Source organism: Lipingzhangella rawalii, assembly GCF_031628175.1.
In the GTDB taxonomy this organism is placed as follows: Bacteria; Actinomycetota; Actinomycetes; order Streptosporangiales; family Streptosporangiaceae; genus Lipingzhangella_A; species Lipingzhangella_A rawalii.
Genome location: NZ_JAVLVT010000010.1, coordinates 31,294 through 146,636, shown reverse-complemented (window position 1 = coordinate 146,636; position 115,343 = coordinate 31,294). Strand labels below are relative to the sequence as shown.

Annotated in this window: 93 protein-coding genes, 1 tRNA gene and 1 pseudogene (1 of these 95 running past the window's edge); 55 read left to right on the top strand and 40 right to left on the bottom strand. The window is 68.2% G+C overall.

The genetic code is table 11. The features are described 5' to 3' along the window. The 5 genes from RIF23_RS18090 to RIF23_RS18070 all read left to right on the top strand — a co-directional run. Positions 1–1,856, top strand: partial view of a hypothetical protein gene (locus RIF23_RS18090; protein WP_310913780.1) — the 3' portion only. The gene continues 118 nt to the left of window position 1, outside the view; only the last 1,856 of its 1,974 coding nucleotides appear in the window; its start codon lies beyond the left edge, outside the window; it ends in the stop codon at positions 1,854–1,856. Further along, complete coding sequence (locus RIF23_RS18085; protein WP_310913779.1) at positions 1,850–1,990, top strand: hypothetical protein; 141 nt, start codon at positions 1,850–1,852, stop codon at positions 1,988–1,990. The genes RIF23_RS18090 and RIF23_RS18085 overlap by 7 nt, the downstream gene beginning before the upstream one ends. 225 nt (positions 1,991–2,215) lie before the next feature. Beyond that, positions 2,216–3,520, top strand: coding sequence for a glycosyltransferase family 4 protein (locus RIF23_RS18080; RefSeq protein ID WP_310913778.1), 1,305 nt, complete (start codon positions 2,216–2,218; stop codon positions 3,518–3,520). Further along, positions 3,517–8,196 carry an alpha-(1->3)-arabinofuranosyltransferase gene (locus RIF23_RS18075; RefSeq protein ID WP_310913777.1) on the top strand — a complete coding sequence of 1,560 codons (4,680 nt, stop codon included), beginning with the start codon at positions 3,517–3,519 and terminating at the stop codon, positions 8,194–8,196. The genes RIF23_RS18080 and RIF23_RS18075 overlap by 4 nt, the downstream gene beginning before the upstream one ends. Beyond that, a complete protein-coding gene (locus RIF23_RS18070) occupies positions 8,193–9,293 on the top strand; it encodes a DUF3068 domain-containing protein (RefSeq protein ID WP_310913776.1) in 1,101 nt (366 codons plus the stop codon). The genes RIF23_RS18075 and RIF23_RS18070 overlap by 4 nt, the downstream gene beginning before the upstream one ends. Positions 9,294–9,562: 269 nt before the next feature. Here RIF23_RS18070 and RIF23_RS18065 read toward each other — a convergent pair whose 3' ends face one another. From RIF23_RS18065 to RIF23_RS18035, 7 genes are all read right to left on the bottom strand, one after another. Continuing rightward, entirely contained in the window at positions 9,563–10,549 is a 987-nt protein-coding gene (locus RIF23_RS18065) for an LLM class flavin-dependent oxidoreductase (RefSeq protein ID WP_310913775.1), read from the bottom strand. 50 nt (positions 10,550–10,599) lie between these two features. After that, positions 10,600–16,254: an SDR family oxidoreductase gene (locus RIF23_RS18060; protein WP_310913774.1), complete on the bottom strand. Its 5,655-nt coding sequence runs from the start codon at positions 16,252–16,254 to the stop codon at positions 10,600–10,602. A gap of 6 nt (positions 16,255–16,260) precedes the next feature. Then, a complete protein-coding gene (locus tag RIF23_RS18055) occupies positions 16,261–17,625 on the bottom strand; it encodes an acyltransferase domain-containing protein (protein ID WP_310913773.1) in 1,365 nt (454 codons plus the stop codon). A 1,257-nt stretch (positions 17,626–18,882) separates the two neighbouring features. Further along, positions 18,883–19,653 (bottom strand): decaprenylphospho-beta-D-erythro-pentofuranosid-2-ulose 2-reductase, encoded by a 771-nt coding sequence (locus tag RIF23_RS18050; RefSeq protein WP_310913772.1) that lies wholly within the window; start codon positions 19,651–19,653, stop codon positions 18,883–18,885. A gap of 89 nt (positions 19,654–19,742) precedes the next feature. Next, a complete protein-coding gene (locus tag RIF23_RS18045; RefSeq protein ID WP_310913771.1) occupies positions 19,743–21,128 on the bottom strand; it encodes an FAD-binding oxidoreductase in 1,386 nt (461 codons plus the stop codon). Next, positions 21,118–22,068, bottom strand: a complete 951-nt coding sequence (locus RIF23_RS18040; protein ID WP_310913770.1) for a decaprenyl-phosphate phosphoribosyltransferase — start codon at positions 22,066–22,068, stop codon at positions 21,118–21,120. The genes RIF23_RS18045 and RIF23_RS18040 overlap by 11 nt, the downstream gene beginning before the upstream one ends. A gap of 6 nt (positions 22,069–22,074) precedes the next feature. Continuing rightward, on the bottom strand, positions 22,075–23,010 hold the full coding sequence (locus RIF23_RS18035; RefSeq protein ID WP_310913769.1) for a DUF3068 domain-containing protein: 936 nt from the start codon (positions 23,008–23,010) through the stop codon (positions 22,075–22,077). 131 nt (positions 23,011–23,141) lie between these two features. Here RIF23_RS18035 and RIF23_RS18030 point away from each other — a divergent pair, with 131 nt between their 5' ends. Further along, on the top strand, positions 23,142–24,512 hold the full coding sequence (locus RIF23_RS18030) for an acyltransferase family protein (protein WP_310913768.1): 1,371 nt from the start codon (positions 23,142–23,144) through the stop codon (positions 24,510–24,512). Here RIF23_RS18030 and RIF23_RS18025 read toward each other — a convergent pair. Next, the gene (locus tag RIF23_RS18025; RefSeq protein WP_310913767.1) at positions 24,425–26,623 is read right to left on the bottom strand and encodes a hypothetical protein; all 2,199 of its coding nucleotides are present in this window, start codon (positions 26,621–26,623) and stop codon (positions 24,425–24,427) included. The genes RIF23_RS18030 and RIF23_RS18025 overlap by 88 nt on opposite strands. A gap of 166 nt (positions 26,624–26,789) precedes the next feature. On the opposite strand from RIF23_RS18025, the gene RIF23_RS18020 reads away from it, so the two are divergent. The 3 genes from RIF23_RS18020 (at position 26,790) to RIF23_RS18010 (ending at position 29,652) form a co-directional block, all read left to right on the top strand. Then, the gene (locus RIF23_RS18020; RefSeq protein ID WP_310913766.1) at positions 26,790–27,581 is read left to right on the top strand and encodes a class I SAM-dependent methyltransferase; all 792 of its coding nucleotides are present in this window, start codon (positions 26,790–26,792) and stop codon (positions 27,579–27,581) included. Next, positions 27,574–28,335 carry a class I SAM-dependent methyltransferase gene (locus RIF23_RS18015; protein ID WP_310913765.1) on the top strand — a complete coding sequence of 254 codons (762 nt, stop codon included), beginning with the start codon at positions 27,574–27,576 and terminating at the stop codon, positions 28,333–28,335. Before RIF23_RS18020 ends, RIF23_RS18015 begins: the two co-directional genes overlap by 8 nt. Positions 28,336–28,524: 189 nt before the next feature. After that, positions 28,525–29,652, top strand: coding sequence for a VanZ family protein (locus RIF23_RS18010; RefSeq protein ID WP_310913764.1), 1,128 nt, complete (start codon positions 28,525–28,527; stop codon positions 29,650–29,652). Positions 29,653–29,840: 188 nt separating this feature from the next. On the opposite strand, the gene RIF23_RS18005 is transcribed toward RIF23_RS18010, so the two are convergent. The 4 genes from RIF23_RS18005 to RIF23_RS17990 all read right to left on the bottom strand — a co-directional run bounded on the left by RIF23_RS18005 (position 29,841) and on the right by RIF23_RS17990 (position 35,308). After that, positions 29,841–30,422 carry a TetR/AcrR family transcriptional regulator gene (locus RIF23_RS18005; RefSeq protein ID WP_310913763.1) on the bottom strand — a complete coding sequence of 194 codons (582 nt, stop codon included), beginning with the start codon at positions 30,420–30,422 and terminating at the stop codon, positions 29,841–29,843. A gap of 33 nt (positions 30,423–30,455) precedes the next feature. Continuing rightward, on the bottom strand, positions 30,456–32,624 hold the full coding sequence (locus RIF23_RS18000; protein WP_310913762.1) for a YhgE/Pip domain-containing protein: 2,169 nt from the start codon (positions 32,622–32,624) through the stop codon (positions 30,456–30,458). Then, a complete protein-coding gene (locus RIF23_RS17995) occupies positions 32,621–33,436 on the bottom strand; it encodes an ATP-binding cassette domain-containing protein (RefSeq protein WP_310913761.1) in 816 nt (271 codons plus the stop codon). Before RIF23_RS17995 ends, RIF23_RS18000 begins: the two co-directional genes overlap by 4 nt. 432 nt (positions 33,437–33,868) lie before the next feature. Next, positions 33,869–35,308: a GuaB1 family IMP dehydrogenase-related protein gene (locus RIF23_RS17990; protein ID WP_310913760.1), complete on the bottom strand. Its 1,440-nt coding sequence runs from the start codon at positions 35,306–35,308 to the stop codon at positions 33,869–33,871. Between the two features lie 212 nt (positions 35,309–35,520). On the opposite strand from RIF23_RS17990, the gene RIF23_RS17985 reads away from it, so the two are divergent. Continuing rightward, positions 35,521–36,459 carry a CDP-alcohol phosphatidyltransferase family protein gene (locus RIF23_RS17985; RefSeq protein WP_310913759.1) on the top strand — a complete coding sequence of 313 codons (939 nt, stop codon included), beginning with the start codon at positions 35,521–35,523 and terminating at the stop codon, positions 36,457–36,459. Between the two features lie 95 nt (positions 36,460–36,554). On the opposite strand, the gene RIF23_RS17980 is transcribed toward RIF23_RS17985, so the two are convergent. Further along, positions 36,555–37,637 carry an acyltransferase family protein gene (locus RIF23_RS17980; protein ID WP_310913758.1) on the bottom strand — a complete coding sequence of 361 codons (1,083 nt, stop codon included), beginning with the start codon at positions 37,635–37,637 and terminating at the stop codon, positions 36,555–36,557. 246 nt (positions 37,638–37,883) lie between these two features. Between RIF23_RS17980 and RIF23_RS17975 the strand changes: the two genes are divergently transcribed. Together RIF23_RS17975 and RIF23_RS17970 are read left to right on the top strand one after the other, a co-directional pair. Beyond that, positions 37,884–39,530, top strand: coding sequence for an amidohydrolase (locus RIF23_RS17975; protein ID WP_310913757.1), 1,647 nt, complete (start codon positions 37,884–37,886; stop codon positions 39,528–39,530). Between the two features lie 87 nt (positions 39,531–39,617). Further along, complete coding sequence (locus RIF23_RS17970; protein WP_310913756.1) at positions 39,618–40,415, top strand: M48 family metallopeptidase; 798 nt, start codon at positions 39,618–39,620, stop codon at positions 40,413–40,415. A gap of 198 nt (positions 40,416–40,613) precedes the next feature. On the opposite strand, the gene RIF23_RS17965 is transcribed toward RIF23_RS17970, so the two are convergent. Both RIF23_RS17965 and RIF23_RS17960 read right to left on the bottom strand, forming a co-directional pair. Then, entirely contained in the window at positions 40,614–41,462 is an 849-nt protein-coding gene (locus RIF23_RS17965; RefSeq protein ID WP_310913755.1) for an alpha/beta hydrolase, read from the bottom strand. An 85-nt stretch (positions 41,463–41,547) separates the two neighbouring features. Continuing rightward, the gene (locus RIF23_RS17960) at positions 41,548–43,713 is read right to left on the bottom strand and encodes an elongation factor G-like protein EF-G2 (protein ID WP_310913754.1); all 2,166 of its coding nucleotides are present in this window, start codon (positions 43,711–43,713) and stop codon (positions 41,548–41,550) included. A 405-nt stretch (positions 43,714–44,118) separates the two neighbouring features. Here RIF23_RS17960 and RIF23_RS17955 point away from each other — a divergent pair, with 405 nt between their 5' ends. Both RIF23_RS17955 and RIF23_RS17950 read left to right on the top strand, forming a co-directional pair. Beyond that, positions 44,119–44,865, top strand: coding sequence for a CPBP family intramembrane glutamic endopeptidase (locus RIF23_RS17955; RefSeq protein ID WP_310913752.1), 747 nt, complete (start codon positions 44,119–44,121; stop codon positions 44,863–44,865). Between the two features lie 366 nt (positions 44,866–45,231). Continuing rightward, entirely contained in the window at positions 45,232–46,047 is an 816-nt protein-coding gene (locus RIF23_RS17950; RefSeq protein ID WP_310913751.1) for an alpha/beta hydrolase, read from the top strand. A 70-nt stretch (positions 46,048–46,117) separates the two neighbouring features. Here the strand turns inward: RIF23_RS17950 and RIF23_RS17945 are convergent, their stop codons facing one another. The 3 genes from RIF23_RS17945 to RIF23_RS17935 all read right to left on the bottom strand — a co-directional run bounded on the left by RIF23_RS17945 (position 46,118) and on the right by RIF23_RS17935 (position 48,823). Continuing rightward, a complete protein-coding gene (locus RIF23_RS17945; protein ID WP_310913750.1) occupies positions 46,118–47,140 on the bottom strand; it encodes a coiled-coil domain-containing protein in 1,023 nt (340 codons plus the stop codon). A gap of 210 nt (positions 47,141–47,350) precedes the next feature. After that, on the bottom strand, positions 47,351–47,911 hold the full coding sequence (gene def / locus RIF23_RS17940) for a peptide deformylase (protein ID WP_310913749.1): 561 nt from the start codon (positions 47,909–47,911) through the stop codon (positions 47,351–47,353). A gap of 102 nt (positions 47,912–48,013) precedes the next feature. Then, positions 48,014–48,823, bottom strand: a complete 810-nt coding sequence (locus RIF23_RS17935) for a nucleotidyltransferase domain-containing protein (RefSeq protein WP_310913748.1) — start codon at positions 48,821–48,823, stop codon at positions 48,014–48,016. 630 nt (positions 48,824–49,453) lie between these two features. On the opposite strand from RIF23_RS17935, the gene RIF23_RS17930 reads away from it, so the two are divergent. The 3 genes and pseudogenes from RIF23_RS17930 to RIF23_RS17920 all read left to right on the top strand — a co-directional run. Beyond that, positions 49,454–50,149, top strand: a complete 696-nt coding sequence (locus RIF23_RS17930; RefSeq protein WP_310913747.1) for a sirohydrochlorin chelatase — start codon at positions 49,454–49,456, stop codon at positions 50,147–50,149. Between the two features lie 282 nt (positions 50,150–50,431). After that, a complete protein-coding gene (locus tag RIF23_RS17925; protein ID WP_310913746.1) occupies positions 50,432–51,421 on the top strand; it encodes an undecaprenyl-diphosphate phosphatase in 990 nt (329 codons plus the stop codon). A 228-nt stretch (positions 51,422–51,649) separates the two neighbouring features. After that, a pseudogene (locus RIF23_RS17920) lies at positions 51,650–52,474 on the top strand (protein phosphatase 2C domain-containing protein); the annotation flags it as partial. On the opposite strand, the gene RIF23_RS17915 reads toward RIF23_RS17920, so the two are convergent. Continuing rightward, positions 52,407–53,333 carry an aminoglycoside phosphotransferase family protein gene (locus RIF23_RS17915; RefSeq protein ID WP_310913745.1) on the bottom strand — a complete coding sequence of 309 codons (927 nt, stop codon included), beginning with the start codon at positions 53,331–53,333 and terminating at the stop codon, positions 52,407–52,409. The pseudogene RIF23_RS17920 and the gene RIF23_RS17915 overlap by 68 nt on opposite strands. A gap of 29 nt (positions 53,334–53,362) precedes the next feature. Between RIF23_RS17915 and RIF23_RS17910 the strand changes: the two genes are divergently transcribed. After that, complete coding sequence (locus tag RIF23_RS17910) at positions 53,363–53,842, top strand: DUF6153 family protein (RefSeq protein ID WP_310913744.1); 480 nt, start codon at positions 53,363–53,365, stop codon at positions 53,840–53,842. Positions 53,843–53,927: 85 nt separating this feature from the next. Beyond that, positions 53,928–54,572, top strand: coding sequence for a DUF305 domain-containing protein (locus RIF23_RS17905; protein WP_310913743.1), 645 nt, complete (start codon positions 53,928–53,930; stop codon positions 54,570–54,572). A gap of 66 nt (positions 54,573–54,638) precedes the next feature. Here the strand turns inward: RIF23_RS17905 and RIF23_RS17900 are convergent, their stop codons facing one another. Together RIF23_RS17900 and RIF23_RS17895 are read right to left on the bottom strand one after the other, a co-directional pair. Then, a complete protein-coding gene (locus RIF23_RS17900; RefSeq protein WP_310913742.1) occupies positions 54,639–55,511 on the bottom strand; it encodes a diacylglycerol/lipid kinase family protein in 873 nt (290 codons plus the stop codon). A gap of 24 nt (positions 55,512–55,535) precedes the next feature. Next, entirely contained in the window at positions 55,536–57,173 is a 1,638-nt protein-coding gene (locus tag RIF23_RS17895; protein WP_310913741.1) for an FAD-binding oxidoreductase, read from the bottom strand. Between the two features lie 17 nt (positions 57,174–57,190). Here RIF23_RS17895 and RIF23_RS17890 point away from each other — a divergent pair, with 17 nt between their 5' ends. The 8 genes from RIF23_RS17890 to RIF23_RS17855 all read left to right on the top strand — a co-directional run bounded on the left by RIF23_RS17890 (position 57,191) and on the right by RIF23_RS17855 (position 64,429). After that, positions 57,191–57,781 carry a TetR/AcrR family transcriptional regulator gene (locus RIF23_RS17890; protein WP_310913740.1) on the top strand — a complete coding sequence of 197 codons (591 nt, stop codon included), beginning with the start codon at positions 57,191–57,193 and terminating at the stop codon, positions 57,779–57,781. Beyond that, positions 57,778–59,376: a glycerol-3-phosphate dehydrogenase/oxidase gene (locus RIF23_RS17885; RefSeq protein WP_310913738.1), complete on the top strand. Its 1,599-nt coding sequence runs from the start codon at positions 57,778–57,780 to the stop codon at positions 59,374–59,376. Before RIF23_RS17890 ends, RIF23_RS17885 begins: the two co-directional genes overlap by 4 nt. A 75-nt stretch (positions 59,377–59,451) precedes the next feature. Then, complete coding sequence (locus RIF23_RS17880; protein ID WP_310913737.1) at positions 59,452–59,895, top strand: Rieske (2Fe-2S) protein; 444 nt, start codon at positions 59,452–59,454, stop codon at positions 59,893–59,895. Between the two features lie 81 nt (positions 59,896–59,976). After that, a complete protein-coding gene (locus tag RIF23_RS17875; RefSeq protein WP_310913736.1) occupies positions 59,977–60,549 on the top strand; it encodes a DUF501 domain-containing protein in 573 nt (190 codons plus the stop codon). A 5-nt stretch (positions 60,550–60,554) separates the two neighbouring features. Further along, entirely contained in the window at positions 60,555–61,571 is a 1,017-nt protein-coding gene (locus tag RIF23_RS17870) for a Ppx/GppA phosphatase family protein (RefSeq protein WP_310913735.1), read from the top strand. 353 nt (positions 61,572–61,924) lie between these two features. Beyond that, complete coding sequence (locus tag RIF23_RS17865) at positions 61,925–63,292, top strand: NAD(P)/FAD-dependent oxidoreductase (protein WP_310913734.1); 1,368 nt, start codon at positions 61,925–61,927, stop codon at positions 63,290–63,292. A gap of 109 nt (positions 63,293–63,401) precedes the next feature. Next, positions 63,402–63,478, top strand: a tRNA-Leu gene (locus RIF23_RS17860). Between the two features lie 180 nt (positions 63,479–63,658). Further along, positions 63,659–64,429, top strand: coding sequence for a potassium channel family protein (locus RIF23_RS17855; RefSeq protein WP_310913733.1), 771 nt, complete (start codon positions 63,659–63,661; stop codon positions 64,427–64,429). Between the two features lie 22 nt (positions 64,430–64,451). On the opposite strand, the gene RIF23_RS17850 is transcribed toward RIF23_RS17855, so the two are convergent. After that, the gene (locus tag RIF23_RS17850; protein ID WP_310913732.1) at positions 64,452–66,143 is read right to left on the bottom strand and encodes a PucR family transcriptional regulator; all 1,692 of its coding nucleotides are present in this window, start codon (positions 66,141–66,143) and stop codon (positions 64,452–64,454) included. 126 nt (positions 66,144–66,269) lie between these two features. On the opposite strand from RIF23_RS17850, the gene pruA reads away from it, so the two are divergent. The 3 genes from pruA to RIF23_RS17835 all read left to right on the top strand — a co-directional run bounded on the left by pruA (position 66,270) and on the right by RIF23_RS17835 (position 69,855). Continuing rightward, the gene (gene pruA, locus RIF23_RS17845; protein ID WP_310913731.1) at positions 66,270–67,895 is read left to right on the top strand and encodes an L-glutamate gamma-semialdehyde dehydrogenase; all 1,626 of its coding nucleotides are present in this window, start codon (positions 66,270–66,272) and stop codon (positions 67,893–67,895) included. 8 nt (positions 67,896–67,903) lie between these two features. After that, positions 67,904–68,830, top strand: coding sequence for a proline dehydrogenase family protein (locus tag RIF23_RS17840; RefSeq protein WP_310913730.1), 927 nt, complete (start codon positions 67,904–67,906; stop codon positions 68,828–68,830). Positions 68,831–68,964: 134 nt separating this feature from the next. Further along, on the top strand, positions 68,965–69,855 hold the full coding sequence (locus RIF23_RS17835; protein ID WP_310913729.1) for a Bax inhibitor-1/YccA family protein: 891 nt from the start codon (positions 68,965–68,967) through the stop codon (positions 69,853–69,855). A gap of 200 nt (positions 69,856–70,055) precedes the next feature. On the opposite strand, the gene RIF23_RS17830 is transcribed toward RIF23_RS17835, so the two are convergent. Together RIF23_RS17830 and RIF23_RS17825 are read right to left on the bottom strand one after the other, a co-directional pair. Further along, positions 70,056–70,301 carry a DUF4287 domain-containing protein gene (locus RIF23_RS17830; protein WP_310913728.1) on the bottom strand — a complete coding sequence of 82 codons (246 nt, stop codon included), beginning with the start codon at positions 70,299–70,301 and terminating at the stop codon, positions 70,056–70,058. A gap of 178 nt (positions 70,302–70,479) precedes the next feature. Then, entirely contained in the window at positions 70,480–71,703 is a 1,224-nt protein-coding gene (locus tag RIF23_RS17825; RefSeq protein ID WP_310913727.1) for an acetyl-CoA C-acetyltransferase, read from the bottom strand. A 216-nt stretch (positions 71,704–71,919) separates the two neighbouring features. Between RIF23_RS17825 and RIF23_RS17820 the strand changes: the two genes are divergently transcribed. The 6 genes from RIF23_RS17820 to RIF23_RS20865 all read left to right on the top strand — a co-directional run bounded on the left by RIF23_RS17820 (position 71,920) and on the right by RIF23_RS20865 (position 76,955). Continuing rightward, entirely contained in the window at positions 71,920–73,287 is a 1,368-nt protein-coding gene (locus tag RIF23_RS17820) for a cystathionine beta-synthase (RefSeq protein ID WP_310913726.1), read from the top strand. Between the two features lie 138 nt (positions 73,288–73,425). Further along, positions 73,426–74,049, top strand: coding sequence for a DapH/DapD/GlmU-related protein (locus RIF23_RS17815; RefSeq protein ID WP_310913725.1), 624 nt, complete (start codon positions 73,426–73,428; stop codon positions 74,047–74,049). Between the two features lie 107 nt (positions 74,050–74,156). Continuing rightward, positions 74,157–75,302, top strand: a complete 1,146-nt coding sequence (locus RIF23_RS17810) for a cystathionine gamma-synthase (protein WP_310913724.1) — start codon at positions 74,157–74,159, stop codon at positions 75,300–75,302. A 108-nt stretch (positions 75,303–75,410) separates the two neighbouring features. Beyond that, positions 75,411–75,866, top strand: a complete 456-nt coding sequence (gene rnhA / locus RIF23_RS17805; protein ID WP_310913723.1) for a ribonuclease HI — start codon at positions 75,411–75,413, stop codon at positions 75,864–75,866. 479 nt (positions 75,867–76,345) lie between these two features. Beyond that, on the top strand, positions 76,346–76,573 hold the full coding sequence (locus RIF23_RS17800) for a transposase (protein ID WP_310913722.1): 228 nt from the start codon (positions 76,346–76,348) through the stop codon (positions 76,571–76,573). Next, on the top strand, positions 76,491–76,955 hold the full coding sequence (locus RIF23_RS20865) for a zinc ribbon domain-containing protein (RefSeq protein ID WP_407659504.1): 465 nt from the start codon (positions 76,491–76,493) through the stop codon (positions 76,953–76,955). Before RIF23_RS17800 ends, RIF23_RS20865 begins: the two co-directional genes overlap by 83 nt. 119 nt (positions 76,956–77,074) lie before the next feature. On the opposite strand, the gene RIF23_RS17795 is transcribed toward RIF23_RS20865, so the two are convergent. Then, positions 77,075–77,266 carry a hypothetical protein gene (locus tag RIF23_RS17795; protein WP_310913721.1) on the bottom strand — a complete coding sequence of 64 codons (192 nt, stop codon included), beginning with the start codon at positions 77,264–77,266 and terminating at the stop codon, positions 77,075–77,077. Between the two features lie 140 nt (positions 77,267–77,406). On the opposite strand from RIF23_RS17795, the gene RIF23_RS17790 reads away from it, so the two are divergent. The 3 genes from RIF23_RS17790 to RIF23_RS17780 all read left to right on the top strand — a co-directional run bounded on the left by RIF23_RS17790 (position 77,407) and on the right by RIF23_RS17780 (position 81,123). After that, positions 77,407–78,237 (top strand): GntR family transcriptional regulator, encoded by an 831-nt coding sequence (locus RIF23_RS17790; protein ID WP_310913720.1) that lies wholly within the window; start codon positions 77,407–77,409, stop codon positions 78,235–78,237. Positions 78,238–78,343: 106 nt separating this feature from the next. Further along, a complete protein-coding gene (locus tag RIF23_RS17785) occupies positions 78,344–79,516 on the top strand; it encodes an FIST signal transduction protein (RefSeq protein ID WP_310913719.1) in 1,173 nt (390 codons plus the stop codon). A gap of 200 nt (positions 79,517–79,716) precedes the next feature. After that, positions 79,717–81,123 carry a hypothetical protein gene (locus RIF23_RS17780; RefSeq protein ID WP_310913718.1) on the top strand — a complete coding sequence of 469 codons (1,407 nt, stop codon included), beginning with the start codon at positions 79,717–79,719 and terminating at the stop codon, positions 81,121–81,123. A 109-nt stretch (positions 81,124–81,232) separates the two neighbouring features. On the opposite strand, the gene greA is transcribed toward RIF23_RS17780, so the two are convergent. Then, positions 81,233–81,733: a transcription elongation factor GreA gene (gene greA / locus RIF23_RS17775; protein ID WP_310913717.1), complete on the bottom strand. Its 501-nt coding sequence runs from the start codon at positions 81,731–81,733 to the stop codon at positions 81,233–81,235. Between the two features lie 397 nt (positions 81,734–82,130). Beyond that, entirely contained in the window at positions 82,131–82,538 is a 408-nt protein-coding gene (locus RIF23_RS17770) for a DUF4307 domain-containing protein (RefSeq protein WP_310913716.1), read from the bottom strand. Between the two features lie 163 nt (positions 82,539–82,701). Between RIF23_RS17770 and mca the strand changes: the two genes are divergently transcribed. The 7 genes from mca to RIF23_RS17735 all read left to right on the top strand — a co-directional run bounded on the left by mca (position 82,702) and on the right by RIF23_RS17735 (position 90,695). Further along, positions 82,702–83,580, top strand: a complete 879-nt coding sequence (mca, locus tag RIF23_RS17765) for a mycothiol conjugate amidase Mca (RefSeq protein ID WP_310913714.1) — start codon at positions 82,702–82,704, stop codon at positions 83,578–83,580. 5 nt (positions 83,581–83,585) lie between these two features. Next, the gene (locus tag RIF23_RS17760) at positions 83,586–83,801 is read left to right on the top strand and encodes a hypothetical protein (RefSeq protein ID WP_310913713.1); all 216 of its coding nucleotides are present in this window, start codon (positions 83,586–83,588) and stop codon (positions 83,799–83,801) included. 64 nt (positions 83,802–83,865) lie between these two features. Next, a complete protein-coding gene (locus RIF23_RS17755) occupies positions 83,866–85,872 on the top strand; it encodes a thioredoxin domain-containing protein (RefSeq protein ID WP_310913998.1) in 2,007 nt (668 codons plus the stop codon). 289 nt (positions 85,873–86,161) lie between these two features. After that, positions 86,162–86,755, top strand: coding sequence for an RNA polymerase sigma factor (locus RIF23_RS17750; protein WP_310913712.1), 594 nt, complete (start codon positions 86,162–86,164; stop codon positions 86,753–86,755). Continuing rightward, positions 86,742–87,503, top strand: a complete 762-nt coding sequence (locus RIF23_RS17745; RefSeq protein ID WP_310913711.1) for an isoprenyl transferase — start codon at positions 86,742–86,744, stop codon at positions 87,501–87,503. The genes RIF23_RS17750 and RIF23_RS17745 overlap by 14 nt, the downstream gene beginning before the upstream one ends. Positions 87,504–88,155: 652 nt before the next feature. Next, positions 88,156–89,481, top strand: a complete 1,326-nt coding sequence (locus RIF23_RS17740; RefSeq protein ID WP_310913997.1) for a PhoH family protein — start codon at positions 88,156–88,158, stop codon at positions 89,479–89,481. Positions 89,482–90,053: 572 nt separating this feature from the next. Next, positions 90,054–90,695: an aggregation-promoting factor C-terminal-like domain-containing protein gene (locus tag RIF23_RS17735; protein WP_310913996.1), complete on the top strand. Its 642-nt coding sequence runs from the start codon at positions 90,054–90,056 to the stop codon at positions 90,693–90,695. Between the two features lie 141 nt (positions 90,696–90,836). Here RIF23_RS17735 and RIF23_RS17730 read toward each other — a convergent pair whose 3' ends face one another. The 3 genes from RIF23_RS17730 to RIF23_RS17720 all read right to left on the bottom strand — a co-directional run bounded on the left by RIF23_RS17730 (position 90,837) and on the right by RIF23_RS17720 (position 94,841). Beyond that, the gene (locus RIF23_RS17730; RefSeq protein WP_310913710.1) at positions 90,837–92,492 is read right to left on the bottom strand and encodes a serine/threonine-protein kinase; all 1,656 of its coding nucleotides are present in this window, start codon (positions 92,490–92,492) and stop codon (positions 90,837–90,839) included. A 256-nt stretch (positions 92,493–92,748) separates the two neighbouring features. Then, positions 92,749–94,137: a class II fumarate hydratase gene (locus tag RIF23_RS17725; protein WP_310913709.1), complete on the bottom strand. Its 1,389-nt coding sequence runs from the start codon at positions 94,135–94,137 to the stop codon at positions 92,749–92,751. 113 nt (positions 94,138–94,250) lie between these two features. Next, positions 94,251–94,841: a DUF1707 SHOCT-like domain-containing protein gene (locus RIF23_RS17720; RefSeq protein WP_310913708.1), complete on the bottom strand. Its 591-nt coding sequence runs from the start codon at positions 94,839–94,841 to the stop codon at positions 94,251–94,253. A 161-nt stretch (positions 94,842–95,002) separates the two neighbouring features. On the opposite strand from RIF23_RS17720, the gene RIF23_RS17715 reads away from it, so the two are divergent. Then, positions 95,003–95,902 (top strand): ABC transporter ATP-binding protein, encoded by a 900-nt coding sequence (locus RIF23_RS17715; RefSeq protein ID WP_310913707.1) that lies wholly within the window; start codon positions 95,003–95,005, stop codon positions 95,900–95,902. Continuing rightward, on the top strand, positions 95,899–96,753 hold the full coding sequence (locus tag RIF23_RS17710; protein WP_310913706.1) for an ABC transporter permease: 855 nt from the start codon (positions 95,899–95,901) through the stop codon (positions 96,751–96,753). The genes RIF23_RS17715 and RIF23_RS17710 overlap by 4 nt, the downstream gene beginning before the upstream one ends. A gap of 19 nt (positions 96,754–96,772) precedes the next feature. On the opposite strand, the gene RIF23_RS17705 is transcribed toward RIF23_RS17710, so the two are convergent. From RIF23_RS17705 to glpX, 3 genes are all read right to left on the bottom strand, one after another. Beyond that, the gene (locus tag RIF23_RS17705; protein ID WP_310913705.1) at positions 96,773–97,804 is read right to left on the bottom strand and encodes a hypothetical protein; all 1,032 of its coding nucleotides are present in this window, start codon (positions 97,802–97,804) and stop codon (positions 96,773–96,775) included. A gap of 140 nt (positions 97,805–97,944) precedes the next feature. Then, positions 97,945–99,555: a hypothetical protein gene (locus RIF23_RS17700; protein ID WP_310913704.1), complete on the bottom strand. Its 1,611-nt coding sequence runs from the start codon at positions 99,553–99,555 to the stop codon at positions 97,945–97,947. Between the two features lie 208 nt (positions 99,556–99,763). Further along, positions 99,764–100,789, bottom strand: a complete 1,026-nt coding sequence (gene glpX, locus RIF23_RS17695) for a class II fructose-bisphosphatase (RefSeq protein WP_310913703.1) — start codon at positions 100,787–100,789, stop codon at positions 99,764–99,766. 230 nt (positions 100,790–101,019) lie between these two features. Here glpX and RIF23_RS17690 point away from each other — a divergent pair, with 230 nt between their 5' ends. Both RIF23_RS17690 and RIF23_RS17685 read left to right on the top strand, forming a co-directional pair. After that, positions 101,020–101,640, top strand: coding sequence for a TetR/AcrR family transcriptional regulator (locus RIF23_RS17690; protein WP_310913995.1), 621 nt, complete (start codon positions 101,020–101,022; stop codon positions 101,638–101,640). A 6-nt stretch (positions 101,641–101,646) separates the two neighbouring features. Beyond that, the gene (locus RIF23_RS17685) at positions 101,647–102,423 is read left to right on the top strand and encodes a DUF4245 domain-containing protein (protein ID WP_310913702.1); all 777 of its coding nucleotides are present in this window, start codon (positions 101,647–101,649) and stop codon (positions 102,421–102,423) included. An 83-nt stretch (positions 102,424–102,506) separates the two neighbouring features. On the opposite strand, the gene RIF23_RS17680 is transcribed toward RIF23_RS17685, so the two are convergent. From RIF23_RS17680 to RIF23_RS17670, 3 genes are read right to left on the bottom strand one after another with little or no spacing between them, the layout of a single operon-like run. After that, entirely contained in the window at positions 102,507–102,836 is a 330-nt protein-coding gene (locus tag RIF23_RS17680) for an exodeoxyribonuclease VII small subunit (RefSeq protein WP_310913701.1), read from the bottom strand. A 43-nt stretch (positions 102,837–102,879) separates the two neighbouring features. Further along, entirely contained in the window at positions 102,880–104,106 is a 1,227-nt protein-coding gene (xseA, locus tag RIF23_RS17675) for an exodeoxyribonuclease VII large subunit (RefSeq protein WP_310913700.1), read from the bottom strand. Between the two features lie 50 nt (positions 104,107–104,156). After that, positions 104,157–104,804 carry a hypothetical protein gene (locus RIF23_RS17670; RefSeq protein WP_310913699.1) on the bottom strand — a complete coding sequence of 216 codons (648 nt, stop codon included), beginning with the start codon at positions 104,802–104,804 and terminating at the stop codon, positions 104,157–104,159. Positions 104,805–105,106: 302 nt separating this feature from the next. Between RIF23_RS17670 and RIF23_RS17665 the strand changes: the two genes are divergently transcribed. After that, positions 105,107–106,075 carry a 4-hydroxy-3-methylbut-2-enyl diphosphate reductase gene (locus RIF23_RS17665; protein WP_310913698.1) on the top strand — a complete coding sequence of 323 codons (969 nt, stop codon included), beginning with the start codon at positions 105,107–105,109 and terminating at the stop codon, positions 106,073–106,075. Between the two features lie 89 nt (positions 106,076–106,164). Here the strand turns inward: RIF23_RS17665 and RIF23_RS17660 are convergent, their stop codons facing one another. The 3 genes from RIF23_RS17660 to RIF23_RS17650 all read right to left on the bottom strand — a co-directional run bounded on the left by RIF23_RS17660 (position 106,165) and on the right by RIF23_RS17650 (position 109,306). After that, positions 106,165–106,683 carry a DUF6542 domain-containing protein gene (locus tag RIF23_RS17660; RefSeq protein ID WP_310913697.1) on the bottom strand — a complete coding sequence of 173 codons (519 nt, stop codon included), beginning with the start codon at positions 106,681–106,683 and terminating at the stop codon, positions 106,165–106,167. A 44-nt stretch (positions 106,684–106,727) separates the two neighbouring features. After that, a complete protein-coding gene (locus RIF23_RS17655; protein ID WP_310913696.1) occupies positions 106,728–108,188 on the bottom strand; it encodes a DNA recombination protein RmuC in 1,461 nt (486 codons plus the stop codon). Positions 108,189–108,355: 167 nt separating this feature from the next. Beyond that, entirely contained in the window at positions 108,356–109,306 is a 951-nt protein-coding gene (locus tag RIF23_RS17650) for an FkbM family methyltransferase (RefSeq protein ID WP_310913695.1), read from the bottom strand. 333 nt (positions 109,307–109,639) lie between these two features. On the opposite strand from RIF23_RS17650, the gene ychF reads away from it, so the two are divergent. After that, entirely contained in the window at positions 109,640–110,734 is a 1,095-nt protein-coding gene (gene ychF, locus RIF23_RS17645) for a redox-regulated ATPase YchF (RefSeq protein WP_310913694.1), read from the top strand. Positions 110,735–111,125: 391 nt separating this feature from the next. Here ychF and RIF23_RS17640 read toward each other — a convergent pair whose 3' ends face one another. Then, complete coding sequence (locus RIF23_RS17640; protein WP_310913693.1) at positions 111,126–112,382, bottom strand: bifunctional alpha/beta hydrolase/OsmC family protein; 1,257 nt, start codon at positions 112,380–112,382, stop codon at positions 111,126–111,128. 269 nt (positions 112,383–112,651) lie between these two features. Here RIF23_RS17640 and RIF23_RS17635 point away from each other — a divergent pair, with 269 nt between their 5' ends. From RIF23_RS17635 to rdgB, 3 genes are read left to right on the top strand one after another with little or no spacing between them, the layout of a single operon-like run. Further along, the gene (locus tag RIF23_RS17635) at positions 112,652–113,443 is read left to right on the top strand and encodes an MBL fold metallo-hydrolase (protein WP_310913692.1); all 792 of its coding nucleotides are present in this window, start codon (positions 112,652–112,654) and stop codon (positions 113,441–113,443) included. 9 nt (positions 113,444–113,452) lie between these two features. Continuing rightward, positions 113,453–114,172 carry a ribonuclease PH gene (rph, locus tag RIF23_RS17630; protein ID WP_310913691.1) on the top strand — a complete coding sequence of 240 codons (720 nt, stop codon included), beginning with the start codon at positions 113,453–113,455 and terminating at the stop codon, positions 114,170–114,172. Further along, positions 114,169–114,798 carry an RdgB/HAM1 family non-canonical purine NTP pyrophosphatase gene (rdgB, locus tag RIF23_RS17625; protein ID WP_310913690.1) on the top strand — a complete coding sequence of 210 codons (630 nt, stop codon included), beginning with the start codon at positions 114,169–114,171 and terminating at the stop codon, positions 114,796–114,798. The genes rph and rdgB overlap by 4 nt, the downstream gene beginning before the upstream one ends. Positions 114,799–115,343 lie beyond the last annotated feature (545 nt).

The following is a 115,343-nucleotide window of genomic DNA, read 5'->3' as shown; positions in this document are numbered from 1 at the left end:
CCCCTAACCCTCCGCTGTCGCCCCGGGTGTTCGGTGCGGGGGACACGCTGCCGCGGGAGGTTCCCAGCGATGCCGTACTGGGGCTGCTGGACCGGATGCTGCCCGGTGGTGCCGACGTCGTCCAGGCTCTGGTGCTACTCGGGGGATTCGTGCTGGCCGCGGCCGGGGTGGGCCGGCTGGTTCCGGGCCCCTGGTTGGTGCCCCGGCTCGTGGCGGTGGCCTACTACGTGTGGAACCCCTTCGTGGCAGAGCGGCTGTTGTTGGGCCAGTGGGCGATGCTCGCCGGGTATGCGGGACTGCCGTGGGTGCTGGCCGCAGCCGCTGTCCTCGTGCCGCCGACAGGGCGGGGTGCCCGGAGTTGGGGGCGCCGCGCGGCCGGGATGGTGGTTGCGCTGATCCCGGCGGCGGTGGGCGGATTCTCGGCCGTCGTGCTGTCCGGACTGGTCGCCGCGGCCGTGGTGGTGACCCGCCCGCTGCGGCGGATGCTCCCGGCACTGGCGGTACTGGCGGGGGCGCTTGCGGCTGTGAGTCTGCCGTGGCTGGTGCCGGCGTTGGGCAGTGTGGCAGCCGCCGGGGTGCGCACCGATCCCACCGCGGTGGCATTGTTCGCCGCGCGCGCCGACACCCCCTTCGGGGTGGTGGCCTCGGTGTTCAGCCTGGGCGGGGTGTGGAACGCACAGGCGGTCCCGGTCGCCTTCGCCGACCCGGGGCTTGCGTTGGGGCGGCTCCTCCTCGCCGCTGCCGCGGTCGCCGGATGGGTGTACCTGCTGCGCGGGGGAGGGGTGCGCAGGATCGGGCCCGGCCTGTCCCTGGCCTCGGGGGTTGGTTTCGTCCTGGCGTTGCTGGGCACCGTCGATGCGGGCCGTGCCGTGCTCCAGGCCCTGATCGGGATCTGGCCGGGTTTCGGGGTGCTGCGCGATGGTCAGCTGTACGTCGCGCCACTGGCTCTGGCGCAGGCGCTCGGGCTGGGCGGGGTGGCACTGTGGCTACGTGGCTGGTCGCAGCATCAGCCGGCGGGACGGCGCGGCGACGACCGGACCGTGGCTGGGCGGGGGCATGGTTTCGACCGCCCCACGCGGAGGGGTGCGCCCGATTCCCGGGTGGGCGCCCTGGCCGGAGTGGGGCTGATCCTGCTGCCCGTGGTGTTCCTACCAGGGCTGGCCTGGGGGGCGTGGGGGCGACTGGAGCCGGTCACCTATCCCGCGGACTGGTACACGGTGCAGCAGCGCGTCGACGCCGATCCACGGCCGGGGGCCCTGGTGTCCCTACCGTGGAGCGCCTACCGTGGCCTGGAGTGGGACAGCGGCTTGGGCCAGACGGTCCGGGTGGTGCTGGACCCGGTGCGTAAGCTCGTCCAGCGTCCGGTGGTCGCGGACGATACGTTGCGCGTCGAGATGGATGGCGAGCCGCATCACGCCCGGGGGGAGGACCCGTGGTCCCGCAGGGTCGCACCGCTCGTGGAGGACGGGTGGCCCATGGAGCGGGGCGGTCCGGCTGCGTCCACCGCCGCCGAACTGGGCGAGCACGGGGTGCGCTACCTGGTGGTGGATCCGCAGGCGGCGCAGGACTATCCCGGCACGGTCGAGCTGCCGGACTCGGCTGCTGAGGAGAACGAGTTCTGGTCGGCGGTTCCGGACACGGAGCTGGTTCATCACGGGGAGGACCTGGTGCTGCTCCGGATCGATGATGACCGTGTGCGCGCGGAACACAATCGGCTATCGGGGTTGGAAGTTACTGGCTGGTTGGTTATGGTTGGGATCACGTTTTGGTCCCTCGCTGTATCAAGTTCTATTCTCGGCTTCCGAATGCTGTCGGGACCAGGTGGGAAGTCGAGGAAGGAGAGTCCCGCGTGCTAAAGATCCTGGCCGCATCCCTCGTCGGGGCGGCGCTGGCGGGCGGACTGAGCCTGGCCGGTACCTCGATGGTCAGTTCGGCATCAGCGACCTCGGAGCCCGTGAACGAGTCGCTGTACAACTACGGCGACCGCTGAGGGCGCCGTCGGCGGGCGGTTCCGGATCGGTCCGGAGCTGCCCGTCCGGCGATGATCCGCTGGGTCTTGGGCCGTGCCAGTGCCCTGGTGAACGGGGACGTCCGTAGCCTTCTGACACAGAGTCCCAGAGGCGGGGGTGTGGACCCATTGACACAACGTTTTGTGACCGAATTGTCATCCTAAGTCGTTTATGTGCGTGTCGACGGGTGGAGCGGAGGAGGGCCCGTGGTCTTCCAGGAGACGTCCCTCGGAGCGGACTCCGAACGGGTCACCAAGGCTGCTGCCGAAGCTGGGCTCGACAGCAGCCGATCGGAGCCGGTCGAGCTCGCCCCCGCGGAGGAACCCCGCCTCGACGGGGTCCGCATCGCGATGATCAACTGGAGGGACCCCTGGCAGTCGGTCGCCGGTGGAGCCGAGGAGTACGCCTGGCGCATCAGCCAGCACCTGACCGGCCGGGGCGCCGATGTCACCTTCCTGACCAGCCGGGAACCGGGACAGGACCGCAGGGAGACCGTGCGCGGTGTCGCCTTTTGCCGGATGGGCGGTCGCTTCACGGTGTACCTGTGGGTGTTCCTGTGGCTCCTGCTTCGGCGACGCCGATTCGATCTCGCCCTGGACTGCATGAACGGTGTCCCGTTCTTCTCCCGCCTGGCGCTGCCCCGGCGCATTCCGGTGGTCAGTGTCGTGCACCACGTCCACGATCTCCAGTTCTGCGCCTACTTCAGTCGTCCCCTCGCCCGGATCGGCCGGTTCGTGGAGGGGCCACTCGCGAGCCGGGTGTACCGCTCCTGCCCCACTGTCACGGTCTCGGAATCGTCGCGCCGGGCGATGCGCGAGAAACTCGGCTGGAAAGCCCCCATATCCGTCATCCACAACGGTTCTCCGGTGGCGGTCCGTGGCGATGGTGACCCCGAGGACCACGGCAGCACGGGGGTTCCCCCCGGTGTGCGGGTTCCCCCGGCCGCCCCTCCCCGGGAGGAGATGGGCACCCCCGCCATCGTGAGCCTGGGCCGCCTCGTGGTACAGAAGCGCGTGGCGCGGCTCGTGGATGTCGTCGCCGAACTGGGCGAAGAGTGGCCCGGGTTGCGTGCCCACATTGTCGGCCGGGGGCCGCAGCAGGAACCGGTCGCCGAGCGGGCCCGCGAGTTGAACGTCACCGACCGGGTTGTCCTGCACGGATTCCTGCCCGACGACCAGCGGGACGCGGTCCTGGCCGGCGCCCGCCTGCACGTGACGGCATCGGAATTCGAAGGATGGGGACTGACCGTGATCGAGGCTGCCGCGCTCGGTGTGCCCACCGTCGCCTACGACGTGGACGGCCTACGCGACTCCGTGCGTGACGGCGTCACCGGCTGGCTGGTCCGGGAGGGGGAGAGTCTCACCGCGGCCGTGGACCGGGCCCTGCACGAACTGGCCGATCCGCACCGCGCCGCCGAGGTCAGCCAGGCATGTCGGGCCTGGGCCGCCTCCTTTACCTGGGAACGCAGCGGTAGGGAAATGACCTGGTTGCTGGCAGGTCTCGTGAAATGAGGCACGCACCCCGCTCCTGGCGCGAAGGTGAGCGGAGTGCGGAGGTCCGTACCCGGGCCGGGCCCACCGCCTCGGTAAACGCGCCGGAAGCCCCGGACGAACGCCTGGTACGCCGCATCAAGCTCTTCGGTGTCTGTCTGCTGCTGTCCGCCGTCGGATTCAGTATCGACCCGGAACGCATCCTCGGTGACACCAAGATCGATCTCGTCATCAATCCACTCGGCTTCCTGGAACGCGCGCTCCATCTGTGGGACGGAGCCTACTTCGGTCAGCTCCAGAACCAGGCCTACGGCTACTTCTTTCCGAACGGGCCGTTCCACGCACTGTTCCTCGCTCTGGACATGCCCGAGTGGATCGTGCAACGCCTGTGGATGACCCTGCTGTTGTGCGCGGCATTTCTCGGCGTGGTCTACGTCGCCCGCGCACTCGGCATCGGCACCCTGCACACCCAGATCGTCGCCGGTGTCGCCTACGCACTCGCCCCACGCGTCCTGACCCTGCTGTCCTACAACTCGGCCGAGTTGCAGCCCACGATGCTGCTGCCCTGGGTGCTGCTGCCACTGATCCACGGGGCCCGGCACGGGGTGAGCCCCCGCCGCGCGGCCATGCTCTCCGCCGTTGCGTTCCTGTTCTGCGGCGGAACCAACGCCGCCTCCGAACTCGCCATTCTCGTCGTTCCGCTGCTCTACCTGATCACTCGCCAGCGTGGCCCCCGCACCCGCCGCCTCCTGGGCTGGTGGCTGCTGGCGATCTTCCTCGTGTCCTTCTGGTGGCTGGCACCGCTGCTCATCATGGGCCGCTACGTCTACTCGTTCATGCCCTACACCGAGGACGCGAGTACCACAACCGGCGTGACCTCGCTCATCAACGCGGTGCGCGGCACCTCCAACTGGATGGGCTATGTCCCCATGGAGGGGCAACCCGCCCTGCCCGCCGGGGCGGAGGTGTCGAGTGTGCCGTGGCTGGTCGCCGTGACCGCGATCGTGGCGGGGCTGGGACTGGCCGGACTGGCCAACCGCCGTATCCCCGAACGCACCTTCCTGATCGTCACGGTCCTGACCGGGGTGGCGATCGTGGTCAGCGGCTATGCCGCCGAGGTGAGCCAGCCGGTGGTCGGGCCGTTCGCGGAGATGATGCGCGCGGCCTACGACGGCATACTCAGCCCGTTCCGCAACATTCACAAGTTCGATGCGGTGATCCGGCTTCCCGTGGTCCTGGGACTGGCCTACCTACCCCTGGCCGTGGCGGCACGGGTGGCGGTGCGGCCGGACACGGCCAGCCGCGTGCTGCGGCTCTCCCCCGACCTGGCCCGCCGGGTCGTCGCGAGTGTCTGCGGGGCCGCGGTGCTGGCCAGCCTCGCCCCCATCGCCACCGTAGGGATCGCCACCCGTGGTGGCTTCGAGGAGATGCCGGACTACTGGCAGGAGGCCACCACCTGGATCGACAATCAGGGCGGCACCGGTATGACCCTGGCCGTGCCCGGCTCGGCGCGGGGGGAGTACCAATGGGGCCGGCCCATGGACGAGCCCATGCAGCCACTCATGGAAACCCGGTGGAGCAACCACCAGATCATCCCCTGGGGCTCGTCCGGGATCTCCCGGATTCAGCACGAGATCGACCAGCGACTCTCCTCCGGCCAGGGCTCGTCCGGGCTGACAGCGTTGCTGTCCCGACTGGGGGTCGAGCATCTGCTGGTCCGCAACGATCTGCAACGCGAGGGCAATAACGGCGCCTGGCCCGGGCGCGTGCACCAAGCGCTGGCGGACTCCCCGGGCGTCACCCACGCACACTCCTTCGGCCCGGAGGTGGGTAACGCTGACCCCAGCCTCGCGGGCCGCTGGTTCGACCAGCCGCTGTCCGCCCTGGACGTCTACACCGTGGACGATCCCGCCCCCGTGGTGGGCACCCTCGCCCAGGACGAGGCACTGCGGGTCACCGGAGCCCCGGAGGCAGCGCTCACCCTGGCTGAACAGGGGCTGGTTACCGATGACCGGCCCGTGCTCCTCGGCGAGGATCCCCACGCCGAAGGCCAGCAGACCGCGCACAGTATCGCCACCGACACCGCACGGCTGCGGGAAGTCGTCTATCCGGAGGTGCGCAACAACGTCTCGGCGACCCTGACCGACCCCTCGGAGCGAGAACGGGACGTGCCCGCCCCCGACGTGATGGACCCGGCATGGGAGCCCTACACCGCTGCCGCAACCTATCGGGGGATCGCGGATGTCCGTGCCTCCACCGCCCAGTCCACGGCACTCGCCGGTGCCGGATCCCGCGACCCCGGCGCCGGCCCCTTCGCGGCCCTGGACGGCGACGACACCACCGCCTGGCGTTCCGGCGGCTACCGGGGCGCGGTCGGCCAGTGGCTCGAGGTCGAACTGGAGGAACCCCGCGACATCTCCGGCCTGAGCGTGGCCTTCGCCCAGCACCCCGGGGACCCGCCGCCGGCCGAGGTGGACGTTATCACCGATGACGGCGAGGTGCGGGTGTCCGTGGAGGACACCACGCAGCTCCAGGAACTGGAGGTGCCACCGGGCGAGACCAGCACGGTGCGGCTGCGCGTCGCCAGCCTCGCCTGGGAACCCGAGTACCGGTTCGGCTCCCAGGTCGGGGTCAGTGAGCTGTACCTTCCGGGAGTGGAATCCGCGCGGGTACTGCCGGTCGACGCCGCCGTCCCCGACGAGAGCGGGACGGAGGACACTGATCCGGACGGCGGCCCGGGGGCCACCACGGCCGCGGACACGGTGGTGCTGTCTGGATCCACCGGGCACGTGCCCGGCTGCATGCAGGGGCCGCACACCTGGGTGTGCGATCCGGACCTGGAGGTCCACGGCGAGGACACCCACCGCCTGGATCGGGACATCACCGGTCTGGAGTCCGGCGACTACCGGATCTCCGGCCAGGTGATCGCCGCGGACGCCCGCTCCCTGGAGAACACCGCGAACCGTGGACAGGAGTATCCCCGGGTCCGTTCCTCCTCCACCGTGGTGGACCATCCCGCGGCGATCGGACATTCCGCACTCGACGGCGACTCCACCACGGTCTGGTATCCGGATCCCCAGGACCCGCAACCGAGCCTGGACCTGGATCTGGGACGTGAGGTGGAGCTGGACCAGCTGCGGGTGGACTTTCCGCGTTCCGACGCGATTACCGCCCCGGTCGGCGTGACCGTGGACACTCCAGCGACCACCCGTTCCGGATGGGTGGACAGCAACGGCAACCTCACCTTCGAACCGGTCACCACCGAGGAACTGACCCTCACTTTCGACGTCCCCGCCGGCCAGCCCCTGGAGATCAGCGGCATCGAACTGCCCGACGTGGACCCGCTCCCTCCCGTCGAGGACCGGGAGTTGGACGAGCTGGGCAGCGCATGCGGTCTGGGCCCGGTGCTGCGCGTGGACGGCGAACGTGTGGAAACCCGGATCGTGGACGGCGACGCCCAGACACAGCTCGACGGCGACCCCCTGACCTACGAGAGCTGCTCCGCCGCGCCGATGGACCCTGACGGAACCGTGGTGACGATCGATGGCGGCGACGCGTTCCGAATCCTCTCCGGGATCGTGCAGCCGGCCGGGGACGGTGCCGGCACAAGCACCCCCAGCCTGCCCGGTACCGGCGCGGACGAGGAGGTGGAGCTGGCCGAGGTCGATGTGGCCGGCTGGGGGGACAGCGAGCGTCGCCTCGAGATCGATGTTGACGAGGACAGCTATCTCGTCGTCAACGAGAACTTCAACGAGGGGTGGGAGGCCACGGTCGGGAACGACGATACCCCCCTCCGGCCGGTGCGGCTGGACGGATGGCGTCAGGCTTGGGAGGTGTCCGAGGGAACCGCCGCGACCGTAACCCTCAGCTACGCCCCCGACCGCGCCTACCACGCCGCACTCGGCGCCGGTGCCCTGTTCGCCCTGACCGTTGTCGCAGGTGCGGCGCTACGCCCCCGCCGTCGGGACGACGGGCCCGCCACCTTGCCGACGGCGGGTGCGGCGTCGCTCAGCTCGCTGCTGCTGGTCCCCCTGGCCCTGGCCTTCGGTGTGTGGATTGCCGGTGTGGCCGGCGCACTCGTCAGTGCGGTGGTCCTGGGCGCCTCGTGGTGGTTGGGCCGTTCCTCCAGAACACGCACCCCGGGATCTGAGCCACCGTCCGCGCTGGCGAGCATCGCCCGGCGCCTGGCCCGTGCCCTTGCCAGCCCCTGGGTGGTGGTCACCTCCCTGACGCTGGCCGGCCTGGCCTTTGCCACCGGCAACCATCTCCAACTGGAAATGCCCTTCGCCCCGGTCAGCGGCGTGCTCGCTGATCCCCTCCAGGGCTGGGTTCCGCAGTTGCTGTGCCTGCCGGCACTCACCCGGCTGATGGTGTCGCTGTGGCGGTTCGACGACCCCCCACCGGCCCCGGCGGATCCCGTACGGCAGAGCGCTACCATCGAAGACTGGAGCCCCGGCCCCATGCTGACGGGGGCAGCACCGGGGACCGACCATGCCACCGGCAACGGAGCCGCGCCGGACGCCTCCCGTTCCGCGGCGATGCCCCAGGCGGATCCTGTCGACGATGCCGCGGGCGGCGAGGACGTGCCTCCGAAACTCGGGTCCGACTGCGAACGTCCCGACGGGAACGCGGATGGGGCCGACGCTGTCGACACGGCAGAAGCGGATGTGGACACGGGGACAGGCAGTCGCGCATGACCGAGACGATCCGACCGAGTGGCGGGCAGCCGCACCGCGGCGCCGATGACGGCGTCCAGCCCGCCGAACCGGTCAGCTCCGCCCCCGCGCCGAAGGCGGAGACCAACGCCGCTGCCTCCGCCCCGAGTGCCGAGGTGGAGACGGCCGGACCGGCCGAGCCCGGACCGGCCACCCACACGGTGCGGCTGGTGCGCCGCCACCTGGGCGTACTTCTGGTGGGCGGTGGCGCGTTCCTGATCACCCTCGGGCTGCTGCTCCACTTCCACGTCTACTCCGCACTTGCGCTCCTGCCCGCCGACACTGAACAGGAACTGCACCTGGACGACGAATCGGCCACCTTCCTGGACACCAGTACCTGGCAGACGCAGCGGGAAACGCCCGTGGAACGGCACCTCACCATCTCCGGGGAACCCAGCCCCGGCAATGCCGGCTGGACCACGTGGACGATGCGTACCACCACCTCCGGTGGGGAACGGCTGATCGGGCACAGCGACCGGCGCGTCATCGTGGACCGCGAGGCCGCCTCTGCCGTGAACTGCTGTAGTGAGCACGTCGACGGGGATCACGAGGTGCGCCAGGCCGGGCTCGTCCTGAACTGGCCCGCGGACGCCCCCGCCGAGGACGTGCCCTACTACGATGCGGATATCCGTGCCGCACCGCAGATGCGCTACTCCGGAACCGAGGAGGTTGGGGGGGTGGAGACCCGTCGCTACGAGCAGACGATCCCGGCCACCCAGGTTCCCGACTCCGCCCGGCAGGTCCCTGCCCGGGTATTGGATTCGGATCGGGACGGCACGGTCGAGGCCACCCGGTGGCTGGAGCTCACCCGGACGGTGTGGGTCGAGCCGGTAACGGGGCACGTGGTGCACATGACCGAGGAGCGTCACGAGACGCTACGTTCGGGAAACGGGGCGCAGGCCACCCTGGTGGATGCCGAGCTCCGGCTCGTGGACGCGCACATCTCCGAGCGAGTGGAGGAGGCACAGGGCCAGGCGCTGCTCCTGCGGGCCACCCGGGAATGGATTCCCGGTGCGTTCGCCGGTCTCGGCCCGCTGCTGTGGGCGGCGGCCACAGTGCTGGTGCGCCGGGGAATCTGACGCGCACACCAGGCTCTGCCCGAACCGGCCCGCCGCCCCGGTGGCTGCCGCGTCCTACTCCGGTGTACCCCCATCGGCCTTTCCGCGCCCCCATCGGCATCCCTAGACCTCCATAGTCTGGGGGCACCCCCCGAGGTGTCAGAATCGCCGGAATCCCACCCCGATGGCGCGCCCTTATCGGCTGATCCGCCGCCAGGAGCCACACCTCGACAGCCGGGCCCACAGACCGTGCCCCACGCACTCGACGGTTCTACCTGCGTCCCGGCAGCTCAGGTGGGATGGGGTTCCAGCGCCGGGAGCACCTCGTCCACAAACAGCTGCAAGCATTCCCACCCGACCTGCGGGTCCACTCCGCCTAGGAGCGGATGCAGCAGGACCGATGATGGTTCGGGTACGTTCCGTACGAGTTCTACGCACTGCTGTGGCGTGACGATGCTGTAAATGCCGCTGTTGCGGGCTTCCTCGACATCCGCGGTGGTGAAGTAGGGGCTGGCCTGGGGGGTTGCCGATTTCCAGGTGCCATAGGCGTTCATGTCGTGCAGGATGTGCGGTGCTAGCTCCCGCCACGCCCGGTCCGGATCGCGGACCACGAGTACGTTGAGTCCGCCCCGGGGAAAGGGGTAGGAGCGGGGCTGGCGTCCCAGACGGGCACACTCGTTTTCGTAGAGCTCGATGAGAGCGGGATCAGGCACGATGGGCATGAAGGCGTCCGCGTGCTCGGCCGCACGTCGCGCCGCAGCCCGTGTCGCGCCACCGAACCGGATACGGGGGCGCGGTTGCTGGTATGGCCGGGGCGAGATCTGTCCGCGGCGGCCGCGGTACTCGACGTGCCGACCTTCGAGCAGGCTGGTGACGGCCCGGGCTTTCTCAACGAGGAGCCCCCCGCGGTCTGCGTGATCCTCGCCGTACATGGCGAACTCCTCGGGTACGTATCCCGCGGCAAGCAGGAGCTCGGTCCGCCCACCCGAGATGTGGTCCACTTCGGCGAGATCCTCGGCGATGGTGAAGGGGTCGCGTAGCGGCGTCTGGATCACGAGTATCTGTGTGGATTTGGTGCGGGCCGCGGCGGCCCCGGCCATGACCGAGGGGGACGGAAGGTAGCCGTCCACCGTACCGTGATGTTCCGGAAAAAGGATGCTGCTGCATCCGCGCTCGTCAGCCCAGGCGCACTGGTCCAGGGCCGCGGAGACGAGGTCACGACGTGCGGTCGCGAAGGCAGGGGCGCGGAAGTCATAGCGTACGGTCCACAGGGCCATGATGGAGCTCCGTTCACCGGCGGGATGGGTGTGCTGGGGAGGGTGGAGGTTCAGGAGGCGTGCTGGTGGGATTCGTCGGGCAGCTCTTGGGCGGGTACATCGCCCATGTGAGCCATGGTCACTCCGGAGAGTTCGACCAGCACGGTGCCGTCCTCGGCGCGGGCCTGGAAGAGGTGGGTCTCCCCGCCGACGAGCAGGACACCATCTGGGTTGCGGGTGTGCAGGTCCTGGTCGTTTCCCCGGGTGTACAACGCGATGCTGTCGACGGAGGTTGGGACGAACACCGATTGGTGATCCTGCGTGGGGACCAGTGCGGCTGTGCGCGCAGCAGCACAGATCATTAGGAAGGGGGTGCGGGCCTGGGCGAACGCTTCGGGAAGTGTATCCGGGAGTGACCAGACCGCTTCCGTGCGTTCCGCGTGCACGCGTGCTCGGTGCGTGTTTCGGAACGGTCCCCGCAGCAGGACCGGGGAGTCGGGATGGTAGTAGGGGTCGGATACATACCGATCCGTGTCCGGTGTGGGCAAGGCGGTGGAGGGGGTGCCGAGCGGCTCCAGAAGAACGTCGACGGTGCAGTAGCGCCGACCGCTGTGCACGGGGCGACCGTCGGGAGCGTGTATGTCCGATTCGAGGGTGACGTGCACGTGCGTGGGCTCCCCGGCACTGCGGGGACACAGTTCCGCAGAGATGGTCAGATCGAGGGGGCTGGCGCCGGAGAACGGTCGTAGGAACCGATGAAATGTGGCGTTGCGGAATCCCCAGACGGCTGACTGGGGAACAAATGCCACCGCGGCTTGGGCCGCGATCTCCAGCATGAGCGTTCCCGGGACGGTGGGCTTGCCGTCGACGGTGTGCTGATACAGGTAAGCGTCCCGCTGCCGGTCGAAGCGGTAGTGCCATCGGCACCTGTTCCCGTCCTGTTGGACGATGGCACCGAGGTGCGGTGTATGCGGCTGGCCTCGCGTTTCCTCACCGTCGGTGACGAGGAATCCGGGCCAGCGGCGCGTCAGCTCCTCTGCGTTCCGCTGCCCCAGATAGACGGGGCTCGCTCCCGCACGGCCGAGTTCCTCGCGGAGGATCTGGGTTCCCTCGCGCGTGGTGATACTCGACAGCGTGGCTTCGCGCTGTAGATAGGTGCTGCTCAGCCCGTCGGAGCCGAGGCCCGTCTCGCTCCAGAGCGGGAAGGCGACCGTCACTTCTCGGGTGGAGGTCGCGCGGGTGGCCGCGGCGGCCAGGAACGCGTTCGCGCTGGCGTAGTCGGCATCGCCCGCGGAGCCGATGGTTCCGGCTAGGGATCCGATGTTGCACCATAGCCGCGGGGGGTGCGCGCTTAACGCTGCCTTCAGGTGACGGTACCCGAGCAGTTTCGTGTCCCGGATCGCGCGGAACCGTTCCGGTTGCAGATGGTCGGTTCGTGTGGGGCGGGATATTCCGGCGCCGTGGATCACGACATCAATATGTCCGTGTCGGTCTAGGATCGTCTCCACGGATTGGGATACCGATTCCTGATCCCGAACATCGCATACCAGATAGTGCACCCGCTGGTTACCGAAACATGCGCGCAGACGCGCGCATGCCTCCCGTGTCGTGCGGGCACGGAGTTCCCGGTCCACCCGTGCGATCAGGGTGCGCACCTCCTGGTGGGGCTCTTCTTCCCGCAGCCGACGGAGCCGCTGGGCGCGGGCCTGGGCCAGGTCCGGTTCCGCCGCATCCCTGATTTCCGGGGAGATCTCGTCGGGCGAGGTCCGCGCCAGCAACCACACGGTTGGGTGGGCGTGCTCGGCGAGGTCCTCCAGGATGGCGGAGGGCAGGCCGCCCGTCCCGCCGGTGACCAGAACTACGTCCATGTCGTCGATCGGAACGGTGGCGGTGCCGGCCGGAAGTGGATCGGGGACGACCTCCTCTTGGTAGCGAGTTCCATCCAGGTGCCAGACGGTCGGTGGTCCGGTGCAGGTCTGGCCGCGCTCTTGGGCCAGCTGGTCGCCGGCGGTGGCGGGGTCGGCGTTGGTGAGCACCACACGGGCCGCCATTTCGGGGCGTTCCCGCAGTAGGCTCTTGGCAGTGGCCGCGAACATGGCTGCGTGCGGTTCTATGCTGAGGTCGGGTGGATGACCAGTGAGGAGGACGTCCAGCCTGCTCGCTTCGGTCCAGCGGTCCCACATCCGTGCGATCCCGGCCATCATCAGTTCGTGCAGGGTTAACAGTGCCGGGTTGACGCTCGCGTCTTCGGCGCCGTCCGGGGGCGACACTGTCCCGATCACCGTGATGTGTGGGCTGGCCCGGTCGGCCAGGTCGGGAAGCCGCTCTTGCGGGGATTCTGGGGAATCCGCGGTGAGCACAACCGCATCAGCCGTGTCGGTGTGCGCACGGAACCGATCGGCGTTCCACTGGGTATCGACCAGGACCAACCCTCCGGGAGGTAGGGCGGGGCTACTAGGGAGCGCCGCCGGGGTGGGGGCGGGGCGCAGTCGGGTGACGTATCGCTGGGTGGCCCGCTCCGGGGCGGTGTCCGCAGAGGCCGCACTGGGCTTTGCTGCATCGGCTGAGGTGTCTGAGCTCGCCGGGAGCGGGGAGACGCGGAGGGCCAATCCACGGCGGGGCAGTGGCAGGCGGTGTTCGGCGTGATCACCTTCCACCGCCCGCAGTAGCGAAACGGCGGCAGCCGCTCCCAGATAGTCGTACGCTGGCTCGGGCGGTTGTGGCGTCACCGTCTCGCTGTTCGCGCAGATATCCAGATGTGCTTGGATCGGCCAGCCTCGGGCGCGGGCCGTGTCGCGATGCGCTACGGCGAGCAGGAAGGCCCCCTCAGCGGTGTTCGCTCCACTGGTCCCGGGGACGAGGTTGCGATCGCTGTTGCCGTTGAGGGCCAGCACCAGTGCCAGGTCCAGCTCGCCCGTTCGGAGGTACCGTCGCGCCGTGTCCACCGCAGTCAGGGTGGAGGTGCGTCCGGTGTCCAGCGTCATGCTGGTACCGCGCAGGTTGTAACGCGCGGTGATTCGGGAGGGGATCACGTTGGTCATGACTCCTGCCTGCGTGTCCTCGGTGCAGGCGGGGGCGTGCGCGCGGATGTTGTCGATTCGCTGCCGCAGCGCAGTGGAGTCGGGGCTGGTGAGGGAGTCGGATCCGGCGACGACTTCGGTGACCTCGTTGGCATAGGTCCGCAGGGTGGCGCTGTGGAGATTTCGGGGCATGCCCGTGTGCGCGGCGAACACTCCGGTGGTGTCCCGAACCTCGGCCCAGATCTCGCCATGGTCGGTCACGAAACGGTTTGCCACGTCCAGTGCCATCAGGTGGCTTGGGTCGATCACGGCCATGGTGCGTGGGGTCATGCGTGCGGTCGTCGGTTCGGGGGCCGGGTAGGGCGATGGGAAAGCACGTTGCGGCGGTGCGGCCCTGCCCCGCAGCCAGGAGCGCACCTGCGTGTGGTCAGGGGTGCCGGGAAGGTGGGCACTCCAGGCCACGAGTACAAGCTGGTCCGGTGAGTGCTCCGGGCCAGAGCGGGCTGCGGCCGTGGGGGTGCGGTCGGATACGAGGAGGTGTCCGTTGGTTCCCCCGAATCCGAAGGAGGATACCCCGATGGTGCGTGCTCGGTCGGGGCCCGCTGGCAGGGGCACAGTCCGAGTCGGGACGCGGACCCGGGAGTGCTGCGATGCCGGTGGTGGACGGTCAAAATTCGGTTGTGGCGGGATGCACTGGTGCCGGAGACCTAGCAACGCCTGGATGACCGAGACGGCACCGGAGGCCCATCCCGTATGTCCGATGTTCGCCTTGTTCGAGCTACAGGGGTAGCCGGCGTCGGGCGCGAACTCCTCCAGGCAGGAGAGCTCGGCATGGTCTCCGGCAGTGGTGCCCGTGGCGTGCGCGACGATCCAGTCCACGTCCTTGGGGTGTAGCGCGTTCACTTTCCGGCTACGTTGCAGGGCGAGTCGCTGCCCCTCAGGGTTCGGAGCGGCGATCGACTTGCCTCGACCGTCGGCTGCCGCTCCGAAACCGCTGATAACCCCGAGGACTGTGTCCCCGTCCCGACGTGCCCGGGAGAGGCGCTTGAGAATCACGGTGCTGGCACCGTCGCTAAAGAGTGTGCCGTCGGCCGCGGCGTCGAAGCAGCGGACTTCGCCGGAGGGGGACAATCCACTCAACTTCGCGAACATGACCCCGGCCGTGGGGGTGAGTGCTTCCACACCCGAGCAGTAGGCCACATCGCACTCACCCGCGAGCAGGGCTTTGAGCCCCATGTCGATGGTGTAGAGGGAGGAGGAACAGGCCGTGTCGACGACCGTGACTTCGGTGCGTTCCCCACGCAGCCCGGTGGTAGCTCGGTAGGCCATGACATCGGGGAGTGGGGGTGCAGCCGTATCGTCGGCCCGCTTGTAGTGCCGCAGGAGCGCCGTGCGGATGCTCTGCTGGCTGTAAGAGTCGAGGTCCGAGCCCGGTTCACCGAGAGTTTCGACCACGACTCGTTCCGCGAGGGCATGGCTGCCGCCTGGCCAGGCACCGATGTAGAAGCCACACCGGTCGTTGGGGGCCACGCTGACGGAATCGTCTGCCTGAAGCAGGCTGTGTCGAAGCCACCGGGTGGCCTCATCCTCGACGCGGCCGTGCGATTCCTCCTCGGAGCACAGGCGTGGGTGGGGCTGGAAATCGTGAATGTAGCCAGCGACCCGAGAGTAGGTACGGTCGGCGGCAGTCGGGTCGCCGGACCAGAATTGGTCCACGTCGAACCGGAATTCCGGCTCGCGGAACATGATGCGTCTATCGTTCAGCAACTGCCAGAATTCGTCCGGGCTGTTGGCACCTGGCACGGTGAGCCCGGTGCCAACGATCGCGATGAGTGCGTCGCCGCCGTCGCTATCGGTGTCCTCGCCGCCCTCGGCGACGGGGAGTGGTTGCGCATCCGGGGCGTGATCGCTCCGTTCGCCGGAGGATCGGGGTGGCGAGAGGCTCGCGGAACCGAGGGACAGGCCTCCGTCGGCGAGGATGGTCTGTCCCGTGACAAAGGAGGAGTGCCCGGACGCGAGGAACGCCACGATTTCGGCGAGTTCCTGTTCCGTTGCGAGGCGTCCGAGCGGTGTTGCCCGTTCGACGACCTGTCGGAGGTCCTGAGCCTCGGGAAACAGCTGGTGAGTCTCGCTGTCCACTATGCCACTGGAGGCCGTGTTGACCCGAATTCCCTGGTCGGCAAACTCCACAGCAAGGTACCGTGTCAGCGCTTCGACCGCCGCCTTGGTGACCCCTACCACCGCGTAGTTGCCTATCACATGTCCGGCGCCGATGGAGGACACGTTTACGATGGACCCACCTCCTCGTGGGGCCATGAGGTCGCGTGCCGCCAGGGCGCAGCGTCGGGCACCGTCCAGGTTCACATCGGTAGCTCGGGACCAGTCGCGATCGCGCAGTGTGTCGAATGCGGCGAGTGTGCCGCGCGCCGCGTTGTTCACCAGGATGTCCAGCCCACCGTGTACCCGCTGGATGGCCGCGAACATACTGTCCACCTGGTCCTGGTGGCCGACTGAAGCACGGAAGATTTCCGCCGAGCCCGAGGCGTTGATGATCGCATCGCGCGTCTCGCGGGCGGCGTCGCCGGAATGGAAGTAGTTGACGATGACGTGGGCTCCTCGTGCTGCCAGCAGTACGCTGATCGCGCGTCCGACTCCCCGTCCACCACCAGTAACCAGGGCCGTGTATCCGTCCAGGCTGTGCGACATAGTTCCTCACTCCTGGGGCGCTGGCGCGGTCGAGGCCAGCCGACGGATGAGTTCGATGATCTCGGGGAGCGTTGTGTAGGAGGTCACTCGTAGATCCTCGGGCGGTTCGGGGAGGCCGAATCGGTCTCGCGCCTTGGCGAAGACTTCGAGTTGCTTGATGGAGTCGATTCCGAGATCGGCTTCCAGATCGATGTCGTCGGTGATGAGTTCCTCGGGCAGTTCCAGGTGCGTGGCGTAGAGTCGGCTGAGCTCCCGGCGGATATCCCCGTCTGCTGGTAGCGCCGTTCCGCCCGCATCTTCGGGCTGCTCCACGGGGCTCTCGTCCGCGGCCTCGGCCGGGAGCCTGGAGGCCTCCGACGCTGGGGAATCATTGTGCGGGGGCACGGGCTCTGCCGCGCTGGGTGTCTTGTCCTCCTGGAAGACCAGCGACTCGAGCTGGGCCATAGAGACGCGGTGACGTAGTGGGGCAACACAGGTGAGGTGGCGGGGTAGGCAACTGTCGACCACCGTGGTGAGCGCGTCGCGCGGCCCGGATTCCACGAATTTCCGCACACCGTCACGGTGCAGGTGCAGCAGTGCGTTGTGGAATCGGACCGGCCGCACCAGATGAACGTGGGCCAGTTCGCGCATGTCCTCGGCTGTGGTCATATAGCGACCGAGGAGGGCGGAGTAGGTCGGAATACGGGGTGCTTGGAACGGCAGGTCGGCTGTATGGGTGCCGAGACGGTCGGCGACCTCCCGCAGGACAGGATTGTGGAAGGGATGAGCAACCCGAAGGCGTGTCCCGTCTACGCCGGCGGCGTGGGCGACCTGGTACACCTCGGTCAGTAGTTCGGACGGTCCGGAGACCACGCACTGATCCGGACCGTTATCCACGGCCAAGACGAGATGTGGGTGGTCGATCAGACCCACCAAGTGCTCAGTGCGTCGGGCGTCGAGCTTCAGGGCGATCATGCCTCCCTCTGGTGGGGACGCGTCTCGGAAAGCCTGCTGCCGCCGCAGTATCAACCGGACTACCGCTGACACATTTAACGCCCCAGCAAAAGTGAGTGCTGAGATTTCCCCGAAGCTGTGCCCAGCGACGACATCCGCTCGTAGTCCCAGGTGTGCCAGGATCTCGGCGGCTGCCACTCCGCCAGTGAAGAGCACCAGCTCCAGATCGTCCGGGCGTTCGGCGCTGAGCTCGGCCAGAGACGGGGAATTGGTGTCTCGCAGGAGGTGGGAAACGGGTGAGCGTCCCTCGGCGGTGCACACCTCGTCGACAGTGGCCAGAACACGCTCTGCTCGTGGTGAACGTTCGACGATTCCAGAGAGTATTCCAGGAATATATGAGCCTTGCCCTGGAAAAAGGAATGCTGTTCGTGTCTCCAACTAAATTCCCTGAGTCGATATACAAAGATATGATTTTTGTTTTGTCGATTTCATTCTGTTCTAAAGTTAGTCTTCGAGATCCTCTTAGTCAATCTCTGAAACCATTTTTTGTCATTTTGGGTATACGTGTATTGCGTTTATGTTTCTCTGTGTGTTCGCTGGAGTATCTTGGGAAACGTGGGCAACTTTCGAATACTTTTCGGTTTGCTATTTTTTGTTTATGGTGTGCCCGGTTTGGGGCTGTTTGGGATTGGCTGGCTATTTTTTGTTTCAGATCTTGTGGAGAATGTTTTATATCGAAAATATTTCAGATTTAGTAAAAAATGTTTAGTGTGAATATATTTGGAGCTGGGAAGGTCTGTCGCTTGTGCTCCGGAGTCAACGTCCCGGAGGGTCTGTTCGGGCCGCCTTCCCAAGGGAGAAACGTGGGCAAGGCAAAGTGGAACGCCGTTGGGAGTTAGCCCATAAGTCCCTCGAGAGCTATGGTGGGACTACGTTCCGCAGCTAGTGTTCTGATTGGTTAGTTCGCTTATGGCTGTGGGACGAGTCGCCCTGAACCGGAGCTGCTGCCGTTGGACCTGACGCTTGCGGAGCACGCCGAGTTGGAACGGTGGGTGCGGCAGCTTACGACCGTCCAGGATTGGGCCGTTCGGGCGCGGCTCGTTCTTGGTCCGCGCCGAGAGTGTGTCGAACGCGTAGGCCAGCCGTGAGCTGGGGGTGTCGGTGCCCACGGTGACGACGTGGCCGGTTCGGTTCGTGGAGTTCCGCATGGAGGGGCCAACTGATGAGCCGCGCCCGGGGAGGCCCCCAGTACGGCTGCTGACAACCATGTCGACAGCGTGGCGGCCGCCGCCGGCGTCGTGATCACCGAGGGGCGATGCGGGGGTTACCGCGCGGGCTGGGGCTGGTCGCGCGTGTCTGGGGGTGGGGGCGTGTTGCGCCCCGGAGGGGCGTGGTGACCCCACCCCCGCACCGGAAGCCGTGGTGGCCGGGTTCGGTTGGCTGCACGCGCCATTTCGGTAGCCGGCGTGGAATGGTGGTGGCGGTGGTGGATTTATGGGTGCGGGCCGTGGCGGCCGCCGGCGGCGTCGCGCCCTGGGGGCGCTCCCCCGCACGACGGCCAACGGAGTGGTTGCGGTGGTCTTGGGGACAGATCCGCACTTGAACGCAGCCAGCGTCCCAGCATCACGGCCGATGCGGGTGGAGGCGGCGTATTCTTCCGCGCGGTGGCGAGTGGGCACGAGGTGGGAGTCCCGGTCACCGGCTGATCCGCCGCCACAGTGGTCGGGGCAGTAGCCGCAGGCCAGCGAAGACGCCGCGCAGCACCCGCGGGACCCAGATGACCCTGCGGCCGGTGCGCAGTCCTTCGGCCACGGCGTTGGCGACCTGTTCGGCGGTTGCGGGGAACGGGGCGGGGGAGACGTGCGCCGACATCTGGGTGGGAATGTAGCCCGGACGCACCACCATCACCCGTGCTCCGCTGCCGTGGAGCGCGTCGTCCAGGCCCTGGGCGAAGCCGTCCAGGCCAGCCTTGGCGGAGCCGTAGACGAGATTGTCCCGGCGAACCCGGACTCCGGCCACCGAGGACAGCACCACGAGCGTGCCGTGGCCCTGCTCGCGCAGCCGGGCGGCAACGGCCAATCCCATCGAGACGTGACCGGTGTAGGTGGCCGTGACGGCGTCGGCGGCCGCGGCCGGGTCCGCCTCGAACTGGGCCTGCTCACCCAGGACACCGAAGGCGTCCACGACCACGTCCAGATCCCCGGCCAGCTGAGTGGCCCGCGCAACGACCCCCGCATGCTCCGAGGTGGCCGCGGCGTCAAACGGCACCGGATGCACGGCCGTGGCTCCAGCCGCCCGGAGACGCTCCGGGCCCGCACCGAGCGCCTCAGTATGGTGCGCGTCCCGTGCGGCGAGGACGACCGTGCGGGCCCCGTCCCGCACGAGCCGTTCCACGATCGCCAACCCGATCTCACTGCGGCCACCCAACAGCAGGACGGTGTCGACGGTGCCGACAGAGTTACGCATGGTGAAGCTCCCTGTAACGTCGCTGGTGGGTGTGCTGCGTGGGTGGCCCCACGTCCGCCCAGCATCCATGCCCGGCTGTGCTGGTCATCTCAGACCGCACCCGCCGTCAACAGCAGCCGACGGTTCAGGTCCGAGGTGAGCACGCCGTGTGGATCCACGCGGTCGCGTACCCGACGCCACTCCGCCAGCCGCGGGTACATCGCGTGGACAGTGGCTGCGCTGGCGCGGCTGTCCTTGGCCAGATAGATCCGCCCGCCCGCGGACAGCACCCACGCGTCCAGGCGCGACAACAGTGCCCCCAGGCCGGGGGTGTCCGCCGGAAGGTCCACGGCCAGGGTCCAGCCCGGGGACGGGAACGACAACGGCGCCGGGGTCGCGGCACCGAAGCGTTTCAACACGGTCAAGAAGGCCGGGGCCCGCCGCTGCGTGAGGTGGGTGACCACCCGGCGCAGGGTCGCGGTCCCAGCGTCGCCGAAGGGAACCACGAACTGGTACTGCACCAGCCCCCGGGGGCCGTAGAGCCGGTTCCAGCCGGCCACGACGTCTAGCGGATAGAAGTAGGAGTCCAACGCTTGGATCTGCCCGCGGCGCCGCAGCGGCGCGCGGTGGTAGTAAGCCGTGTTGAAGGCCCGCAAGGTGGCGGGATTGAGGAGGCCACCCGGGAGACCGGGGGGCGTGGACAGGCGCGCCGAGGCTGGGGCGTAGGCCAGGGGCTGGAGCCGATCCCTGGGGCACAGCTCTTCGGGGTGGGCGTGCTCGGCACGAGTGAGCACGCCGCGGCCAGTGGCGGAACCGCGGGCGAGGAGGTCGAGCCAGGCCACGGTGTAGCTGTGACTGGCGTCGCTCGCACACATGCGTTCCAGGGTTGTGTCCAGGTCCGGGGTGCGGTCGGTGTCCACGCGCATGCGGGAGCTTGCCACGGGGATGAGGTGGAGGGTGGCCTCGGTGATGACACCGGTGAGCCCCATCCCGCCGACCGTCGCCCAGAACAGCTCGCGACCCTCGTGGGGTGAGTCGGGACGCAGACGTCGTGTGGAGCCGTCCGGCGTGACCAGCGTGAGATCCCGAAGGTGCGCCCCGATGGAGGAGTCGCGGTGGTGGTTCTTGCCGTGGATGTCGGCGGCGATCGCCCCACCCAGGGTAACGTGGCGCGTTCCCGGAGTGACCGGAAGGAAAAAGCCGCGCGGCACCAGGCTGCGCACCAGCTCGGCGAGGCTGGTGCCGGCGGCCGCGGTGACCGTTCCGGCGTCCGCGTCGATGCGCAGGCCGGGGGTGATGTCCGCGGTATCCAACACCTGGCCCCCGGCACACTGGGCGGCGTCCCCGTAGGCGCGACCCAGCCCGCGCGCCACCGTTCCCCGGCCGGGAGCGCGGTGCAGGGCCGTAGCCACTTCTGTGGGACTACGTGGGCGGGTGACGCTGGCCGAGGTGGGGGCGGTGCGACCCCAACCGGTGAGGATGCGTTCAGACGACATAGATTCCCAGGGATACCAGCACCATCAGCGTTGCCAGAAATACCTGCATGGCGCGGTCCCTCAGGGCGATCTCCTCGGGTTCCTCGCCGGCGCCGCGGGAAACCAGGAGGTTGTAGCGCAGGATCGCCATGATGAACGGGACGATGCTTGCCCCGTGCAGGGCCAGTGCCGCGCCACTATGGTGCTCCAACGCCCAGAGGCAGTAGGTGACGATCACTGCGGCGGAGGCCATGGAGCGCACCTGGGCGAGATAGGACACGGTGTAGGCGGCCAGGGCGCTGCGTGCTGTGTGTCCGCTGGTCCCGCCGAGTTCGGTTTCCCGTTTTCCGGTCACCACCAGGAGGGCCGACAGCGATACCACGATCAGGAACCAGCTACTGGCCGGGACCGCCGCGACCGCGGCACCCGCCAGGGCCCGCAGCACGTGGCAACCGGCTACCGCCACGATGTCGCAGATGGCGAGGTGCTTGAGCCAGAAGGTGTAGAGGCTGGTCAAGCCCAGGTAGCCGACCAGGATGGCGAGCAGCCAGGGGCCACCCACAGGGTATGCGGCCGTCAGCGCGATTCCCAGCAGTGTCCCGCCGGTGGCGAGTGCGAGGGGAACGCCCAGGGTTCCGGAGGCGAGGGGGCGGTGGCGTTTGCGCTCGTGCTCCCGGTCGGCGTGTCGGTCCCGGACGTCGTTAAGGAGGTAGGTGCCACTCGCGGCCACGCAGAACAGCACGAACGCCGCAAGGCTTCGCCCCAGAGCCTCGGGCATGACCCCCGCGGACAGGGGAGCGGCGAAGACGAGCCCGTTCTTCACCCACTGGCGAGGACGTGCGGCGCGTGCCAGGCCGGTGAGTTGCTCGGTTGGGAACCGCACGAGCCCGGAGGAGACGGAACGTGTCGGCGAGGGGTCCGCACGTTCCGTCTCCTCCGGGCGGGAGGGGGCCGTAGCCATGGGTGGCTAGACCCGCCGTGCCGAGAGGTAGAGGATCACGCCCCCCACGGTGAGAATTCCGCCGGCGACCAGCAACACGATCGGCAAGCCGGTCCGCACGATCGGAATGGCCGTCATTCCCTGCGACGCACTGTCGATGTAGGCGTCGATGGTCTCGTCGGTCCACTGGAGGTCGGCGTCGATGAGGACGAGTTCCTCCTGTCCGTCCACATGGGCGGTAATGCGCTGGTGTTCGTGCTGGTTGAGCGGAACTCCGGTGATCGGGTCGATCCAGAACGTGCGTTCCACCGAGTACATCTCGTCGGTGGTGATGTCGGTCTGGTCCTCGTCGTCACTCTCGATCCCCAGCACGTCGGCCGGAATGACCCGCTCGTCGATCTTGGTTTCCGGGATCTCCTGCACGAAGCGGTAGGTCTCGTGTCCCTTGATCTCGTCCACACCGTCGAACACCATGGGTTCGGCCTGGAGGGTGGTGGTGTCGAAGTACTCGTAGTCCCGCTGTTCGGTCAGGAACGGGAACTTGTAGGCCTGCCCGGTCTGGACGACGCTTTCCTCGTTGACACTGGCGTCGCAGCAGTCGACTGCCTCACCGGTAAACCGGTCGTGTCCCACGCGGCGGGTGTTGGACTCGATGGCGAAGTCGTTGTCACCGGGGCTGTCCGCGTGCCGAACCCAGGTGAACTGGTCCCATACGACAACGTCGGTGTCGCTGGCGGCGACGTCGGCGCGCAGGGTGGTGTGCGCCTCGATCGTCGCGTCCTCGACAAGCTCCACATCCTCGATGTTGAAGTAGGTGGCGTTCTGCGCCTGATGCACCGGCTCCTGGTAGTAGTCCATCGGAGTCCGCATCAGGGCATCGGCCACCCAGAATCGCAGGAGAGGCGCGAGCACGATCGCGAAGACTCCTAAGGCGATACATGCAATTGCCAGATTTCGGCGCATCTGCCCCTCCTGGGCGGGTTGCGGGTGATCTTCCTGGAACATAGTTCAGTTTGAGGTATGGTAGTCCCCTGCCCGCGCTACGTCATCAGCGTGTGTCGGAATATTTATAACATGTTCTACATGGAGGTTCGTTGGTCGAGGAGTCCGCGGTAACCCGACCTGGCGATGCTGCGGAACCCCGCGACCTTCCCCAGGTGACCGGGCACCACGCCGGGCTCGACGGGGTCCGGGCGGTCGCGGCACTGATGGTGTTGGTGTTCCACGTCGCGGTAGAGGTTGGCGTGGTGCTGGAGCCGGGACTGCGGGGTGCGCTGCTCTCCGGGTTCGAGCTGGCGGTACCGCTGTTCTTCGCCCTGTCCGGGGTGCTCCTCTACCGCCCCTGGGTCCGCGCCACCCTCGACGACACCGAGCGGCCACGGGCGGCTGCCTACCTGTGGCGACGTGCGGTGCGGGTCCTGCCCGCCTACTGGGTGGTCGCAGTCGTCGCCCTGCTGCTCTACTCCCGGGAGTACCTGGACTCGGTTGGTCCGTGGCTCCAGGTTCTCACGCTGACCTTCATCTACGACCCGGACCCCTCGTGGTGGTTCGGTACCGGCCCACAGGGTCTGGGGCAGATCTGGAGCCTGTGTACGGAAGTCGCCTTCTACCTGGTGTTGCCGGTCCTGGCCCTGATGCTGCACCGGTGGGCACGCCGCGGCCGGCCCGACGTGCACGCACGCGCTCGACGTCTGTTGATCGGCCTGGGTGTGCTGATGGCACTGTCCGTGGTCGCGCTGCTGGTGCAGTTCTATCCGGTGGAACGCCCCTATATGCACGCCTGGTTGCCCCGCACCATGGGGTTGTTCGCGGTCGGGATGGCTCTGGCCGTGCTCTCGGAGTGGGCGTGGCGCGATGCGCGCCCACACGCCCCGGTGCGTCGGCTCTGCCGCACGGTCGCCCAGTCCCCGGCACTGTGCTGGGGTGTGGCCGCCGCAGCCTTCCTGGTCTCGGCCGGTCCGGTCACCGGTCCCCGGTTCATGGGCACCGACGGTTTCTGGTCGGCGATCATCCAATACGCCACCGCCCTCGCGTTCGCCGCCTTCTTCGTGGCACCCATCGCCTTCCAGCCGAAATCCGATCCGGTCCGGGATGCCGCAGCGCCCTGGGCCGCGGGCGGGGCCTGGCTGCGTACCGTCATGGCCGGCCCCACCATGACCTTCCTCGCCAAGATCTCCTACGGCGTCTTCCTGTGGCAGTTCCTGGTGCTGTACCTGTGGCGGGACTTCACCGGGCAGGAGCCGTTCACCGGATCGTTCTGGCTGGATCTGGGGCCGGTGTTCGCCGGGACGGTGCTGGCCGCCATGGCCAGCTACCATCTCGTGGAACGCCCCACATCGCGATGGCTCTACCCCCTGGTCAGCGGAAAACGACCGGTTCAGTCCGAACCGTCTTCCCACTCCGCCCACTCTTCCAATTCCGCCAGTGCGTCCTCATCCAGCTCATCCAACTCCGCGTCCTCCTGACCGGCCGGATCCTCCAGCTCTTCGGATCGTTCGGTCTCGGTGTCGTCGGACTCGGCCAGGGCCTCCTCGGCCAACTCCTCGAGTTCGGCCAAGGAATCCTCGTCGAGGTCGGACCAGGGGTCCTCCTCGCTGGACGGGACGAGAGGTCCGTACGTCACCGCCTGCACGCACACCGCCTGGTCTTCGGAATCGAGGATGAGCTGGTCAACCGGCTGGGGGAGGGGAACGTAGTAGCCCCCACCTGAGGCAGCGGGGGGAAGCACGGTGGTGACCGCGGTCTCGTTGGCGGTCACCACGAGCGTCGATTGGGCCGAGGCGCTGTAGGCGATACCCACCGCGTGCGCCGGACCACCGTCGGAGTGCACATCCCAGGCCATCCGGCCGTCGAAGCTGGGCACACACTCCTCGTCCTCCGGCGGGCCGAAGTGGTGACTGTGTGGGGAGGGCTCGGCGGTGACGAGGAATCCGTTTTCGTTGAGCATCATCGGGGTGGTGCTGGGGCGTGGTTCGGCCAGCAACTCGGCGGTCTCCGCGTCCGCGGAGCCCGCCGCGAGTGGGGGGAGCACGTGGGAACTCAGCCGTAGCGGGCCATTCCACGGCAGGACGACATCCTCGGGGACCGGGTTCGGATAGACCGCCGCTGTCGGCGGAATAGCCGAGATCGAGGAGCGGACCGTGTCCAAGTACCAGCGCACCCGATCCCCACTGAGCGTGTCGGCATAGGTGTGGGTGGAGTAGCTCGCCGCCGCCACAAAGCCCACAGTGCACAGCACCGCCACGGGGCCACGTCCGCGGATCCGCGGCAGTGCACGATAGACGGACCGACCGTCGGCGTCGCTGGCCCGCTGTTCCTCACGGGTTGGCCATAGTGCCAGGGCCAGGCAGAGCGCGAACACGACGGCGGCCTCAGCCACGTAGCGCGGATCGTGGCCCACCAGGCCCTCGTATCGGCCTCGCGCAATCAGGGTGGGCACCAGGTCAACCAGAACAAGGTATCCGGCCAGCAGGGCCCAGGCGCGCCAGGCACGGCGACGGTAGAGGAGAGTGCCCAGCACGAGCAGACCCAGCACACTCCAGGCTGCCACCAGGACCCACGTCTGTGGCTGCACGAGGCCCCCGGCCGGGGTCGAGGTGCCCCACTCCAGCGGACCGCCCACGGCCAGGGAGGGGAAGGTCTGTCCCAGAAGTCCGGTTGCCAGGTCGATCGCTGGTTGCGGCTCGGGCATGCCGGCCCCTTCACCCTGCGGTGCCTGCCGGTCCCGGGCCAGGTACAGGAGCAGATGCCCCACGGACAGTCCCACCATGCCCAGCCAGAACCGGGGATGCGTGTCCAGGGTTCGCAGGAGGGAACGTCCCACGCTGCCACGGCTGAGGAACAACACCGCGACCGCCAGCAGCAGTGGCGGAAGGAACATCCCCTTGACCGCGAACGACATCCCCACCACGACGGCCGCCGCGGTGTACCAGGCGTAGGCGGTGGTGCCATCACGGAGGTAGTGGGTGAGCCACACCAGCGCCACCACCATCGCCAGCTGGAGCGGTACCGCGTTCAGGGCCGCCGACCACCAGGCGAGTACCGGCAGGGTGAGCGGGGCGAACGTGTAGACCGCGAGGGGGATGAGGATGGCCCACCGGCGTCCGAACCACAACCACACCAGCCGGAACATGCCCAGGGACGCTCCGGCCTGGGTGAGGACCATCACACCTGCGGCCAGGCCCCAATGGTAGGGAGCGAGTGCCGTCTGCACGTAGATCAGCAGCATCGCACCCGGCATGAGGTGGCCCTTGTGCAGCTCGGTGAGGTACTCCCAGTCCAGCGTGCTGTGGAAGGCGCGGGCGAAGAACAGGAAGTCGTCCTCGACGAAGTACGCCTCCCGTAGGACCAGAACCCGGTGTGTGAGCGCTACGGCAACCAGGGCCAGCCCCACCAGCAGGATCCGGTCCCGGCGCATCGACCACAGGGTGCGCATCCAGGTGGGCACACGCAGCCGAAACTCCACCACCACGGGGGACTCGCCGGTTGTCGCCGCCCCCTGTGGGGCCGCGGATTCCTCCGAAGCTGCCGCCGTCGTGGCCGCGGGATTCGACCCGCCGGGATGCTCCTCGGTCATGGGCTCCTGCCCTCCGGGTCCGGACGGCCCTGGGGCACCGGACAGTGACTCCGTTGTGGTACAACACGTTCCAATACGTGGCACCCATATCATTGCAGTTCCGGACGGGCAGAACGGAAGTGAGTGAGAACCTGATGCAGCAGACCCGGGCGGGGTGGTGGCGACGATGAAGCGTGCCCTGGCTCAGCTGCGGCACGACTGGACCGTGCTGGGCTCGGCCGAGCCACTGTGGGCGGTGTGTGTCGACCCCACCAAACGCGATGGCGGCTGGGACGACACCGAGTTCCTCGCTTCCGGGGACGCCGAGGTTGACGCTGCCCTCGACCAACTCGCGAAGCTGCGAATCGCGCCGGAACCGGGGCGGGCCCTGGACTTCGGCTGCGGTGCCGGCCGGCTGTCCCACGCACTCGCCCGCCACTTCGCAGAGGTCGTCGGCGTGGATATCTCCGAACCCATGCTCGCCGAGGCCAGGCGCCTGGACCGGGGCTCCGGGCCGGTGACGTTCCTGCACCACGGCGGGGACACGGCCGAACTGCCGGAGCTGGAGTCCGCCTCGTTCGACCTCGTCTACAGCGATCTCGTGTTCCAGCACATGCCCCCCGAGCTGGCCCGTTCCTACCTCCAGGAGCTCGCGCGGGTGCTGCGCCCAGGAGGCTGCCTCGTCCTCGGTGTACCGGCGCGGGAGCGACGGACCCTCAAGGGGATCGTGTTCCGCTACGCCCCCCAGGCGGTGATTCGCTGGGGCCAGCGCCTGCTGCTTCGGTACCCCGCACCGATGCGCATGCACACCATGCCGCAACCACAGGTGTGCTCGCTCCTCGCGCGGAACGGGGTCACGGTGCACGCGGTGACGGAGTACTGGGCCGGGGACCATTGGCAACACCTCCGGTACTACGGATGTCGCGACAGCGTGGGTTCCCACCCGACCGAGACCGACGGTGCGTCCCCGCATGGGTGACGTCGCCGAACGCCCGGAACAGTTCCGAGCCACACTGGGACGCTCGGTCCGGTTGTTCTCCGCGTTCCGCCGCGAGCAGACCGACCCGGACCACTTCTACGGAACCCTGGCCCGCGACACTGTGGCGCAGCTCCGCGGCTACTGCGAGCTGGCCGGAGCCCAGGTCCTGGATGTTGGCGGCGGTCCCGGCTATTTCGCCGCGGAGCTGCGGGCGGCCGGTGCCCGCTGCGTGTGTGTGGACGCCGATGCCGAAGAGTTGACCGCACGGGACGGGACCGCTCCGGGGGCCGCCGTACTCGGCAGCGCCCTTCAGCTTCCGGTACGCACCAGCCAGGTCGACGTCTGCTTCTCCTCCAACGTCCTGGAGCATGTTCCCGACCCGCACACCATGGCCGAAGAGATGGTGCGAGTAACCCGTCCCGGAGGAGTGGTCTACCTCTCCTACACGGTGTGGTGGTCCCCGTGGGGCGGACACGAGACCTCCCCCTGGCACTACCTGGGGGGCGACTTCGCGGCGCGGCGGTTCGAGCGACGCACCGGACGGCCCCCCAAGAACCGTTACGGCAGCACCATGTTCGCGGTGAGCGTCGCCGAGGCCCTGAGGTGGGCCCGCGCCACACCCAACGCCGACATCGTGGATATCCAACCGCGCTACCACCCCTGGTGGATGCGCCCGGTGGTGCGGATCCCGGGGCTGCGGGAGATCGTGACGTGGAACCTGCTGCTGGTCCTGCGGAAGCGACACCCGGACTGAACGGTCCGTCAACCGGTCCGGCAACCGCCGGGCCGATGGGCGACGGCGAGCCTGCCAGCCCCGCCCCCTTCCCAAGCCGTGGATCGGAGGCTGGGGGTGCGGTCAGACACCCCTTCCGAACCAGCCCCGGGTGGGAAACCCGCGAAACGTGCTCCCGGACGGGTACGGAGCCGCTAGCCTGGCCGGACTATGGGATGGGGCATCGAACGAGTTCTGCCGCTGGCGATTCCGGGAACAGCCGGGACCGAGGCGCTGGTCATCTCCTCGGCATCTCTGGTCGTGGTCGTGGCCTCCGCGCTGTTTCTGTACCGCCAGCACCGCGTGTTCGGCTGGCTTGGCGGCTGGCCGGGCCTGATCACCCTGGCCACGGTCGCAACTGGCTGGCTGGTGGCGCTCGCGGCTCTGTGGCCACTGCCCACCGGGCAGCTGTGTACCGGTGGCGGCAGCGCTGCACAGCCGCAGCCCGGCGCCACACTCACCCCACTGACCACCGACGCGCTGCTGCGAGCCGGGATCACCGCCGCGGTGTTTCTTCCGGTGGGTGCGCTGGCCTGGTACCGCTACCGGCAGGGCCTCCTGCGAACGGTTGGCCTGGCGGTGGCTGTGGCCGGGGCTGTGGAGCTGGTGCAACTGACCGGGGTGTTCGGAGCCTATCCATGTGCCTACCGGGTGGCCGCCACCGACGACGTGCTGGCTGGGGGGCTGGGTGCTCTGATCGGCTGGTTGGCGGCGCGACCACTGACCACCCGCGTGCTTCGCCGCGGCTGGCCCGCGGGGATGCCCGACCTGATGCGGCCCTCGGGCCTCCGTCGCCAGCTGGCCCTGCTGCTGGACCTGGCGCTGTGGTGGCTCACGGCTGCGGTGATCACGGGGGCCTTGGTGCGTGCGGGCGCAGTCCACCCGCTGGCGGGGCCGACGGCGTTCGACCTGGTGTTGGTGGGGCTGGCGGTGCTGATGGCGGGTGTGGTTCCGCTGCTGTCCCCCCTGCGCCAGACCCTGGGGCGCATGGTGTTCGCGTTGGGGCTCGGCATGGCCACCGGGACGGGGCCGGCGTCCCGGTGGCGTGTACTGCTGCGCTCCGTGCTCGTGCACGGGCCGGTGGTGACCCTGTTCGTGCTGGGCCTGCCCTGGTGGGCGCTTCTCGTCGTGGCCGTACACGGCGCACCCGCCGTGGCCCGGCGGGACCAGCGGGGCCTTGCCGACCTGCTCTGCGGAACGCGGGTGGTTACCAGCACGATTCTCCGTGGTGGACTGCCACCGCGGATGACCCGGTACCACGCCCCACGGGTCCCCCACACGGTGGAGGCCACCCCCTAACCCTGGGGGGAGGGCGGGATGGCTCTCACGGAGGATGTGCGGCACCACGCCAGCGGGCTACTGTGGGCACCCTGAGCCGCTCGGACCAACGATCCGGGTGGTTGACGGGGGCAGCTGGCAGGGCGCGCGCGGCTGCCCCCGTTCCGGTCGGGCCCGTGCCTTCGGGGCAGGGGTCCGACCGGAACGTGTCAGCGGGACACCATGCCCTGTGCCAGCTGAACCAGGATCGCGTGGATCTCCTCCATGGGGCGCTCAGGCTGGAGAGTTCGCCAGTCCAGAGCCACGGTGAGCACCATGCCGAAGAGGGCGGAGGAAGCCACCCCGGTGTCGAGGGTGGCCGGGACCGATCCCCGGCGTGCCGCCGTGTCCAGCACGGCACCGATGACGCTGATCGCCTCGTTCCGGATCTGCTGGACGGTGGCGTACCAGGCCTGGTTCGTCTGCCACGCCTCGGATACCAGCAGCCGGGCGAACGCCTCGTGTTCGCCGATGAAGGCGAGTTCCGCGCGGAGCACCTCGGTGAGGGCGGTCCCCGACGGGGCGGCTTCGGCCGCCGCCCGCATCTCCTCGGCCAGGCGGCTGATCCCCCAGGCCAGGAGCGCGGTGAACAGTTCGGTTTTGCCGCCGAAGTTGTAGTACACCGTGCCCTTGGCGACCCCCGCGCGCTCGGCGATCTGGTCCACCGACGTGGCGCCGAACCCCTGTTCCGCAATCAGTGACACCGCAGCGTGGAACAGGCGTCGCCGGGTGTCCTCCCGCCGAGCGCTCACGGGGTCTCCTCTGCTACGTCCATAGGAACAGTCTTACAGTTTCAGGGAGGGGTGGAGTTGGTGCATGCTCCAGACCCGCTTCCGGGAGACGGCCAGGACGGTCAGGGTGAGGGCACCGACCAGGTAGGCCCCCAGCACGAGGAAGGCGTTCAGGACCACAGTGAGGTCGCCGCCGCTGATCAGGTGGCGTAGTGCGCTGACCACCCAGTTCATGGGCAGGTAGTGTGCGATCGCCTGGAACAGGGCGGGGCTGGTCTCCAGCGGGTAGGTGCCCCCGGACGAGGTGAGCTGGAGCATCAGCAGGACCAGGGCCAGTACCCGGCCCGCGGAGTTGAACTGGACGTTCAGCCACTGCACCATCGCCGTGAACGCTGCCGCGGTGAGCAACAGCAGGGCGATGAGGGTGAGCCACCGCGTTGCGCTCAGCCCCAGGCCGAAGTGGAGAACGGCCATCATCACCGCGACCTGAACCACCCCGATTCCGAGCGCAGGCAGCCAGCTGATGAACGCCACCCTCCAGGAGGGGGCGCTGCTGGCCAGAGCCCGCCCCACGGTCGCGGGTAGGACCATGTACACCACCATGGCCCCGACCCACAGGGACAGCGGGATGAAGAACGGCGCGAAGCCGGTGCCGTAGTCGGGGGCTTCGTTCTCCACGGTGGAGCTGAGGCGCACCGGCTCGCTCATCATGTCGCCGTGTCGGTCCCGGGAGTCCTCGTCGTAGGTGGGGATCAGGCCCAAGCCTTCGGCCAGGCCGGTCGCCAACTCCTGGGCGCCGCCACTGAGCTCGGTCAGGCCGGAGTCGAGTTCGCCCGCTCCGGTGCGCAGTTCGCCGATGCCGCCGTCGAGTTCCACGGCGCCGCCGTGGGCGTCGGCGAGGCCGTCTCGCAGCTCCCCGCTTCCTGTGGCCAGCTCCGCCAGCCCTTCGTCCAGCTCGTCGATCCGGTCGCGGGCGTATTCGGCATCCTCGGCGAGTTGGGGAGCTTCGGCCGCGAGGTTGGCGGCGGTGTCGGCCACGGCCTCCGCGTCCTCGGCCAGGGTGGAGATGTCCGCGGCATGCAGGGTGACGAAGTTGTTTACGGCCACCGCCTGGCTGGCCACCGAGTCCACGGCGATCAGTAGGTCGTAGAGCTCCGGTTCCTCGGACTCCAGCTCGGGGTGTTCGTGGAGGTAGTCGGTTACGGCCTGGTCGATCTCGTGGGCGGCCTCGGCCGCCTCTTCACTCTCCTGGGGGAGTTCGTCCAGGGCGTCGGCGATGGTGCCGGCGACGTGCGCCACATCGTTGGCCCCATCCTCGATGGCGGGGGCGTCTTCGCGCAGTCGGGGGACCACGGTGTCGGCCAGCTGGTCGAGAGTGGTGACGTGCTCGTGTACTTCCGCGGAGGCGGTGCTGGCGCCGTCGGCGAGTTCGACCGAACCGGAGTACAGCTCCCCAAGGCCGTCACTGAGTTCGTCGGACCCTGAGGCGGCCTCGCCGAGCCCCTCGTGGAGCTCCTCGCTGCCGTCCTGGGCGCTGTCGGTGCCGTCCGCCAGTTCGTCGGCGCCGTCCGCGGCCTCTCCGGTCTGGTCGTGGATCTCGTTGAAGCCAAGGAAGATGTCATCGAGATAGGTCTCGATGGCGGAGCGTCCCGCGGCACTCTGCACGTCCGCGAAGGCGGTGCCCAGAAGTTCCCGAACGATGTAGGAGTTCGCGTCGTTGAAGTAGGTTTCCAGTTGTGCCGGGACCGGCCGGGGATCGTCCTCGCCGGGGGTGGCGAGATTCGCGCTGAAGTTCTGCGGGATGCGCAGGGCGACGTAGAAGCGTCCGTCGTCCACTCCCTCCTCGGCAGTGGTGTCGTCGACCAGGTGCCAGTCCAGGTCGCCGCGGTCGAGGAGTTCCTCGGTGAGTTCGTCCCCCGCCGCGAGCTCCTCGCCGTCCACCGTTGCCGGTTCGTCGTCGTTGACGAGCGCGACGGGCAGATTCTTCATCCCGCCGAACGGGTCCCAGAACGCCCACAGGTACAGGCCCGCGTAGAGCAGCGGGATCAGGGTCAGTGCGGCCAGGGCGGCCGTGGGTAGGGGAGAGCGGAGGTAGGACAGGACGGAGGGGCCCGTGGCCCGTGCCGTGGGCAGGAACCGGGGGCGGCGTAGCCAGCGGGGGCGGCGCGGGGTTCCTCGTCGCGGGCGGTGGAATCGCGGTAGGCGGGGGAGCCGGAACTTCACTGTTCCTCCTTTCCACGTCCGGTGGCGCGGTCCAGAAGGTCGCGCAGTGAGGTTCGGCCGGTGGCGGCCGCTTGCCGCAGCCGCTTGCCGCCACTGCTGGTGCGTCCTGAGGTGGCGTGTGTTTTACCGGTCTTGTCGGTGTCCTCGATGGGGCCCTGGTGGAGGGGGAGCGTGCTCGCTCCCGCCTCAGTTCGGGCCGCCTCAGCGTCGGCGCAGGTCGCGATCAGGGTCAGTCCCCGGTCCGCGAGCTCCCCCAGGGTGGACCAGAGGGCGGCCCGGGTTTCGGGGCAGAGTCCGCGGTCCACATCGTCCACCAGAACCAGGCGCGGCTCCTCGATGAGGGCCAGCGCGAGGCCGAGCCGGCGTTGCTCCAGCAGCGACAGTTCGCCAGTGAGTCGGTGCGTGTCGGCGCTGGTCAGCCCGGCGGCGGTGAGTGCCTGGTCCCGTACCTCCCGTCGGGGTGCCCGCAGGCGAAGGTGTATACGTTCGTTGAGGTGTTCGCGCACACGGATGCGTTCGTCCAGGTCGTTCACGCCGGCGCTCAGGCCCAGTGCGCAGATACGTCGGACCTGCCGGCCCGCGCGGGCGGTGCGGTAGCAGTCGTGCCCGTCGACGTGCAGGCTCCCGTCGCTGGGGCGCATCCGTCCGGAGAGGGTTAACAGCAAGGCGGTGCGTCCGCCGCCGCCGTCTGCGACGAAGGCGGTGAGTGAGCCCGGGGTCGCGGCACAGTCCACGTTCGAGTACACCCAGCCGTGTCCGGTCCGCAGGGCCAGGCCCTCCGCTTCGACGCGGGCTCCGGTCGCTCGGCGCATGAAAGCTCCGCCTTCCTCTCGCCTACTTTTGCACTGACTAGTCAGTTTAAACTGACTAGTCAGTGCAAAAAGTTGGTCTGACGAGCCAACCTCAGGGTTGTGGAAGGGTGTTCTTGGCCACAACGAGACGCGCGTGACCGAACGGATTCCATACCTGAACCCGGTACGGAACTGACTCGGCTGGTCACCGAGGTACCGGATGAAGCCAGCCAGCCCAGCGAGGTGCACATGGGGGGCACGGCACCGGTGCCGCCCGCGATTCAGCGTCGCCCTGGTCTGCCCAGGCAGCGGTCCAGCGATCGTCGGAAAACCGGGGTACTGGTGGTGCATACGCCCGGTGACTCGGCCCCGGGGGTATCCGTGTCCCCCGGGGCCGGCCGTCATGTGGGACCGCGCCCCGCAACCGGAGGGGGCTCTGGCGCGGCGGAGTGGCTACCAGCTGGTGGGAGTTGGCATGCCCTCGCTGTAGCCCGCCGCGCTCTGCACCCCCACGGTGGCGCGCTCGGCGAACTCCGCGAGAGTGCCTGCCCCGGCATAGGTCAGCGAACTGCGCACACCGGCGATGATCTCGTCCAGTAGGTCCTCAACACTGGGGCGCTGCGGATCGAGGTACATCCGGCCGGAGGAGATCCCCTCCTCGAACAGGGCCTTACGAGCCCGGTCGAACGGTGAGTCCTCGGCCGTGCGCAACCGCACGGCCCGGGCCGAGGCCATACCGAAGCTTTCCTTGTACATACGCCCCTCGGCATCCCGCACGACGTCGCCCGGGGACTCGTAGGTCCCCGCGAACCAGGACCCGACCATGACGTTACTCGCCCCGGCAGCCAACGCCAGCGCGACGTCCCGCGGATGCCGGACCCCTCCGTCGGCCCAGACCGAGGTGCCCAACTCCCGCGCCTGGGTGGCACACTCCAGCACCGCGGAGAACTGGGGACGCCCCACACCCGTCATCATGCGGGTGGTGCACATCGCGCCCGGCCCCACGCCGACCTTGACGATGTCCGCTCCGGCCGCAACCAGATCGCGAACTCCCTCGGCGGTGACGATATTGCCCGCCACCACGGGCACCTGGGGGTCCAGGGCCCGCACCTTCTGGAGTGCGGTGATCATCTTTTCCTGATGGCCGTGCGCGGTGTCGAGGACCAGCGTGTCCACGCCGGCCTCCAGGAGCCGGGCCGCCTTGCCCGCCACGTCGCCGTTCACCCCGACGGCGGCGGCGATCCGGAGCTGTCGGTTCTGGTCCACGGCAGGCTCGTACAGGGTGGCCCGCAGTGCACCGGTCCGAGTCAGCACCCCCACGAGTGCCCCGCTGTCGTCGATGACCGGGGCCAGCCGGTGCCGAAAGTCGTGCAGGGTGTTGAAGGCCTCGGTGGGGTCGGTGCCGGCCGGGATGGTGAGGAGGTCACGTGACATGACCTCGTGCACCTGGGTAAATCGATCCACCCCACCACAGTCGGCGTCCGTAACCACCCCGACGGGACGACGTTCCTCGTCGACGACGATCACCGCGTTGTGCGCCCGTTTGGGCAGGAGGTTGAGTGCCTCGCCGACCGTGCCGTGCGGGGCGAGGGTGATCGGGGTGTCGTGGACCAGATGGCGGTCCTTGACCCAGCTCACCACCTCGGCGACGACATCCAGGGGAATGTCCTGGGGCAGTACGGCAATGCCGCCGCGCCGAGCAATGGTTTCCGCCATGCGGCGGCCGGCCACCGCGGTCATGTTGGCCGCCACGATCGGCACGGTGGTACCCGTCCCGTCATGGGACGCGAGATCGACGTCCAGACGGGAGCCCACCGCGGAACGACGCGGAACCATGAACACATCGCTGTAGGTCAGATCCTGCTCGGGGACCTGACCGTTGAGAAACTGCACGTCTCACCTCGACTGGTGCCGACCACGAGTGCCGGACCACAGGCACCCGTCTCAATTATGCGGGATCGGGTCCACAGTGCGGATCACCCCGCTTCGCCCGGAGTGCAATCCGGCCCGCGAACGGGCATACCGATGGTTCGTCGAGACCCTGGGCGGGCAGATGCGACAGCCAGGGTCAGGTGGCTGGTCCGGACGGAGGTGACCCAGCAGCGATGGCGAAGCACACCCTCGCCGAGGTCCGCGAGCGCACCTACAAGTCTCGGGACTCGTGGTGGACGGTGTTTCTCGTCGATCCCCTCGCCGGACGGCTTGTCGTGTGGGCCGCGAACCACACCGCCCTCACCCCGAACCAGGTGACCTTCGGCGCCGCGGTACTGGGGGCGGGCTCGGCCGCCTGCCTGGTGCTGGGAAGTTGGCCCTGGCTGTTTGCCGGTGCGCTGTTGTTCCATCTCAGCTTCGTACTGGACTGTGTGGACGGGAAACTCGCGCGGCTGACGGGAACGGGAACGGTGTTCGGGGTCTGGGTCGACTTCATCCTGGACCGGGTCCGGTTCTTCGCCTGTATGAGCGCGCTCCTCGCCGGGCAGTGGCTGGCCACCGGGGACGTGCTCTACCTGCTCCTCGCGCCACCGGTCGTCTTCCTGGACCTGATGCGCTACCTGAACGCCGCTCAGGTGGACACGACCCGGCGCGTGCTCCACCGCAGGTGTCGGTCTCCAGGCGAGTCGCCGGCGCGTCCTCAGCACCCGAACGATGCGCTCGGGGCCGCGACGCAGACCGGAGCCGACGCCATCCCGGAGCCGTCCAGGGACGGGCCATCCGCGCCGCCCACGGACGGCGGTGGGACCGGCGCCGACGGGTCGGTTCCGGGTCCGGAATCCAGCCCCCTGCCTACCGAGGATCGGCTGCGGGCGGCCCTGGCCCGCCACCGCGTGCGTCCCCACCTGTTCAGTGGTATCGAGTTCGAGATGACCGTGTGCGTGCTCGCGCCGGCGTCGGCGCTGTTGTGGCTGTTCGGGCTGCCGAACACCATCGCTGTCATCGTGGCCGCTGCGTGTGCCTGCCTGCTCCTGTTCGAGTTCGTGGTCGTGTATCGACTGTGGGCGCACATCCGGGCACGTTCCGCGGAGCCCCGTGAGAGTCGTCCCTGAGCCCGTGGCCCGAGTCCTGCGGCTGGCCGCCAGTCACCGCGCTCGGTCCGGGACGTCCTGGCCCGTTCCGCGGGTCCAGCTGGCCGATCCGGACATCAGGTTCCCGAACGCCGATGAAGCCACGTGGCGTGGGGCTCGACCAGCCATCCGGTGGCCCGCCGGACCCAGGGTGTGCACAGCACGAAGGACAGGACCACGGCCGAGACGGTGTTCGCCGCCAGCCCCGCGTAGCCGTCCACGGCCTCGTACCAGCCCAACTGCTCGGCGATACGGATCGGTAGGCCGTGCAACAGGTAGACGAACATCGTGTAGGCACCGAGCTGCGTGAACCAGGTCTGTGCTCGCGGTATCACCGCGAGGAACGCCATGGTCAGTACCCCCGCGAGGACCAAGAACCCGGTACGCGCGGCCATCCCCAACGGAAGGAGGTCGACCTCCCGGTCGGCCAGGCTGGCGCGCCAGAACACCCACTCGGTGCTCAGCTCACTGGCCAACGGAACGGCGGCCACCATTGTGCCCAGGAGGACCAGCACGGCCAGCACCTGCACCCAGCGTTGGTGCAGCCACTCCAGGTGCCCGGGCTGGAGACACAGCCCCAGGACAAAGAAGGGCAACAGGCTCAGGATCCGGGAGATCCCCAGTGCATCACCGGTGCTCACCGTGGCGGCTGCGAGGGACACGGCCACCGCGACGGCGAGTGGCCAGCGGATCCGCTTCCAGAACGGTACGCTGATCCGCCAGACGAACAGGGCCACCAGGAACCAGGTGAGCCAGATCGGGTCGACCGGCGATTCCGGATAGCCGCGTCCGGCGACGTGGGCCTCAGCGACGTAGACTCCCCAGAAGATCAGGTACGGCGCCAGCACCGTGGTGATCAGGCGGTCCACGCGACGGGCGGAGCCATCGAACGACGCCGACACGTAGCCGCAGATCAGCACGAAGGCCGGCATGTGGAACAGGTAGATCCAGAAGTAGACGGCCTCGGCCAGAAGTGTGTCGCGCGCGGGGGAGATGGCGTGTCCCACGAACACGAGGACGATCAGCACGAACTTCGCGTTGTCCAGGTGGGCATCTCGCACCGGCCCGGAGGCGGATGCGGGGCGTTCCGGTTTCCGGACGGTCTCGGGTGGAGCGGAGCCGGCAACCGGGGGCGCCACAGCCGATGGGGACACGGGCACGGAAGAACCTCCACACGACGTGCGCGCTGTTAGCACGTGTTCCTGAGTAAAAACTGAGCGACAGCCTACAAGATCATCACGATACGGCAACGCGTGGGATGCTTCGGCGGGGAAGCTGGTAGTGGAGTTGTCCGCACCCCGTTTGCGATCCATTGCAGGGTGCCGGGAGAATCGAGACCGATCGCCCGTGCGCGTCGATGTGACCAGGCACACGACCAGGGGAGCTGACGAAGGCGGTGGAATCCGGTGCCAGAGGTCGCCCAGGCCGAGCGAGCCGCGCAGCTCGCCGCAACGGTACTCCGCGGGATCGACGACGTGTTCCCGCTCGTCGAGGGGCTCTACGTCGATCTGCACCGTAACCCCGAACTGTCCCACGCCGAGCACCGGACCGCCGGTGCCGTCGCCGAATGGCTGGCCAGGTCCGGCTACGAGGTGCACCAGCGAATCGGCGGCACCGGAGTGGTGGGTGTGCTGCGTAACGGTCCCGGACCGAGCGTGCTGGTACGCGCGGACATGGACGCGCTTCCGGTCGAGGAGAACACGGGGCTTCCCTACGCGAGCGCGGCCCGTGGCGTCGACGACAACGGCGCCGAGGTGCCGGTGATGCACGCCTGCGGGCACGATGCGCACGTGGCCTCGATGCTGGGCGCGGCGGACCTGCTCGCCGAGGCGCGCGAGCACTGGCGGGGGACCCTGGTGGTCGTGGCCCAGCCCGCCGAGGAGACCCTCGACGGCGCGCAGGCCATGCTGCGGGATGGTTTGTACGACAGGGTCGGTCGACCCGACATTGTGCTGGGTCAACACGTCGGTCCCCAACCGGCCGGGATGATCGCGCACCGGGCCGGGGTGATCCTCGGGGCCAGCTCCGTGCTGCGGGTACGGATCTTCGGGAGCGGTGGGCACGGTTCCGCACCACACACGACGGTTGACCCCGTTGTGCTTGCTGCCAATATCGTCACTCGGCTCCAGGGCATCGTCGCGCGCGAGGTCAGTCCCACCGAGATGGCGGTGGTGACCGTGGGTGTCCTCCAGGCCGGAAGCCGCCCCAACATCATTCCGGACGAGGCGAACCTCGAGATTTCGGTCCGCGCTTTCGACACCACGGTGGCCGCGCAGGTGGACGCCGCCATCGAACGTGTGATCCGGGGGGAGGCCCGAACCGCGGGGGCTCCCCGCGAGCCCGAGATCCGGCGGGACGAGGGGACAGTGACCACACACAACGAGCCGGATGCCACCGTCGGTGTTGCCACCGCACACCGGGCCTACTTCGGAACCGCGCACGTACTCGACCTGCCGGACCCGCTGACCGGAAGCGAGGACTTTCCGCAGCTGGCACTGCCGGACGATCCGGAGCCGATCCCCGCGGTGTTCTGGTTCATCGGCGCCACCCCGCATGACGTCTGGGAACAGGCACCCGGGGACACCCCGGCCGAGAAGCTGCGCCACGTGCCCAGCAATCACTCACCGCTCTTCGCGCCGGACCGCGAGCCAACCCTGCGTACCGGCATCGCGGCATTGACGGTCGCCGCCACCACCTACCTGGACCCGGCCAGCGGCGAATCCACCGCATCCCAGGCGTCCGCCCGGGCATCCGCAGCGGAACCCGTCCAGCCGGCCACCCCGCCCGGTGGACAGCCGGTGGTGCCGGACCCGGCGTCCACCCAGGCAGCGGATATGAACGCCCTGCTCGACGATGGGACCGATGGCACCGACGGGACCGGAGACGCCTACGCGCCGGAAGTCCCAGCCGACGAGCCCGGAGAGAACGGGGCAGCGCCGGTAGCACCCACCCAGCCCCCGACCGGACCCAGCACACCATTGCCACCGCCCGAGGGTGCACCGGTCGCCGCGCCACCCCCGGACTCCGGCGAGGATCCGCCCTACCAGCTGTAACCCGGACGACCCAGCCCGACGGCGGGTTTCCGCGGTGCCTGCGTGCCTGGTAGCTGCCGCCGGGGACGGCCGCGCAGAATGGCGCCCATGGCCTTGGTGTGGTGGTCGCGGCGTCGAACCCGCCGGGCGTTGCGGCACCCGCGGGAGAACACGCTGCTGGCCGTGTGTATCGCGGTCACCCTGCTCACCCTGCTTGGCGTGGTGAATCGTGCCCAGACGGGGGAGGCAGGCCAGTCCGTGTTCCTGTTGGGACTACCCCTGCTCGTCCTGTTCACCCGTGGCCAGCTCTACGCCCGACAGCGGGCGAACGGCGTGCGGATCACCCCGGACCAGTTTCCCGAGGCCCATGCCATGGTGCGCCAGGCCGCACACCACTTCGGCCTACCGCGGGTACCCGACGCCTACGTGGTCCTCGGCAACGGTGTCATCAACGCGTTCGCCTCGGGACACGGGTTTCGCCGCTACGTTGCGATCCACAGTGACCTGTTCGAGGTGGGTGGTCGGCTCGCCGACCCAGAAGCGCTCCGGTTCGTGATCGGCCACGAGGTGGGGCACATCGCGGCGGGGCACGCCTCCTACTGGAGGCAGGTCGGCATCTCGGTTGCCACTCTCATTCCCGGTGTGGGATCGAGCCTGAGCCGGGCCCAGGAGTACACCGCCGACAATCACGCCCACGCCTACTGTCCGCATGGGATGCAGGGGCTGCGCATTCTTACCTGCGGAAAATATCTCTACCCCCAGGTTGATTTCGCTGCCGTCGCGGCGCGAGCCACCACCGAGCGTGACTTCTTCGTGTGGCTGGTGAACCTGTTGTCGTCCCATCCGGTCAACACCTGGAGGTTCGCCGCACTGGCAGACCGCGACCGGCCGGGACGCATCCTCTAGGGAGTGTTTCTTGAACGCTTTCGGATGAGGGAGTGGCTCTCCAGGGCGAGGTCTCGCAAGCCGATGTGCGAACGGCATCCTGGTTTGGCTGTGTGCGCGCATCGGCGCAGCGCGCGTCGTCCTGGGAGACGCGAGCCCGAAATGGCTCACGAAACAGGACCTAGCTCCCGTTACCTGGCACTGGGGACCTCGGGGTGCTCACCCGGTGGCGGCATCCCCCAGGCGTTCGACGGCTCCGATGAGTTCCGCTCCGGTGAACATTGCGGCGTCGTTGTGGTCCGCTCCGGGGATCTCCAGTTCCTCGTGCAGGTTTCCCGCGGCCGCCGCGACCTCACGGCTCTGCTCCGGAGGAACGATCGAGTCCGCCCCGCCATAGATGACGGTCGTGGGTGCCCGAATCTCGCCGATGCGGTCGATCGTCGGGTAGCGGTCCCACAGCAGGGTCCTGACCGGAAGGATTGGATAGTGACTGCGTCCCAGAGCGGCCAGGTCGGTATAGGGCGACCGCAGGACCAGGCCCGCGGGGGGACGTTCCAGGGCGAGTTCGGTCACCACCCCGGTGCCCAGACTCTCCCCGTAGTAGAGCGTCCGCTCGGCGGGAAATCCGGCCTCGGTCAGCTCCTCCTGGGCGGCGCGCACATCCAGGGCGAGCCCCTCTTCGGTGGGGTTGCCGTCGTTGCCGCCGTAGCCCCGATAATCGAACAGGAGGACGGTGAACCCGGCGTCGCGCAGTTCGGCGGCGAACGGTGCCCGGGAAGCGCGGCTGCCGGCGTTTCCGTTGGCCACCAGCACCGCCATACCGCGGTCGGTCTGAGCATCCGCGGGGATCAGCCACGCCCCCAGCGCCACTCCGTCCTCGGTGTTCAGAACGAGCTCCGTGGCCGCGGCGACGTGCTCTGTGGCCGGCCCCGGATCGGCCGCACCCGGGAGGTAGATGAGCTTGCGCTGCCCCACGTACAGCAGTCCGAGTAGGACCAGAAGCACAACGAGAACCACGAGGACGACCCGTAGTGTGCCGCTGCCGAGTTCATCCAGTGCGATCGCCACGGTCTCAGGCTGGCAGAGCGGTGGGGTGTGTGGTCAACCGCCGGAAACGAACGCGCTGCGTCCCCGACGGTCGACCACAGTGACATCAGGGGGCGGCACCGGTGGTGTACTTTTCGGCGAGATGCTGCGGCAGCGGTTCGTGCCGAAGGTACTCGCGGCTGAACGTGCCGGTGCCGTGCGACAGCGAACGCAGGTCGATTGCGTAGCGCGAGATCTCCAGTTCCGGGACCTCCGCCCTGATCCGTACCCGCCCCGCGCCGATCGGCTCGTTGCCCAGGACACGGCCGCGTCGGGCGGAGAGGTCGCTCATCACCGCGCCAACGTAGTCCTCATCGACAACGACGGTGACGTGGTCGACCGGCTCCAACATGGAAACCCGCGCGTTCTCGGCCGCGTCCTTGAGGGCGAGTTTCCCGGCTTTCTGGAATGCCATGTCCGAGGAGTCCACCGAGTGGGACTTGCCGTCGTACAGTGTGACCCGGATGTCCACCACGGGATAGCCCGATTTCACCCCCTGCTCCATCTGGGCTCGGATCCCCTTCTCCACTGAGGGAATGTACTGGCGGGGCACAACTCCCCCGACGACCTTGTCCACGAACTCCAGGCCCGATCCGGGGGGCAGTGGTTCTACCGCGATGTGGCAGATGCCGTACTCGCCGTGCCCGCCGGTCTGCTTCACATTGCGGCCCTTGCCTTGGGCGGGAACCGTGAAGGTCTCCCGCAGGGGGACCCGCACCGGCTCTGTCTCAACTTTGACTCCGTAGCGGTTGTTCAGCCGGTCCATGATGACGTCCAGGTGCGCCTCGCCCATACACCACAGCACCAGCTGGTGCGTCTCCGGGTTTACCTCCACCTGGAGCGTGAGGTCCTCACTGGCGATGCGGGATACCGCCTGTGCCAGCCGGTCCTCGTCGGACTTCGCCGCCGGGCGCAGCGCCACGGGCAGGAGTGGCTCGGGAAAGCTCCACGGCGAGATGCGTAGCGGGTAGTCCCGCTGGGAGATGGTGTCGCCGGTCTCAGCCGAGGCCAGTTTCGCCACCGCGCACACGTCCCCGGCGATGACCTCGCCACAGGGGCGGGTGTGTTTCCCGAGCGGAGACGACACGGTACCGATGCGCTCGTCGGTGTCGTGTTCGCCCTGACCACGCTCAACGTGGCCGTGGCCACAGATGTGCACTGTGACATCCGGTCGTAGCGTCCCAGAGAACACGCGCACGAGGCTGATCCTGCCCACATAGGGATCACTGCTGGTTTTGAGGACCTCCGCGGCCAGCGGCCCCTCCGGGTCGCAGCTGAGCTCCGGTAGCGGAGCGCCCTCGGGAGTCGTCACCTCCGGCAGCGGGCGTTCGGTGGGGTTCGGGCAGGCGCGGGGAATTTCGGTGAGTAGCTCGGAGATTCCGATACCCCGAGTTCCCGACACGGGAAGCACAGGATGGAACCGTCCGCGCAACACCGCTGTCTCGAGATCGGCGATGAGCGCGTCCGGATCGAGCGCCTCGCCGGCCAGATACTGCTCCATGAGGCGCTCGTCCTCGCTTTCCTGGATGATGCCCTCTACGAGCGCCTCCCGTGCGGTGGCCACCTCCGCGGCGAGGTCGTCGGGAAGTTCCGGGGTTGGGGAGGAGTCCTCGGAGGCGCCGTGAGTCGGCGGATACCAGCGCCCGGACAGTACCCCCACCAGACCGGAAACGTCTCGGTCCTCGCCCTGGCCTTGGTACGCGGGCAGATAGGCGGGAAGCACGCCCGGGCCGAAACGCTCCCGACACTGCTCGACCGTTCCGGCCGTGTCCGCGCGTTGATGGTCGATCTTTGTGAGGGCCACCGCACGTGGCATGCCAACGCGCGCGCACTCCTCCCAGAGCATGGCGCTTCGTCCGTCCACCCCGTCCACGGCCGAGACCACGAACAGGGCGGCATCCGCCGCCCGCAGCCCCGCCCGCAGGTCGCCCACGAAATCGGCATAGCCCGGGGTGTCCAGGAGGTTGATCTTGGTGGTACCGACCCAGATCGGTTCCAGGGTCAGCGCGACCGATCGGTTCTGTCGGATCTCCACTGTGTCGAAGTCGCTGGTCGTGGTGCCGTCCTCGACTCGTCCGGCACGTTCGATCGTTCCGCTGCCATACAGCAGTGCCTCAATAAGCGTCGTCTTTCCTGCGCCGGACGGGCCAACCAGTACCACGTTGCGGATCGCCGTGGGCTGGTCGACCGTCGACACCCTGCCGGAGGGTGCTGAACCGGACCGGTCCGCCATGCTCATCGCCTCCCTGTGGGTCGTGCCGCTCCTGCCGCGAATGTGATACACGACACGTACCCACGTTCGCCCGGAGTGGCTCATATCACAAGGGGGAAACCGGGGTGGCCTCGGGGCGGTGTGCACCGTGCCCCGTGGCTGGGGTACGGCGGTTCTGGCCTCCATGGGTGGCTCCCAGGCGATGGAGCCCAGGTGGGGCCGATGTGGGTGGCACGGGGTGGGTATCCCCAACCGTGCGCCACCCGTCACCGGCAGGTTCCATGCCAGCAGGGGCACAGACACGCCGGAACATCTCTGCGGAGAGCCCGCATGAATGGCGCCTCTGGGGGATTGCCAGCAACACCATGCGGGGCACGCTGGGCGGGGGCGTAGTATCCACCCCTGTCAACGATCTAGGCTTTGCCCGTGCCTTGGTCCGAAACTGATCCGGGACTCAGCGCGATTGCATTCGTTCTCGCTGTGATCCTGCTCGTCTACACCGCGCTGGGCCAGCCGCTGTTGGGATGGTGGCTACGCCGGTGGGTGGAGCGTCGTCGGCAGAGTACCCCCGGTGCCCTGAGGCGCTTCTACCTGGTCACCGTGGCGGTCCAGACCTCCTGGATCGTGCTGGCCGCGCTTATTCTGCTCACCTCTCCACAGCTCACCGCCAGTGATCTGGGGCTGCGGATCCCGCACGCCTGGTTGCCGATCGCAGCCGGTGCACTGGGACTCGGGGCTGCACTCGGGGCGATCTGGTTGATCGACTGGGCTCGTTCCCGAGCCGGGGAGCGGCGCAGCCGCGGTGAATCGACGGATCCCGCCGCGGATCTCGTCTCGGTGTTGAGCCCGCACACCAGGCCCGAACGGCGTCTGTACGGAGCCTCCCTGATCGTTGCGGGTGTCGCCGAAGAAGTGCTGTATCGGGCTCTGCTGCCGGTCATCCTGGTAGTGGTGGGCCTGCCGTGGTGGATCGCCGTGGCGGCGGCCGTGGTTCTGTTCGCCTTGGCGCACGTGTACCAGGGCTGGTGGGGTCTGGTCGGTCCGGGCCTGTTCGGTGCCCTCCTCATGGCACTCTACATCGGTACCGGCAGCCTCCTGGTGCCGATCCTGGTGCATCTCGGGGTCGCGGTCTGGACCCTGGCACGCACCGGACGTGGACGCCGGCACCGCTAGGTGTGCTCCTGCGGGTGAGATCCGCTGCGGGCACGATGTCACGTGACGTCCCGCACCCTGGCCCGCGGGTCGTGGTGTGCGGCAGCGTTACCGGGCGCGTAGGACAGCCCACGGAATAGCAGCCCGCGGGGGGCGGAGGCACGCCTGCGCCCCTACGGTCGCCCGGGGAAGAGTGCTGGTGGGGGTAGTGGCGCGTCCGCCGGCGGCGTCGGGCACTGGGCGCCCTCCCCCGCACGAGGGCCAGCGGGGGTGTGCTGGGGGACTGTTCGTTGACCCCGGATGTGGTCGCTGACCATATCCGGCCCGGAACCGAGGACATGGGTACCCCCGCGCCTATGGCGGTCAACGGTCGGGCAGGATGGGGGAGTGCGTGACGATACCCTCCGCCTCGGCGTGGCCCCCGACCCGAGCCACGCGGACTGGACCCAGCAGCGGATCCGCACGCCCGATGGTGTGTGGCTGGATGGTGCCCTCCTCGCCGGTCCCGCGGGGACGAGGAGCGCCATCGTGCTGGCCAACGGGTTCACCCGCAGCTGGCGCCACGAACCGACCCAGCGCATCGCACGGCGCCTGTGCGTCCACGGGTCCGTCCAGATGTTCGACTTTCGTGGTCACCACCGATCTGGTGGGGTCAGCACGGTCGGAAAGGCTGAGGTCACCGACCTTCAGTCCGTGGTGACCCACCTGCGGGCACACGGCTACCGGACCATCACCACGGTGGGCTTCTCCATGGGGGCCAGTGTCGTGCTGCGCCACGCCGCCGAACACGGGGGTGTCACGGCCGTGGTGGCCGTCAGTGGGCCGGGCCAGTGGTACTACCGCGGAACCAGGCCGATGCGACTGCTGCACCGCGGGGTGGAGCATCCGCTTGGACGGCTGGCGCTACGCACGGCCTACGGGGTGCGGGTAACGAACCGGCGCTGGGACCCGGCGCCCGCGGACCCCACACAGGCAGCCGCCCGGCTGTCGAGCACCCCATTGCTGGTCGTGCATGGGGACAGTGACGACTTCTTCCCCGTGGACCATGCCGAACGCATCCACACGGCTGCCGGTGCGCACAGTGAACTCTGGATCGAGCCGGGGTTCGGACACGCCGAACGCGCGATCTCGACCGAGCTGGTGGAGCGTATCGGGACGTGGGTGGCCGGGGTGACCAGCCCCGCGTCCGCGCCCCCGTCCTGAGCGCGCCACCCGCACGGCCCGTTCGTGCCGAAACGGCCCGGCCATGCGGATGGCGCGCGGACCCGGCCCGCTAGAACACCGAGACGTGCGGGTGATCGTAGTGGTTCGCGGTGATTCCCCCGCGGTCCTCCATGGCGGTCCAGCCGGAGGAGTTGCGGGCGTCCCAGATCTGTTGTTCCCAGATCACGTACTTGACTCCAAGCCGGTCGGCGTTGGCCACCAGATAATCCGAGATCTCCTGGCCCAGGGCCTGGTTCTCTGGAGTCGGCATCTGGCCGTTGGCGCTCATCATGAAGTCGCAGGCGCGCCCGCTGCCATGGTCTCCGGGATCCCCCGGGCGGTAGCAACCGACCGGGTAGGGAGCTCCGAACCTGTCGATGATCTCGTCACGGACCGCGGCCATCCGTGGGGTCACCTCGTGGAATCCGGGGCCTTCCGCGCCGGCCGGGCCGATCTCGCCGCCGCCCGTGCCGCTGGTGTCATCCTCCGGAGCCGCGGGAGTCTCCTCCTGCTCGTAGCGTTCGATCATGTCCAGCACGTCGTCGCGCTGCTCCTCCAGGTCGTCAACCAGATCGGCGGCCTCCGCGAGCTGCTCCGCCGCCTCATCCTCCGCATCCTGAGCCTCCTGTTGCAGGTCAATCAGGTTGTCGATCTGCTGACTGTCGTTCTGGGCGAGGTGGTCGGCCATGGACGCGTCGGCCAGGGTCCGTTCCAGGTCCTCACCGTCCAGGACGATCTCCAAGGCGGGATCCACGCCGCTGCCGGTGTAGGTGCTGGCGGCAAGCTGGCGTACACGTTCCCGCGCCTCGTCCAGGTCCTCCTCAAGTTCCGCGAGTTCCTCCTCGGCCGAGGTAACAGCTTCCTCCGCGTTCGTGAACTGGATCAGCTCGTCGTCGTAGTCCTCTTCCAGCGCCGCGGCACGCTCCTGGAGCTCCTCCAGGCTGAGGTCCTCGAGGTCCTCCTCGGGCTCGGCGTGCGCGGGGCCGGGGATGCCGAGCATGACGCCGGTGAGTAGGCCAACGCCCGTACCGTGCCGGAGGCGACGTCCCCAGGGTCGGGCGGGGCTCGGCGCTGCATCCGAATTGGTTATCACCGTTGTGCTGCCTCCTCGGGGCCGGCCGGGACGACCGGGACTAAAGGGAGACGCGTCGCAGTGCGACGCGGTCGGACCGTGGGCGCGGGGATGCGCACGGGGCTACAGGAAGGGCAAGCCCCCGTGGGCAGAGCCGTGGGGTCGCGCCCGACATCTCGACGAACTCTACGAGATCTGTCCGTTATGTGCCTAGTCGATGTGCGGTGTGACTCACCGGGAGCCGCCGGGCACACCCCCACCGAAGGCGCTGGGCAACGGCGATGCCGCGGGCCGCTCCGGCAGGAACCACTCCGAGCTGCGGACCTCCCGTAGGGCCGCACGCCGGTGTTCCGGGGCGAGCCGGTCCAGATAGAGGATGCCGTCGAGGTGTTCGGTCTCGTGCTGGAGACAGCGGGCCATGAGATCACTGCCGCGCACCGTCACCGGCTCGTTGCGTAGGTCGACTCCGGTGACGACGGCGTGCCGGGCCCGACGTGTCGGATACCACAGCCCAGGCACGGACAGGCATCCCTCCTCGCCGTCCTGGGTCTCGGTGGACAGCTCGGCGAGCTCGGGGTTGATGACGTAGCCGACCGCGCCGTCGACGCTGTAACTGAACACCCGCAGTCCGACGCCGATCTGTGGGGCCGCCAGCCCGGCTCGCCCAGGGGCGTCCACGGTCTCCAGCAGATCGCTGACCAGGGACTCGGTGTGGGCATCGAATGTTGTGACCGGGGCGGCCGGAGTCGTCAGCACCGGGTCACCGAAGTACACGATGGGCCGAACAGTCATGCTCGTCAGCTTACGACAGCGGCCGAAGCGGCACGTGCGCACTGTCCAGACATGCACGTATCGTCGCTGTCGCTGTCGTCGCCGCCGTCGCTGGGTACGAACTCAGGCCCGACTCGGGGTCAGGGCATCGTCCAGCACCATCTCGATGTAGTCGAGCGCGGCCCTGCGCCGCGTGAGCGAGTTCTCGTACAACGAGGGGGGACTGGAGCCGCGACGGATGCGTAGGCACTCGTTGACAATGTCCTGCCAGCGCCGTTCGAAGGCGTGCAGTGCGTAGAAGCCGGCCCCGGACTTGGACGTGATTTCACCGGTGCGCAGGGTGAAGTGCAGCCGGCTGACGCTGAGCACACTCCAGGACGGAGCCAGCGAACCGAGCACGGCCAGCCCCCGTGGCGTGACCAGACGGCCGGCCGCGGCCCGCCACCGGCGCCACTGCTCGTCGAGTGTGCCCAGTGACCAGCTGCGGAGGGTCTCCAATTCGTCCCAGACATCCATCTCCAGCGGCATAGGTCCACGTACCGGGACCCCACGCTCGGCGAGGATGTGCCAGGTGACCGGGTTGACGTCCGGGCTGGACCTGGTGCGGAAACGTCCCCCCAGAACCGAGGGCACGCGGGAGCAGGACCGTGGGTCACTCGCAAGGTCCTCCCAGGTCACGTGAATACCGTTGAACTGGGGGTGGGTGTGCTGGGCGCGAACGTGACCGTGCGCGCGGCGCAGCGCATCCTGGTCGGCGTCTGTGGGACGACGCGCGGTGACCACGACGAAATCGATGTCACTGACGTGCGGACGGAAGTCACCGAGTGCGACCGATCCGGTGAGATAGAGGCCTTCCACGAGGCCCGGGGCCTCAGCGTCAGCGCTGTGGAGGAACGTGTCCGCCACGGCCTGTGCGCGTGGATGGACTGGCATCTGCGCTCCCGTTCTGCGTCCCTGGGCCCGTCGTCGGGGTACGTGGAGGTCCCAGGCCTCCACGGCGGACCCTGTCTGCTGGCCTGCTGTGATGCTGGCGTTGCCGCACCAGCCACGGCGACGCTGCCGTAACTCCAGTCTGGTGAGTAGAGCCGGTGACTGGCAAGTTGTCGCACCGAACTCGCACCCAGGCTCCCCGGCCGGGGGTAGTGCTGGCACCACCCCGGGCCGTGGTGGCGCCCGGATGACCGTACCCATCCAGGGATGGACCCGAACCGAGTCGGTCTCGGTGCTGTTGGACCGGCTCCAGCGCACGCCCGGTGCCAGCCGAAGCCTACCCGTTCCAGAGGTGCGGACGCCCCCCAGAAACCGGAAGTGCACGAGTGATCAGTGGTTCTTTGGGGTGTCGTGATCTTTGGATATGGGAAGCAATTCAATCTAAGTTGCGTTTCGGCTCTCCGGGGAATCTGGTGTCAGATAGAGAGTGGACGTCTTAGGGGTTCAACGACTGGCATGTCGGGTGTGTGGAATATGGATCACACATTTCTTTCGTCTCTCATATCCCTCGACATATCAGGTGAAACAGATGCTCGGGATCGCATGCGGGGGCGTATCGAAGAGGAGTTGATCATGAATTCGTCGAATCCGTCACTCGTACTGGTCGCCGCGGACCGTGGCGACGCTGGCCGGAGGCAGGCTCTGGACGAGTTGGCACGGGCCACCGAGCGCTGCGCCGAGGCCGCTGTCCATCGAGCCTTCGGTTCGCTTGCCGAGGTTCTCGCCACCGTGGAGTCCGTCTCGGGCCCCCGGGTGCTCATCCCCGTGTTCCTCGCCGGTGGCGACCAGGCCAGCGCGCGCATGTGTGCCCAGCTGCCGCCGACCCTGAGCGGAAACGTGATTGCCAATGATCCCCTCGGCGTCAGCCCAGCCCTGATTGCCCATCTCGCCGTCCGTGTCCGAGAGGCCGGTTGGGAACCGGGTGACGGAGTCGTCCTGCTGGCCGACGCGGCCGGCGGGGCGCAGCAGCGCCGGCAGGTGGCGGTTGCGGCCCAGATGCTGCGCCGGCATGTCGACACGCCGGTTCATCTCGCCCACGCGCGTCGTGGGGTGTCCTCCGCCCGGACCGCGGTGCACCGTCTACGCCGCAGCGGCTATCGGCGGGTGGTGCTGGCTCCCTGGCGGCTGGTTCCGGGACCGGAGCGGGAGGAGCGGGAGCTGCGTTCCGCGGGCGCGGACGCTGTCGCCGCACCCCTCTGGCCGGCGCAGCGGGTCGTGGACACGGTTCTGGCCCAGCACCGGATGGCGTGTGCTCGCCTCGCTGCTTGATCCGGCTCCGGCAATGCGGGGATTCGCGATACCCCCCCCGCAAAACCTGGTGGGCGCGAGGCTGACCATCGGGTGAACCGCCGGTGACCGCGGCTGTGCCGCGGGAGGCGACCCGGCTGCGACCTCCGGGGTTGTTCCCGGTCACAGGCACGCGACGGTTTCGGGGGGCGTTAGTGTCCACCCGCGTGTCCCCGGCGGCACCCGCACCTGCTGTCCCGGATCGTGGCTACTCTGGCTGCGCCACTCCGAACGAGGGGCCACGGAAGGGGAGTGCACACAGTCATGAGCTTGCTGGAAGCCATTCTGTTGGGCGTGGTGCAGGGCCTGTTCATGTTCGTTCCGGTCAGTTCCACCAGCCACCTGGTGTTGGCGCAGCACTGGTTGCAGGACCAGGGGTCGGCCATCGCCAATCCCGAGTCCGCGGACATGATGCTGTTCGACCTGGTCGTGCATGTGGGAACCCTCGTGTCGATCGCGGTGGTGTTCCGCAACGACCTGTGGCGTCTGCTCACACGCACCGTGGCCGACCTGCGCTCCAGATGTGGCGGCGGCCCTCCAACCGAGGGGCTCTACCTGCGCCTGTTCCTGTTGGGGATGCTGTCCACGGCCATCACCGGTGTACTGGCACTGCCCGTTCGGGAGCTGGTGGCCGAGGATGTGTTCGCAACCGCCCTGGCCCTCGTCTTCATGTGGACGGCGACGGGGGCCGTGCTGTGGTGGACGGACATTCTCGGGCCCCGGCGCCGTGGCCTGCGCGATCTGACACCGTGGATCGCCGTGGGGATCGGGCTGGTGCAGGCGGCCGCGCTCGTTCCGGGGCTGTCCCGGAGCGGGATCACGATTGTGGTGGCGCTCCTGCTGGGGCTGCGGCGCCGGTGGGCGGCCGAGTACAGCTTCTTCATCGCAATTCCGACCATTCTGGGGCTGACGCTCGGGCAGTTCGTCCTTGAGGCGGATGAACTCTCGGCGGTCGATCCGCTTCCCCTGCTGGTGGCGTTCGTGGTCGCCGCCGTGGTGGGAACCTTCGCGCTGCTGCTGGTGCTGCGTCTGCTCTATCGCGCGCGGATGCGGTATTTCGCCTACTATCTGTGGGGCCTGGCGGCGATCGTGTCCGTATGGCAGCTCGGCCCGATACCGGGAGGGAGCCTCGCCCTCGGGCTCGGGCTGGTCACCGCCCTCATCCTGGTTCTGGTGACGCGCTACCAGCGGCACCGGCCGGTGCGCCCCGGCAGCCAGCGCAGGCCCCGGTCCATCGAGGATCGCGGGAGCTGACGATGGCCCCCGGCTTCGCGGGCGTCCCGCCGGCAGGACCCGTAGGCTGGAGTGCGGGCGCTGAGCCGCTGTCCCTGACAGCGCGCCTCACCAGACCGCGAGGAGGAACGGACGGACGTCTGCGCAGATTCTGCACGGTGCACCGGGCGACCATGGGGCTCATCTGGTGTCTCGGTTCGCGTCGCCAGCCGGTCGTCGTCCGGACGGCTCGGCGACAACGAGGACACGGCGGACGTCAACCCGTGGATGGGATGGGCGTGTGTCATCGACGGGGCGACGCAACCCGCCGGAGTCGTCACCGGATGTCAACACGGGGTGGCCTGGCTCGTGCAGCGGCTACGGACCCACGTGCGACGGTATCTCGATGCCCCGGACGCCGGGCGGAGATCCCTGGCCGAGCTGCTCGCCGCCGCCATTGTGGAGCTGCGTGCCGACCACGCGGGCCGATGTGACCTCACCAACCCCGACACTCCCTCGGCGACGGTCGCCCTGGCGCGCGGCACGGACCGGGGGCTGGAATATCTCGTCCTCGGGGACGCCGTGGTGCTGCTCCCCCCGACGACGTCGATCCCCGCCCCGGAAAGGTCGCCCGAGCCGGCGCGGGCGATCACCGACGATCGGGTGGAACGGCTGCCCGGTGGCCGCCCGTACTCCAGAGACCTGGTCCGTTCCCACCGCAACGTCACCGGCGGCTTCTGGGTCGCCAGCACCGCCGTGCAGGCCGCCTTCGCCGCCCAGCGCGGACACGTGGAGCCGCGGCCCTCCGGGTTTGCCCTGCTGACTGATGGCGGGGCTCGGCTGGCCACCCAGTACGGGTACTCCTGGTCCCAGGTGTGGGCCATGTTGGAGGGGCAGGGGCCGGCCCACCTGCTCGATCTGGTGCGCGCAGCAGAGCAAGCCGATCCTCCGACGCACGGAAAGCGGCACGACGACGCCACGGTGGTCCACGTCAGTACCCGTGACGTCGTCGCCGCGATCTCGCCTGTCACGCCTCCGCAAGCGTCAGCAGCGTCTCGACCTCCGCGCGGGACACAACGTCACCCTCGTTGTTGAGGCGCGCCGCAGCAGCGATGGGGGCCATGGCACGGCACGCCTCGTGGAGCCGTTCTTCGCTGCGGCCGATGGCAGCTGCCAGCACCGCCACTCGCTCGTTGACCTCCCGGAGGCTCTCGGCACGCCACAGCGCCCAGTCGACCGCGTCGAAAGCCGGCTCGCCGGCACAGCCACGCGGGTCGATAGCCACCAGGCCTCGCTCGGTACCGCCTTCGAGGACGTTGCCCGGGTGTAGATCCCCGTGCAGCGGAACCGCTCCGTCGGTCTCCGCGGTGAGGTCACGCGCGCGGGCACGTCCCGTGTGCAGCAGGGAGACAGACACGACCTCGGCTGCGGCTCCTTCGGCGCAACGCCACTCCCACTGCTCGAAGAAGTAGTTGACCAGGGAATGCAGTGGGCTCAGCTCCTGCCACTGCTGTGGGGGCACGCTGACCGCGTGCAGCTCGGTCAACAGTTGCGCCACGCGTTCCAGGTGTGGGAGGACACCGGTGGACCGGATCGTGTGGCCCGGCTCGATACCTTCCAACAGGGCCGCGCCGGTGTGTTCGTCCAGTTCCAACACGGCCGGTACACGTCCGGTGTCTCGCCACAGTTCGAGGGTGCGTGCCTCGGCGGTGACCAGTCCGGCATCCGGTGAGATCTTCAGCATGCACGGGGTGCCGTCGTCCCGGTGACAGCGCAGTACCACCGAGGTGCGCCCCGGGGGAGCCGAGCCGTCGATGTGCAGGTTCCACCGTCGGCACAGCTCGGCGACGAGGTCACCGAGTCCGGTAATCCATTCCCGGGCGCCCGAGCCAAACCTACGCTCCAGCCACGCTCGGTGCCGCTCGTCCACCCAACCCACAGTCTGGCCATCCATGCCCACACTCTACGAAGCGCCGGCCAGTGATGCGTGAGTCACGCCACAACCACGGATGTGACGAGGGCATTCTCGGGACAGCTGGGGCTGCCTCCCCTAGCCTGGGCGGCGTGTTCGTCCGTCGTCCCACGCCACGCGCCACCAGAGCTCGGATCCGGTTCGTGGTGCTGCTGGTCGTGGTGGCCGGAGTGCTCGGAGTGGGCGCCATGCACACCCTGGGGCACGTGAGCGAGGCCCAGCACCACACGGCGCCCGTCGCGGCGGCAGTGGACACGCACCACGCTTCGGGGGACGCTACGGGCGCACCGCTGCCCACCTTCGACCCCACCACGATGTGCTTGGCGGTCGGGGGATTCGTTCTCGCCCTGGTCGCGTTGCTCGTTCCTCGTCTGCCCCGGTGGCCGGATCGGGTGCCATTGCCGCCGCGCTGGTTGGGCCAGTCCGTGCTGGCGCGGGCACCGCGGCCCCACCGATCCACCCTCGCTCAGCTCCAGGTGATGCGGGTTTAGATGCCCCTGACGGAGCGTCATAGAAAGCGTGACACTCCGTATCCGGTCCTGGTGTGAATTGGAGTTGTGAGGAGTTGGATCAGTCATGTCCACATACGTCCCCTCGGCCACTACCGTTGCGCTGATCGCCGCAGGACTACTGCTGGTGGGCTGCGCCGAAGACGGCGACACTACCGAAAGTACCGAGGACACCGGAGAAGCCGGGGACACCGGGGACACCGAGACCGATGAGCACGGGGAGGCCGTGTTCAACGAGGCGGACGTGGCCTTCGCCCGGATGATGATTCCGCACCACGAGCAGGCCATCGAGATGTCCGAGCTTGCCGAGGATCGGGCGGGGCCCGAGGTGCTTGATCTCGCGGAGGAGATCGAGGCTGCCCAGCAGCCCGAGATCGACCAGATGCAGGACATGCTCCAGGACTGGGGCGTCGCCCCGGACGAGGAGATGGACCACGACGACATGGACGACGACAGTGCTGATCACGCGGATCACGCGGATATGGAGGGGATGCTGTCTCCGGAGCAGATGGACGAACTCGCGGCCGTGGAGGGTGCGGAGTTCGACGAGCTGTTCGTGGAGTACATGATCGAACACCACGAGGGTGCGATCCTCATGTCCGAGGAGGTGCTGGCCGAGGGAAGTAGCCCTGAGGCCCACGACCTCGCCGAGGACATCATCGCGGTGCAGGAGTCCGAGATCGACGAGATGGAGACCCTGCTCGACGGGTGAGTGTCCGGGCTGGGCGTCGACATCGGCGCCCAGCCCAGCCCGGTGCGGGTGGACGGCGGTTGGTCGTTACCGAGGGAGCAGCACCCGCATCGCGTCGGGGACCGCCTCTGCGTGCGTCGGCCCGGTGCCGAGGGGCTCGCCGTCGGCGAAGGCGACGGCCCCGGGGGAGCTGACACGCACCCGACGGGCCCGGAAGGTGTGCACAGCGGGGTGTTCGACGTGGGTGCCCCGGTAGATGCGGGGAAAGAACCGAAGGAGCGTGCGAACTGGGGCGGGGTCGATCACCGTGACGTCCAGCAGTCCGTCGTCCACCCGCGCCTGCGGACAGATGCGCATCCCGTTTCCGTAGTAGCCGGTGTTGCCCACAGCCACGAGCAGGGCTGACCGGCGCTGCGGGACGCCGTCGAGTTCGAGCTCCACCTCAGTGGGGTGCAGCGAAACCAGCTCGGGGAGCAGCGCGAGGAGGTAGCGAGCCCAGCCGGGGGTTCGGCTCATACGGTTCACCCGCGCCGACACCCGAGCGTCCAGGCCGCGGGTCACCACTGTGCCGAACCACCCCTCATCGAGGCGCCCCACGTCGATGGGTCGGGGGGGCCCGTCCAGGATGACGTCGACCGCGGCCGTAGTGGTGCGGGGAATCCCCAACGCGCGGGCGAAGTCGTTGCCGGTTCCGGTGGGAACCACGGCGAGTGGAACCTCGGTTGTGGCCACGAGTTGGGTCGCCAGATGCACCATGCCGTCCCCGCCGACCACAGCCAGTACATCGGTTCCGGCGTCGATAGCGGCGCGAGCGCGCCGACGCGCCTGGTCGGGGGAGGCCCCCAGGGTGACGGACACGGTGGCGCCGCGGGCGCGCAGCCGTCGGGCGGCATGTAGTGCCACCCGGGCTCCGCGACCGTTGCCGGCGGTCGGGTTGACGAGGAGGGTCACGGTCGGCATTGGGGGATCAGTGCTCCCGGGCGTTCAGGCGTCGGTCACGTTCGCTGGACCGTCGGGGATCAGTTTGTGGGGGTTGAGAATGCCCGCGGGGTCCAGCGTGGATTTCATCGCCGCCAGGCTGGCCGCCCCCAGTGCGCCGATCTCGGTGGACATCCAGGGGCGGTGGTCGGTCCCCACGGCGTGGTGATGGGTGATGGTGCCTCCGTTGGCAGCGATGGCGTCGCTGGCGGCGCGTTTCGCACGGGCCCACCGGGCCCGCGGGTCACGCCCGCACGGGGTTGCCACGGTCAGGTACAGCGAGGCGCCGCTCGGATAGCTGTGCGATATGTGGCACATGACGATCGCTGTGCCCTCCGGCCCGTCCAGGGAGGCGTGTAGGGCGTCCCGGACCGCGTGGTAGAGCGGTTCCAGCTGGGACCAGGTCGTTGCCGTCTCCAGGGTTTCGGTCAGTACCCCCACCGACAACAGGGCGTCGCGCAGGTAGGGCCCGTCGAACCGTGACCGGCGCCAGTCGCCCACAGCCGAGGAATCGGCGGCAACGGCGGGCCCGTGGGTGCCCCCGGAGGCTGCCGAGGATGTGTCGAGGCGGCGCAAGGCCTCGTCGACCGCGGCGCGTTGTCGAGTCACCTCGGAGTCGGTGCCCTCGAACCCGAGGACAAGGAGCGAGCCGGGGGCGGGATCCCGCCCGGCAAGGGTCGCCTGGACGAAGGTCTCGGTCTCGTCGGACAGCCGGGCGACGGTGGGTCGTGGCGCCGCGCGTGCGATCTCCCGCATGGCGCGGACTCCCGTACTGAAATCGGGCACCACCCACGCGGCATCCGTGCGGGCGTGCGGGAGGGGGCGGACTCGGACGGTGACCTCCGTGATGATGCCGAGCGTGCCCTCCGAGCCGAGGACGAGCTGGCGCAGGTCGGGCCCTGCCGCTGACGCGGGGGAGCGTCCCGGAGCGAGCGTGCCCCGAGGTGTGGCCATGCGAAGGGATACCACCATGTCGTCGAAGCGGCCGTAGCCGCCGGAGGCCTGGCCGGTGGAGCGGGTGGCGGCGTAGCCACCGATGGTGGCGTACTCGTAGCTCTGGGGGAGGTGCCCGAGGGTGTAGCCGCGCGCGCCGAGGAGCTCCTCGACCTCGGGGGTGCGCAAACCCGCGTGCAGGGTCGCGGTGTGGGAGTCCTCGTCCAGATGCAGGAGCTGCTTCATTCGGGACAGGTCCACGGTGACCACGGTCGCCATGGGGCCTGCGACGGGCTCCACCCCGCCCACCACGCTGGTTCCCCCACCGAAGGGCACCACCGCGATTCGCTGCTCATTACAGATCCGCAGGACGTCGAGGAGCTCCTCGTGACTCGCGGGAAACAGCACGGCGTCCGGGCAGGGCGTCACGTCTCCGGCGCGCCGCCGGAGTAGGTCGTCGGTGCTCTTGCCCCCGCAGTGGTCGATTCGGGTCCGGTCGTCGTCGCGGAGTCCCGCGCTGCCCAGGACCGTGCGGAGTGCCGCACGTGCCGTCTGCGTCAGTCGGGATGCGGGTGGACGTACCTGGTCCAGCGGAACAGGGGGCTGCTCGCTGAGCGACGCGCCGAGCGTCTGTTCCAGAAGCGCCCGCGTCGATTCGGAGATCATCTGGGCCGGGTCGTGTTCGGGGTCTCCCCATCCATTCCACTGCATGCGATACAGTTTTACACATGACGTCAAGACGTAACGTCGAGGATCGGGTGCTGGACGCGGCCCACGAGTGTGTGGCGGCGTTCGGGGTCCGTCGCACCACGCTGACCGACGTGGCGCGTCGGGCAGGGGTGAGTCGTCCGACGGTTTACCGTCGCTGGCCGGACGTCACGTCGATCGTTGGCGACCTACTCACCCGGGAGCTGGGGATGCTCCTGGACGGATGTATCGCCGAGGCGGCGGCCGGCTGCGCGCGCGAGCGTCTCGTGGCCGGCGGCGTACGTCTCATGGTCCGCGTATGGGAGCATCCCCTGTTTGGCCGGATCATCGATATGGAGCCCGAGCTCCTGGCGACCTACACCTTCCACCGGCTCGGGGCCAGCCAGCAGGCCGTTCTGGCGGTCCTCGGCCCCGAGATCGCAGCCGGGCAGCAGGAGGGCTCGATCCGCGACGGCGATCCGGACGGACTGGCTCGGATGGTGCTGCTGGTCGCGCAGTCCACAGTCCTGTCCTGGCGGTTGACCACCGACGTCTTCGACCAGGACCAGCTCACCACCGAACTGCGGCACCTCCTGGACGCCTACCTACGCCCCGAAACGGAGTCCCCATGAGCAGCACTCCCGACACTTCCCTCAACGCCGCGCGCCGGGACCGGGAGTTGGCCGAGCTCCGGGACGGTGCGACTGTGGATCTGCTCGTGGTCGGTGGCGGTGTCACTGGGGCGGGGGTGGCTCTGGACGCCGCCAGCCGCGGACTGTCGGTCGCACTCGTCGAACGCACCGACCTGGCGCATGGCACGAGCCGCTTCAGTTCGAAGCTCGTCCACGGCGGACTACGGTACCTGGCCTCCGGTGACGTGGCCCTCGCCCACGAGAGCGCGCGGGAGCGGGACATCCTGCTCCGGGTGACCGCCCCGCACCTGGTTCGTCCCCTGCCGATGGTGCTGCCGCTCTACGAGCAGACCTCCGTGGCACAGGCCGCGGTGCTGCGCGCGGGACTACTCGCCGGGGACACGTTGAGCGCGGTCGCGGGAACGCCGGCGCGTCGGCTCCCCCGGTCCCGCCGGCTGAGCCGGCAGGAGACCCGCCGGTTGGTGCCGGGCTTGCGCAGTCCGGGACTCCGGGGCGGCCTGCTGTTCTTCGAGGGGCAGCTCGTCGACGACGCCCGACTGGTCGTGGCTCTGGCCCGCACGGCGGCGGGGCACGGGGCCCGAATCCTCACGCGCTGTGCGGCCGAGACACTGGACGCTCACGGTGCCACCATCCATGACCGGTATCGTGACCAGCGGTTTCGCCTGCGGGCGCGGGCCGTAGTCAACGCCGCCGGGGTGTACTCCCAGGATCTGGTACCCGGCGTGCGACTGAGCCCCAGCCGAGGTAGCCATCTGGTCCTGGACCGGGACGGCACCGGGATTGCCCAGGCCGCTCTCATGGTGCCGATCCCCGGTACCCGTAACCGCTTCGCCTTCGCACTTCCCCAGCATGACGGTCGGCTCTACACCGGAATCACCGACGAGCCGGTCTCCGGCCCGGCCCCCGAGGTGGTCGACGTCCCCGAGGCCGATATCCGCTTCCTCACGGACACGCTGGGTTCGGTCCTGCACAGTCCACCCGGTCGCTCCGAGGTGCGGGGGGCGTTCGCGGGGCTGCGCCCACTGCTCGACGGCGGAACCGATTCGTCGGCCGACCTGTCGCGCAGGCACACCATCGTCACCTCACCCGAGGGAATCGTGACTGTGGTCGGGGGCAAGCTCACCACCTACCGGCGGATGGCCCAGGAGGCGGTGGACACCGTGCTCGCCACCACCGGGCTGTCCTCCGGCCCCTGCCGAACGCATCGTCTCCCCCTGGTCGGTGCCGCCCCGCCCGACCGCCTCGCACGGCTCGACGCGCCACGACGCCTGGTACGGCGCTACGGCACCGAGGCCGTGCGGGTTCGCGCGGAGGCCGCAGCCGAAGCGGAGGCGGCGCAGGCGGATCCTGCTGCCCCCCGCCTGGACACGGGCGCGGACGTGGATCCGCACACCGAGGTTGCCGCAGGTGTCACCATGGCGGAGCTGCGGTTCGCCGTGCGCCATGAGGGAGCGCTGGACACCGCTGACCTGTTGGAACGGCGGACGCGAATCGCCCTGGTGGCCGAGGACCGGGTGCGCGCGCTGCCCGCGGCCCGGCAGGCCCTGTCCGCCGCGGGCCTGGCATCCCGGTAGCGTCGAAATCGGGCACGACCGAGCGGATGTGCGTCGTGTCGTTCGTTATCCGGGCTGCCAGGAGGGAAACCGCGGATGGATCAGCAGACGTCGGGACCAGGGCGGTGTCACGCGAGCCGCCGCACGGTGTTGGGGCTCGCCGGAGCCGCGACGGCCGGTGCCGTGGCCGGCTGCGCCACCGACTCCTCGGGCTCCGCTGCCGAACCGGACGCCGAGACCCAGGCACAACGGCAGGAATGGTCGGTGTCCACCAGCGAGATCCCGATCGAGGGCGGTGCTGTGTTCGACGGGCCGGATGTGGTGGTGACCCAGCCTGAGGAGGGAACCTTCGTGGGCTTCTCGGCGGAGTGCACGCATCAGGGCTGCACCGTGACCGACGTCAGTGACGGCACCATCAACTGTGCCTGCCACGGCAGCGCCTTCGACCTTGCCAACGGGTCGGTGGTTGCCGGACCTGCGGAGGATCCGCTACGTCCCGTTGAGCTGCGGATCGAACAGGACACCATCTCGGTCGACTGAACCGGGGGTGGCTCGCGCCGCTGGGCGCCGGAGCCGCCTGGGGCCGTGCCGGGCGCCGGAGCCACGTAAGCTGGACTGGCTATGACTTCTCCTTCGGCTGACACGACGGACGGCGCCATCGTTCGTCGACAACTGGGCCGGCCGCCCCGTGGCCGCTACGAGGTGGCCCACCGCTGCCCGTGCGGAGCGCCGGACGTGGTGCGGACCTCGCCGCGTCTCGAGGACGGAACCCCGTTTCCCACGCTGTACTACCTGACCTGCCCCCGCGCCGCGTCCGCGGTCGGGACGCTGGAGGCGAGTGGGCTTATGCGGGAAATGACCCAGCGGCTGGAGCAGGACTCCGAACTGCGGGCTGCCTACCAGGAGGCGCACGACTCCTATGTGGCCGAACGCGATCAGGCCGCGCGGGAGTACGGCCAGAACCCGCTCCCGGACGGGATGCAGAGTGCCGGTGGGATGCCGCAGCGGGTGAAGTGCCTGCACGCCCTCGTGGCGCAGGAGTTGGCCCGCCCCGGCAGCAACCCCCTGGGACGAGAGGCTCTGGACCTGCTGCCGCAGTGGTGGCAGACCCAGGACGGCCTGTGCTGTCGGGACCTGACCCGTGCGCAGACCTCGGCGGGAACGAGTACGACGTACGCTGGAGCGGGGGAGTAGAGACCGTGAGTGAGACCGTCGCTGCGATCGACTGCGGCACCAATTCGCTGCGGTTGCTGATCGCACACATCGCCGAGGCGTCCGCCGAGGCCCCGGATGAGGGCGAACTGGCCCTGGTAGACCTGGAGCGCCGCATGGAAGTCGTGCGGCTGGGGCAGGACGTGGACCGGACCGGACAGTTCGCTCCGGAGGCGCTGGAGCGCACGTTCGCGGCCCTGGACGGCTACGCCAAACTGTTAAGCGCCAACGGTGTCGAAGCCGGGCCGGAAACGGTTCGGATGGTCGCGACCAGCGCGAGTCGGGACGTGTCCAACCGGGATGAGTTCGTCTCCGGGGTCCGGTCCATTCTCGGGGTGGAACCCGAGGTCATCTCGGGAGACGACGAGGCCGAACTCTCCTTCGTCGGGGCGACCGCGGAACTCACGGACGGGGATTCGGACGGGCAGGCCGCACCGTTCCTCGTGGTCGACATCGGTGGGGGATCCACGGAGTTCGTGCTGGGACACGGCGCCGCCGGTGCCGAGGAGCGCGACTCCGAGGCCGGCGTAGTCCGTGCGGCGCGCTCCGTCGACATCGGATGTGTCCGACTGACCGAGCGCCACCTGAGGGACGACCCGCCCACGGCCGAGCAGATCGCGGCTGCTCGCGCGGACGTGGACGCGGCACTGGACGAGGTGGAACGCACCGTCCCACTGTCCGAGGCGGCAACGCTGGTGTGCGTGGCCGGTACCGCCACGACGGTCGCCGGGATCGCCGAGGAGTTGCCGGCTTATGACCCGGAGCGTATCCACCTCAGTCGGGTTTCCGCCGGGGAGGTGCGGGACGTGACCGAAAAGCTGGTGCGGATGCCGCGAGATGAGCGTGCGGCGATTCCGGTGATGCATCCCGGGCGTGTTGACGTCATCGGCGCGGGGGCGCTCATCCTGGACCGGGTGGTGCAGCGAGTTGGCGCCGCGGAGTTCGTGGCCAGTGAGCACGACATTCTGGACGGGATCGTCTGGCAGTTGGCACTGGGGCAGTAGGACCCCGCGGCCCGTCGTCGACAGTGCGGTACCCGGCCCGGACCGTGGCCGGGGTCTCGTGGTGAGACCGGTCACCCCAGTGGGCTCAGTGTCTTGGATAGCCGTTCTGGCCTGCGAAAATGGCGGGTCGGTGTTGCGTCGTCTGGTCTAGACCTGCCTTGATTCTGCGTCCACCTCGGAGTACCTTGTGAAAGCATGCACAAGCGAGGATGTGGAGTTGATCTCTAGCTTGACTCCAATTTTTTCGATTCTTCGCTCAAGAAGAGCTGGTGAAAGATGCTGGACATCGAAGATTTACAGATCTTTACTCGCCAGGGATGTGGCGAGTGCCGCAACGTGAGGATGGGCAGGCGATGAGCGCGACACAGGAACGGAACTACCGGCTGGTCCACGGCGGGGGCGACCAGGCGCAGATCCCCCATGTACTCGTCGTCGGTGGTGGCTACCTGGGGATGTGCGCCGCGCAGCGCATGCAGCGCAAGCTCGGACCGGGAGAGGCCCGGATCACGGTCGTGGATCCGAACTCCTACATGACCTACCAGCCGTTCCTCCCCGAGACCGCCGCCGGCAGCATCTCGCCGCGCAACGTCGTCGTCCCCCTACGCAAGGTCCTGCCGCGCGCCGACGTGCGGGGCGGCAGGGTGGTGCGCATCCGACACGCCGAGCGCATTGTCGAGATCGAGCCCACCGAGGGTGAGAACTACGAGCTTGGCTACGACTACCTGGTGATGGCCGCCGGCGCTGTCTCCCGGACCCTTCCGGTTCCGGGGCTCGCCGACTGGGGAATCGGAATCAAGACCGTGGCCGAGGCCGCATACCTGCGCAACCACGTGCTGAACCAGCTGAATATCGCCGACTCCACGACCGATCCGGAGGTGCGCCGCAAGGCGCTGAACTTCGTGTTCGTCGGTGGCGGCTTCGCCGGGGCCGAGGCGATCGGGGAACTGGAGGACCTGGCTAGGGATGCCACCCGCCTGTACCCCTCCATCGGTATGGACGACCTGAAGTTCTACCTGGTGGAAGCGGCCGACCGCATCCTGCCCGAGGTTGGGCCGGAGGTCGGGGACAAGGCGCTCAAGCAGCTCCAGCTGCGTGGGATCGACGTGCGGCTGAATACGCGCCTGGAGTCGGCCGTGGACCAACACATCGTCCTCAGTGACGGGGATGCCTTCGACGCCGGAACATTGGTGTGGACCGCCGGGGTCAAGCCCAGCCCGGTGGTGGCCGACAGCGATCTACCCCTGGGGCCGAAGGGGCACGTGGACACGACCGAGTACCTCACGGTCGCCGGAGTGGACCGGGCCTTCGCCGGTGGGGACAACGCCCAGGTGCCGGACGGGAACGGTGGGTTCTACCCACCCAACGCCCAGAACGCGGTTCGTCAGGCCCGAGTGCTCGCCGACAACGTCATCGCAACCCTGCGCGGGGGAGAACTGACCGCTTACCGGCACAAGAACAAGGGTGCCGTGGCAGGGCTTGGACTCCACAAGGGTGCTGCGCAGCTTTTGGACCGGATCAAGCTGACCGGGCGGCCGGCCTGGTTCGTGCACCGTGGGTACCACCTCTACGCGGTGCCGACACTCAACCGTAAGCTGCGGGTCCTCGCCAACTGGACCTTCAGCGCCCTGTTCCCCCGCGATTTCACCTCCCTCCCGGAACTGACCGAGCCGCGCCAGGCCTTCGAGGAGGCCGCACGTCCGGAGCCCAGCCAGGCACGGTAGTGCGTTTCCGCTGGCCCAGCGGCCATGGGGCGGGTGCCTGCACCCGCCCCATGACATGCCATCGAAAGTGGTGAACCAGGTCTTTGTGGGACACCGGTATGATGGTGCCGCCCTCGTAGCCCAACGGTAGAGGCAGGCCCCCTAAAAGGGTCACGAGTGTCGGTTCGAATCCGACCGGGGGCACCAACACCCTGCTTCCCACGTCCTGCCGTACCCGGACCTGGGGTCCCGAGCCAACACCCAGGGTCTGCGCCACCGATTTCGCGCGAACAGCCACGCCCGGGCGCCCCGGACGTTACCGTGGTCCCGCCCAGCTTTCGTGTGGCGTCAGTGCCGCTTGGCGGCACTGGACGAGGTGGTTGTGCTGTGGGGAACGCACCCGTGTCCGAGCGGCTCGCCAGGTACGAGGCCCGGAGTAGCCCCTATCTGCTCGCCCTGGCTCTCGCCTTCATCGTCGTCTACGGCGTTCCGGTCGTCTGGCCCGGACTACCGGACGGCCTACGTCTGGCCTTCGATATCGCGAACTGGGCCATTTGGGGTGCGTTCGCAGTGGACTTGGTGGTGCGCACCGCACTGGCGGAGCAGCGACTCCGGTTCCTGGCCACCCACCCCTTCGACGTTCTGGTCGTCCTCGTGCCGGCGCTGCGCATGTTGCGGGTGTTGCGAGCATTCACCGCAGCCCAGGTTCTGGTGACCCGGAGCGGGCGCCTCTCCCTGCTGCACACCACCCAGGCGATCGTGTTGGCCACGAGCTTGCTGGTCCTGATCGGAGCCCTGGCCCTCCTGGACGCCGAACGCGGCGCCGAGGGCGCGACCGTCGAGAACTTCGGGGATGCCCTGTGGTGGAGCCTGGTGACCGTCACCACCGTGGGATACGGAGACGTCGTTCCCGCGACCGGTATCGGCAGGATGGTGGCGGGTGGGTTGATGCTGGTCGGTATTTCGTTGCTGGGGGTCGTGACGGCGACGGTTGCCTCCTGGTTTCTCGGCCAGACCCAGTCCGCCCTGGACGAACAGGCCAGCAGCCACCAGGAGTACGCGAGTGGTGTGGAGGAGCGCCTCACCGCCCTCGAAGAGCGGATCGAGAATCTGCGTGCGGACCTACAACTCCGGGACGGACCCGGTTCCCACCAGTGAGGTGGATCCGCGCTCGCGTTCTTCAACCCAGCTCCAGCCGAAGCTGGAGTTGGGCGAACAGGCGCTGGTCGGCGTCGTCCAGGTCCAGTCCGCTCACCGCTGTGGCCTGGCGTAGTCGGTAGCGCAGGGTATTCGGATGGACGTGGAGCTCGCCCGCGGCCCGGCGCACGTCTCCGAAGGCCCGGAGATAGACCAGGGTCGACCGGGCCAGCTGCGAGCCATGTCGCGCGTCGTGCTCAACCAGGGCCGACACCCGTGGGTCCCGAGTTCCCGGATCGGCCTGGAGCTGGCCGAGGACCGTTCCGACGAGCAGCTGTGCCCGGACATCGGCGATGGTGGCCACTTCGGCGTCCCCCCGTTCCGCCACCACCGCCAGGACCCGGTCTGCCTGGGACCGCGACTCGGCAACGGCGTGGATGGAGGGCACCGTCGGACCCACGGCTCCCCGAACCGCGATACCCAACAGGGTCCTGGCCTCCGCGGCCACGGTCCGGGCCCATTCCACAGCCGCCTCAGGTCCGCTCTGCCGGGGAGGGTGTCGTTCCTCCAACACCACGTATATCCGGGATCCCACGCGGGTGACCAGATCGCTACGCCGATAGGCTGCGGCGTGCATCCGCACCAGGTTGGTGAGCTGCGTCAGCTGGAGTTCCCGGACGGAGCGGTCCTCGATCCCGCCGGTGGCTCCCGGGACGGGGTGGAGCTCCAGGGCCGCAACGGCGACCGACCGAGTGTCCGCCAGTTCGATCAGGCCACCGGCCACCTCGGGTTGCACCCGGCCCTCCACCAGGCCCGCAAGGACGTCGTCCCGCAGGCGGTGGCCGGCACTGGCCTCGGTGCGCTGCCGCAGCAGGTGCAGGGCCACCACGCGTGCGGCCCCACGCAGGGCCTGGTGCGCTCGCGCGGTGAACGGATGTTCTCCCTCCTGCACCCACACCGTGCCCAGGGTGTGTCCGCCCGCGTGCACACGTACCGCGAGTCGGCGGCGCAGGCCCAGCTCCGGATGTTCGTCGACCAGCACCACATCGTCGCTGGAGCGGAGCCGTTGGAAGACTCCCCACTCCCGCAGTAGGGCGAGGTAGCGCTCCGGTCCCTGCCGACCCAGAACGGACAGCCGACGCAGCTCGTCAACCTCCTCGCCCGCTCCCGAATAGGCGAGCACCCGGCTGGCGGAGTCCTCGATGCTCACCAGACCGCCGGTGAGCGCGGCGATCGTCTGGGCCAACGAGAACAGGTCACTGTGGGCCTCGGCCAGGTCCGCGCTGGTGTCGGCGCCATCGCCGTCACCCACTACCCCGCGACACAGCGCGTCGAGCTGCTCCCAGCGCACCTGCGGGCGTACCGCCAGCACGGCGAGCTGGGCGTTCTGTGCCGCCTGCCGTAGCTGGTCCCGCTCGGTTGCGGTGGCTTTGACTGCGACCGCCGTAGCTCCGGCCCGGGCCAGCGGCGCCAGCAGGTCGGCGGCCCGGTCACCACGGGCACCGATCAGCAGTACCAGGTCCCCCGGTTGGATGTCCACGGTGGGACCATCGTGCTCTGGCCCGGGCGGCGGTTCCTGCCCCGGCGCGGGGGCCACCGGTTCGTGCAGGTCGGCAGGATCGACGATCACCACGTCGGAGACCCGGACCTCCAAACCCCGGGGTGCGGCCGGGACATCGATGATCGGTTCGCCGAGGGCCCGCAGGAGCCGGCTGAGGGTAACGGGCTCACTCATACACATTCCTTGTCCAGTTGAACAACGAGGCTCCGAAAGGAGTGGGAATTACACCAAGGTATCGCCGGGGATCGCGGCGTAGGCTTTGGTGAGTTCGACAATAGAGTAGTGCGGAGGTAGTTGCCCATGGACGCTGCGACCAGGGTTCCCACAGCGAAGAACGAACCCGTGCTCTCCTATGCCCCCGGGAGTCCGGAACGAGTCGAGCTCACCGAGCGCCTGACCACACTGGCCAAGGACCCGGGACAGCTGCCGATGACCATCGACGGTGTGCGCCGCATGGGGGGTGGGGATCACATTGACGTGGTCCAACCGCACAATCACAGCCAGGTCCTCGGCACCATGGGTAATGCCACCCACGACGACGCGCGTGCGGCTATTGCCGCGGCCAAACGGGCGGCACCGGAGTGGCGCGCCATGTCCTTCGACGACCGTGCCGCGGTCCTGCTCCGGGCGGCCGACCTGCTGGCCGGGCCCTGGCGCCAGACCATCAACGCCGCCACCATGCTCGGACAGTCCAAGACGGTGATCCAGGCCGAGCTGGACGCCGCCTGTGAGCTCATCGACTTCTGGCGCTTCAATGTCTCCTTCGCCCGTCAGCTCCTGGATGAGCAGCCCTACAGTCCGGACGGTCAGTGGAACCGTATGGAACAGCGGCCACTGGACGGTTTCGTCTATGCCGTCACCCCGTTCAACTTCACCGCGATCGCTGGCAACCTGCCCACGGCCCCGGCGCTGATGGGCAACGTCGTGGTGTGGAAGCCTGCTCCCACCCAGCAGTTCGCGGCGGAGTTCACCATGCGACTGCTGGAGGCCGCGGGAATGCCCCCGGGTGTGATCAACATGGTGACCGGTGATGGCAAGGCCGTGTCCGACATCGCCCTGGCCGACCCGGACCTCGCGGGTGTGCACTTCACCGGTTCCACGGCGACCTTCCAGCATCTGTGGCGTCAGGTCGGTGAGCGGATCGACACCTACCGCTCCTACCCGCGCATCGTTGGTGAAACCGGTGGTAAGGACTTCGTCGTCGCCCACCCCTCTGCCGACGCGGACGTACTGCGTACCGCGCTCATCCGCGGGGCCTACGAGTTCCAGGGCCAGAAGTGCTCCGCGGCCTCCCGCGCGTTCGTCGCCCGCTCGGTCTGGGACCGGGTGCGCGACGACCTGGTCAGCCAGATCGAGTCCCTGCCGATGGGTGACCCGGCGAATCTGGAGAACTTCCTCGGCGCGGTGATCGACCGCCGCTCCTTCGACCGTCTCTCGGCCGCCCTGGACAGTGCGCACGGTGACCCGAGCCTGTCCGTGCTCGCCGGGGGTACTGCCGACGACAGTACGGGATACTTCGTTACCCCGACCCTGATCGAGGGAAGTGACCCCACGCACGAGGTGTTCCGCACCGAGTACTTCGGGCCCATCCTGGCGGTGCACGTCTACGACGACGCCGACTTTGAGCAGGTTCTGACCACGGTCGACCAGGGAGCGGCCTACGGCCTCACCGGTTCGATCATCGCCAACGACCGCGCGGCGATCGCCCGGGCCGCCGACGCGCTGCGGTTCACCGCGGGCAACTTCTACATCAACGACAAACCCACCGGTTCGGTCGTGGGGCAGCAGCCCTTCGGCGGCGCCCGAGCCAGTGGCACCAACGACAAGGCCGGATCGATGTTCAACCTGATGCGCTGGGCAAGCCCTCGAGCGATCAAGGAGAACTTCGTGCCCCCGGTTACGCACACCTACCCGCACATGGGGTGACGGACCTGATGCTGCGCAGACCACTGCTCGCGGCGGCTCGCTCCACGCGCTGCCGCCAGCTGATCGAACACGCCCCGTTCGCCAGCGCCCTTATCGAACGCTTCGTAGCGGGGCAGAACCTCGCCGAAGCCCTTCCGGCGATCAGCGCTCTGGCCCAGGACCGCCTGGTCACCCTGGACCACCTCGGGGAGGACGTCACCGACGCAGAAACGGCGGAGGACACTGTCCAGGCCTACACACAGCTACTCGCGGAGCTGGATCGGACCGGTTTGGCCGAGCGGGTCGAGGTATCGGTGAAACTGTCCGCTCTGGGACAGGCCCTGCCCCAGGACGGTGAACGTATCGCGCTGGCCAATGCGCGTCGCATCTGTGCCGCGGCCCAGGATGCGGGAACCACGGTCACCCTCGACATGGAGGATCACACCACCACCGACTCGACCCTGGATATCCATGCCAAGCTGCGTGCGGACTATCCCTGGGTGGGTGCCGTGGTCCAGTCCTACCTGCGCCGTACCGAGCAGGACTGTCGGGACCTGGCGGCTGCTGGCGCCCGGGTTCGGCTGTGTAAGGGCGCCTACGACGAACCTGCCTCCGTGGCCTACCGGAACCAGCAGGATGTGGACCGGTCCTATGTCCGGTGCGCACGCGTGCTGATGCAGGGATCGGCCTATCCGATGATCGCCACGCACGATCCGCGGCTGATCGGGATCACTCAGGCCCTGGCTGTGGAGAGCGGGCGCGGGCTCGAGGACTTCGAGTTCCAGATGCTGTACGGGGTGCGGGACACCGAACAGCGTCGACTGGCCGCCGCCGGGAACCGGATGCGGGTCTATGTTCCCTACGGCCAGGAGTGGTACGGCTACTACATGCGCCGTATCGCGGAACGCCCGGCCAACCTCGCGTTCTTCCTGAGGTCACTGGTGACTCGCGGCTGAGCCTGCCGCATCCACGCTGCCGTCCGGGTGATCGAATCCCGGGCGGCAGCTGCACGAGGCCGGGAACCCGCGCGCGGCCCCGTGCGTTAAGTTTGGGGCAGACCAGTGATACCCCGGAAAGGGCTTGCGACACCATGCGGATGAGCAGTTCCAACCCCGTACTGAAGCGGGCTGTGGGCTCCGGGCAGGCGGGATACGCCCCTGGGGCCCCGTACCAGCAGGGCTACGCCGGTTATGCACAGGCCGGCCAGCCCTACGGCCAACCCGGCTACCCTCAGGCCGGTTACCCAGGCCCCCAGGCGCCGATGGGTGGCGGAGAACGCCCGGTCACCATCGACGACGTCGTGGTCCGAACCGGACTGACCCTCGGCATGGTGATCCTGACCGCAGTGATCACCTACTTCGTCGGCACCATGGTCAACCCCGGGCTGGTCTACCCACTGGCCATCGTCGGGGCCCTGGGTGGGATGGTCCTCGGGCTGGTCATCGGGTTCAAGCAGTCCACGAACCCGGTCCTGATCATGATCTTCGCCGCTCTCGAGGGCCTGTTCGTGGGGGGCCTGAGCTTCATCCTGGAGATGAACCTCGCGGCCCAGGGCATCGGTGCCGCCGGGAGCCTCGTCGTGCCCGCCGTACTGGGCACCCTGTTCGTGGCCGGAACCATGTTGGCCCTGTACAAATTCGAGGTCATCCGGGTCACCAACACCTTCGTGAAGGTGGTCTCGGCAGCGGCCATCGGTCTGGTCATCGCGCTGTTGGCGAACTTCGTGCTCGCGTTCTTCATCCCGGGCGGGCTGGGCCTGCGGGAGCCCAGCTGGCTCGGCCTGATCATCTGCCTCGTGGCCGTCGTGATCGCCTCGCTGATGCTGGCCATCGAGTTCAAGATGGTCGATGACGCGATCGCGTCCGGCATGCCGGAGAAGTTCTCCTGGCAGCTTGCCTTCGGCCTGACGCTGACGCTCGTGTGGATCTACATCGAGATCCTGCGGATGATCTGGATCCTGAAGTCGATGTTCGCCGATTAGAGCATTCGCCGATGGATGCCCTCGCCCAGCCGCGGGCGGGGCTCCATGGACGACTCAACTCGGGCGCCGTTGCCTCGTCCACAGCAGACGAGGCAGCGGCGCGTTCATGGTGTGGGCCAGACGGACTCCAGCGCCGGGCTGCACCGGTACTCCGGCAGCCCGAACGCGGTTGTGGCCCCAGAGACGGGCGCGGACGGGCCTCAGGTGCGCTGTGGCGGAATCAGGGAACGGTTGCGGCGGCTGCGGTCATATTCCAGAACCAGGGCACGGGCATAGGCGTCGCTGATGCCGTGTTCGTCCGCGAGCCACGTGGCGCGCTCCTGGCAGCGGGCCACCCCGGGGCCGTGTTCCAGCCTGTCGAACCACTCGTGGAGGTCACGGCCGGTCACAACAGGGATGCGGGCGAGGAGTAGCGCGTGGGTCTCCGGCGAGTGGGTCACCGACATAGGCACCTCCGAACTGTGCGGCACTTACCAGCGACACTGCAAGACAATCTCGATTTGGACAAGACCTGGCGCCCAGCTTTTGCGATTATTTCGCCGGGTGGGGACACTCCCCACCCGGCGCCTGTGTCCGACAGTGCCAGTGCCAGTGTCGGTGTCGGTGGCAGTATCGGTGTGTGCCTCAGCTGAGGCGTTCGAACACCGCGGCCATGCCCTGGCCGCCGCCGACACACATGGTCTCCAGACCCATCGTCCCGTCGTGGAACTGAAGCCCGTTGAGTAGGGTTCCGGTGATGCGGGCCCCGGTCATGCCGAAGGGGTGCCCCACGGCGATGGCACCACCGTTGACATTGAGCTGGTTCTCCACATCGATGCCGAGGTCGTCGGCGGAGGGGAGAACCTGTGCGGCGAACGCCTCGTTGATCTCGACGAGGTCAATGTCGGAGATGCTCAGGTTCGCCCGGTTCAGGGCCTGCCGGGAGGCCTGCACGGGTCCCAGTCCCATGATTTCGGGGGAGAGCCCACTCACCCCCGTGGACACGATGCGCGCCAGGGGAGTGATCCCCAGCTCGGCTGCCTTGCGGTCACTCATGATCACCACTGCGGCCGCGCCGTCGTTGAGTGGGCAGCAGTTGCCCGCGGTCACGGTTCCGTCCGGGCGGAACACCGGCTCGAGGGAGGACACCTTCTCCAGCGAGGTTCCGCGACGCGGGCCGTCGTCGGCGGAGACGACCGTGCCGTCCGCCAGGGTCACCGGTGCGATCTCCCGCTCCCAGAAGCCGTTGTCGATCGAGGCCTCAGCACGGTTCTGCGAACGCACCCCGAACTCGTCCTGCCGTTCCCGGGACACGTTGCGCAGCTGGGCGACGTTCTCCGCCGTCTGTCCCATGGTGATGTAGATATCCGGCAGCAATCCGTCCTCGCGCGGATCCTGCCAGGTCGGGGCGCCACCCTCGGCGCGCTTGGCCGTGCGGGCCTCGGCCTCCCCGAAGAGCGGGTTGCGCGTTTCCGGGAGGGAGTCACTGTTGCCGCTGACGTAGCGGCTCACCATTTCCACACCAGCGGAGACGAAGACGTCGCCCTCACCGGCCTTGATGGCGTGGTAGGCCATTCGCGTGGTCTGGAGGGACGAGGCGCAGTAGCGGGTGGTGGTGGTTCCGGGAACCCCGTCCAGGCCGAGCTGCACCGCGACCACGCGGGCGAGGTTGAATCCCTGTTCTCCACCCGGAAGCCCACATCCCACCATCAGGTCGTCGATCTGACTGGGGTCCAGCTGGGGCACCTTGTCGAGGGTGGAACGAATGATCTGGGCGGTTAGGTCATCGGGGCGAACGTCCTTCAGGGAGCCCTTGAACGCCCGCCCGATAGGGGAGCGTGCGGTGGCGACAATGACGGCTTCGGGCATGATGCTGCCTCCTCACTCGCAGTGCTACTGGTCGGTAGCCTAGTTCGTTCGCTGGCGGTGGCGAGTCGTCGGGGGACGAAATTGGAGCGATACCGACAGTAGATGAATCCGTGTCGTAGCGTGATGGTGGCGTGCCGTCCGCGCCCGGGTGTGGGGCTAGAGTCAGGACCAGGGGCAACCCACAGAATCAGGGCAGATTCCAGGGCAGGAGAGGCGATGCGGATTCACGACTCGTTGCTGGACCTCGTGGGCGACACGCCGTTGGTGCGGCTGCGCTCGCTGGTGCCGGAGGCGGGACCCACGGTCGCGGCCAAGGTCGAATACTTCAACCCGGGGGCGTCGGTCAAGGACCGAATTGCGCTGCGGATGGTGACCGCGGCCGAAGAGTCCGGAGAACTGCGACCCGGGGGAACCATCATCGAACCAACCTCGGGCAACACGGGCGTGGGACTGGCGCTGGTGGCCCAGGAGCGGGGATACCGCTGCGTGTTCGTGTGTCCGGACAAGGTCGGCAGCGATAAGCTCGCCGTGTTGCGGTCCTACGGTGCCGAGGTGGTGGTGTGCCCGACCACGGTCGCACCCGACCACCCGGACTCCTATTACTCGGTGTCCGACCGCCTCACCGCCACCACTCCGGGTGCCTGGAAGCCGGACCAGTACGCCAACCCCAACAATCCGGCCTCCCACTACGCCTCCACGGGGCCGGAGATCTGGGAGCAGACGGACGGCCGGGTCACGCACTTCGTCGCGGGGATCGGTACGGGAGGGACCATCACCGGGGCGGGACGCTACCTCAAGGAGGTCTCCGACGGGCGGGTTCGGATTGTCGGCGCTGACCCGGAGGGTTCGGTCTACTCGGGTGGCAGTGGTCGGCCCTACCTGGTGGAGGGCGTGGGGGAGGACATCTGGCCCGAGACCTATGACCCCTCCATCTGCGACGAGGTGATTCCGGTCAGTGACAAGGAGTCCTTCGTGATGACCCGGCGGTTGGCACGGGAGGAGGGCCTGCTGGTCGGCGGCTCGTGCGGCACCGCGGTGGTGGCGGCGCAACGCCTCGCGGAACGGGTTTCCCCCGAGGACGTCATCGTGGTCCTGTTGCCCGATGGCGGGCGTGGGTATCTGACCAAGATCTTCAACGACGAGTGGATGGCTGACTACGGGTTCCTGGAGTCCGAGACCGAAGAGACCACCGCCGGTGCGGTGCTTGCGGGCAAGAACCGTGGCCTGCCGGACTTCGTCCACGTGCATCCGGACGAGACGGTCGGCACCGCCGTGGAAATCATGCGGGAGTACAGTGTCTCCCAGTTGCCGGTGATGAAGGCCGAACCTCCGGTCATGGCGGCCGAGGTGGTCGGTTCCATCGCCGAACGCGACCTGCTGGACGCGCTGTTCGCCGGGCGGGCGCAGATGGCGGACCCGGTGGAACGACACATGGGCACGCCGCTCCCGGTCGTCGGAAACGGGGAGGCGGTCAGTCGCTGCGTACGTCTGCTGGAGGGTAGCGGTGCGGTCGTGGTCCAGCAGGACGGAAAGCCGGCCGGGGTGCTGACTCGGCAGGACCTGTTGGCCTATCTCGCGGCCTGACCCGGACCTCCATCGGCCCGGCCGAGGCCCGTTGTCCGATCGGGGCCGCCATTGGCCCCGGGGTGCCGGCGGGGATGTCGGGAACCCGTACTAGGGTGACCCCGATTGTTACCGCCAGGTAGTCAGGGGAGGGCCGGCATGCTGACGTGGTTCAGCCAGGCAGCATGGTCCTGGCTGCGACGGTGGGGAGAGATCCGTGCCGGGTCGCGCGCCGCGCGCAGGTTCGCGGCGTTCGGGCCCGGCACGTCCATCGCGTTCCCACCCGCCACCGTGTTCGGGGAGCCATGGATCCGCCTGGGGGCGCACACTGTTCTCGGTGCTGAGATCACACTGACGGCGGGCATGACGCCGGGACACGACCTGGGCGCGGGGACAGTGATCCGGATCGGGAGTGGCTGCGCGATTGGCCGTGGCAGTCACATCGTCGCGCACTCGCGCATTGAGATCGGCGATCACGTGTTCGCGGGGCCCTACGTCTACATCACCGACCAGAACCACACCTACACCGATACCGCGACCCCGGTGGGGTTCCAGTGGCCGGTGGATGACCCGGTCAGCATCGGCTCTGGCTCCTGGTTGGGAGCTTCCGCAGTCATACTCCCGGGGGCGCAGATCGGGCGGAACTGTGTGGTTGCCGCGGGGACGGTGGTGCGGCCGGGCACGTATCCGGACCACAGTGTCGTGGCGGGCGTTCCCGGACGTGTGGTCCGTCGCTATGACCCCAACAAGGGATGGGACCCGCCGATCAGCTCCCCCGCATGACTCCGCTCGACGGCGGCCCGGCCGGGGGATCCAGTGGTTCCGTCCAGCGGCCGGTGGGTGTGCGCGATCGACCACCAGCACCCACCGGGTACGCCTAGGGTTGGGCCATGACGTTCCACGGGTTTGATACACGCGCGATCCACGCCGGTCAGGAGGCTGACACCGAGACCGGGGCCGTGGCCGTTCCGATCTACCAGGTCAGTACCTACCGTCAGGACGGGGTGGGGGGCCTGCGCGGTGGCTACGAGTACAGCCGAACGGGAAATCCCACCCGGTCCGCACTGGAGGAATGCCTCGCCTCGCTGGAACAGGGCGCCCGAGGACTGGCGTTCGCCTCGGGGATGGCCGCCGAGGACACCCTGGTGCGGACGGTCGCCCGACCCGGGGCGCATGTGGTGATTCCTTCAGATGCCTACGGCGGAACCTACCGGCTGTTCGCCCGGGTTCTGAGCTCCTGGGGAGTGGAGTTCGACGCCGTCGCACTGTCCGACCCGGAGGCAGTGCGGGCCGCCATCCGGCCACAGACTGTCGCCGTCTGGGTGGAGACTCCGACCAATCCGTTGCTCAACATCGCCGACATTTCCGCGCTCGCCGAGATCACGCACGCGGCTGGCGCCCTGCTGGTGGTGGACAACACCTTTGCCTCCCCCTATCTCCAGCGGCCCCTCACGCTCGGCGCCGACGTGGTCGTGCACTCCACGACCAAGTACCTCGGTGGTCATTCCGACGTTGTGGGTGGTGCCCTGGTTGTCGCCGAACCCGAACTCGGGGAGCGACTCGCTTTCCACCAGAACACGATGGGCGCCGTGCCGGGGCCGTTCGATGCGTGGCTCACCCTGCGGGGGATCAAGACCCTGGGCGCACGTATGGATCGGCACTGCGCCAACGCCGAACGTATCGTCGCCGAGTTGGTGGAGCATCCGGGGGTCAGTCAGGTGCTGTACCCGGGGCTGGCCGAGCATCCGGGCCACGGGGTCGCCGCCCGGCAGATGCGTGGTTTCGGGGGCATGGTCTCGTTCCGGCTCGTGGGTGGTGCGGAGGCTGCCCTGGCCGTCTGTGACCGTGCGCGGTTGTTCACGCTGGCCGAGTCGCTGGGCGGGGTGGAGTCGCTGATCGAGCATCCGGGGCGGATGACGCATGCGTCGGCCGCTGGTTCGCCGCTGGAAGTTCCCGACGATCTGGTGCGTCTGTCGGTGGGAATCGAGGATGTCCAGGACCAGCTGGCCGATCTGCGTCAGGCCCTCCCCGGGTGAAGCGTCCACCCATCCCGAGGGCGGGATGGGTGGACGATGTGCGGTGCAGACACCACGCGGCGGGGCGGTCGCCCCGCCACCACGTCACGGGAGCGGTAAGGGGATTCGGTGGACGAAACGGACGACGGGTCGACGGTGGTTATCCACACGGACGGGGCATGCAGTGGTAACCCTGGCCCCGGAGGCTGGGGGGTAGTGCTGCGCTGTGGAAACCACTCCAGGGAGCTCTACGGGGGTGAGGCCCGCACAACGAACAACCGGATGGAGCTGATGGCCGCGATCCAGGCTCTGGAGAGCCTGACTCGTCGGGCTTCGGTCGAACTGCATACCGACAGCACCTACGTGCGTCAGGGCATCACCCAGTGGATCGCCAACTGGAAGCGTCGAGGGTGGCTGACCGCAGACCGGAAGCCAGTGAAGAACGCCGACCTGTGGCAGCGGCTGGATCGGATCGCGGCAGAGCACGATGTGCAGTGGAAGTGGGTCAAGGGGCACAGCGGCGACGCTGGCAACGATCGGGCTGATGCCTTGGCCTGTCGTGGGCGGGACGAAGCCGCGGGATAGTACGAGCGGGCAGTGCTTCGTGGACAGGCGTGGGTGCGGGGGCCGCGGGATTTGACGGCGGTGCGGGGGAGTGCGTTCTGCGAGCGATGCCGCTCGCGGCCGTGGTTCCCTGGGCGGTTGGGTGGGCATCCGGTCTGGGCCGGGCCTGAGGAGGTATCGGTTGCGTGGACAGGGCGTGGTAGTGGCCGCCGCCGACGTCGGCGCGCCCTGGGGGCACTCCGCTGCCCGACGGACAGCGGGGCCGGGGCCTGCGGGGACGAACCACGGGTTCGGCAGGGTGGTTCTCATGTGACGGGTAGCGCGGCCGGGGATGCGCTGCGGGGCACTGACGCGGACCCGAACATGCTTGTGCCTTTCCTGGGGCTCCGCAGGGCGTCCCGAACGGTATCCCGACGCCAGGGGCCTGATCGGCGACCCGGCAGGGACCGTCGAACCGGTGGCGCGAGACGAATGCTGAGCGCAATCGGATCCACCACCGGGTGGCGAACCTGCGCACGGGCGCGATCCACGAACTCACCACCGGCATCGCCCGTGAGTACGGGACGGTGGTGGTCGAGGACCTGAACGTGTCTGGCATGCTCCAGAACCGGCGGCTGGCCCGGTCGATCGCTGACGCGGGATTCGGTGAGATCCGCCGACAGCTCACCTACAGGACCGCCTGGAACGGCGGCGGCTGGTCGTGGCCGACCGGTGGTTCGCCTCGTTGAAAACGTGCAGCGGATTCGGGGCGGCGAAAGCCAAGCTCCCCTGTGCGCGCGCACAGTCACCTGCGATGCCTGTGGCCTGACGTTGGACCGGGACCACAACGCCGCGTTGAACCTCGCCGCTTTGGCGGCACGCATGGCCGGTACCGGAGTGACCGGAGACCGGGACACGCACGTGTCGAAGGCTCGCAGAGCTGACCGTGCGACTGGCACCACTCGTTCCAGTCGTCAGGCAGCGGCGGGGCGGGCGGGTGGCGACAACCGCGCGAGCGGACAGAAGCGAGAGACCGTCGTCAGGACACCCAACTCGCGTTGTGGTGACACCGTCACGGACCTTCCGGTCGGAAACGTCCGGAATGCTGACATTCGACGACGGAATCAGTAGCGGAGCCACAGCCGGGGCGTTGTCGAGGGGTGCCTCGGCTGTGGTGCGGGTGCCGGGCGTCGATGCAAACCTCTCCAGTACCCCCAACCGGGGGTTGGCTCGCTGCCGTCCCGTGCAACTCAGTCCTCAGCAACGTGCAGACCGACGACCCTCCGGCCGACCCGGGCGAGCGTGCCGCGCTCGGAGTCGGCTCGGATGGCCCCATAGGCCCCCCGCCTGTCGTCCAGCCGCATCCCGAGGGAGACCGCAGTCAGCCAGCCCAACGCACAGACCAACAGCAGTATCCCGGTAATGGCGATCAGGATTCCCACCGGTGTTCACCTCCCACGGTGCGGTGGAGGCATGAGACCGATCAATCTCCTCTGTCCTGTGATTGGAGTCATGCCAACCTCTTGTGTCTCCAGTGTGCCCGTCCCCCGTCTGCGTAAACAAAACGAGTAGATTGGTTGGCATGAATTCGGATCGGATCTCTGGGTCGAAAAGCAAGCGTGACTGGGTCGCCGAGAGCCTGCGTGCGCGAATCGGTGACGGTAGCTATGCCGAGGGCGCTCGGCTACCGACCGAGGAGGTCCTGGCCGAGGAGTTCGAGATCTCCCGGAACACCGTCCGCGATGCGATGAAAGTGCTCCAGAACGAGGGACTGGTCGTCATCCGGCACGGCAGCGGCACCTACGTCCGCAACAACCAACCCATCGTGCACCTGGCCACCTCCGTGCACGGCTATGTCGATTCGGAGCGGTTCCAGCGCGGCTACGCTCCCCATATGCGGGCCGCTGGCTACGACCAGATCGTGGAGACGGTGGAGATCGCCCTGGACACCGCCTCGGGAGCACGGGCGGTGCGGCTCGGGATTGACCCGGAACTACCGATTGCCCAGCGACAGGTGGTCAAACGCATCTGCGACCGTTTCGTGGAGGGGCAGCTCTGGCAGCGGCAGGTCTCCCATTTCCCGGCCACGATTGCGATGAACACCGAGCTCTCCATCCCACAGCACATCGAGCGGGGAACCCGGGAGGTCCTCCGGGAGCTGGGGTACGAACGAACCTGGTCCTACGACCTGGTTAGTGCCCGGATGCCCTCGCCGCAGGAACGCCAGTCCTTCGGAACCCCGCCCGGCCTGCCGCTGATCGTGCAGGACCGCATCGCCTACTCCGGGGAGCAGCCGATCAGCGATATCCAGACCGTGATGCCCGCGGACCGTCACCAACTGCTCTATGCGGAGGGGGAGGTCGACGAGCGGGTACTCGTTCTCGGATCGGACGTGACCCTGATCGAACGCTGAGACCGCGCCCGGCGAACTTCCCGTTGACTCGGCACGTTTGGGAGCCTGGAAACACAGTGCCCGGAATACCGAGGACCGGGCAGGTCAACGATTGTGGGTGAGACGGGTGGCTCGCTTTGGGGACGGCCTGGCGACAGGCACCGACCTGGTCAGCGCCGCGGAGCGCGCCGTGCAGCAGGCACTGGCAGCCCTGGACGCCATGCCGGATCTGGTCTGCGTCTTTGTGAGCGGCCAGGACGCAGACGAGGTGGCCCTGGCAGGCGAGCGGGCCATGGCTCTGTCCGGGGACGCGGTGACCATCGGATGTAGCTCGACCGGCGTCATCGGCGACGGGCGAGGAGTGGAGAACCAGGGAGCGGTCAGCGTCTGGGCGGCGGTATTGCCCGAGGTGACCATGACACCGTTCACCCTGGACACACTCGCCGAGGATGATCGGGTCGCTGTGGTGGGTATGGCCGAACCTGCTGCGAGCGACCGTGCCGCCCTGCTGCTCGCCAACCCCTACACATTTCCGGCCCAGGCGTTCGTGCGGACCTCGACTGAGGCTCTTGGCGACCTGCCTGTGGTCGGGGGACTGGCTGATGCCATCGGCGGCCGCGACGACGTCCGACTATTCTGCCTGGGCGAGGTTGTGGACCGGGGAGCGGTGGGGATCCTCCTCGGTGGATCCGGCGTCCTGGGAACTGCGGTGAGCCAGGGCTGCTCCCCGGTTGGGCCGGCCGTCGCCGTCACCCGGTCCGAGGACAACGTGCTCAAGGAGATCGCCGGGACTCCGGCCTACACCAAGCTGGAACAGATCGTTGGCTCTCTCCCGCCCGAACAGCAGGATCTCGTGACCGAAGGGCTTCAGGTCGGGATCGCGATGGACGAGTACGCCGACAGTCACGAGCACGGAGACTTTCTGATCCGAGCCATCGTCGGAGCCGATCCCGAGGCCGGCTCCATCGTGGTGGGCGAGGCCGTTGACGTGGGGCAGACCGTCCGATTCCACGTTCGGGACCGGGATACCGCAGAGAAGGACCTCATCGAACGGCTGGAGGCCTTCGCCGAAGACACGGGTGGTCGCGCCGCCGGTGCACTGCTGTTCTCCTGCAACGGGCGCGGAAGTGACATGTTCGCCACGGCGGATCACGATGTGCGCAGTGTCCGCCGCACCTTGGGGATCGATCCGGTCGGGGGGTTCTTCGCCGGTGGCGAGATTGGGCCGGTCTCCGGCCGCAACCACGTGCACGGGTTCACAGCGTGCCTGCTGGCCTTCACCGGGGACGAACACGACTGAAGACACCGAGTGGTCATGCCCGACCGGTACAGGCCCCGGTACTGGCATGCCCAGTCGCCGCAGGGCGACCAGCGCCGATGTGGCGCTGACGCGTCCGATTCTCCCTCGTTCGGGAACTCGCTCCGGCGTGTCGGTTTTGCTCTTATCGGTAGCTGTGTCCTTACTTGGAGTATTCATCCGTGCATGAGGGAGCGGGATCGATGTCACACTCCGGGACCAGCCACGGGACAACGGGCGCCGCGCCTCGTGGTGCGGCCGGCGCCGCAGCCACAACAGTCGCCGCGCTACTCGCGGTCGTCCTGGCGCCGCCGGCTGCTCCGGAGCCCGGCCCCGTTGACGGCGACGACTGGATCGAGCTGTCCCTGGATGAGGCACAGCGCGCCTCCGTAGCCACCAGCGCTGCCCAGCAGCGGCGTGCCTCACCGCCGGGGCCGCAGCGCCCGGCAACGGGGGAGGTGAGTGTCCCGGAGGGTCTGATCACCTTCCCCGCGCGGGAGCTCCCACACGCAACGGAGGCCCTGGGCGTTGCCGTCGAACCCGGCCCGGGCGCGGGGTCGGCGCGTGCCACGCCCGACGCCGAGGATGCAGAGCTGCTGGTGGAGGCGCGGGGAGCACGCCGGGACGGCGGCTGGAGCGAATGGCGGTCCGTGCCACCTGAGCGGGCGGTGACGCCCGACGGTGGCATGGTGACACTTCCGCTGCGCTCCGAGAGGGTACAGGTTCGACTCGCCGTGGACGTGGACGTGACGGATGTGGAAGGGGGAAGTGCCCAGGTCTCTGCGGTGCGTATTCGTCCCGAACCTGAGGACGAGGCTGAGGGTCGGGGCGAGTCCGTGGAGGCCGAACCAGAACACCGTTCCCCGTACTCGGCGCGTCTGTTCGCCACCCGGATCGGTCTGGTGGGGGCCACGACAGCGAACGGGCACACCGTAGGCAGCGAAGACTACTTCGTGGCCCTACCGTCCCGGCGCGGCCTGGCCGAACGCAACAGTGGAAACTACACCGTGCGGGTGTGCGCGGAGAGCACGCAGCGGTGCATATACGTACCCGTGTGGGATGTAGGTCCCTGGAACATCAGCGATGACCACTGGAACCTGGACCGGGAGAATTGGGTGGACCTTCCGCGGGGGCTCCCGCAGGCACAGGCGGCCTACCTCGACGACTACAACGGCGGCCAGGACGGCTTCGGTCGCACCGTACGTAATCCGGCAGGTATCGACCTCGCCGACGGCGCGTTCCGTACCGGGCTGGACCTCCCCACCAACAGCTGGGTGGACGTCGACTACCTATGGACCGGCGACTACCAGCATCGGGGCGAGGTGCGCACCGAAAGCCGGAGTGACCCGGTGGTCCTACGCTCCGCTGCCGACCTGTCCGCCGACGATGTCGGGCGTGCGGCCCACAGTGCCCACGTCGACATCGAGTGTCGGACCACCGGAACATCGGTGCGCGGCCCCGACGGTGTCAGCACCCTGTGGTACCGCATCGGCCCCGACAACTACCTGCCCGCGACCTTCGTCGACCTGGTGCCGGCCGACTCCGAGCGGGACCCGGATCCGGAAGCGGACCCGGATGATCTCCGCATCGCCGACTGCGAGCAGGAGTGACCCGCGGAGAACGCGGGTGCGGGGACGGTCCACTGCCCCGTCCCCGCACATCCACCGACGACACCTGCGTTTCTCCGCTGTGGCTGGTGGCGGATTCTCGACCGGTCGGCTACTCGGCGCCGTAGGGGACGGCGTCGATGATCTCGACGCTGGTGCTCTTGCCGTTGGGCAGACTGTAACTGGCGGTTTCGCCAACCTTCTTGCCGTTGATGGCATGACCGAGAGGCGACTTCGGCGAGTAGACATCGATGGGCGCGCCGCTCTCCTCCCGGGAGGCGAGCAGGAAGGTGATCTCCTCGTCGTCCCCGGCGAACTTGATGGTGACCGTCATGCCGGGACCGACGGTGCCCGCGCTGCGCGGGGCGTCACCCACCCGTGCGTTGTTCAGGATCTGCTGGAGCTGAACGATACGCGCCTCGATCTTGCCCTGCTCCTCCTTGGCGGCGTGGTAGCCACCATTCTCCTTCAGGTCACCCTCTTCCCGAGCGGCTTCGATCCGGTCGGCGATCTCGATGCGACCTGGCCCCGTTAGGTGCTCCAGTTCCGCTTTGAGCCGGTCATACGCCTCCTGGGTCAGCCAGGTGACGTTGTCATCGCGGGTCTCGGTCACGGGAACTCCCAAGGTGTCTACTAGGAACTGCGCGTCTGTGCGGACGCAGCTGAAATTACGAGATTAGCACCGTGCACTGTCACCGCAGGAGCGACAAAACTGTGGACTCAGGGGAAGAAAACTCCCCGGTGAGCCGCCAGATCCGGGAGTGCCAGCGGCGTCACGTCGTCCGCCGGGAAACCGCCGGGCCGGGCCCTGCCCTGTGCGGATGGGGAGGTCGTCCCCATGGGGCGGAGGTGACGGATGGCCACTGCCGGACACTGCCGGGTACTGCCCGCGCACGAGATGCAACCACCCAGTTTACCCGCAGCGCACCGCCCGCACACTCGCTGCCACCGGCACGTCCGCACGGGCGTTGTTCGCTCAGAGCAGTCACCGGTCGAGATCCGCCCGGTGACTACTCGGGGGAGCGTTCCCGACACGAGGTCACTTCCACCATGGACGCCTGACGGGTGGTATCGAAGGTGTGCTCGACGGTGGAAATCCCCTCGCTGAGCTCGACCTCGTCCTGCCCGACCTCAACATGAGTCTCGTCCAACGCGGTGATGAGGCAGTTCGTCGGCGCGGAGGCGTTGACCTCGAAGGTGATCGACGCGGAGGTCTCCGAGGGGGTATCCCAGGCGATCACCTGGTGTGGCACGTTGTAGCCGGCGCCGGTGTAGTTCAGCATCCACGTTCCCCAGCCGAGCGTGAACAGCACGGCAACAACGCCGATTGCCAGAAGCCCGAACACGGGGGCGTTCCCGAAGCGCCGGGGTGTCGTCTCCCCGGGCGGCGGGCCGGCTTCGGTGGAGTCAGAGGACATACGGGAATCTCCGAACGCAGAGGCGACGTTGTCTAAGATAGCCCTAACCGACACAGGTCACCGGCGCACCCCCCGTACCCCCCGTAGCCAGGGATCCACGGGACGCGGTCGCTCGGGTGGCCGTGGTGACTGTCTGCCCAGTGACCCCGAGGGGACCGATCCGTTGTCCGAGCACCTGCGGTTGATGGCTGTTCACGCCCATCCCGATGACGAGTCCAGCAAGGGTGCCGCCACCATGGCGCGGTACGTGGCCGAGGGCGTCGATGTGCTCGTCGTCACCCTGACCGGTGGCGAGCGCGGCTCGATTCTCAACCCCGCCATGGACCGACCCGAGATTCGGGACAACATCGCCGAGATTCGGCGTAAGGAGATGGCCGAGGCGCGCCAGGTCCTGGGTGTACACCAGGAGTTCTCCGGATTCATGGACTCGGGCCTGCCCGAGGGAGATCCGCTACCCCCACTGCCCGAGGGCTGCTTCGCGATCCAGCCCCTGGAGGAGGCCGCGGCCCCGCTGGTGCACTCGGTACGGACCTTTCGGCCGCACGTGATGCTCACCTATGACGAGCAGGGCGGCTACCCCCATCCCGACCACATCAAGTGCCACCAGGTCTCGGTCGAGGCGTTCGACGCGGCCGGGGCCGCCGACCGGTACCCCGAGGCCGGGGCTCCGTGGCAGCCCCTGAAGCTCTACTACCACGTCTCGTTTCCCATGGCCCGATTCGACGCCATCGACCGGGCCCTTGCCGAGCAGGGGCTGGAGAATCCGTTCGCCGAGTGGATGGAGCGAATCCGCGCTCGACGACGGTCCGAGTGGACCATCACCACCCGGGTGCACTGTGCCGACTACTTTCCCGCCCGGGACCGCGCACTCCTCGCGCACGCCACCCAGGTGGACCCGAACGGAATGTGGTTCGCGGTGCCACGGGATGTCGAGCGGGTGGCCTGGCCGACCGAGGACTACCATCTGGCCCGGTCCGCAGTGGGCACCGAGCTTCCGGAGACGGACCTCTTCGCTGGCGTTCGCGAACGCGTGGGAACATAGCTGTTATGAGCCCCGAAACCATCCTGTTCGCGTTGGCCGACTCCGGAGTACCGGACGAGAGTGTGACCCCGGGAGTTCTGGGGTTCCTCGTCATCTTCGCCGTTGGCGCCGGCCTGTTCTTCCTGCTGCGCAGTATGCGCCAGAAGCTGGTCCAGGTTCGGGAGCAGCCCCCCGCGCCCGTACCGGAGCATCGCCGCCCCAGCCCAGACCAGAACCCGTAGTACCCACCGCAGCCCCCGGTGGCGAGCGTCGCCACGAGTGGTGTCGGTGCGGCACAGTGGGGGCATGGTCAACCGTCTCGCCCATGCCACCAGCCCCTACTTGCTCCAGCACGCCGAGAATCCGGTGGACTGGCACCCCTGGGGAGAGGACGCGTTCGCGGAAGCCCGGCGCAGGGATGTGCCCGTGTTGGTGTCGATCGGCTACTCCGCCTGTCACTGGTGCCATGTCATGGCGCACGAGTCCTTCGAGGACGAGGCGACCGCCCGCACGATGAACGAGCTGTTCGTCAACGTCAAGGTGGACCGGGAGGAACGGCCCGACGTCGACGCCGTCTACATGAACGCCACCCAGGCGATGACGGGGCACGGTGGCTGGCCCATGACCGTATTCGCCACACCGGACGGGGAACCGTTCTACTGTGGTACCTACTTTCCCCGTCCCCAGTTCCAGCGGCTCCTGCACGGCGTGGCCGAGGCGTGGCAGAACCAGCGGGAGCAGATTCTCGACCAGGGGCAGCGGGTGGTCGCCGCACTCAGCCAGCCCAGCCCCCTCGACAGCGCCGCCACGCCGCAGCCCACGATTGACGCGGAACTTCTCGCGGTCGCACACCGCACCCTGTACGCCGAGTACGACACGGTCAACGGTGGTTTCGGATCCGCGCCGAAGTTCCCCCCGTCCATGGTGCTGGAGTTCCTGCTGCGGCACCATGACCGGACCGGCCGTACGGATACCAGCCCCCTCGAGGTCGCGGAGCATACCGCCGAGGCCATGGCACGTGGCGGCATCTACGACCAGCTGGGCGGTGGATTCGCCCGCTACTCCGTGGACGAGCACTGGACGGTGCCGCACTTCGAGAAGATGCTCTATGACAACGCGCTGCTCGCACGCTCCTATGCGCACCTGTGGCGCAGCAACGGAAGTGCCCTGGCTCGGCGGGTCGCCTTGGAGACCGCGGAGTGGATGGTGCGGGACCTGGGCACTCCGGAGGGAGGGTTCGCATCGGCTCGGGACGCAGACAGTGCGGGTGAGGAGGGGCTGTTCTACGTGTGGACGCCCCAACAGTTGCGTACGGCACTCGGTGCCGCCGATGGCGACTGGGCTGCGACGGTGTTCGGGGTCACTGAACAGGGGACCTTCGAGCACGGCACCTCGGTCCTGCAACTCCAGCAGGACCCCGAGGACGTCTCGCGTTACCAGAGCATCCGACAGCGCCTGGCCGAGCAGCGCTCCGCGCGGGTATGGCCGGAACGGGACGACAAGATCGTTGCTGCCTGGAACGGTTTGGCGATCGCCGCGTTGTCGGAGGTCGGAGCGCTGTTCGGGCGGGAGGACCTCGTGAACGCCGCCCGCACTGCGGCCCGCCTTCTCGTCGATCTCCACCTGCGGGACGGCCGCCTGCTGCGCACCTCGCGCGATGGCAAGGTCGGTGTGAACGCCGGGGTGTTGGAGGACTACGCCAACACGGCCGAAGGCCTGATCACCCTGTACGGCGTCACGGGGGAAGCCGAATGGGTGCACGTCGCCGGCCAGCTTCTGGAGGTGGTGCTGGCCCGCTTCGGTGACGGCAGCGGAGGCTTCTACGACACCCCGGACGACGCCGAGCCCCTGTTCACACGGCCGCGGGATCCAACCGACAACGCCACCCCGTCGGGGCAGTTCGCGGCGGCGGGGGCGCTGTTGAGCTACGCGGCGCTGACCGGCTCCCAACGACACCGGGCGGCCGCCCATGCGGCGTTGGCTCCGTTGCCCCTGCTGGCCCAGCGCGCTCCCCGGTTCGCTGGGTGGGGACTGGCCGTGGCGGAGGCGTTCCTGGCCGGTCCGACCGAGATCGCGGTTGTGGGGCAACCCGGTAGCCCGGACCGGGAGCAGCTCCATGCCGCCGCACTGACCTGTACCAGTCCGGGGGCAGTGATCGCCCTGGGGGATGGTCACCAGGATGATGGGGTCCCGTTGCTGCGCGGACGTGCTCCCGTCGATGATGGGCCAGCCGCCTACGTGTGTCGTCAGATGACCTGCCAGCGCCCGGTAACCTCCGTGGAACAGCTGCGTCGCGCCCTGGTCGAAGCCTGACTCCGGCCATAGCCTCCGGGGGAGGCCTCCGGTCTGCGTCCGGCATATGATGCTTCGGCCCCATGCGGCCGGCTCGTGCGTGCCACGTCCGGAACTGGTCATCCTGGTTCGACGGCGGCCGGTCGGGAAAGCCGTACCAAGCGGGTATGCGTGAGGATGGGGCATTTTTCGGGCGCCACAGCGTGTCCGTGCGGTTGGTCGGGGCGCGCCATGCGCACCAGCCCCGTCGTCGCCGGCGGGACCCATCCGGTGCCCTGGCCTGCTGACCCAGGATTTGCGAGGGGTCGCCGTGAACAGTGGGACGACGTGCGTCGAGAGTCTGGCGAGCCGGGCACGTATGGGTGACGAGGCGGCACTGGACGCGCTGGTGCGGCGTCTGCACCCGGAGGTGCTCCGGCGCTGTGCCCGCTTCCTCCCCTGCCGGCAGGACGCAGCCGAAGCATGCCGGCAGGCGCTGTCCCGGGTGAGTCGCGATATCCACACCCGCGCCGACGATTCGTCGTTCACCCCCTGGTTGTATACCGTGGTGTCGGAGTCTGCCCGCCAGACGTACCGGGCGTTGCGCGAGCATGCGCGTCAGCGGGCCCAGTCCATCACCGGGAACGAGGTGATCGTCCCGCCCCAGGACCCCCGCACCACGAGCGTGCTCTCCGGATCGCGGATCGGACTGCTGGAAGCCCTGGACGAGCTGGAGCGGGAACGTCCCGACCTCGTGCGGCCACTCGTGTTGCGGGATTTGTGCCAGGTGGACTACGAACAGGTCGCACGGGCCCTGGGACTATCCCTGGGGACCGTGAAGTCAAGGATTCACGAGGGGCGCAAGCACCTGCGGCGCTCCCTCTCCGCGGGTGAGCGAAAGGTAGCGACGCATGGGGTTGCGTAACCTCCTGTACTGGCTCTACGAACGACGACTCGAACGGGAGCTGGGGCACTACCAGATTCCCCAGCACGTCGGTGTGATCCTGGATGGCAACCGGCGCTGGGCCCGCACGAGTGGCTTCGTGAGTGTGCAGGACGGTCACCAGGCGGGGGCCGACAAGATCTTCGACCTGTTGGGCTGGTGCGACGAGGTCGGGGTGCAGGTCGTCACCCTCTGGCTGTTGTCCACCGACAACTTCTCTCGGCCCCAGCAGGAACTTGCCCCGCTCCTCGACATCATCGAGTCCACGGTGCAGCGCCTGCGCAGTGAGGGCTGGCACGTCAACCCGATGGGGGCGCACGACCTGCTTCCGGAACCCACAGCCCGGGTGTTGAAGGAAGCCGGCGCGGACACCGCCCACAACCCGGGACCGATCGTGAACGTTGCGGTGGGGTACGGGGGACGGCGGGAGATCACGGACGCGGTGCGATCGCTCCTGCTGGAGGAGGCGGAGAAGGGCACGACCCTCACCGAGCTGGCGAGCCGGCTGGAACTGGACGACATCGGCGAGCACCTCTACACCCGCGGCCAACCCGACCCGGACCTGGTGATTCGCACCTCGGGCGAACAGCGACTGTCCGGATTTCTGCTGTGGCAGAGCGCGCACTCGGAGTTCTACTTCTGTGAAGTCTTCTGGCCGGCCTTCCGCCGGGTGGACTTCCTGCGGGCGCTGCGGGCTTTTGGGGCCCGCAGCCGACGGTTCGGCGGCTAGGGTCCGTTTTTTGGGGCGGCCGGAGGGCGGGTCGATGCGCTGAGGACCCTGGTGGGCCCGGCGGGATCACCGTGGACACACCGACCTCGTCGGAGTGGCTACCGGACCTGAGGTGCCTTCGTGCCACCCGTGCCCCGCTGGCCGTCGTACGGGGGACGGGAAACGGGGGACGGGGAACACTGCCAGGGCGCGCCGCTGCCGGCTGCTGAGGCAGCCCGCACGGGAGGCCAGGCACCGGGACCACATTCCTGGCGAGGCAACCGTCACCCGCGTAGGCCAAGCGCCCAATCCGGGGGGTGGTCCGGTCCCCTGGTGGGTTGTGGCCACGGCCAGCATGGTGGAACACGGTGCACCCGCCGCTGCCGCAGGGTGGTGCCCGTGGCGAACCAGCCCCGGAGTCGTTCCCGGACGGACCCCAGGGATTTACCGCTGAGGACTGTTGCGCGTCGATCGTGCCGGGTACGGTCACTAATGGCGGTCGGCGCACGTCCCGGCCGCTCGGGAGGCCCGACGTAGTGACGGTCCTGTACGTGTCAGGAACTGTTCTCTCCCAGGGCCGGTCCCGGCCCTGCCGGGCCGCCCGGTCCTTGGAGTCCCGTGCTACGAGGGCGCCCGTGTGGTGCCCGGGGGAGAACGAGTGGCTAGTTCCTCGATCCGTCGCCACAGCAGTCACCAGACTCAGGAGTGTGACACCCCACAGCGGCGTACCTATGTTCTCGACACCAGCGTCCTGCTCGCCGATCCCAGAGCGATGGCGCGGTTCGCCGAGCATGAGGTGATCCTCCCGATCGTCGTTATCACCGAGCTGGAGGCGAAGCGCGACCATCCCGAGCTCGGCTATTTCGCCCGGGAGGCACTGCGCCTGTTGGACGATCTGCGGGAGGAGAACGGCGGTCTCGACGAGGCGGTTCCGGTCAATGAGGAAGGCGGCACGCTACGGGTGGAACTGAACCATGCCGACCCGGGCGTCCTGCCGGCGGGGTTTCGGCAGGATTCCGGGGATACCCGGATCCTGGCGGTAGCTCGCGCGCTGGCCCTGGAGGAACACGACGTCGTTTTGGTCAGTAAAGACCTTCCCCTGCGTATCAAGGCGTCCTCCATCGGTCTCAGCGCCGAGGAGTATCGGGCCGAACTCGCGATCGAACACGGCTGGACCGGTATGGCCGAGCTGGACGTTCCCGCACACGAGGTCGCCGAGTTGTTTCGTTCCGCAACGGCAGACATCGAGGCCGCCCGCGAGCTTCCGTGCCACACGGGGTTGGTTCTGGTCTCGGAGCGAGGCAAGGCACTGGGACGGGTACTGCCGGACAAATCGGTTCGGGTCGTGCACGGGGATCGGGATGTCTTTGGTCTGCATGGGCGCAGCGCCGAGCAGCGCGTAGCCTTGGACCTGCTCACCGATCCCGACATCGGGATCGTCTCGTTGGGGGGACGTGCCGGAACAGGCAAATCGGCACTGGCTCTGTGCGCGGGGCTGGAGGCGGTACTGGAACGAGGCCAGCACCGTAAGGTGGTGGTCTTCCGGCCACTGCACGCCGTCGGGGATCAGGAGCTTGGGTACCTGCCCGGCGGCGAGTACGAGAAGATGTCGCCGTGGTCCCAGGCCGTCCATGACACCCTCTCCGCGCTCACGACCCAGGACGTGATCGACGAGGTGGTCGAGCGGGGAATGTTGGAGGTGCTACCGCTGACCCACATCCGGGGCCGTTCCTTGCACGACTCCTTCGTCATCGTCGATGAGGCCCAGTCGCTGGAACGTGGCGTCCTGCTGACGGTCCTCTCCCGGCTCGGTGCGGACTCACGCGTTGTCCTCACACACGATGTGGCCCAGCGGGACAACTTGCGGGTGGGGCGCTACGACGGTGTGGCCGCGGTGGTGGAGCGGCTCAAGGGGCATCCCCTGTTCGCCCATGTGACCCTGAATCGTTCGGAACGGTCCCAGATTGCCGCACTGGTGACCAAGCTCCTCGCTGGCTGACCGCCCGGTTGGCGTCTGCTGTGTATCCGCATATCCCGCGTATCCCAGGGAGTAGCGCGGGAGACACCGGGGTTCGGCGTGCGCCGAACCCCGGTGCGGTCGTGCCCCGTAGCCCGCCCCCGTCCTGGGCTGACCCGGTTCACGGCACCGCGATCGGTACACTCCCAGACCCACTCCGGGGCCGCATCGGTTGCGATACTCACGTCGGCGTGAGTATCCCCCCTTTCGGTGTCGGACACGTCACTGTTGCGCTGTCGGGGTGGGGAGCGAGACGGATATGCCCCGCACCGCGGCGCTCAGGGTGCTCTATACCGATACGGTCGTCATGAGTGTGATTCAGGTCATATACTGTTTTGCGTTATTCGCCTGTGATGATGCGGCATTGTGGTTCCCGATCAGGTGAAGGAACCCCCGGAGCGCGTGGCGTGAACACACGTTTCGCCAGCCCCCGGCGCTCGGCCGCATCGACGGAACCAGGACACCCCAAGGTTCCGTCCACCACATGACTCTGGCCTTGGGGGAGGGTCGATCGCGTGTCCCCGCGCGACGTGCGACTGACGAAAGGGCACTCCTTGTTACTCAATCGGATCTCGCTGCGCTCCGCCGCAGCGGTCGGATCGGCCACGATGGTCGTGGGCGCAACGTTTGCCGTGTCCGCGTTCGCGGACAGTGGTCAACCAGAGCAGACCTCCGCGCAGGCGGCCCCGGAAGTCACCGAGGAAAGCAGCCCGTTCTTTGGTGAGGGACAGGACCTGTCCGAGGAGGAGCTGGAGGCGCTCCAGGAACAGTCGTCCGAGGTGACCGCCGGATCCGCAGCCAGCGCCGCTGGCACGGTCGAAGAGGACGAGGAAGAAGAGGAAGAAGAGGAAGAACAAGAGGAAGAGCCCGAGGCCACCGGAGGCTCGGTGCCATCCGGATCTCCGCGGGAGATCGCCCAGGCCATGCTCGGCGACTACGGGTGGGGACAGGACCAGTGGAGCTGCCTGGACAACCTGTGGGAGAAGGAGAGCAACTGGGACCACACCGCGGAGAACCCCAGCTCTGGTGCCTACGGCATTCCACAGTCCCTACCGGGTGACAAGATGGCTTCGGCCGGGGCTGACTGGCGCACGAACCCCGCCACCCAGATCGAGTGGGGCTTGGGTTACATCGACGAGCAGTACGGCAGCCCGTGCGGTGCCTGGGGCCACTCCCAGCAGCACAACTGGTACTGACGGGCGAGGCGGGTCGCCACAGCCCCGCCCACGACATGAACCCGGGTGGGCACAAACGTTGCCCACCCGGGTTCATGTCGTGGCCGGGGCTTCCCTGCCACCTCGGGTCCGGTGCGGGGTGACCAACGGCTCCACGGGACCTCAGGCTGGCGGATTGAAGGTCTCCAGCGAATGTTGGATCTCCGCTTCGTACTCATCCCGGAGTTGCTGGGCACCGTTCCAACTGAGGAAGTAGTACAGGTCCGACTCCACATGGATCACCCGCACCACGGTGAACCGCTCCGGATCGTCGTAGGCGCGCGCCTCCTGCGGAATCAGTGTGTAGTGCACCTCTCCGATGGCGACGTCCCAGTCGGCGGGATGGTGGGTGTCCGGTTCCTCGTCCAGCCGCACCTGCTCCGGCTCGTCCTGCGCGTCGGGGGACACCCCGTCGACAAACGCCTCGAGCTGGGTGCGCGCGTCGAACTCCGCGGGGTCGGTGTACACCCCAATCGTCATCCGTATCTCGTCATCGGGGTGTTCGAAGTCGGTGTACATATCGTTGTCATCGTCATGCTGCTCGTCGATTTCCCACCCCGCGGGATACTCCACGGCGAATCCCACCTCATCGTAGAGATCGTAGTCCGCGGAGTAGAGAACGCTCCAGGCGGTCGCGGCAACCAGAACCAGCACCACGACCACGACCGCACTGGCAGCGGTCCACAGCAGCCATGGCCGGGGAGCACTCCCCGCGGTGGAGTAGTGGGCTGGAGGCCCGGGCGGGACGTGATCCGGACGTGGGGTGGGGCCGGACGGTCCGGACAGCGCCGGGCTGGAGCCCGTGGGCCCGTACGGTGGAACGGCTGGCCCGGGTGGCGGGGGCGTGCTGGGACCCGGTGGTGGCGCGTGTGCCGGCTGGACCGGGGAAGTCCCTGGGGCCGCAGCGGGAGGCGGGGCCATGGTGCTGCCCCCCGATGGTGACCGGGTCTGGTGGACGGGAGTCTGGGCGAGCTGGGTGGCCGCGGTGGCGGCGTCGAGCCGGTGGCTGGGGTCGCGGGTGAGGAGCCCCATCAGGGTGGGGGTCAGTGGGCCGGCATTGGTGGGGGGTGGGATGTCGCCATTGACGATGGCACTGAGGGTGGCGGGCAGGGTGGGGCGGTTGAAGGGGGAGCCGCCGTCCAGGAGGGCGTAGAGGGTGACACCGAGACTCCAGAGGTCGGTGGCCGGGCTGGCGGGGTGTCCCTCGAGGATCTCGGGAGCCATGTAGGAGGGAGAACCAACCAGGGCGCCCGTGCGCGTAATGGAGGTTTCGCCCTCGATGTTGGCGATACCGAAGTCGGTGAGGAAGGGCTTGCCGTCGGTGGTGTAGAGGACGTTCGCGGGCTTGACGTCCCGGTGGACGACCCCGGCTTGGTGGGCGGTGTTCAGGGCGTCGATGAGGGTGGTGGCGATACTGTGTACGGTGGCGGGGGAGAGCGGGCCGTCCTCGTTCAGGACTTTCTCCAGGGACCTGCCTTCGGCGAGTTGCATCACGATCCAGGGGTGGCCCTCATGTTCGAGGACGTCGTGGATGGCGATGATCGCGGGGTGGCTTAACCGGGCGGCGGACCGGGCCTCGCGGCGTACCCGGGCGTGGGCGTCGGCGCGTTCCTGTTCACTGAGGTCGCTACCGAGGGTGACCTCCTTGATGGCGACGTCCCGTTCCAGGTCGGCGTCCCAGGCGTGCCAGACCGCACCCATGCCGCCGCGACCCAGCTCCCGCCGCAGGCGATACCGTCCCGCGACGATGCGTTCTCCGTTCCGCTCTTCCACTGACATGAACATCTCCCCTGGGGGCGCGGGTTGACAGGCAGGGTACTGCGCAGGGTACTGCGCTCAGACGTGCACCACATGCATGCTGTTGCCCGTTGTGTGCGGCCGGAATGGGACACCTGTGGGCACACACGGAGGGGTGTTGGGTTCAGGACAGCCCTGGACAACAGTCCGGACCCACACGCAGTGCCGCCACGAACCCCAACGGCTCATGGCGGCACGTGTGGACCGGGTCCGGCGCTGGTGACTCCGGAGAACGAGCCTACTGGGAGTTGGTCATCCCCAACACGTCCAGGGCCTCGTCCAACTGCTCCTTGGTGAGCAGGCCCTGCTCGATGTAGCCGCGATCCAGGACAACCTCGCGGATGGTGCGTTTCTGTGCCAGGGCCTGCTTGGCGACCTTGGCGGCCTCCTCGTAGCCGATGTAACGGTTCAACGGCGTAACGATCGACGGTGAGGAGGCGGCGTACTCGGCGCACTGCTGTTCATTGGCCGTCAGACCGGCCACACACCGCTGGGCGAATACCTGCGAGATGTTGCTCAGCAGCCGGATCGACTCCAGTACGTTGCGGGCGATCAGGGGCAGCTGAACATTGAGTTCGAAATTCCCGGAGGAGCCACCGAAGGCAACGGCAGCATCATTGCCCACAACCTGGGAGGCAACCTGAAGCATGGCCTCGGGCAGGACGGGGTTGACCTTGCCGGGCATGATCGATGAGCCGGGTTGGAGATCGGGCAGGTACAGTTCGCTCAGCCCGGTGCGGGGACCAGAGCCCATCCATCTGATGTCGTTGGCGATCTTCACGAGACTGACCGCGATCGTGCGCAGCTGCCCCGACAGTTCCACCAACCCGTCCCGGGCCCCCTGGGCCTCGAAGTGGTCCCGTGCCTCGGACAGTGGAAGCCCGGTGGTGCGCGCGATCTCGGCGATCACCCGGCCAGCGAAACCCTCGGGGGTGTTGATCCCCGTTCCCACGGCGGTTCCACCCAGCGGAAGCTCGCCCACACGGGGCAACACGGCCTCCAGCCGCTCCACGCCCGTGCGCACCTGTGCCGCATAACCGGCGAACTCCTGTCCCAGGGTCACCGGAGTCGCGTCCATGAGGTGCGTGCGCCCGCTCTTGACCACGGTCGCGAACTCGACGGACTTGCGGGTCAACTCACCCTCCAGCTCCCGTAGCGCCGGGATCAGGTGGTTCACGACCGCCTGCGTCGCGGCGATGTGGATCGCGGAGGGGAACACGTCGTTGGAGGATTGGGCGGCGTTGACATGGTCGTTGGGGTGAACGTCCCGGCCCAGTCGTTCGGAGGCCAGAGTGGCCACCACCTCGTTGGTGTTCATGTTGCTGGACGTGCCGGAACCGGTCTGGAACACGTCGATGGGGAACTGGTCGTTCCACTGCCCCGCCGCTACCTCGCTGGCCGCGGCGTGGATCGCCTCGGCCATGTCGCTGGGCAGCATGCCAAGCTCAGCGTTGACGCGGGCTGCGGCCGCCTTGATGTGCCCCAGGGCCGCAATATGCGCGTTCTCCAAGCCCTGGCCGGAAATCGGAAAGTTCTCCACCGCCCGTTGGGTCTGCGCGCGCCACTTGGCGTCAACGGGCACCTGTACCTCACCCATCGAGTCGTGCTCGATGCGGAATTCACTCATCGTCTCCTGACCTCCACTGGAACAACCTGGTCCCAAGATTGCCAGACGGGTGGCGGGCACGTCCGAGGGGGAGGCCAGTGGCGCCCAGCGTGCTGTGCACGAATTCAGCAGCCTCACTCCAGCTCACGTCGGCGTCTGCGCCACAGGGACCAGCGCCGCCGCGGGGAACGCACCCGCAGTGAGCCCAGCAGGCAGAATCCCTCCAGTTCCAGGATCGGCGGATCGTCGCTGCGCGGCGGACGCGTGTTGGTGTGACGGCGCCCCAGGAAGGCCCAGCCCCGGATGCGAACCTCAACCTCGTCCGGGAGGTGGACGACCACACGTCCCAATATCGCCGAGGCGTGCATGCGCACGTGCCGACGCACCATCAGTGCTTCGCGGAGGTCCAGTTCGACCGTGGTGCCCAGAGCGAAACTGACGTGCCGCGCCGGAACGACCCAGCGGCCCGCTCGGCGCTCACCGCGGAACAGGGCGATCACGGGCTCGGACCGCAGCTGAATGGGCTGCTCGGCGGGTGGAAGTAGATCTTCGGTGACACTCACGAGCTCGCCCAGGGTCCGCGCCGTGTGGACCCGTTCGGCGCGTTCGTTGTGTTCGTCGAGGTCGATCCGGCCGTCCGTTGCCGCATCCCGTAACACCGCCAGGACCCGTTCCCGGTCAGCGTCGCCGGCGCGCATCCGGGGCGGGGGCACTCCCTCGCTCATGGAACCCAAGCCTATCGAGGGTCGGGAACACGGCGCGTCGTCGGAACAGTGGCGGTGGAAACCACTCGCCGGATCTCGGTGTGGCCGTCTAGCGTGGGGGCATGACCCTGCCGCGAATCCCCTCACCCGGCGTTCCCGGCCTCTGCTCACCCCCGGAGGGCATGGCAGTGTCCCTGCGGGGGATCGTCAAACGCTACGGTGCCCTCACGGCCGTCGACGGGGTGGATCTGGACGTGGAACCGGGCATTGTTCTGGGACTGCTGGGACCCAACGGGGCTGGGAAGTCGACCACGATGCGCATGCTCACCGCACAGAGCCGCGCCGATGCGGGAACGATCCACGTTCTCGGCCACCCCGTGCCTGCCCGCTCGAAACAGGCTCGCGCCCGGATGGGCGTGGTACAGCAGCACGACAACCTGGACGAGGAACTCACCGTGCGGGAGAACCTCGCCGTGTTCGCCCACCTGTACCGGGTTCCGCGCCGGGACCGGGCGGCCGCGGTGGCACGGGGGCTGGAGTTGGCGCGCCTCACGGACCGGCGGGATACCCGCGTGGGCAAACTCTCCGGGGGCATGCGCCGCCGCCTTCTGATCGCCCGGGGACTGGTCCACGAGCCCCGACTCGTTCTCCTCGACGAACCAACGGTCGGGCTCGATCCGCAGATCCGGCAGGAGCTGTGGCTGCTGATCACACGACTGCGTTCGGAGGGGGTCACCGTGCTCATGTCCACGCACTACATCGAGGAGGCGGAGCGGCTCTCCGACGAGGTCGCGCTCATGGCACGGGGGCGTGTCGTCGAGCGGGGCGTTCCCGGCGAGCTCATCGCCCGGCATGCTGGTTCCACTGTGGAGGAGTTTCCCCAACCGCCGGCGCAGATCCAGGAGCTGGAACACCTACTGCACGGCCAGGGTTTCACCACGCGCCGCACCGGGGCCGACCTGTCGGTGATGTCCGCCGAACATCTCCCGGACTCATTGCGGGACCGGCTGGGGCGGGGCAAACCCCGTGCCAGCACGTTGGAGGACGTGTTCGTGACCCTGACCGGAGAGCGCATCGAGTGAGTACCAGTACATCATCCGACCAGGCCGGCACCGAGACCGAGCGGGGGCCAGACCCCGCGGACCGGGCGGGGCCGACGCCACCGCCCCGCTGGTTCGAACTCGCCGCGGTGCGGGCCGTGTTGACCCGCGAGTGGGCCCTGTACCGGCGGACCTGGGCACCGAACACCTTCGCCGCCGTTGTGGAGCCGGTGATCTTCCTGCTCGCCTTCGGGTTCGGACTCGGTTCCCTGGTGGGGGCGATCGGAGGATACAGCTACATCGAGTTCATCGGGACCGGCATCGTCGCGATGTCCGTGCTGTTCATCTCGTCCTTCCCCGCTCTGATCGAGACCTACGTACGGCGGGTTTACCGGCACACCTACGACGGCATGCTGGCCACCCCGGTGGACATCCGGGAGCTGGTGACCGGGGAGGCCACCTGGCTGGCGACCAAGGCGGGAGTGTACGGATGCAGCCCCCTCCTGGTGGCGATGTTGTTCGGGCTGTCCCCCACACCCACCATGGTGTTCGTTCCGTTCATCGGGTTTGTGACCGGATTCGGGTTCGCGCTCATGGGCATTTGGATGTCCGCGGTGATCCCTACCGACAAGATGATGGACTACGTGATTTCCGGAGTGATTACACCGGTGTTCCTGATCGCGGGCACCTTCTTTCCCTTGGATGACTTCCCCAGCTGGGTGCAGGTCCTGGCGCAGGTGAACCCGCTGTACCACACGGTCGAGCTGGTGCGTCATGCTGCGTTCGGGATCCAGCCGATCACCGACCTGCTGCACCTGGGGGCGCTGCTGGTGTTTGTCGTGCTGATGTGGGGTCTGGCCGTGTTCCAGATGCGGCGGCGCCTGGTCGATTGAGCACGGTGGTGCGTGTGGGTCAGTCTTCCCGCCACTCCAGTAGGCGTTCGGGGGCGAGTCTCGCCTCGGGCTCGAACTCCACCGGGCTGGGCAGGTCCGCGCTGTCCGGGTCGTTCTCGTGCCACCCCTGGCCGCCGCCGACCTCGAGCAGCAGGCGCTCTTGGTCGGGATCCAGCAGAGCGAACTGGATGCCATGTGGTGTGGCCGGTGCGAGCATTTCGATGTCCGCCGAGGAGCGATCCTCCCCAAGGATGACCCGAACGGCCGAGCCGTAGGTTCCGGCGAGTGTGGATTCGGTGTCCGTGTCCCGTGTGTACAGCAGCGCCGTGTGGTCGTCGACCATGTGGGCGAGTTCGAAGTTGCGCCGGGTTCCCTCGCCATCGTCCAGCTGCATCGACATGTCGGTAATACTGGCCGCCCGGGTCAGCTGGAGGGTGCTGCGCTGTGCGACCCCCAGTTCGAGTTCGGTGGTGCCGGTGGCCCGAAGCAGTTCCCCCTCCTCGGAGATACTCCAGTCGTCACCGGGAGCGTCCTCGGTGTCGAAGGTCTCGACGAGTTGCGGGGGTTCCTCGGGGGCGTCGGGGGAGACTTCGAGGATCTCCATGCCGCCCTGCCCGAATCCTGGGCTTTCTGCGGTGACCCAGATGGTGTCGTCCTCCGGGTTGAACCGCGCCTCGGTGAAGCGCTGCTCCTCCTCGCTGTAGGTGGCGTCCGGGGGTTCCACCATTGTGGTCTCGACGTACCCGCTCTCCTCGTGCGCGTAATCGGCGATATAGAGCTCTCCACCGGACGCCCAGGTGAACATGGTCCAGTCCGTGGAGAAGGACTGGCGGTTGGCTGCCCGATCCGGAAGGGAGTACTCCGCGGTCACCGCCCCCGAGTCCGGATCCATCGTGACCAGGTCCCCACCGTCATGCAGGACGATCCCGGACAGCGGGGGTGCGTCCGGCATCTCCCCGCCTTCGGCGGCGTCACCGCCGCATCCGGTGACAGCCAGCAGGGACAGCAGGGCCGCGGGGACTGCGGGGCGAACGAACGGAGATGTGCGCATGCGTTCCTCACCGGGGGCCGAGGGCACGGGGCGGGGGCGACGGATGCCGGAGACAGCCGCGCATCCCGCACTGGGGGACATGGGGCATATCTGCTCGATGTCGATGGTATTCCGGCCCCGGCGGGTGGCAAAGGCGAACGCTAGTTTCCGCTGGGAGCCCAGCGCACCTCGAGGGTCGTGGTGTCGGTATTCTCCTCGGCACTGTGGGTCAGTACCGCTCCCATGGCGCCCATGTCCGTAGAGTCCTCGACACTGGGGTCCCCTTCGGTCAATGACACGAGGTCCAGGTAGGCCGCACCGATCGCCTCGTCCAAGTGTGGGGTGACCACGTCGAACATGGCGGCGTCGCGTAGCTGCCCACCGCCGGTGTCCCCGTTCTCCACGACCGTGGTGTCGCCCTCGGGGGAGACCTGCGGGGGCTGGCCACGGGTCTCTGCGGTGAGGATCTCCTCCAGGAGTTCGGCATCGGCGTCTGTGGCCCGAATCTGGAAGGTGGGATCCTCCTCGTCGTAGGGTGTGTAGCTGCCCTGGGGAGCCTGGTCACCGAAATCCGTGATGCCCACCGCAATCTCGCTGCCCAGCATGCGAGTGAAATCCTCCGGAAGATTCACTCCGTAGTGGTCGGTCCATCCTCCGAGGGACGATGATCCCGGGCCGTCCTGGAAGAGTTCCGGGTTGTCCTCCCAGAATGTGCTCGCGAGCTCGTCCAGCCCACTGCCACCCACGGCTGCCACGGATCCTGCGGGGAGTTCGCCGAGGCTGGTGACACCCTGGGGAGCTTCGGCCAGGTCCGCCGAGCTGATGCCTTCCACCACGAAATCGACCAGGTCGCTGCGGAACTCGAGATGGTCGCCCTGGATGTGTAGGGCCATCACAACCCGCCCACTCAGGTCCGCATAGGGGTCGTAGGGTTCGTCCGCGGGCGAGATCCACGTGGCGCCGTCGAACGGGTCCTCGTCGAAGGGGTCCTCGTCGAAGGGGTCCTCGTCGAAGGGGTCCTCGTCGAACGGGTCGCCGCCGAAGGGGTCCTCATCAAAGGGGTCGCCACCGAAGGGATCCTCGTCGAACGGGTCGCTGCCCGGCATGCCCCCCATTCCGAACAACAGATCGTCGAGCAGGGTTTGGACCGCGCTCAGGTCGGCCCAGCCGGTAGCCAGAGCGGTGTCACCGATCCGGTCGATGTCCCGGGCGAAGCGCTCATCGTCCGCCAGCACCCCGGAGGACTCCACCTGCTCGTCATAGTCCTCCAGGAGCTCCGGCGCGGTGGTCATGACTGCGAAGTCACCACGAAACCCGTAGTGGAACTCCGACTCGTTCGCCTCGATCTCGTCCAGGGTGCGGACAGCGGCCGCCTCGTCGTCGACGGCAACCACGTTGGCCAGTCCCACACCGTGCTCCTGGGAGAGCGCCGTGTCCTCAAGGACCCAGACCCCGGTCCCGAACTGTTGCCCGACCCAGGGCTGAACGTCCTGCTCGTAGTCCAGATAGTCGAACTCGGAGAAGTAGGGGTCCAGCACCTCCGCGTCCTCGTCGTCCAGCACTTCCTCCCGCATCGACTCCGGAAGCCGATCCGCGAACTCCAGGTAGTCACTGATCTGGGTCGCCGACGGTTGTAGGTCCACCTTCCCGAAGGCCGCGGTCGAGGCGGGCAGCACGTCCGCGGGTTGCGGGCTCCGGAAAACCGTGTCGGCCACGGTCACGGAAGCCCACACGGTGCTGGCCAGCAGCACCACGCCGAGCCCAGCCGCCACGGGAACCATCCACAGCCGACCCCCGCCGGCGGACGAGCCGTAACCCGGCGGGGGGCCGGGCGGTCCCGGCGGGTACGGCGCGGAGTACGGCGACTGGGGATGGGGCAGCGACATCGTCGATCCTTTGCGTGACTGCTGGCTCACGCAAACCCTACCCGTGTTTGTCCGGATTTGTGGGGTGTGGGTCCCTGGCCTGGTTCGGCCGTGGCTACTTTGCCTTCTCGAATTCGACCCCGCTGTATGTGGCGAGTTTGCGCAGCTGGTGTTCGCTACGCAGCCGACGGATGGTCCCGCTCCGTCCCCGCATCACCAGGGAGTCGGTGCTGGCCCCACCATCCTCGTAGCGCACCCCGGACAGCAGCTCTCCGTCCGTGATCCCCGTGGCTGCGAAGAACACGTCCTCGGATCCCACGAGGTCCGTGGAACGCAATACGCGACCGGGGTCGTGCCCAGCGGCTTCGGCCGACGCGCGTTCGGCGTCGTCCTTGGGCCACAGGCGAGCCTGGATCTCCCCGCCCAGGCACTGGATCGCACAGGCGGCGATGATGCCCTCAGGGGTGCCTCCGATCCCCAGCAGGAGGTCCACTCCGGTCCCGGCCTGGGCCGCCATGATCGCCCCGGCCACGTCGCCGTCCGTGATGAACTTGATCCGGGCGCCGGCCGCACGTACCTCGCTGACGATCTGCTCGTGGCGGGGACGGTCCAGAATCACCACGGTGACATCGTGCGGATTTCCGCCCTTGGCCTGTGCCACGGCGTGAATGTTGTCGCCGATCGGCGCGGTGATGTCCACCGAGCCGGCGGCGGCCGGACCAACGACGAGCTTCTCCATGTAGAAGACCGCGGAGGGGTCGAACATCGCGGTTCGTGGAGCCACGGCCAGCACCGAGATCGCGTTCGGCATCCCCTTGGCGGTGAGCCGGGTTCCGTCGATCGGGTCCACGGCCACGTCGCACACCGGACCGGCGCCGTTCCCGACCTGCTCACCGTTGAACAGCATCGGGGCCTCGTCCTTCTCCCCCTCCCCGATGACGACGACACCATCCATGGAGACGGTGCTGATCAGATGCCGCATTCCCCGCACGGCGGCCCCGTCCGCGCCGATTTTGTCGCCCTTCCCGACCCACCGTGCGGCGGCGAGCGCGGCAGCCTCGGTTACCCGCACCAGATCCAGGGCGAGGTTACGGTCGGGGGCCTCGTCGCGGGTCGCAGACGACGAGCTGTTCTCGGTCATGGCAGGGTCCTTCGACGGTTGGTTCACGAACGTAGGAGTCGCGGTGCATATTGTCACCCATACCCCTGCTGCGGTGGCGTAGTGCCCCCGGTGCGCCGCCGTGGCCAGGAGGGGTAACCCGGGCCGCGGCCGCGCCTCTCCACGAGCCGACCCGCATACGTGTCCCCCGTGGCTCGCATAACCTCGGTCGGGTACAGGTCGCCTGAGGAATCGAGCACGACGTGTCGCAGATGCAACGAACCGCGGGACCATCACAGCGAGGCACTGAGACGCGGCAGGCGCTGCTCCGAGCGGCGGCGCAGGTGTTCCACACCGTGGGATTCTCCCGCGCCGGGATCACCGAGGTGGTGTCCCGGGCCGGAGCCAGTGTGGGAGGGCTGTACCACCACTTCACCGGCAAGGCAGACCTGTTCCTGACCCTGCACGAGGAGTTCCAGCACCGTCAGCAGGACCGTACCCACCGGGCGGTGTTCCAGGCACGCCAGGAAGGGGAGACGAACCCCACCCGACTCATGAACCTGGCGGCCCGTGCCTACCTCGAGGGTTGCATCGTGGAGCGGGACACCGCCTGGTTGTTCTTCAGCGGTGACAGCCCCCCGGGATTCGACGCCTCGATGCGAACCCGGCTGCGGGAGTGGACCAGCAGGAACGCAGCCCTGTTCCGCAAGGCCGACGAACCGGTGGACGAAGGACTGCTTATGGTGGTGAGCGGGGCGATGATGTTGGCCGTGACCGAAGTCGTCCACCGTGAGGACCGTACGGAGGCCCGTCGTCTCGCAGACAACGTGATGGCCGTGCTCGCGCGTCTGGAGGGGGACGGGCACGGACAGACACCGACCAAGCAGGGCTGAGCGACTTTGCAGACCACAGACCGTTCCGGGGCCGGCGCCGGCCGCACCTATGGGACCTACCTCAACTACATCGTTGCCGTGAGTGCTCTTGGGCTGCTCATGGTCGCGATGGTTGCCTTCGTCAGTTGGCGACAGGAGCACACCCTCCCCAGCGTCGATTACCAGGCGGATCTCGCCGCACTCGTCGACCTCGCCGACTACCAGGTCTATGCCCCGGACCCCGCGGAGGTTCCCGAGGGCTGGACGCCGACCAGCTCGCGCCTGCACAGTGCCGAGGACCGCCAGAACGGTGCGTCCCCCGCCCCGGTGACCGAGAGCACCGAGCACACCGGAGTCGACACCGGCGATCCGGGCGCCGACGACGCGGCGCCCGAACCAGAGGCGCAGGTGGCCGGCGACACGGCATCCGAAGACACCCTGACCTGGGAACTCGGCTTCGCCACGGCCAGCGACGAGTATGCGGCACTGTGGATCAGCGACCGTGACCCCGAACCGTTTCGCGCACAGGTCACCGAGAACGGAACGAGCGACGGAACGACCGATATTGACGGGCGAACCTGGGAACGCACCATCAACGCCGACGGGGACCGCCGGTCACTGGTGCTGGCCCCCGGCGGCAACGACGTCACCGCTGACGCCGAGGACCGCCCGGCCACCATCGTTGTGACCGGGACCGCCGACTATGGGGAGCTCGAGGACCTGGCAACCGTGCTGAGTGCCCACGACAGTTCGGATGTTGCCGATATCGCCGAAGTTGGAACCGGGGACGCGGGGACGCCCTGAGTGGTCGTCCGTGGCCAGGAACGGACCCGACCTCGTGGCGACGTCCACTCGGGGGAGGAAGTCGAGGCGTGCCGAGCGCCCGCTCAGAACGGGGTATCCGCGGACGTCCTCTTTCCGGAATCCCCTCGACCCGCGGCTGCTTCGTCGGTGTTCTCCTCGTTCTCCGTGTCCGCCGCCATCGCCACCGCAAGCTTGGCCCGGGCCCCTTCCAGCCACTGCTCACAGGTGGTGGCCAGCCGCTCACCCCGCTCCCACAGCTCCAGAGACTCGGCCAGGGTGAGCCCGCCGGCCTCCAGTTGGCGCACCACCGCGGTCAGCTCGTCGCGCGCCTGCTCGTAACTGAGACTCGTCTCACCTTCGGGCGGGGTGTCTGTGTCGGCCCCGGCGGTATCCGGCTGCACGTCGTCGCTCATCCCACGCCTCTCCTCGGCTCCTCGTTGGTGGCTGTTGTGTCCACTACTCATCCTTGGACTCGGGGTGGGCCGTCCCCGCGGTCACCTCGAGACTGTCCCCGGCGAACCGCAGCCTCAGCCGCTCCTGTGGGGTGATCTCACTCGCGGAGCGGGCCACGGATCCGTCCGCACGCTGCACGATCGCGTAGCCCCGCGCCAGGGTCGTGCGTGGCGACAGTGCCTCCAGCCGGGCCCGGGTGTGTTCCAGGTCACTCTCCGCGCGGGCCAGTTCGGTGTGCACGCAGCGCCGTGCCCGGTCCCGCAGGCCGAGAATCTGCTCGGTGCGACGGTCGATTTCGTGCAGCGGGCTCGCCAACACTGGCCGGGAACGCAGGTCCGCCAGCCACGCCCGCTCCCGTTCCAGGCCTCCGGTGATCACCCGGCGAGCCCGCTGGCGCAGCTGTGCGATCAGCTCGAACTGTTCCCCGACATCGGGCACCACCCGCTTGGCTGCGTCGGTCGGGGTGGAGGCCCGAACGTCGGCCACGTGATCCAGCAACGGTGCGTCCTGCTCGTGGCCGATCGCGCTCACCACCGGGGTGCGGGCCGCCGACACCGCCCGGACCAGGGTCTCGTCCGAGAACGGCAGCAGGTCCTCCATGGAGCCACCACCGCGCGTCAGGATGATCACGTCCGTGTCCGGATGGTCGTCGAGTTCCCGCAGCGCCTCCAGTACCTCGCCCACGGCCCGATCACCCTGGACCGCCACTTCCCGGACCTCGAACCGCACCGCAGGCCAGCGTCGCCGTCCGTTCTCCAGCACGTCGCGCTCCGCGGCAGAGTCCCGCCCGCAGACCAGCCCTACCACCGTCGGTAGGAACGGCAGGCTGCGCTTGCGGCTGTCCGAGAACAGCCCTTCGGCCGCCAGAGTCTTGCGCAGCTGCTCCAGCCGCGCCAGCAGCTCACCGAGTCCGACATGCCGGATCTCGGTCGCGGCGAGGGAGAACGTGCCGCGTGCCACGTAGAAGTCCGGTTTGGCGTGGACGACCACGCGTGCCCCCGGCTCCGGAGTCGGTGTCGTCGCGGTCACGACGCGACTGGGACACACCACCCGCGTTGACACGTTGGCCACCGGGTCCCGCAGGGTGATGAAAACCGTTTGACCCCTACGGTTCAGATCCGCGATCTGGCCCTCGACCCAGATCCGTCCCAGTCTCCCGATCCAGCCGCCGACAGCCTGGAGGACGGCACGGACGGGCTGCGGCGCCTCGGGGGAACTCTCCATACCCATGAGGCGACCCTAGACCAGGGCGGGGACAGGCCGGGGGCGCGCCGCGCCCCTCATGCCTCACCCGCCTCCAGTTTCGCGATTCGATTGTCGAACATGCGTACGAAGTTGGCCCGGTTCTCATGGGCAACCTCGTAAGCACGGAGCTGGCGTACCTCCTCCAGGCTCAGCTTGCGTAGCCGGGCTCGAACAGACGGCAGGCTCGCCTCCGGATAGTCCGGAAGCGCCAGACTCGACACGTCCGGGGCGGAGGCGGCCACGGCCGCTCCCTGTGCCGCGGCGAGGTCCGAGGAGGAGTCGGCAACGACCGTGGGGGTGTCGGCGTCCGTCAGCTCCTGGGCGATGGTGGCACGCTCGGTCTCGGACACCAGGTCATCCTGGCTGGCGGTCGATGCGACCGTGGCGGTCACTGTGTCCCCGTCCCCGTCCGCGTCCGCGTCCACCGGGCCGTCACCGGTGGACGAAGCAGTGGCCGTGTTCTCGGTGTCCTCGGTCGCGTCCGTGGCCGCAGCCGCCGGGTCCGCGTCCGGGCTGGGTGCCGGGTCAGCCGTGTCGGTGGTCTCGACTGTGCCAGCGGTCGTGGTTGTGTCGGTCGGTTCCGTACTCTCCGGGGTATCCGCAGCCTGCTTGGCGGAACCACGGATCCCGAACACGTTCTTGGCGACAGTGACGATGTGGTCGAAAAGTGTTGGCTTCGTCATGGACTTATGGGCTCCTGGTCGTCGTGGGATGCCGTATGGGGGTCAGGCAACCCGATCGTGCGGTGAATGTACCGTGTCAGCGCGACATCGCGAATTTCCGTTCCTCGTGCATCCGCAGGGTAACGGTGTCCCAGCCGCGACGCCTGGGTGGCCGAGGGCCGCGTCGTGGAGCATCGGCTGTCCTGGCCCGGCAGCGAGGAGTCCCTGCCCACATCAGCAGCCTCCCTTGGCCGCGCCCCGTACAGTGGATCTGGCAGCACTTCGCCGATACGGGGATTGTCCGTGCCCGTTGGAAGGAAACCATGACTGAGCGTCGCGTCCTGCTCGCCACTCCCCGGGGCTACTGCGCTGGGGTCGACCGTGCCGTCATCACCGTCGAGAAGGCCCTGGAGCAATACGGTGCTCCCGTCTACGTTCGTAAGCAGATCGTGCACAACACGCACGTCGTGCGCACGCTCGAGGAACGCGGTGCGATCTTCGTGGAGGACACAAACGAGGTTCCGGCCGGGGAGATTGTCGTGTTTTCCGCACACGGCGTCTCGCCGATGGTGCACGAGGACGCCGAACGGCGTCAGCTCAAGACAATCGACGCGACCTGCCCCCTGGTGACCAAGGTGCACAAGGAGGCCAAGCGTTTCGCCGCCGAGGACCGGGACATCGTCCTGATCGGACACACCGGGCACGAGGAGGTCGAGGGCACGAGCGGCGAGGCCCCCGAGCACATCCAGGTGGTGGAGAGCCCGGACGAGGTACACAAGGTTCAGGTCCGGGACCCGGACAAGGTGTCCTGGCTGTCGCAGACCACGCTGTCCGTCGACGAGACGACCCAGACCGTGGACGCGTTGCGGGAGCGGTTCCCGAATCTCCTCGACCCACCCAGCGACGACATCTGCTATGCCACCTCCAACCGGCAGGACGCCGTCAAGGCGATGGCCCCGCAGTGCGATCTCGTGATCGTGGTTGGCTCCGACAACTCCTCGAACTCGGTGCGTCTCGTCGAGGTGGCATTGGACGCCGGAGCTGGCGCCGCCTACCTCATTGACAGCGCGACACTTCTGGACGAGGAGTGGCTCGCGGGCGTGAACACGGTGGGGGTCACCAGTGGCGCCTCCGTCCCGGACCTGCTGGTGCGCGAACTCCTGGACCGCCTCGCCACACTCGGATATGACAGCGTCCAGGAAGTGCAGACCGCCGATGAGTCCCTGACCTTCTCCCTGCCCAAGGAACTGCGGCGGGACCTTCGGGCCGAGAGCACCCCCGAGAGCCGCTGAGAGCACCGTCGCCCAGACGGGAACCGGGAATACGTGCCACCTCCCCACGTCCGGGCTGGCCCGTTCCCACGGTCTGGGCCCACTCCCGGCTAGCCGGCGGCGGGCTCGGACTCGTCGTCGGACGGAGACTGGGCCCGACGCCGCAGCCGTGCGGCATTCAGTTCGTCCGAGAACTCCCGGATGTTGGTGGCCAGACCGCGGAACACCCCGATCACCAGGACAGCGGCGGTTCCCAGAAACAGCCACGGGGCGGCGTGGGCCAGCTGGGCTCCGAGCCCCATGAGGAGATTGCCCGTGGTGTGCTCGCTTCCGATCCCATGCGCCAGCTCGGCGAGCAACGCCCCCAGGAAGTACGCGAGCGGTGGGCAGACACTGAGCGTCAACAGGTCTGCGGGGCGCACGAACACAACCGCGAAGATCGCGGCTCCGAAAAAGCCAAGGCCCCCGAGCGTCGGTTGCCCAAGGAGCAACGCCGTCAGCGAGGACACGAAGCACACCACGATCATCAGCAGCACCGCGCCGCGACCGGTCATCCGCAGGGGGCGGTAGGCGCCCGGTCCGGCCACGACATGCGGACCAGGTGCGGGGCCCGGTTCGTCCCTGGACATCGTCCCTTGCTCCTCCGGGTGGGTCACACCGGCCAGTGTGTCACTCAACGTGGTCGAAACGCTGTTTCCGTTCCGGCCGTGTCGCCGTCCGATTCCATGCTCGCCGATCCCGGCGCGCCATCGGACGTGGTAGCTGTGTCTGTGCCTGCCCGCGCGTCGGTATCCGGGGTATCCGGCGTGCCCGCATCCGCATCCGTGGAGCCCGGGCCGTTTCCGAGTGCCGCCCCGAACAGTTCGGACCGGCCATCCTGGTGCCTCTGCCCCGCCGTGTCCTCCGCGTCCTCCTGCGTGTCCTCCAGTTCCGGGGCGGTGACTGGGCGTGGGCTGTCCGTCACTCCCGAGGGCTCGTCCAGCTCCTCCTCAACGAGTTGGAGATCATTGAAGCGGCGGGCCGTGACCAGGACCCGGCTTTCCAGGGAGCCCACGGTCTTGTTGTAGGCCGCGACCGTCCGCGACAGCGACTTGCCCAGGCCCTGGACGTGTTCTCCGAGGGTGGACAGTCGGTCGTGCAATTGTTTTCCGAGCTCGAACACGGCCCGGGCGTTCTCGCTGAGGGCCTCCTGCTGCCAGGCGTACTGCGCGGTGCGCAACAGGGAGATGAGCGTGGTGGGTGTGGCGATGTGAACCCGGTGCGCCATGGCGTGCTCAAGCAGGTCACCGTCGTGTTCGAGGGCAGGGGCCAGGAACGCCTCTCCGGGGACGAACAACACCACGAACTCCGGTGTCGGTTGCAGTGCCGCCCAGTAGGACTTGCGGGCCAGCGCGTCCACGTGCTGCCGGAGGTGCTTGGCGTGTGCGGCCAGGCGCTCGTTGCGGGCGTCCGGGTCCTCACACTCCACGGCCTCCAGATAGGCCGCCAGGGAGACCTTCGAATCGACCACGATGTTCTTGCCGCCGGCGAGCCGCACCACCATGTCCGGGCGCAGGGTTCCGTTCGCTCCCTCGGCGGTGACCTGCTCGTCAAAGTCGCAGTACGCAGACATTCCGGCGAGCTCGGCGACCCGACGCAGCTGGAGCTCGCCCCAACGGCCGCGAGCCTCAGGCCGGCGCAGCGCGGTCACCAGTGCCTGCGTCTGTTCCCGGAGCTCGCTCGACCCCTGCCGCATGAGCTCTACCTGCTTGGCCAGTTCGGCGTGTGCGGCACGACGCCCCGCGTCCCCTTCCCGCAACTGGTTCTCCACTCGGGAGAGCGTCTCGCGCAAGGGGGTCACCATGTGCTCCACCGCCTGACGCCGCTGTTCCAGATCGCTGCGGGCCTCCTGACCGGCAGCACGCAGTCGGCCCTCGGCCAGCTCGACCAGGCGTTGATGATTGGCATCCAGTGCCTCGTTCGACAGGGCGCGGAAGCGCTCAGTCAGCTGCTCTTCCACGTAGGAGGCGTGCTCTCGGGCGGCGCGAGCGTCCGCCCGCGCCTCGGCGCTCTGGCCACGGGCGATCAGCCAGCCCAGGAGCACACCGATCGCAATTCCCACGAGCAGCACAAGGATCACGTACAGCACATCCATGTCCCCATGCTCTCAGGAGCTGGCGACACCGCACGTCCAAACGCGCGTTACCTGTACCGGCTTCCGAAACACCGACGTATTCCGTTTCCGCCGGCCCAACCGCCCTTCGGACCGTAACGCCGCGCGGTGCGGCCACGGTGTGCTGGCTCTGGGGAGGGAACAGCGCCCTAACAGTCGGCCAGTGCCGTGCGCCACTCCGCGGCGGCGTCCCAGAAATGGGCGGGTGGCATCCCGGGAGCGAACAGCCAGAGTCGGGAGTGGTGATCCTCACGGGCCGTGATCGTGGTCCGAGGTGCGTACGGCGGCGCTCCTTCGAGATGGAACCAGACGTAGTGGTGCGGCTCCAACAGGGCCATGAGCCGCTCGGCAACCCCCAGCGCCGGCCGGACCTCGCAGAAGATCCAGGGGCGAAAGCTCCGCAGCAGCTCCAGGGCGCCCGCCAGGACCTCCGGTTCGGTTGCCTCGGTGTCGATTTTGACGATGGCCGGAACAACGGCCTGACGCTCCCGCCAGTGCGCCAGGGTATCGACCTCGACCTCCCGCCGCCCGATCTCCGGACGGTGGCCCGTGGCGAGCGAGTTCGAAGCGTCGCTGATCGCGGAGAGGCGCAGTGCGGCGGTACCCGTGTGGTTGCTCAGCGCCAGGGACAGCACCGTGTAGTCCAGACCGTTCTCCTCGGCGATCGTGCGGGCGACCGTGGCAACCTCCACCGTCGGTTCGAAGGAGAACACCGCCCGGTCGGAACGTGCGGCTGCGAGAGCCGAGTAGATGCCGATGTTGGCGCCCACGTCCAGCACCGCCCCGGAACGGGCATGTTCCACGGCAGCCAGGAAGCAGGCCAGACTCTCGGGTTCGTACCCGGCCAACCCACCGCGTTGCAGGTGCCGTGGTAACCACAGGTCTCCGGGAGCCTCCACCCGGATGGCGTCGGGCTGGTGCGGCGGCGTGACACCGCGCCGGGGCAGGGGGAGTTCGAACCGGCGCACTCGTGGGGGGAGGCGTGCCGGGTCGATTCCCCCGAACCGTTCCGGTAGGTGGACCCGGATTCGTCGCGTCGCCTCGCGAACGGCCGGGTGACGACGCACGAACGCACGCACGGGATCGGGATCTGGCAGCACCGGTGACTCCCCCCACCCAACGAACCTGGAACGCGTTGGCCAACCACTCTTCCAAGCGGTGGGACGACGCTACCGGCCGAAACGGCACCGATGCGGGAATTCCCGGAAAGTCAACTGCGGCATGGTCTCGCTCCTCAGGCGAAGATTCCGCCCAGGGCGGGGCGCTCACCATGGCCTCCCCGAATCGCCATAGCTTAGCCGAGACGCAGGTCAGGGCTGTGGAAGCACGTCGGTAGGGCTCCTGCCGGGCGTGTTCCGCCACACGTTTGAGCTTCCCGGCTCCCGGTGCCGGGTGCACAGGGCAGGCGCACACACCGCCTACACTCGCCAGGCGTGAGTCTGTCTATAGGTATCGTCGGGTTGCCCAACGTTGGCAAGTCCACGCTGTTCAACGCCCTGACCAAGAACGACGCCCTGGCCGCGAATTATCCCTTCGCGACCATCGAGCCCAATGTCGGTGTGGTCGGCGTCCCCGACAGTCGGCTGGACGTGCTCGCGCGGATGTATGACTCGGCGAAGGTTATTCCCGCTACCGTGACCTTCGTGGACATCGCCGGGATCGTGAGTGGCGCTTCCGAGGGTGAGGGGCTGGGCAACCAGTTCCTGGCCAATATTCGGGAGAGTGACGCGATCTGCCAGGTGATCCGGGTGTTCGGGGACTCGGACGTGACGCACGTGGCCGGAGATATCCGTCCCGAACGCGACATCGAGACCATCAATACCGAGCTGGTGCTCGCCGATCTCCAGACCCTGGACAAGGCGCTTCCTCGCCTGGAGAAGGAGGCGAAGCGCAATGCCCAGGACAAGGTGGCCCAGCACGCGCTTGCCGAGGCCCGCAGGGCACGGGATCTCCTGGACGGGGGAACCCCGCTGTCCGCGGGCGCGCAGTCGGCCGGTGTCGACATCGAGGCACTGCGCGAACTGCACCTGCTGACGGTGAAGCCGTTCCTGTACGTGTTCAATCTGGACTCCGCCGAACTCGCCGACACCGCGCTGCGGGCCAAGCTCTCGGAGCTGGTGGCCCCCGCGGAGGCAATCTTCCTGGACGCCAAGATCGAGGCCGAGCTCGCCGAACTCGATGCGGACGAGGCCGCGGAGCTTCTGGAGTCCATGGGGCAGACGGAGTCCGGACTGGACCAATTGGCCCGCGTGGGGTTCGCGACGCTCGGTCTCCAGACCTTCCTCACGGCGGGGCCCAAGGAAGCTCGCGCGTGGACCATCCGCCGCGGAGCGACCGCACCGGAAGCCGCCGGAGCGATCCACACCGATTTCCAACGGGGCTTCATCAAGGCGGAGGTGGTTGCCTACGACGAGCTCGTGGCGGCCGGCTCCCACGCTGCCGCGAAGGCCGCGGGTCGGGTCCGCATCGAGGGCAAGGACTACGTCATGGCCGATGGTGACGTCACCGAGTTCCGGTTCAACGTGTAAGCCCTGGTCACACGTCATGTGAATCGCCGCGCATCCGGGCCTGGGGGACGTCCGGTGCTTGGCAACAGATTCCCAGGTTGCGGGGGCCACCGCCCTCCAGAGATGCCGGAGCGGGGCGGACACCGAGAAGTCCGTGGTTCCGTGGTTGCGGGATGGTCAACCGGGATCGCCACGCGCACAACAGGCTTTGTATGCGTGGCGGCCTGCCACCGTTGACGTTTCCCTGGCGGTGCGGTTCCGCTCGGCCTACCTGCGGGCGTGCCACGAGGAACCCGGCACTCGGGGGTGAGCGCGCGGAGAGCGGGGCCAGGCGGCCCCGCTCGTTCCGGCCGATCTGCGCTGCGGCCACACCTGCTCTCCCGCGGCCCATCGGCCGCGACGGTGAGCCCCGCTAGTCGTGCTCCACTTCGGTGGTGGTCACGGCTACCTCCGAGCGCAGCGTGCGGTGCACCGGACATTTGTCCGCGATTTCCAGGAGTTTCGCGCGCTGGGTACGGTCCAGGTCCCCGAACAGGCGGATCTCCCGGACGATGTGATCCACCCGTCCGGAGGTTGTCTCGCACTCGGCACAGTCCGTGGCGTGGATGCGACTGTGTCGCAGGGTCACCGACACGTCCCGCAGTGGCCACTGCCGTCGTTGGGCATACATGCGAACTGTCATGGAGGTGCAGGATCCCAGCGCTGCGAGCAGCAGGTCGTAGGGGCCGGGGCCGGTGTTCGCCCCTCCGCTGGGGGTGGGCTCGTCGGCGATAAGCTGGTGTCGGCCCACGGTGACACGCTGGGAGTAGGGGCCGGGGCCGGTTTCGCGGACGGTGAGCTCGCCGGTGGAGGTGTCGTTGTCCGTGGTGGTGGCCTGGGGTGGCACGGCCGGACGCGCGACCTGTTCCAGGTAGCGCCCGGACCAGGTGGCGATGAGGTCGGCGACGAAGGCGGTGTCCGGTTGCTGACTCAACAAGTGGTCGGCGCCGTCGAGGGAGACGAAGGATTTGGGATGACGGGCCGCCTCGTAGATCAGGCGCGCACTGTCGATGCCCACCACCTCGTCCTTGGGCGCGTGCAGGATCAGTAGTGGGACCCCCAGTCCCGTGACACGTGCCGCCTGTCCACCAGAGCGCACGTCGAGATCCTCCAGTAGCTCCTGTCGGATGCGGAAGGATCGGCCAGAGACCCGCAGCCGGGCCTCTCCCGCGGAGCTGGCCTCCGGGTCGGGTTCCTCGAGGAGGTGTCCGAGGTGGGCCGGGTCCGCGGGAGCCCCGATCGTGACCACGGCGCGGGCCTCCGGGATCTGCGGTGCGGCTGCCAGGACCGCCGAACCTCCCAGGGAGTGTCCCACCAGGATCGACGGGGCGGCGTAGGTGTCCCGCAGGTAGTCGGCGGCACGAACGAGGTCGCCGAGGTTGGCCCGGAACTCGGTATTCCCGAGGTCTCCGCCGGACTGTCCCAGCCCGGTGAAATCGAACCGGAACACCGCGATTCCCCGTTCGGTGAGTTCGCGGGTGATCCGGTTGGCCGCGGCCGAGTCCTTCCCACAACTGAAGCAGTGAGCGAAGAGGGCCACGGCGCGTGGGGGGTCGTCGGGCTCCTCGAGTCGCCCAGCCAGCTTGGCTCCGCTGAGCCCGGGAAACGTCACCTTCTCGCTGCGTGCCATCCAGTGTCCCCTGTCATTTCTCGCATCGACGGATTCCCTGTCTCGCGGCGACTCGCGTCAACCCTAGGCCCCCAGCCTCGCTCGTTGTACCTCGGGGGCCGGACGCGGGGGTGTGACACACGCCGCCCGAAACACCGGAAACATTTGGTGCCGTCACTGCTTTGCTTGGGGTAGACCCGACTAGCAACGGAGCGACCCGGCTCCCGCCGCACCCAGCGTCGGTGCCGCCCAACCATGCGTAGCTACGACGATCGAGAGGGCAATGCGACGTGCGACTTACCGTGATCGGCTGCTCCGGTAGCTTTCCGGGGCCAACGAGCCCCGCCTCCTGCTATCTCGTGGAGGCGGGAGGATTCCGTCTCCTTCTCGACCTCGGTAACGGCGCCCTGGGGGCGCTACAGCGTCACGTCGACATGTACGAGATTGACGCCGTCTATCTCAGCCATCTCCACGCCGACCACTGTTTGGATGTGTGTTCCTACTGGGTCGCGCGCACCTATGCGCCGGACGGGGCCAAGCCCCGGATTCCCGTGTACGGCCCCGTGGGGGTTGCCGAGCACCTCGCCCGGGCGTACGGGATGTCCGAGGATCCGGGGATGACCGATACTTTCGAGTTTCGCGAGCTCACCCCGGGGGCGGTGGACATCGGGCCGTTCCGGGCTGAGGTCGGGGTCATGAACCATCCCGTCCTTGCCTATGCCATTCGGTTGGAGTACGGCGGGAAGAGCCTGACCTACTCCGGGGACACCGCCCCGTGCACCGAGCTTCGGCGGCTGGCACACAACACGGACCTGTTTCTCTGCGAAGCTTCCTTCCACGATCACGGTGAACGTCCGGAAAACGTGCACCTGACCGGGGTGGAAGCCGGGGAACACGCTCATGCGTCGAACGTTGGTCACCTGGTGCTCACCCACCTCGTGCCGTGGAACGACAACGCACGCATCCTCCGGGAGGCCCAGTCGGCCTTCCCAGGGCCTACGGAGTTGGCGCGCCCGGGGGCGAGCTATCAGGTGGGGGCGCTACGTACGGGATCGGTCCCAGACGGCCAACACCGCCGATAGGCTCGGGTCATGGCCCGATCCGATGGACGTACAGCACGTCAACTGCGCCCAGTCACTATTACCCGCAACTGGCTCAAACACGCTGAAGGCTCTGTGCTCGTGGAGTTCGGGGACACACGTGTGCTCTGTGCCGCTTCGGTCGAGGACGGAGTCCCCCGGTGGCGTCGAGGCACCGGGGAGGGTTGGGTCACCGCCGAATACGCGATGTTGCCCCGCTCGACGGACACCCGCGGTGCTCGGGAGTCGATCAAGGGAAAGGTCGGGGGGCGTACCCACGAGATTTCCCGCCTGATCGGCCGGTCACTGCGCGCGGTGGTGGACTTCAAGGCCATGGGGGAACACACGATCACGCTGGACTGTGACGTGCTCCAGGCCGACGGAGGAACCCGCACCGCGGCGATCACGGGTGCCTACGTCGCTCTCGCTGACGGGATGAACCATCTGCGCAAACAGCGCAAGCTGAAATCGAATCCGCTGATCGGATCCGTGTGTGCGGTCAGTGTCGGCATCGTTCAGGACCAGCCCCGGCTGGACCTGAACTACCTGGAAGACTCGGTCGCAGACACGGACATGAATGTGGTGCAGACCGGGGACGGGAATTTCGTCGAGGTGCAGGGCACCGCTGAGGGAGCCACGTTCGACCGGGACCGCCTGGACTCCCTGCTGGATCTGGCCACCGAGGGCTGTGTCGAGCTCACCACACTCCAGAAGAAGGCCCTGTCCGGATGAGCACCATCGTTCTCGCGACACGCAACACCAAGAAGGTTCCGGAACTTCGGGCCGTGCTCGCGGAACAGGGACGGACCGTGGAGATTCGTACCCTGGCGGAGTATCCGGATGCCCCCGAGGTTGTGGAGACCGAGCCCACCTTCGCCGGCAACGCCCGGCTGAAGGCGCGCGCCGTCGCAGTGCACACCGGGCTGCCCGCCGTTGCCGACGACTCCGGTTTGTGCGTGGACGAGCTGAACGGCATGCCGGGTGTGCTCTCGGCCCGGTGGTCCGGGCAGCTCGGAGCGGCCACAGGCGACATCGACGACGCCAATCTCCGACTCGTGTTGGACCAGATGGCGGATGTCCCAGGGGAACGCCGAGGGGCCAGATTCGTGGCGGTCATCGCTGTGGCCATTCCGCAGGAGGGCAGTGCGGACCCCGCCGAACACGTGGTGGACGGCACTCTCGAAGGCCAACTGTTGACCGAACCCCGTGGTGCGAACGGGTTCGGATACGATCCGATCTTCGTTCCCGCGGGAGAGAACCGAACCACGGCCGAACTCTCGGCCACGGAGAAGAACGCAATCAGTCATCGAGGTATCGCTCTTCGCCGCCTCAGCAAACGCCTGTCCGAGGTGCTGTAGCCCGCAGGATGGGCCGGGGCGGCACCAACGTCTCCCGGTGGGGAATAGCGCGCTCAACCACGGCGTTGGCATGACCGTACGGGGTGGCCATCTCCGGAGGCTGGGCTGGAACACGAAGTCGTCCTGGCCCGGAGTCCGGTGGTCCAAGCGATGGGGCGATCTCGGGCGTGGCTCGTGCCGCCACTCCGGCTGGCCCGATCGAGCTTCGAGCTTCGATTTGACGACAGTCCGGGGCGACCATAGAGTTACATGCCGTGCCGTGGGGCGGGGAGGCTGTTCCAGCCGCCGCACCGAACCACGGAGTCCTTCGGAATAGTCACCACAAGCCCACTGTTGGGCGTACTGACTATTTCCGAGACGATCTATCCGGTTTTCGGTGTTCTGTACTGAGCACTCGGACGCCTGGGATAGAATCGGAAACGATCCGAACGGGCGTTCTTTCGGAAGGTATTCCGGCGGGGCGCATTGTTCGGAAGCCACACTTTGAAATGTGCCCCTGGACGGGCTAGCATTTCAAGGGCACACCGAAACTCCGGTGTGCGGGC

Excerpts from the sequence above, each read along its gene's own strand:
- def (WP_310913749.1), bottom strand. The coding sequence starts at position 47,911 with ATGACTGTTCGGCCCATCGTGTACTTCGGTGACCCGGTGCTGACGACT.
- RIF23_RS17905 (WP_310913743.1), top strand. The coding sequence starts at position 53,928 with ATGTCCACATACGTCCCCTCGGCCACTACCGTTGCGCTGATCGCCGCA.
- RIF23_RS17835 (WP_310913729.1), top strand. The coding sequence starts at position 68,965 with ATGCGGATGAGCAGTTCCAACCCCGTACTGAAGCGGGCTGTGGGCTCC.
- rdgB (WP_310913690.1), top strand. The coding sequence starts at position 114,169 with ATGAGCACCATCGTTCTCGCGACACGCAACACCAAGAAGGTTCCGGAA.
- xseA (WP_310913700.1), bottom strand. The coding sequence starts at position 104,106 with ATGGGTATGGAGAGTTCCCCCGAGGCGCCGCAGCCCGTCCGTGCCGTC.
- RIF23_RS18075 (WP_310913777.1), top strand. The coding sequence starts at position 3,517 with ATGAGGCACGCACCCCGCTCCTGGCGCGAAGGTGAGCGGAGTGCGGAG.
- RIF23_RS17825 (WP_310913727.1), bottom strand. The coding sequence starts at position 71,703 with ATGCCCGAAGCCGTCATTGTCGCCACCGCACGCTCCCCTATCGGGCGG.
- RIF23_RS17680 (WP_310913701.1), bottom strand. The coding sequence starts at position 102,836 with ATGAGCGACGACGTGCAGCCGGATACCGCCGGGGCCGACACAGACACC.
- RIF23_RS17925 (WP_310913746.1), top strand. The coding sequence starts at position 50,432 with ATGAGCTTGCTGGAAGCCATTCTGTTGGGCGTGGTGCAGGGCCTGTTC.
- RIF23_RS17760 (WP_310913713.1), top strand. The coding sequence starts at position 83,586 with ATGAGCCCCGAAACCATCCTGTTCGCGTTGGCCGACTCCGGAGTACCG.
- RIF23_RS17705 (WP_310913705.1), bottom strand. The coding sequence starts at position 97,804 with ATGCGCACATCTCCGTTCGTTCGCCCCGCAGTCCCCGCGGCCCTGCTG.
- RIF23_RS17880 (WP_310913737.1), top strand. The coding sequence starts at position 59,452 with ATGGATCAGCAGACGTCGGGACCAGGGCGGTGTCACGCGAGCCGCCGC.
- RIF23_RS18045 (WP_310913771.1), bottom strand. The coding sequence starts at position 21,128 with ATGTCGTCTGAACGCATCCTCACCGGTTGGGGTCGCACCGCCCCCACC.
- RIF23_RS17810 (WP_310913724.1), top strand. The coding sequence starts at position 74,157 with ATGACGTTCCACGGGTTTGATACACGCGCGATCCACGCCGGTCAGGAG.
- RIF23_RS17910 (WP_310913744.1), top strand. The coding sequence starts at position 53,363 with ATGCGTGAGTCACGCCACAACCACGGATGTGACGAGGGCATTCTCGGG.
- RIF23_RS17840 (WP_310913730.1), top strand. The coding sequence starts at position 67,904 with ATGCTGCGCAGACCACTGCTCGCGGCGGCTCGCTCCACGCGCTGCCGC.
- RIF23_RS17640 (WP_310913693.1), bottom strand. The coding sequence starts at position 112,382 with ATGGCACGCAGCGAGAAGGTGACGTTTCCCGGGCTCAGCGGAGCCAAG.
- RIF23_RS17665 (WP_310913698.1), top strand. The coding sequence starts at position 105,107 with ATGACTGAGCGTCGCGTCCTGCTCGCCACTCCCCGGGGCTACTGCGCT.
- RIF23_RS17715 (WP_310913707.1), top strand. The coding sequence starts at position 95,003 with ATGGCAGTGTCCCTGCGGGGGATCGTCAAACGCTACGGTGCCCTCACG.
- RIF23_RS17850 (WP_310913732.1), bottom strand. The coding sequence starts at position 66,143 with ATGAGTGAGCCCGTTACCCTCAGCCGGCTCCTGCGGGCCCTCGGCGAA.
- RIF23_RS17895 (WP_310913741.1), bottom strand. The coding sequence starts at position 57,173 with ATGCAGTGGAATGGATGGGGAGACCCCGAACACGACCCGGCCCAGATG.
- RIF23_RS17720 (WP_310913708.1), bottom strand. The coding sequence starts at position 94,841 with ATGAGCGAGGGAGTGCCCCCGCCCCGGATGCGCGCCGGCGACGCTGAC.
- RIF23_RS17670 (WP_310913699.1), bottom strand. The coding sequence starts at position 104,804 with ATGACGAAGCCAACACTTTTCGACCACATCGTCACTGTCGCCAAGAAC.
- RIF23_RS17930 (WP_310913747.1), top strand. The coding sequence starts at position 49,454 with ATGAATTCGTCGAATCCGTCACTCGTACTGGTCGCCGCGGACCGTGGC.
- RIF23_RS17830 (WP_310913728.1), bottom strand. The coding sequence starts at position 70,301 with ATGTCGGTGACCCACTCGCCGGAGACCCACGCGCTACTCCTCGCCCGC.
- RIF23_RS18040 (WP_310913770.1), bottom strand. The coding sequence starts at position 22,068 with ATGGCTACGGCCCCCTCCCGCCCGGAGGAGACGGAACGTGCGGACCCC.
- RIF23_RS17725 (WP_310913709.1), bottom strand. The coding sequence starts at position 94,137 with ATGAGTGAATTCCGCATCGAGCACGACTCGATGGGTGAGGTACAGGTG.
- glpX (WP_310913703.1), bottom strand. The coding sequence starts at position 100,789 with ATGACCGAGAACAGCTCGTCGTCTGCGACCCGCGACGAGGCCCCCGAC.
- RIF23_RS17885 (WP_310913738.1), top strand. The coding sequence starts at position 57,778 with ATGAGCAGCACTCCCGACACTTCCCTCAACGCCGCGCGCCGGGACCGG.
- RIF23_RS18060 (WP_310913774.1), bottom strand. The coding sequence starts at position 16,254 with ATGTCGCACAGCCTGGACGGATACACGGCCCTGGTTACTGGTGGTGGA.
- RIF23_RS17900 (WP_310913742.1), bottom strand. The coding sequence starts at position 55,511 with ATGCCGACCGTGACCCTCCTCGTCAACCCGACCGCCGGCAACGGTCGC.
- RIF23_RS17745 (WP_310913711.1), top strand. The coding sequence starts at position 86,742 with ATGGGGTTGCGTAACCTCCTGTACTGGCTCTACGAACGACGACTCGAA.
- RIF23_RS18070 (WP_310913776.1), top strand. The coding sequence starts at position 8,193 with ATGACCGAGACGATCCGACCGAGTGGCGGGCAGCCGCACCGCGGCGCC.
- RIF23_RS18065 (WP_310913775.1), bottom strand. The coding sequence starts at position 10,549 with ATGGCCCTGTGGACCGTACGCTATGACTTCCGCGCCCCTGCCTTCGCG.
- RIF23_RS17770 (WP_310913716.1), bottom strand. The coding sequence starts at position 82,538 with ATGTCCTCTGACTCCACCGAAGCCGGCCCGCCGCCCGGGGAGACGACA.
- RIF23_RS17875 (WP_310913736.1), top strand. The coding sequence starts at position 59,977 with ATGACTTCTCCTTCGGCTGACACGACGGACGGCGCCATCGTTCGTCGA.
- rph (WP_310913691.1), top strand. The coding sequence starts at position 113,453 with ATGGCCCGATCCGATGGACGTACAGCACGTCAACTGCGCCCAGTCACT.
- RIF23_RS17915 (WP_310913745.1), bottom strand. The coding sequence starts at position 53,333 with ATGGATGGCCAGACTGTGGGTTGGGTGGACGAGCGGCACCGAGCGTGG.
- RIF23_RS17865 (WP_310913734.1), top strand. The coding sequence starts at position 61,925 with ATGAGCGCGACACAGGAACGGAACTACCGGCTGGTCCACGGCGGGGGC.
- RIF23_RS17655 (WP_310913696.1), bottom strand. The coding sequence starts at position 108,188 with ATGGATGTGCTGTACGTGATCCTTGTGCTGCTCGTGGGAATTGCGATC.
- RIF23_RS18010 (WP_310913764.1), top strand. The coding sequence starts at position 28,525 with ATGGGATGGGGCATCGAACGAGTTCTGCCGCTGGCGATTCCGGGAACA.
- RIF23_RS17995 (WP_310913761.1), bottom strand. The coding sequence starts at position 33,436 with ATGCGCCGAGCGACCGGAGCCCGCGTCGAAGCGGAGGGCCTGGCCCTG.
- RIF23_RS17755 (WP_310913998.1), top strand. The coding sequence starts at position 83,866 with ATGGTCAACCGTCTCGCCCATGCCACCAGCCCCTACTTGCTCCAGCAC.
- RIF23_RS17985 (WP_310913759.1), top strand. The coding sequence starts at position 35,521 with ATGGCGAAGCACACCCTCGCCGAGGTCCGCGAGCGCACCTACAAGTCT.
- RIF23_RS17935 (WP_310913748.1), bottom strand. The coding sequence starts at position 48,823 with ATGCCAGTCCATCCACGCGCACAGGCCGTGGCGGACACGTTCCTCCAC.
- RIF23_RS18050 (WP_310913772.1), bottom strand. The coding sequence starts at position 19,653 with ATGCGTAACTCTGTCGGCACCGTCGACACCGTCCTGCTGTTGGGTGGC.
- RIF23_RS17820 (WP_310913726.1), top strand. The coding sequence starts at position 71,920 with ATGCGGATTCACGACTCGTTGCTGGACCTCGTGGGCGACACGCCGTTG.
- RIF23_RS17690 (WP_310913995.1), top strand. The coding sequence starts at position 101,020 with ATGCAACGAACCGCGGGACCATCACAGCGAGGCACTGAGACGCGGCAG.
- RIF23_RS18015 (WP_310913765.1), top strand. The coding sequence starts at position 27,574 with ATGGGTGACGTCGCCGAACGCCCGGAACAGTTCCGAGCCACACTGGGA.
- RIF23_RS17660 (WP_310913697.1), bottom strand. The coding sequence starts at position 106,683 with ATGTCCAGGGACGAACCGGGCCCCGCACCTGGTCCGCATGTCGTGGCC.
- RIF23_RS18025 (WP_310913767.1), bottom strand. The coding sequence starts at position 26,623 with ATGACCGAGGAGCATCCCGGCGGGTCGAATCCCGCGGCCACGACGGCG.
- RIF23_RS17730 (WP_310913710.1), bottom strand. The coding sequence starts at position 92,492 with ATGTCAGTGGAAGAGCGGAACGGAGAACGCATCGTCGCGGGACGGTAT.
- RIF23_RS17890 (WP_310913740.1), top strand. The coding sequence starts at position 57,191 with ATGACGTCAAGACGTAACGTCGAGGATCGGGTGCTGGACGCGGCCCAC.
- RIF23_RS17815 (WP_310913725.1), top strand. The coding sequence starts at position 73,426 with ATGCTGACGTGGTTCAGCCAGGCAGCATGGTCCTGGCTGCGACGGTGG.
- RIF23_RS17970 (WP_310913756.1), top strand. The coding sequence starts at position 39,618 with ATGGCCTTGGTGTGGTGGTCGCGGCGTCGAACCCGCCGGGCGTTGCGG.
- pruA (WP_310913731.1), top strand. The coding sequence starts at position 66,270 with ATGGACGCTGCGACCAGGGTTCCCACAGCGAAGAACGAACCCGTGCTC.
- RIF23_RS18035 (WP_310913769.1), bottom strand. The coding sequence starts at position 23,010 with ATGCGCCGAAATCTGGCAATTGCATGTATCGCCTTAGGAGTCTTCGCG.
- RIF23_RS17790 (WP_310913720.1), top strand. The coding sequence starts at position 77,407 with ATGAATTCGGATCGGATCTCTGGGTCGAAAAGCAAGCGTGACTGGGTC.
- RIF23_RS17780 (WP_310913718.1), top strand. The coding sequence starts at position 79,717 with ATGTCACACTCCGGGACCAGCCACGGGACAACGGGCGCCGCGCCTCGT.
- RIF23_RS18020 (WP_310913766.1), top strand. The coding sequence starts at position 26,790 with ATGAAGCGTGCCCTGGCTCAGCTGCGGCACGACTGGACCGTGCTGGGC.
- RIF23_RS17960 (WP_310913754.1), bottom strand. The coding sequence starts at position 43,713 with ATGGCGGACCGGTCCGGTTCAGCACCCTCCGGCAGGGTGTCGACGGTC.